Here is an 82,333-nt window from a genome sequence, read left to right on the forward strand (position 1 = left end):
CGGCCTTCATGGCGGAAAACCAGGTCGATAAAGCCCTTCAGCATCCCGCTCACCTGACGAAAATCGAGCGGCGGGCAATCGGCTGACAGCGGATCATGCTGGCGAATCAGCGCATCCAGGGCCTGAGGCACCAGCAGCTGTTCGATAGGCAAATAGAACTCCATTTCGACCTGTTTATTGTTGGCGGTGAGCTGACTCAGGGAAATGCCCGCCCCGGAAAGCGGCGTGCGTAGGACAGTGGTCAGCCACTGGGTTAACACCGGCGCCCACTGGGTATCAAACCCGTTACGTTCGAGCTGGTCAAACATCCACGTCTCGGACACCGGCTGAGTAAAATCGATCTCCTCAAACAGGCTATGCAGGAAAGTCCCCGGTGATGCCCCGCGCGGAAAGTGATGCGGCGTCAACTCTGGTTCATCGGCATCGCCCGCCACACCGGCGGCATCGATATCCAGCCGTGGCAGCAGGTCCTGCGCCACGCTATGTCCACGTTGCTGGAGTCCGGAATAACTGGTCACTCGCCAGTCATCAATAATGCGTCGGCGCATCTCTCTGGCACGCAGTTCCGGCATTTCAGGGGCAATCGCCTGCCAGCGTCCCCCTTCCGGCAATGACGGGATGGTCAGGGCGATATGTTCGTTGCACAGCGCGCGCAGGCAGGCTTCAAGCCCGGCGGCGTCTTTGGCCTCGCCTTTCTGGACCAGACGACCCAAGGCACTGTGATGCAGTTCGGTATCAGTGGGTTTCTCGCTGCGGCGAGGGCTGAGCGGGGCAATGCCCAGGCTGCAATGCCAGATGGCACGCGTGAGCGCCACGTACAGCAGGCGCAAATCCTCGGCCAGACGCTCAGCCTCTGCCAGTTCGAGGCTTTCCTCGCTGTTGTGTAAATCGAGCACCGCCGCAAACGAGTTCCGGTCGTGATAGAACGCCTGATCCTGTTTGCGATAGCGGGCAATAAACGGCAGCCAGACCAGGGAATACTCCAGCCCTTTGGATTTATGCACCGTCACAATTTGCACCAGGTGTTTATCGCTCTCCAGGCGCATCTGCTGGCTGGAGGACCCGCTGTCCGGACCACCAATCTGCTGTGCCAGCCAGCGCATCAGGGCATGCTCGCTTTCGAGCTGCCCGGCGGCTTCCTGTAACAGTTCGCTCAGGTGCAGAATGTCCGTCAGACGACGTTCCCCCCCGTGAGTCACCAGCAGATTCTCAGCGATATTGCGGGCCGCCATCAGCGCACGCAGCATCGCCATCACCCCCCGCTGTTGCCACAGCTGGCGATACTGGCTGAACTCTTCCACCACCGCATCCCAGGCCAGCTCATCCAGATTCAGGCGTTCGATATCCTGGGCATTCAGCCCAAACAGCGAACTGGCGAGCGCGCTGCGCAGGCTGCTTTCACGTTCCGGGGCCAGCACGGCCTGCAACAGCCACAGCAGTTCCTGCGCTTCCGGGGTCTCAAACACGCTATCGCGGTTGGACAGATACACCGACGGAATGCCCAGGGCGTTTAGCGCATCGCGCACCAGCGCCGCTTCCTGACGGTTACGCACTAGCACGGTAATGTCGGACGCTTCAACCGGACGGGCGTGTTCTCCGCGCCACAGCAGCGCCTCACCCCGCTGCCCGGCGCTGAGCCAGTCACGAATTTGTCCGGCGCACAGTTGTGCCATAAACGTTTGATAATCGCCGGACCCCACGTTATTGCCTGGCATCAGCCAGAAGCTCATCGCTGGTTGATTTTCCCCTTTCAGCTCAAACCTCAGGCCCTGATTGTTGGGCGCGGATTTGACCGGCAAAAAGGGTATGTCGCGAAACATAAAGGGATTATCAGAAAGACCAAACAGCTGATTGACGCTTTCCACCACGCCCGGGGCCGATCGCCAGTTGGTATCGAGGGTGTAATGGGCCGCCACATCCCCACGCGCACGCATGTAGGTAAAAATATCTGCACCGCGGAAGGCGTAAATCGCCTGCTTCGGATCGCCGATCAGCAGCAGCGCGGTATCGGCCTGCTGTCGCCAGATACGGCGAAAAATGCGGTACTGCTGCGGATCGGTATCCTGGAATTCATCAATCATCGCTACCGGGAAACGCTGGCGAATCGCCGCCGCCAGGGCATCACCGCTCTCGCCCTGTAGGGCATCGTCGAGACGGCTGAGCATGTCGTCAAAGCCCAGCTCGCCCCGCCGCTGTTTCTCGCGCGCGACGGCCTCACGGATTTCGACCATCGCCCGGGAAATGACCAGATCGTTGAGCGATGGCGGAGCCGCCATCAGAGCTTCAATCGTGTCGAACAGCGGATGCACCGGCGGATTACCGCCCTCTTTGGTGCGCGAATACAGGAAAGATTGAGCAAACTTCTCAAGCGCTTCGGGTAACTGATAACCGGAGTGTTCGTCAGTCGCCCACAAGCCGATCTTCTCGATCCATTTGCCCTGATTGCCACGGTTGAACTTGCGTCTGTCGAGATCGGAGCTTTCCAGAACGCTGACTATCTCATCCACCGTAGCCAGCCAGCGGGTTTTGATTTCGCTAATCTGCGCCACGATCTGCTGGTGACGTTCAATCAGCGTTAGATCGGAGGGTGGGGTTTTCAGTTGGGGGGCTTCCCCCTGCAGATAGCGATCGATAGATTTCAGCAGATCCTGCGGGCCTTTCCAGCTGGCATGGATCGCCTCAGCGACGTCGCGCGGGAGCGGATAACAATGACGCCGCCAGAAATCGGCGCAGGCCTGGAAACGCAGGCGGGATTCATCTTCAATCAGCTGTTGTTCAAACAGCATCCCGGACTCAAAGGCATTGAGGCTGAGCATCCGCTGACAGAAGCCGTGGATGGTGAACACCGCCGCTTCATCCATCTGCCGTTCCGCCAGTAATAATACCTCGGCAGCCTGTTCAGGGTCGGCAATTTCGGCCAACAGGCTGGCATATAACGGGTTGTCGGTGCTGTTTCGCAGGCAGGCGATACGGAGTTCGTGAATATTGCTGCGAATACGGCCCCGTAGTTCTTCGGTGGCCGCTTCGGTGAAGGTCACCACCAGCAGCTCTTCGACATCGACAGGACGGATAAAGGCGGCCTCGCCGCCCAGTCCAAGCAACAGCCGCAGATAGAGTGCGGCGATGGTGTAGGTTTTTCCGGTGCCCGCAGAGGCTTCAATCAGGCGCTCACCGATCAATGGCAAGCGCAGGGGATTTAAGGACTCGGCGGTCTCGGTCATTCGTTCTCTCTCATCAGCGGCATGGATTGCTGCAACGCGCTGACGCTCTTCCAGACCGTCCAGCCTTTCGGGTGAACATATTCCGTTTTCCCGTTCTGGCTGCCGGAGACCTGAGAAAGGATCGTCATGCCCTGCGGCTCCACCACCGTCTGATGGAAGAAGTCAGCAAGCTTTTGCGGCGTCAGCAGTTTTATCTGAGCCACTACTTTATCACGTGAATCAAAACGCATATTACCGCGATCGAAATCTTTGCTGAGCTTTGAGGCTTCTTCACCCAGGGTTTGCGGCGGTTGCAGCATCTGCGCAATCACCGACTGTTGAATTTGTGCAAACTCTTCCGGTTTCATCGCCCGCAGTTTCGCTTCGGCTGTCGGGAAGAAGGCTTTAAAGCGCTCCCACAGGAAGCCCGGCTGCTTATCGCTGCTTTGCAGCAGGAAGCCCACGCCCCACTGACGTCCGATGCTCATCGGGAAGGCAAACACCGCGTAACCCAACTGCTCTTCAGTACGTAACTGGTTGTAGAACCAGGGTTGCACAATTTGCCCCAGCATAGCGCTGGTGGCGGAACTGCTGAACTCATCGGCGTTCGGTGGCGCAAACACTGCCGCCAGCGCGGAATCGCTGCTGCTGCCCGCTTTTTCAAAGATAGCGTTTTGCTTTTTATCCACGACCACGTCTTTGTTACGGCACCATTCGGTTCCATGGGCATTGAGCTGCTTTTGCACTTTACGCGCCAGATCGATGGAGTTCTCCGCCGTCATATTGCCGACGACCATAAATTCAGGGCGCCCCCCCGTTTTCAGGTTGTCTCGCCAGGTCAGGATGTCTTTTAACGTAATCGACGGGAGCAGATCACGACGCTCTTCACGCTGGAAGTAAGGCACCTGCGACACCATCTGCACCGGCATAATCGCCTGATCGAAGGCTTTACCCTTTTCGGCAGAATCGAGCATCTGCGTATACCAGGATTTCGCCTGCGCCAGCTGTTCTTCCGTTGGCTGGTAGCTGAAATATCCCTCAAGCAGCGCATCAAACAGCTGTGGCAGACGCTGGGTGTAGCCGTTGGCGTTCACCATCAGGCCGTTGTTGGCTCCCGTTGAGAAGCTGATCCCGCCCACGGCGGCCTGATTGCTCAACTGATCGAGGGCGATACCTGCCAGATAATCGTTCAGAGCAAACATCACCTGATTACGCGCGCTATCCATCGCGTGAGGATTACGTAGCACCAGCGTCACGTCAGCTTTCGGCTCACTGGCAAAATAACGGCTCGGGGTGTAGACCACGCGCAGTTCGGGTTCATCAACAATCAGCTGTGGCTTATCGGCCACTTTTTCAGGCTTAATCAGCGTGAAATCATCCGGAATGTACGGGTTCAGCGTCGGCAATTGCAGGGCAATTTTGCCTGATTCCTGCTGCCACTGGCTGAAGGTCTGCGCACTGATTTTATCCACCTGATACGGGGCATTGACGAAATAAGCGGTTTTATTGTGCGGCTCGTTCGGGCTGATATACCAGATACGGGCATTCTGTGGGGTCATCATCGCCAGACGATCGCCGATCGCCTTCGCATCATATTGGTCGGCGATATTAACGGCATCAAGCGTATGTTCCACCGGGACGCGGATCATGGTGTCCGCCAGCCATTCGACATAATCCATATCGCGGCTGATCGACGGATAGCGGAAATCGAGATCCAGCACGTTGGCCAGCTCATCGAAATAACGTTTATCCACGCCTTTCTCGCGCAGTAGCGTCAGGTAGCTGAAGATGGCGGCGACAACCTGGTCACGGTTTGCCTGGCCTTTGTCCGTCAACGTGGCTGAAATTGCCAGCACGCCACTGTTGCCGTTGACCACCGGATCGGAATCCGCGCGAATGCCTTCCGCTAGTCCCTGCTTCTGCAGCCAGTCTGACAGCGTTCCCGGACTGCGGTTACCAATCAGATAGGTCACCAGTTCATCTGTTTTACTGCGGAACTGCGCGGTGTTGTTATCGATACGAAACTCAACGCGCAGCACCTTGCGAGGCACCGCGGGCGTGTAATGGATGATTATCCCTTTCTGCGCATCGGTCACCACTGGAACAGTAATTTGCGGGCGAGTAATGTTTTTATTCGGCACCCGGCCCCAGGTCTCGGCGGCCATTTTTGCCAGGTCTGGCAACGGCTTATTACTGTAGATAACCGCTTTCATCAGATTGGCGGAGTAATATTTGTCGCGGAACGCCAGCAGCGAATCCAGCACCGGGCTGCCCGGTTTATCACTCAGCGTGTCGAGGTTGCCCCCGGAGAAACGAGCCCCCGGATGTGCCGGGTTAATGGTTTCGGCACTCACCTGCGCCATACGCATCCCATCCCGGCTTCGGGCCATTGTCAGCTCGGAGTTCACCGCGTTCCGTTCCCGGTCGGCGTATTTTTTATCCAGCAGCGGTTCAGCAATGGCATCGGCGAGGCGGTCAACCGCCCCTTCCAGCGCGTCGTTTTCCACTTCAAGATAGAACGCGGTGCGGTATGGCGCGGTACTGGCGTTATGGCTGCCGCCGTGCATTTTGAGATATTCGGCGAGACTGTCCGCCTGAGGGTATTTTTTAGACCCCATCAGCGTCATGTGTTCGAGGAAGTGTGCCAGGCCCGGATGAGAATCAGGATCTTCCAGAGAGCCGACGGGCACCACCAGCGCAGACAATGATTTCACCGCCTGTGGATCGGAGACTAAAAGCACGACCATGCCGTTATCAAGTTTGATAGCCTGATATTGACGGGGATCTTTCTCGCTTTTGCGGATGGTTTCCTTTACCGGTTGCCATCCATTGTCGGCCTGACTTAAGGGCGCCCAGAGGGCGAACAACACGATAAATACGACATTCAACCAGGTGCTACGGGGCATTCACGGACCTCATCATTAACAAACTTCTGTGCTGCTCTGAATGGCAGCCTCACTTATAAACATCAGTCCGTGACACGTTGCGCATGATAATGGAATCTAAATATCTGCGCAATTTTTATACAACCCATCTTCCTCACGACGACTGATGGAAACGGAAAACGGGCTCCAGGTAACGTTCTGCCTGCGCAATAATGGCCTCAACGCTTGAGGGCTCAAGGGTTCGCCACAGACGCTGGTACCAGACATCAGCGCCTTCTCCGCGAACCACCATGCTCCCTTCCCACGCCTGCATAAACTTACTGCGCGCTTTCTGCTGCGTTTCGTCATCCCATAAAATGACATTATTCTCACTGTCATAACAAGCCTTCAGCCACGCCCCCCCACTTTCTGGTAGAAACAGCAGCGGCTGAGACAGTCCTTCGCGGTAACCCGCAACCAGTTCAGCGAGGTATTTCATTGCATCCTCGGCGGGCAACGGCGGGAATCGCCACTCACCGTCTTTTCGCAGCAAGAGACGGCTTTCGCCGGTTCCGCCACTGGCACAATAGACAAGATGCTCCAGCCAAAGTTGCATCCCCTGAGAGACGTTCTGCATCGACGGACGCCAGCGCAGCAGGCCGTCCGACTGTACCTGTGGAAGCCAGCCCGTAATATTGACTCCGTCACACTGCAAATCAATTTCCAGACTTTTCCCGGGCTGACGGCACGAATTGACTCTGTCTGCCAGGGCCTGCATCTCCTGTCGCTGGTCATCCCAGGCAATTTCACCGAACGCGCCGAACGGCAGTTCGCCCCCGGCACGAAAACGCCGGTACATCAGGCCGGGATCCTGCTCATCCACCAGCGTGTTCACCAGTTGCTGATTGAGGTGATACCGGGTGAGGCCTTCAAGGGTAAAAGGCTCGGTTTCGGGAATGTCGCTCTCTTCTGTACGGAAATTAACCTGCAGACGCATCTGGAAAAATGCCCGCACCGGATGCGACCAGAAACGCTGTAGCTGTTCAAACGCCAGCGTGTCGAAAACCACCGGGGGCAACGGCTGGATAAATTCGCCGTGTGCCTCTCCCTCAAGACTGGCGGCTTTCAACCATTCCCGGGCGTAGCTTTGCCATTCTCCTGGAATGAAATTCGCGGCATCGAACGGCATCCGGCTATGCTGATGGGTGATGTGGGCTTTAACCCGGCGCTCGCTTTGATCACAGTTAAGCGCTTCATCGCCCTGCAAGCAGTGACTCTGGCCGATGTAATCTATCAACTCCTGCACCAGCACCGACGGATAGCGCTCGCTGTTGTCCTGAATTGAACGCCCGATATAGCTGATATACAGCTTTTGCTCCGCCGACATTAACGCTTCCAGGAACAGGTAGCGGTCGTCATCCCGACGGCTGCGATCGCCGCGCACGGGCTTCTGGCTCATCAAATCAAACCCGAGCGGGGCCAGGGCACGCGGGTAAATACCATCGTTCATCCCCAACAGGCAGACCACTTTGAACGGAATAGAACGCATCGGCATCAGGGTACAAATGTTTACCGGCCCGGCGAGAAAACGCTGGCTGATGCGTTCCTGATCGAGCCGCTGAGCCAGCTCGTCGCGCAGCAGCGACAGTGGAACGGTTGCGCCGTAATGCGACTCCAGTCCCTGATCGATAATGCCTTGCCACTGCTGTTCGATAAGCGTCAGGGCGGCTTCGGTATCGGTGTCCGGCAAATAGAAATCGTTCAGCATTTCTCGACACACGGGCAGCCATTCCGTTAACGGTCTCTCCTGCGCCAACCGCTGCCGCCACTGATTCAGCCTCATCAGCAGAGAGGCCAGATGCCCCACCAGCTCGGCTATCAGCCCACTGGATTCGTCATACGGCAGGATCGACTGCCACTCCCCCTCGCTGCTTTCCATCGCGTAGCCCAGCAGCATCCGGGTTAAGCCAAAGCGCCAGGTGTGTTGCCCCGTCGGCGGAAGATCCCATTCGCGGACGTTATCATCGTCCATCCCCCAGCGTACGCCGGACTCATTCACCCACTGACGCAGATAACGCAAACCTTCTTCATCAATGTTAAAACGGGCCGCCAGCACCGGAACATCCAGTAGCGCGAGCACGTCTTCACTGACAAAACGGCTATCAGGCAGGGAGAGCAAGGTGATAAAGGACTGGAGCGCGGGATGAGACTGGCGCGCACGGCGGTCGGAGATAGCCCAGGGGACATAGCGCTCCCCGCTGGCGCTGCCAAACACGGCCTGAATAAACGGGCTGTAGCTGTCGATATCTGAAACCATCACGATGATGTCGCGCGGCGAGAGACTCGGGTCTTCTTCCAGCATCGCCAGCAGCCTGTCATGCAGGACTTCGACTTCACGTTGCGGGCTGTGGCAGACATGGATGCTCAGACTACGATCGTCTGGATCCAGCTCGCGCTTGCTGTCGCTGCGCGCAAATTCCTCGGCGGTACGTCCGGCAATGGCACTATTCTGGAGTTCCAGAATGTCATACTGCAGGTTGTGCAGCAGGTTATCCGGCTCGATATCAACGAAGGCATCAAGTTCCTGATAGCGCTCCAGCCCCGCCAGCAGGTAGATATAATCCCGACCAAGCTTGCCCCAGGAAGCCAGCATTGGGTTACCCACATCCTGTTCGCCTTCGGCATTAAACAGCGACGGCGCCTGTTGGCTGTCACGAAACAGCGGCAAACTGCGCTGTTCACGATGGTGCCGACGTTGACGCGCCAGCAGCTTCGCCAAAAATGCCGGATCTTTGATGTCGCCCCAGTAGTAACGGCACGGGTTGGTGAACAATACGTAGACATCAACATGCTTACCCAGCGCCTGAAGCGCCTGCAAATACACCGGCGGCAGGGCCGAAATTCCACAGATAAATACCCGCGATGGCAGACCGGCTGGCGGCTGCTCGCTGTTTTCGAGCGCCTGAATAAAGCGCTGATACAGGTTGGCACGATGCCAAAGTGGCTGACCGAGTGCCGCAGTGTGTTCCACCAGCGCTTTCCACAGCGGCGCCTGCCACTGCTGGGCTTCATCAATGCCGTCGACGCGTTGGTCCGCCTCCCAGCGCGTCAGCCATTCCGGGCGATAAACCAGATACTGGTCATAGAGGTCAGCCACGCGCGAGGCGAGCTGAAAAAGTTTCCGCTTGTCGCTGTCATCCGCCAGATAGTGATGCAGAGGCGCGAACGCCTCCTGCTCCAGCATCTCGGGCAGCAGCGTCATCAGCTTCCAGCTCATACTCTGTTTGTTAAAGGCACTCTGCTCCGGAATGTCCGGCAATACACGGACAAACATATCCCAGATAAAACTCGCCGGAAGAGGAAAGGCAATGTTGGCGGCAATGCCAAAACGCTTTGAAAGCGTCATCTGCAGCCACTGCGCCATGCCGGTACTTTGCACCAGCACCATTTCAGGTTCGAACGGGTCGTTGAGCCTGTCCTGCTCAACGATAAACTCCATCAATGCTTCCAGCACATCCAGACGGTTGGAGTGGTAGACCCGTAACATATTCGCTCCTGACGCTCGCAGTTAAGCCATTAATTTTGAGGGCAATGAAGACGAGAAAGCTGCCCTTCTCTGCCCGATGGCGTGGTGATCGTGACTGTGATGCTGACACATCTTTGGCGGCTTGTCTGCACACGGTTAAGCTGCCATCCCGCAGCCGCCAGGCCGGTATGAAGCTGAGAATGACGCCATGCTTCCCACCACAGCTGACGATACTGGCTCAACTGTGCCGCGCCGGTCGCCAGATGGCTTTGCAGGCCCGAGAGCGCCATTACCACCATCATCATCAGCACCACGCTCAACAGCACCTCTGGCAGGCTAAACCCCTGCTCTCGGTTCAGGGTAACTGACATTGTACCGCCTCCTTGAGCGGACAGAAATCGCTCCAGCCGTGACGGTCAAACTGCACGGTGCTGTCAGTGAGCATGCCCATCTGCCAGCGCGTTTGCTCACCGCTGTTGGCGATCAACACCCCTGAGCCATCAACAAAAAGACGTAGGCAAATGCGCCCCTTGAATGCCGGATGTGTCTGGCATTGATCCGCAGGCTGAACGGCCCATGAAAGCATTCGTCCCCATTCAAGCAGCGATTCAACGTTAGCGCTGTCCGTTAGCGCCGCCTTTTCCAGCGCCGCCTGTGACACCTGCGCCTGATGCCGGATACTGGCGCCCTGCAGCGTCAGGCTACCGAGAACCAGCATCAGCAGCACCAGTAGTAGCGACGACATCCCTTTTTGTCGCCTCATAAATTGTGCCCCGTCACGCTGTAGACGGTGGTTACCTGCACGCCAGGCCGGGACTTAAGGTGGACGGCGAGGCTCAGTTCAAACTCCGGGGCAAATCCCGCGCGGTTAAAGCGCAGGACCTTAAACGTATCCACGATGATAAAATCAGGATCGGTCATTTTTTCCCACCCTTTACCGGCACAGGTTGTGGCTCCCCGCAGCGTTTCCAGTACACCCGCACTCAAGCGGAAGCCTGTCGAATCTGCATTCGCCGGGGGCGTTTCTTCCCAGACCCCATTGAGATTGCCATCCCAACGAACCAGTACACAATGGTTCTCAAGGGTAATCCCGTCCCCGGGACAATCACCCCGGCAAAAGCCTGCTCGCTGGATATGTCGGGAAACCGTTAACAGGCGCTGCCAGGCTTCCTCTTCCATTACCTGCCGCTGGGTCTGGCGGATAGCCGCCATCTGTAACGCCGGTAAAAAACGTGCGGTGGTTAACAACAGTACGCTGCCAATAGCCATCGCTATCAGCACTTCCACCAACGAAAATCCGTGCTGATTTACTGACATGCTTCGTTACTGCTCCCTTTGCATAAGCGAATCAGTCCCCAGCCAGAGATAATCAGGGTCCAGCTTCCCGCCGCGCTTTTGAGCGTGAGATGCCCAGGCCAGGCGGTATTGCGTAAGCCGTAAAAACCGACTGCAGGCGTCATTTCGCTGAGCGTGACTTCAGGCCACTGCGGATTCAACACATAGACGTTTTGGGGAGTACATCCCGTGGGTTCCGGGCTGACGGCATTCAGACACCAGCCCTGCGCGGTGAGCTCCAGATGCGGCAGGCGATCGCGGCGATGCCAGTTAGCGTCATTGCGCAGCATGACCAGATAATCCCTGACCTGCACGGCGGTTTGCCACAGCCGTTGTTGCTGCTGCCAGCTTTGCCAGCCGTATAGCCCACCGGCGCTGAGAATACACATCAGCGAGAGCGCAACCATCATTTCAATAAGGGTGTAACCCTGTTCTCGTTTCATCGGCGTACTTTGCGCCAGCCCAAATCACAATGCGAACAGGCATCCGCCAATTTACGAGCACGTTTCAGGAAAAATTGAGGTGTTGCAGGGGATTGCAGAAGAACAGGAAGGACGCTTCAGAAAAACAAAACCGGCCACGTGGGCCGGTTGATTTCAGATGATTTAAATCGCTACTGGCGCTTTAATGCCTGGGTGAGGATCGTAACCTTCAATCTCAAAATCGTCGAACTGGTAGTCGAAGATAGAGGCAGGTTTACGTTTGATCACCAGTTTAGGCAAGGCGCGAGGTTCACGACTCAGCTGCAGATGGGTCTGTTCCATGTGGTTGCTGTACAGGTGCGTGTCGCCGCCGGTCCAGACAAAATCGCCGACTTCCAGGTCACACTGTTGAGCCACCATATGCACCAGCAGCGCGTAGCTGGCGATGTTGAACGGCAGGCCGAGGAACACATCGCAGGAACGCTGGTACAGCTGGCAGGACAACTTGCCGTCCGCCACGTAGAACTGGAAGAAGGCGTGGCACGGGGCCAGCGCCATTTTATCCAGTTCGCCCACGTTCCAGGCTGAAACAATGATTCGACGCGAATCGGGATCGTTTTTCAGCTGGTTCATCACCGCGGTGATTTGGTCGATATGGCGGCCATCTGGCGTTGGCCATGCGCGCCACTGCTTCCCGTACACCGGGCCCAGATTACCCTGGTCGTCAGCCCATTCATCCCAAATGGAAACATTGTTTTCATGGAGATAAGCGACGTTGGTGTCACCTTTCAGGAACCACAACAGCTCATGGATGATGGAGCGTAAATGACAGCGCTTAGTGGTCACCAGCGGGAAACCTTCCTGCAGGTTAAAGCGCATCTGGTGGCCGAAAATAGACAGCGTGCCAGTACCGGTACGGTCATTTTTTGGGGTGCCCTCATCGAGCACCTTCTGCATCAGATCAAGATACTGTTTCATGCTTCCTCAGGAGACTTGTTGCTGTGGACGATGACGATACGCCCAGACCATCATAATGATACCCGCCAGAACCATCGGGATGGAGAGAATTTGCCCCATGCTGATGTACTGCACCCATTCGCCGGTGAACTGGGCATCCGGCTGACGGAAGAATTCCACGATGATACGGAACAGACCGTAGCCAATCAGGAACAGACCGGAAACAGAGCCCGTCGGGCGCGGTTTGCGAATGAACAGGTTGAGAATGATGAACAGCACCACGCCTTCCAGCGCCAGCTCATACAGCTGAGACGCGTGACGCGGCAGCACGCCATACTGATCGAACAACGACTGCCATTCCGGGTGAGACGGCAGCAGCGCCATGTCTTCTGCACGCGAGCCCGGGAACAGCATAGTGTAGTGGAACGACGGATCGACCCGGCCCCACAGCTCACCGTTGATGAAGTTGCCCAGACGCCCGGCACCGAGGCCAAACGGGATCAGCGGCGCAATGAAATCAGACACCTGGAAGAAGGTGCGCTTGGTGCGCTTCGCGAAGACAATCATCACCACGATCACGCCAATCAGGCCGCCGTGGAACGACATGCCGCCATCCCATACGCGGAACAGATACAGCGGATCGCTGAGGAAAACCGGCATGTTATAGAACAGCACGTAGCCGATGCGGCCCCCGAGGAAGACCCCGAGGAATCCGGCATACAGCAGGTTTTCGACTTCGTTCTTCGTCCAGCCGCTACCGGGTTTGTTCGCCCTGCGAGACGCCAACCACATTGCGAAGATAAAGCCGACGAGGTACATCAGTCCGTACCAGTGAAGCGAGACCGGTCCAATGGAAAAAATCACCGGATCAAATTCCGGGAAATGCAGATAACCACTATTCATCTGTCACCACAAATGCTTGTTATTCCGCCGAAAGTGGTCAGCGGTAGAGACGTGCAGCCGGTTGACTGCCCCAAGGGTGCGAATGATAGCACAAGGCGGGATAAGGGGATGCGGGGAAAGATGTAAAAGATATGTATACCCGGAGCGCCTGGATGGCCTCCGGGTAGAAGGGCTTATCTGCCGCCGCGAATCAGACCGCCGAGGCCACGGCGTTCCATAAACGACGCGACCTGATGGCGGACTTCGGTAGCCAACTGGGCATCGAGGCTGCGCTGAGCCAGGCTTTGCGCTTCCTCCAGCTCAATATGGCGCAGCAGATATTTCACGCGCGCGACCGAGCGCCCGTTCATCGACAGATGGCGGAAGCCGAGACCAATCAGGATAGTGACGCACATCGGATCACCGGCCATTTCGCCGCACACACGCAGATCGATATCGTGGCGTTGGGCATCCTGGGCAATCATCGCCAGCGCACGCAGCAGAGCCGGATGCAGACTGTCATAGATACTGGCCACGCGGGTGTTGTTCCTGTCGACCGCCAGCAGATACTGGGTCAGGTCGTTGGTGCCGACGGAAATGAAGTCGACCCGGCTGGTCAGGTGCTGCATCAGGAACACCATCGAAGGCACTTCGAGCATCACCCCAATGCGTGGTTTCGGGATTTCATAGCCGATCATCTCTTCGACTTCGCGCCCGGCACGTTCGATCAGGCGTTTTGCTTCATCGACTTCGTCAATGCTGGTCACCATCGGCAGCAGAATGCTCAGGTTTCCGGTGGCGGCATTGGCACGCAGCATGGCGCGAACCTGGATCAGGAAGATCTCCGGCTGATCGAGCGTAATACGGATCCCGCGCCAGCCGAGGCACGGATTCTCTTCGCTGATCGGCATATACGGCAGCTGTTTATCCGCGCCGACGTCCAGCGTACGCAGGGTCACCGGCTTATCGTTGAACATCTGCAACATGCCCTGATACTGCGAGACCTGCTCTTCTTCCGACGGGAAACCGCTTTGCAGCATGAATGGGATTTCTGTGCGGTAGAGGCCAATGCCGTCGATGCGGCTGCCGAGCTTTTCTTCATGCTCCGGACTTAAACCTGCATTGAGCATGACCTTCACGCGTTCGCCGCTTTTAAGCTGCGCCGGACGATCCACGTCGTCTTCCGCAATGCGGCTGAGTTCATTTTCTTCGCTGACCAGCCGCTGGTATTCCTGCAACAGCACCGGTTCAGGATCGACCAGCAGTTCACCGCGATAGCCATCAACCACCAGCATGCGGCCATGCAGCACCGAAGGCTGAATATCTGCGCCCATGACGGTCGGGATACCCAGCGCGCGCACCATAATCGCCGCGTGCGAGTTCGCCGCGCCGTCACGTACCACCACCCCGGAGAGTCTGTCCTGTGGCAGTTCCGCCAGCGTGGTGGCTGATAGCTCATCCGCCACCAGCACAAAGCGCTCTGGCCAAGCGTTGGCGCCCTGCACGGTATCATCGAGGTGGAACAGCAGGCGTTGGCCGAGCGCACGCAGGTCACCTGCACGCTCTTTCAAATAACCATCGCTCAGAGCAGCGAATTGCGCGGCAAACTTTTCGATAATCGTTTTGACCGCCCACTCCGCTACCGAACCTTTGTCCACTTCGGCGAACAGCTCTTTGCGCAGACGCGCATCTGACAGCAGGTGCGAGTAAAGATCGAAGATGGCGGCGGTTTCTTTCTGCGCCCCGGCGGCAAAACGTTTGCTGTACCGGCGAAATTCTCCGGCCGCTTCTTCCAGCGCACCGGTCAAACGTTCACGCTCAAGTGCGGTATCGAGCGTGGAGGCTTCGTACACCTGCTCCATCATCGGCAGGGTCGAGTCCATCCAGCCCTGTGCAATCGCTACTCCGGAAGAAGCCGGAAGTGCGCGAATACGCGTCTGACGGTACTGACCAAACAGCGCCGTGAGCTGTGACTGGGAGAGGATAGCCGCCATTTGCGTGGCGAGGGTGACGAGGAACGACTCTTCGCTTTCGTCGAACTGACGCAGTTCGCGCTGCTGAACGACTAATACGCCAAGCAACTGACGACGCTGGATAATCGGCACACCGAGAAATGCGCGGTATTTTTCTTCTTTTACGGAAGGGATGTATTTGAAGCTAGGATGCTTTTGCGCATCCGCGAGGTTGATGGGCTCCGCCAGGCGCCCCACCAGGCCAACGATGCCTTCGTCAAATGCGAGTGTGATGGTGCGTCCGCGCGGCTTTTTGAGGCCGCGCGTAGCCATCAGGTAATAGCAGCGTCTGTCCTGATCGGCGAGGTAGACCGAACAAACTTCGGTTTCCATCGCCTGACAGATGTCCGTCACCAGAATATCAAGCGCCTCGTTCACACGCGGCGCGCTGGCTACCTTCTCAACTATTTCTCGCAACCGGGTGAGCATAATGTGCGTGGCTTAACCTCTTTTACGTCGATAAGCAGGGGCTGTGTTTTGCGGTTTAGGCGCACTTTCGGTCAGCGCCAGCACAACGCCTGCAAACTCCTTCATCACCCGACGGTAGACATCGCGTTTAAACGACACCACCTGACGCACCGGGTACCAATAACTTACCCAGCGCCAGCCATCGAATTCCGGTGTGCTGCTGGTTTGCATGTTGATATCGGCATCGCTGCTTATCAACTGCAGGAGAAACCACTTTTGTTTCTGGCCGATACAAACCGGCTTTGTGTCCCAACGCACCAAACGTTTCGGCAACTTGTAACGCAACCAGTTCCGGGTCGACGCCAGGATCCGTACATCTTTACGGCTTAACCCGACTTCTTCGAACAATTCCCGATACATCGCCTGTTCAGCGGATTCACCGGGATTGATCCCTCCCTGAGGAAACTGCCAGGAGTGCTGACCGTACCGTCTGGCCCACATGACCTGGCCCTGACGGTTGCAGATTACAATTCCAACATTTGGGCGGTAGCCATCGTCATCAATCACCGGACTACCTCTAAACAATTTTCAATGTGAACGATTGTTTCACACTCGTCGGAAACGGTAAACCACTCTCTTGCGGCGATAACACCGGATAACAATTGAATAACTCACAGTATTCATCGAAGTTATAAACAGAAGACGCCATCACAGGTCGATTTTATTCACTTTTTCTGTGGATAGAGTTGTGAAGAACTACGGAATTACTACGGGAAAACCCTGATTCCTCCGAAAAATGCCAAACAGACACGTTAAAATAAGATGATATTATTCATCATCTTAGAATAGTTCTTTTTCATGAAATGTGCCATAACGTGACGATCGTCACATACGTGATCCTCTCACTGATGAAAGATCGAACAACGTCGTTTTTATCCACAGATTGTGCCACTAACTTAGACACCTTTTGTGTAAAAATTGGATTTTCGTCGCACGTCAAGCCTGTAAATGGAAACAGTAGTGGGGCTTTTTCACAGTTATCCCACTTTTCTGTGGATAACAGGGTGTAAGATCCTGTTCATTGTCAGTGACCAGAATGGGGAAACCTTTTGAGACGCAAAAAAAGTCGGCTTTTAGAAATCAAAAACTATCGTTAAATCATCATATTGGCGTAGTTATCCAGAAAGCGATAAACTCTTTCCACACTGGGGATAAACCCCGCTCACTTTTTCACCAAAGGCGTTATGTTATGTCCCTGCTGTCTCCGTTGCGTCATTCCCCTCAGTCTGAAGCCGAGCTTTTCGCCCAGGCGCAACGGCTGGCGGGTTATACGCTGGGTGAACTGGCGGCGATGGCAAAACTGCCGATTCCGCCCGATTTGAAGCGCGACAAAGGCTGGATTGGCGTCCTGCTTGAGATCTGGCTTGGTGCCAGCGCGGGCAGTAAACCCGAGCAGGATTTCGCGGCGCTGGGCGTCGAGCTGAAGACAATCCCTATTGACCGCAACGGCCGTCCTCTGGAAACCACCTTTGTATGCGTCGCGCCCCTGACGGGCAACAGCGGCGTCACGTGGGAAACCAGCCACGTTCGCCATAAGCTGAAGCGCGTGTTGTGGATCCCAGTGGAAGGTGAGCGCGCGATCCCGCTGGCAGAGCGTCATGTCGGCGCCCCGCTGCTGTGGAGCCCGAGTACAGAAGAAGAGCACCAGCTGCGGATGGACTGGGAGGAGCTGATGGATTTGATTGTGCTCGGTCAGGTGGAAAGTATCACCGCCCGTCACGGTGAAGTCCTGCAACTGCGGCCGAAAGCCGCCAACAGCAAAGCGTTGACCGATGCGGTCGGCGTCCACGGCGAGCCGATTCTGACGCTGCCTCGCGGTTTTTACCTGAAAAAGAACTTTACCGCCGCCCTGTTGGCCCAACATTTCCTGCTGTGAACGTTTCTTTTAGGCTAACGCCGGCAGAAGGCTTATAATCGCGGTTTTCGTTTTTTGGCAGGACTTACAATGTTATTTGCATGGATAACCGATCCCAACGCGTGGATGGCGCTTGGTACGCTGACGATCCTCGAGATTGTACTGGGAATCGATAATATTATTTTTCTCTCTTTGGTGGTGGCGAAGCTGCCGACGGCACAACGCAATCACGCCCGTCGCATTGGGCTGATGGGGGCAATGCTAATGCGCCTGGGTCTGCTGGCGTCGATTGCCTGGGTCGTCAGACTGACCAACCCGCTGTTTACGCTGTTCGATCACTCATTTTCCGCCCGCGACCTGATTCTGCTGTTCGGTGGTCTGTTCCTCATCTGGAAAGCGAGCAAAGAAATTCACGAGACGATTGAAGGCGAAGAAGAAGGCATTAAGACCAACGTCCACTCCTTCTTTGGCGCTATCGTGCAGATTATGCTGTTGGATATTATTTTCAGTCTCGACTCGGTTATCACCGCAGTGGGTCTGTCCGATCACCTGTTTATTATGATGGCCGCCGTGGTCATTGCGGTGGGTGTGATGATGTTTGCCGCCCGCCCTATTGGCGACTTCGTTGACCGTCATCCGTCGGTCAAAATGCTGGCGCTGTCGTTCCTGATCCTGGTCGGATTCACGCTGATGTTAGAAAGTTTTAGCATTCATGTGCCGAAGGGTTATATCTATTTCGCGATGTTTTTCTCCATTGCAGTGGAGACCCTCAACCTGCTACGCAATAAAAAAAATCCGCTTTAAAATCAAGGGCAGCCTGCAAAATGTGGGCTGCCCCACACTCTTTTTAAGATTTTACTGCTTTTTACTTACTGCGAACCGGGTTATTACTAGAATGATATGAGTTGCGGTCATATAAGGGTGATAACGATGACAAAATGGGCAGTATTGATTTCCGCTGTAGGTCTGGCATTTGCCATTTCCGGCTGCAGCAGTGACTACGTGATGGCAACCAAAGATGGTCGTATGATCCTCACGGATGGAAAACCGGAAGTCGATGACGACACCGGTCTTATCAGTTACGAAGATCAGCAGGGTAACAGTATGCAGATCAACCGTGACGATGTTTCTCAAATCATTAAGCGCTAAAAGAAAACAGGTCAGCCAGTCTGGCCTTTTTTGATTTTTTACTTCCGCTTTTTCCCCGCATCTGCCATGTTTATATTCCTTTGTCAGGGCGCATGTCGCGTCCCCTCCTGACGTTCTTGATATGACGTTGTTGATTTAAAGAAAGGAAGACGGCTATGCACTATCACCGTATCCCCCACAGCTCACTGGAGATCAGTACTCTTGGGCTGGGCACTATGACGTTTGGTGAACAAAACAGCGAAGCCGACGCCCATGCACAACTCGATTACGCCGTTGCTCAGGGCATTAACCTGATTGACGTCGCAGAGATGTATCCCGTCCCCCCACGCCCGGAAACCCAGGGCCTGACGGAAACCTATGTCGGCAACTGGCTGGCAAAACACGGCAGCCGTGAGAAGCTGGTACTGGCCTCGAAAGTCAGCGGCCCCTCGCGCAATAATGACGCTGGCATTCGCCCGAATCAGGCGCTCGATCGCAAAAACATTCGCGATGCGCTGCACAACAGCCTGACCCGTCTGCAAACTGACTATCTCGACCTGTATCAGGTTCACTGGCCACAGCGTGCGACCAACTGCTTCGGCAAGCTCGGCTATCAGTGGACGGAATCTCAGCCGGTTATCACGCTGCTGGAAACCCTGGAAGCGCTGACCGAATTTCAGCGAGCGGGTAAAATTCGCTATATCGGCGTGTCGAACGAAACGGCGTTTGGCGTGATGCGCTATCTGCACCTGGCGGATAAGCATGACCTGCCGCGTATCGTCACCATTCAGAACCCGTACAGCCTGCTGAACCGCAGCTATGAGGTAGGTTTGGCGGAAGTCAGTCAGTATGAAGGGGTGGAACTGCTGGCCTATTCCTGCCTGGCATTTGGCACTCTGACCGGGAAGTACCTGAACGGGGCAAAACCCGCCGGGGCGCGAAATACGCTGTTTAGTCGCTTTACACGCTACAGCAGCGAGCAGTCACAGAAAGCCGTGGCGGCGTATGTTGATATCGCGAAGCGTCATAACCTGGATCCGGCGCAAATGGCGCTGGCATTCGTGCGTCGTCAGCCGTTTGTGGCCAGCACCCTGCTGGGCGCCACCACGATGGAGCAGTTAAAAACCAACGTGGAAAGCCTGCATCTGGAGTTAAGTGATGAGGTTCTGGCTGAGATTGAAGCGGTGCATCAGGTCTATACCTATCCGGCACCGTAAGCTCTGATCTTATATGCCCGACGGCGCTTCGCTTGTCGGGCATACAAAAGAGGACCTTATTTACCTCGGCCCCAGGCCCACAGTGCGATAATCGCCAGCGCGAACAGGGTGCCAAAGCCAATCCCCACCCCCACCACCGGAATCCCCACCATCACCGCCAGCGAATAAAGGCCCAGCATCACCAGCATGGCGCTGTTTTCACCGAGGTTCTGCACCGCAATCGCATTACCCGCGCCGACCGTGTGTTTACCCCGCTCCTGCAATAAGGCATTCAGCGGCACCACGAAGAAACCGCCACACATTCCGAGCAGCAGCAGTAAGAGATACGCTGGCAGCAGCGCATGCTGGAGGGCGAAAATGACCACTGCAACCCCGATCAGCACGCCAGCAGGCATACAGCGGGCCACCGTTTCGAGCGTCACCAGCTTCGCCGCCATCCCGGCCCCCACCACGATACCGACTGCCACCATCGCATTGAGGTACGTCGGCGTGGCGTTATCGGTTATGCCCAATGCCACCGGCACCCACAGCACCAGCAAGAAACGCAGCGTTACCCCAGCGCCCCAGAACAGGCTGGTGCCGACCAGGGAGAAGCGGGTTTCACGATTACGCCACAAGGTTTTTGCCGCCGAAAAGAAGCTGCCGGTCATGGCCTTGAAGCGCCACGACTGTCCCGCCCGTGCCGCTGGCAAACGGGTGATGAACAGGTTGGCGACCACCGCCCCGGCGTACACCACCGCACACACGCTCAGCGCGGCCAGCACATGCCAGTCGGCCAACACGCCACCTGCAACCGAGCCGAGGAGGATCGCAGCAATGGTCGAGGACTCCATCAGCCCGTTGGCTTTCACCAGCTTGTCGCCGGTGGTCAGCTCACCCAGAATGCCGTATTTAGCCGGGGAATAGGCGGCGGCTCCGACGCCCACCAGCGTGTAGCCGATAAACGGGTTCACGCCTGCGCAGATCGACGCCGCACCAATCAGCTTCATGGTGTTGGCGACCATCATCACTCGCCCTTTCGGGAAGCTGTCGGCGAACTGCCCGACAAATGGGGCGAAAAGAATGTAAGCACCCACAAACACCATCTGGAGCACCGGCTGGCTCCAGTCCGGGTAGAACTGCGCCTTCATAAGCGCCAGAGTGGCAAACAGCAGCGCATTGTCGCCGAACGCCGACAGGAACTGGGCGCAAAGCACGGCCATCATGCCTTTCGAGCGCAGCGACGTGTTAGTGTGTACTGACTCACTCATGCGATTTTTCCACCTGATCGACCTGCTCTTTGAGGGCCACAAAATCGGGTTTCCCGCTGCCCAGGAGCGGTAACTGTTTGAGGAAACGAATATCGCGCGGCACTGCCAGTTCCGGCACACCGCTGCTCCGCGCCTGCTGTTGTAGCTTGTCACGCGAAAGCTCTGCGTCGGTGGTAAACAGCACCAATGCTTCCCCTTTGCTCGCATCCTGTTTGATAACCGTGGCGTGCAGCTTGTCCGGCGAGACCGCCAGCGCCAGCTGCTCGACCATCTCCAGCGACACCATTTCTCCGGCGATTTTCGCGAAGCGTTTGGCACGGCCCTGAATCTGCACAAATCCCTGCTCGTCAAAGAGGACGATATCCCCGGTGTCATACCAGCCGGTTTCCACTTCACCATGCTGATTTTCTGCCGTCGGTAACTCCAGCACCCCCGGGTTCTCCACCCGCAGATAACCGTTCATCACGTTCGGGCCTTTGAGCTGTAAACGCCCGCCTTCCTCAATGCCCGGCACCGCCAGCAGTCGCGCATCCATGCCAGGCAAAATCCGCCCAACGGTGCCCGGTTTTGCCGCCATCGGCACGTTGATCGACACCACTGGCGCACACTCGGTCACGCCGTAGCCTTCCAGAATGCGCAGGCCAAATTTGTCCTGCCAGATTTGCTTTGTGCTGTCCTGTAGCTTTTCCGCCCCGGCCACCACATAACGGACTTTATGGAAGTCATACGGGTTGGCGAATCGGGCATAATGGCCAAGGAATGTGGAGGTGCCGAACAGCACCGTACAGTTACGATCGTAGACCAGCTCCGGCACAATACGGTAATGCAGTGGGCTCGGATAGAGGAACACTTCGGCCCCGGTCAACAGCGGTGTGAACAAACCTACGGTCAGCCCGAAGGAGTGGAACAACGGCAGCGCCGACATAAAGCGGTCATCGGCGGTAAAGTCGGCGATGGTTTTAATCTGCTCGACGTTTGCCAGAATGCTTTTATGACTGTGTACCACCCCTTTCGGATTACCTTCAGAACCGGAGGTGAACAACACGATGGCCGCGTCTTCCGGCTGTTGTTTCACCTGCGCCAGATGCGGCATCAGCAGATGGCCGAAAATCCACAGTTTGTCGCTAAGGGTGACGTCACCCTTTAAATCTTCCAGGAAGACCCAACGCACCTGGGTCAGTTGCTCCGGCAAATGCCACAGTTTCCCTTTGTCGAGGAACTGTCGGGAGGTAAAAATGGTTTTGATTTCCGCCGCGGTGATGGCGCTGGAGAGGCCTTTAATCCCGGCGGTGTAGTTCATCATCGCCGGAATGCGCCCGCGGGCGATCGCCCCGAAAATCACCGCCGCGCTGATCCCGGCATTCGGCAACATCAGGCCGATTTTCTCGCCCTGAGCGCTGTATTTCTCCAGAATCCGCGCCACAAACAGCGTTTTGGTCAGCAGCTTACGGTAAGTATCAGGCTGGAAATTGATGTCTTCGATACAGGGTTTTCTGTCGCCATAACGATACTGCGCCGAGAGCAACGCCTCGTACAGCGTTTCGCGCGGGCGCACCGCCATCCGGGCTTCCATCATAATTTGATGCAGCATTTCACCGGCAATTTTACGGCGATCGCGGGCGCGCGGTGCATCCGGCATCGGCAACGTGGTCGGCGGTAAAATATGCAGGTCAATGCGCGGGAACAGGCGACGCTTCACCAGCCCCTTTAGGCGACTGGCAAACGTCAGTTCTGCGCCTTCAATGCGAACGGGCACCACCACTGCCTGCGACTTTGCGGCCACAAAGGCCGCACCGTCGTAGATTTTCATTAGCGAACCGGTAACGGAAATACGTCCTTCCGGGAAAATCACCACCGGACGACCCTGATCGATAAGACGCACCAGATGCTTAATGGACATCGGTTTGGTCGGATCAAGGGGCACAAAATCAATCAGCGGCGCCAGGGCACGCATATACCATGTCTGGCTAATGGAGGTATAGACCGCGAACACCGGGCGCACAGGTAAGAACAGCGCCAGCAGAATGCCGTCGATAAAAGAGACGTGGTTCGGGGTGATTAACACCTTAGGCTGGTTTAAAACCGTCGCGTTCCCGGTCACCCTGACCCGGAACATCACCCTGAAAAGATATCGAAAAAAGCCCAGCAACATATCAACTCCCTTTGGCAAAATTTAACTTTTTTGCAGGGTACATGAGATGCAGGAGAAAAGCAGGATGGGGGGGCTGAATTTTAGGCAAAAAAAACCTGCGCATCTGCGCAGGTCGGTGCAAGAGAGAAGTACGAATTCGTACTTAAAAATTCTCACCAATCAATACCTCTGGGATAGCCAGAGTATCAATCAGATTGATGAATCCTCCAGCGATCATTCGCAACAGCTAATCGCAAAGTGTAACTAAAGGTTTGAATTCACCTTTTCCGTTTTCAATTGCCTGTGACGTGTCGTGTAACGCCCTCACTTCATGCGCCCTTTCGCATCACAATTGCAGCAGTCTGCTTGCGCTTAACCTTGAACAGCATTGGCTTTTCCGTAACACTGAGAGGATGTAACCGTTTTCCCTCTTTAAAAGGCAAGATATGGCGACAATTAAGGATGTGGCCCGGATGGCAGGTGTGTCTGTCGCCACCGTTTCCCGGGTTATCAACAACTCTCCCAAAGCCAGTGATGCCTCACGTCAGGCGGTGTTTTCTGCCATGGAGGCGCTGAGCTATCATCCGAATGCCAATGCCCGCGCGCTGGCACAGCAATCAACGGAAACCGTCGGTCTGGTGGTGGGCGATGTCTCTGACCCATTTTTTGGCGCGATGGTCAAAGCCGTTGAGCAGGTGGCCTATCACACCGGTAATTTTTTGCTGATTGGCAATGGATATCATAACGAGAACAAAGAACGTCAGGCCATTGAACAGCTGATCCGCCACCGCTGTGCGGCGCTGGTGGTGCATGCTAAGGTGCTGTCTGACGAAGAGCTGATCGGGCTGATGAAACAGATCCCCGGCATGGTACTGATCAACCGGATCGTCCCCGGCTTTGAAAAACGCTGCGTGGCGCTGGACGATCGCTATGGTGCGTGGCTGGCCACGCGTCACCTGATCCAGCAGGGCCACACCCGGATTGGCTATCTCTGTTCCAACCACGCCATCTCTGACGCCGAAGACCGGCTGCAAGGCTATTACGACGCGTTAAAAGAGAGTGGCCTGCCGTGCAATGAGCGGCTGGTCACCTTCAGCGAACCGGATGAGAGCGGTGGTGAACAGGCCATGACCGAACTGTTGGGGCGCGGCAAAAACTTTACCGCCGTCGCCTGCTACAACGACTCGATGGCGGCAGGGGCGATGGGCGTGTTGAATGACAATGGCATCGATGTGCCAGGGGAAATTTCGCTGATTGGATTTGATGACGTGCTGATATCGCGCTATGTGCGTCCGCGTCTGACCACCGTACGCTACCCGATTGTCACCATGGCAACCCAGGCGGCGGAACTGGCGCTGGCATTAGCCGATAAGCGCCCGCTACCGGAAATAACCCATCTGTTCAGCCCAACGCTGGTGCGCCGCCATTCGGTGAGCGCCCCGGTGGAAACTCAAAGCGTGTAACGATACAAATGCACGGTGGTGGCGGGATACTCAATGCCATCGCCGATGTACTGCCAGCCAAAGCGTTCGTAGAAATCACGACAGGCCGAATAGAGATGCAGTTCGCGGAAGCCTTTGCTGCGAGCGTAGTCAATCACCCAGGCCTGCAACGCCCCCGCAATGCCCTGCCCGCGCACCGATTCATCGACATACAGCGCCGCCAGCCATGGAAACAGATCCTGACGGCTGATCAAATCGCAGCGCCATAAGCCTACCGTCGCCAACGGCTTTTCGCCGTCAGTCATTACAAAGGTGAGCGGCAAGGCGTCCGGCTTCTGGCTGTGCTCGATGATGCTGGCGAAAAACTCGCGCGGCATCGCCACCCCGCCAAACGCCTGCCATAGCCAGTCGGTGACCTGTCGGGCGTGCTGTGGCACCGCGTACAAAGGCTGGATTTTCACATCAACTTCCCCTGAAAAATGGGCACCGATTCAAACAGGTAGCCGTCGAAATCCGGTGCATCTTCATCAGAGAGTTCCAGCAGACTGTTTTTGACGTTTTCGAGGTGCTGCCACATCGCCTGCCAGGCCCCCATCACGTCGCGACGACGCAGCGCCGCCAGAATAGTTTGTCTGTCGCCCAGCCACTTAAGGCGGTAGGCGCGGCTGGCAATGTGTACATTGAACTGCTGCCACAGCGGGCTGCTGTCCATTTGTAGCCAAATTTTCTCGACCGTGGTTAACAACATCTGATTTTGCGTCGCCCCCGCCAGCACCAGGTGGAACATTTTGCTGTTGTCCTGGGTGGTGTCGTTGGCCGCGATGGCACGCTGTTCCTGCTCAATAATACGTTTCAGGTTGTCGATATCCGCCCGGGTCGCCATCTTCGCTGCAAAGGCCGCGATGTTGCTTTCGAGCAGCTGGCGCGCCTGCAAAATTTCAAATGGCCCGACGTCGCTGTTAAGCATCTGCTCTTCTTCGCTGTCGTTTTCCTGCGGGATACGCATCACGTACACGCCCGAGCCCTGCCGAATATCGACGGTACCCTGCAGCTCGAGCATCAATAAGGCTTCGCGCACGATGGTCCGGCTGACGCCATATTTTTCCGCAATGTTTCGCTCTGGCGGCAATCGGGAACCCACCGGATAAAGGCCCTGCATAATCTGGGCACGCAAATCTTCACCAATTTCCTGGTAAGGTTTTTTTTCCGGCGGAACAACGGCCTTTTCCACAATATCACCTGTGTCTGCTTGCGGGTGGATGCACAGACCGCCACTCCTCGCGGTCTGACCGGCGGCTATAGTAGCAAAACCGCTATTTCAGTGCCTCATCCACGTTCAGCGTCAACGATCGGTTGTCCCGCAGTTGACGGAACCAGCTGGCGGATTTTTTTGCCCGCCGCGCCCGGTTGTTTTCCAGATCGATTTCGATAAGCCCATAGCGGTTTTTAAACGCGTTCATCGGTGAGACGTTGTCGGTGAATGCCCACAGCATGTAGCCGTGGCAGTTGGCACCCTCCTGTTTCGCCCGCAGGGTTTGCCACAGATGTTCGCTGATAAACGCTATCCGGTAGTCGTCCTCAATCACACCATCGCGATTGCGGAACCGGCCTTCGTTTTCGATGCCCATCCCGCTTTCCGCCACGAACCACGGGAGATTGCGATAATCATTTTTAATGCGCATCGCCATGTCGTAAATGATTTGCGGGTAGATTTCCCACCCGCGCGAGGTATTCATCCGCCGTCCCGGCAGCTCAAACGGCTCGTAATAATAGGCCGGATGGAACGGGGTTTCCGGATGCCAGGCGCGTGATGGCGCTTTCACCCGGTGCGGGTAATAAAGATTGATGCCCAACTCATCGACAGTATTGGCCCGGATGTCAGCCAGTTCTTCAGCCGTGTACTCCCAGTCGACCTGATGTTTTTCAAGCAGCGTAAACAGCTCCGGGGGATACTCACCGTGAACCATGGGATCGAGAAACACGCGGTTGTAGAACAGGTCATAACGTTCCGCCGCCTGAACGTCATGCGCAGCGCGTGAACGCGGGTAGGTCACTTCCGGGTTAAGAATACACCCCACGCTCCCGCGATAGCCCTTCTCACGGAACAGTTTCACTACTCGCGCCGTCGCCAGCACTTTATGGTGATTCCACTGCATCCAGGTGCCGGTGTTCTGCTCATATGGCCAACGCAGCGCATCGAGATACACCCGCGTCTGCACCACAATCGGCTCGTTGAAGGTGAACCAGCGCGTCACCTGGGGGTGATAGCGCGCGAACACTTTCTCCGCATAGCGCACGAACAATTCGACCACTTTTTTAGAAGCCCAGCCGCCATAGGTTTCCAGCAGATAGCCCGGCAGTTCGTAGTGTTCGAGGCAAATCATCGGCGTGATGCCGTTAGCATTGAGCTCGGCAAACAGCGCGTCGTAGTACGCGGCATACTCCTCGTCGACGGTCACGTTTTCGTAGTCGGTGAGAAAGCGCGACCAGTTAATCGAGGTACGATAGTGGGTCAGACCGGCCTGTTTCATCAGCGCAACGTCTTCGCGGAAGCGGTTGATGAAATCGGTGGCTATCGCCGGGCCGTAGCCGTTATGCCAGACGTGGCGGTCGTTTTTGTACCAGAGATCGGGCCAGGAATCCTGCCCCTCTTTCTTGCCGCTCCAGCCTTCCGTTTGCCAGGCGGAAGCGGCGGCTCCGAGAATAAAATCCTGTGGAATAGCGATCGTTTTCTGACTCATGGCGTCCTCATACATTCTCAGTGGCCTGCTGGGCCTGAAGTTGTGCCTGCTCGGCCCGGCGGGAGGCAATTTTCACAAACGGCAGATAAATAATGATTGAGGTAACGATACAAATCAGCTGAGTGACCACCGCCCCCATCGAACCGGCGGTCGACAGCCAGGCGTTGATCAACGGCGGCGTGGTCCATGGCACCATCACCACCGCTTTGCCGGCAAACCCGGCGGCGGTCGCGAAATATCCGATTGATCCGGTCACCAGCGGGGTGATGATGAACGGGATCGCCAGAATCGGGTTGAGCATAATCGGCATGCCGAAAATCACCGGCTCGTTAATGTTGAACAGCCCAGGGCCAATCGACAGCTTGGCGATTTCCTTCATCTCTTTACGTTTGGTGGCAATCATTACCGCAATCAGCAGGCCAATCGTCAGCCCGGAACCGCCGATGCTCATGTACACATCCCAGAACGGCATGGTGATGATGTTCGGCACCTCTTTGCCCTGCTCGAACGCGCTCATGTTAACCGTAATCGCTCCCAGCAGGAGCGGTTCACGGATCGGCTTGATCATCTGATTGCCGTGAATACCAATCACCCAGAACAGCTGGGCAACAAACATTAGCAGCAGAATACCCGGCAGGCTTTGCACCACCCGCTCCAACGGCTGTTGCACCACCTGATACACCGCATCGTACAGATACATGCCGGTCAGTTGATGGAACACGAAACCGAACGTGGCGATCGCCGTAGTGGTGATGATCGCCGGGATCAGCGCCGAGAACGACGCCGACACGTTGGGCGGCACGGTATCCGGCATTTTGATTTTCAGTCCGGGACGCCCTTCCAGCCAGCAGTAAATCTCCACCGACAGAATGGCGATAAACATCCCAAGGAACAGGCTACGGGTATCGGAGAACTGACGCAGCAGAACATCTTTCACCTGATGCATTTGCCCATCGACCATCATTTCCACGGTGGTCGGCGTCACGCAGATGAAGCAAATCACCGCCAGCAGGCCCGGGAACAGCGTCTTGATGCCGTTGATCCGCCCGAGCTCAATACCGATTAAAAACACCGCGCCGATGTTCAGAAAGTTCAGGGTGGCGTAGTTAATCGCGCCGGTTATTGGCTTGAGTGCCGCCAGAAAAGAGAGGGACTGGAAACTGGCAAGACCATTTTTCGGATCCAGTACCATGTTGGAAATCAGTACCGAGAAGGCGCCGACGATGATCACCGGCATAAGGGTAATAAAAGAGGATTTGATCGCCATGATATAGCGGTAGCTATTGAATTTAGTGGCGAAACTTCCCAGAGAATCGATCAGCTTTTCCTGAAATGCCATAAGGGTGATACCTCAAAGGTGGGCTTTTATCAAAATGGGTTTACAGCCTTAATCCATTTGGCATACCAAAAATAGCGATGTGTTGGTTAAACTTCTGTGACTGAGGTCTCACGACGTTATTTGGCATTCCAAATAAACGCAATGTTAAGACATTGGCATACCACGTAGTTTTTACAGGGATATTTCAACGAAGCGCTGTCAAAAGCGTGATCGCGATAGTTATTTGTTACGAACGCAGGAGATATGCCCCTGAATGTCTGTGATAAACTGCATTCATTATCGGGTCTCAGGAATCAACAATGGCAACAATGCTGGATGTCTCACTACGCGCTGGCGTGTCGAAAGCGACCGTTTCCCGCGTACTGAACGGCACAGGTCAGGTTAAAGAAAGCACCCGTAAGCAGGTGTACAAAGCCATGGAAGAGTTGGGATATCGCCCGAACTTTTTGGCGCGTTCCCTGGCGAACCGGACCAGCAACAGCATCGGCCTGGTGGTCTCTACGTTTGACGGTTTCTATTTTGGCCGTTTGCTCCAGCAGGCGTCTCGCCAGACGGAAACCCACGGCAAGCAATTGATCGTCACCGACGGGCACGATACGCCGGAGCGCGAGGAGCAGGCCGTACAAATGCTCGCCGACCGACAGTGCGATGCCATTGTGCTCTATACCCGCTTTATGAGCGAAAAAGCGATCATGAAGCTGATTAACTCCATCGCTATGCCGGTGGTGGTTATCAACCGCGACGTCAGCCAGGCACGTGATCGCTGCGTGTTCTTCGAGCAGCAGGATGCCGCATTTCAGGCGGTGGATTACCTGATAACTCAGGGCCATCGCGAAATCGCCTGTATTACCGTGCCTATTCATACGCCGACCGGCAAAGCGCGCTTGCAAGGCTATCGCAGCGCGCTGGAAAAGCACGGCATCGCCTGGGATCAAAGTCGGGTGAAGTACGGGGATTCTGGCATGGCGCGCGGCTATGAGCTGTGCCAGCAGTTGCTGGATGAGAAGGTGAAATTCAGCGCCATGTTTGCCTGTAACGACGATATGGCATTGGGTGCCTCAAAGGCGCTGCATCAGGCAGGATTACGCATTCCGCACGATATTTCGCTGTTCGGCTTCGACGACGCCCCCAGCGCAAAGTGGCTTGAACCGGGACTTTCCACGGTCTATCTGCCTATCGATAACATGATTACCACCGCCATCGATCAGGCAATTAAACTCGCCAACGATGTGCCGATAGAAACGTTGCCGCCGTTCACCGGGAAACTGGTGCTGCGCGACTCGGTAACCACCGGCCCGTATTATCAGAACAGTTCCAGCGCCAGCAATTCCTCAATGGTCTGACGACGACGGATCAGGCGCGCGCTGCCGTTGTCGAACAGCACTTCCGGTAACAGCGGACGGCTGTTGTAGTTAGACGACATCGACGCGCCGTAGGCTCCGGTATCGTGCAGTACCAGATAATCCCCCGGTACCACCTGCGGCAGTTCACGCGTTTCCACTTTGCCGCCTTCCTGCTGCGTAAACACGTCCCCGGATTCACACAGCGGGCCCGCCACCACGGTTTCCACCTGCGGAGCCTGGCTCAAATCACGCCCGTCGCCCGCGAGGGCAGAAATATGGTGATAGCTGCCGTACATCGACGGACGCATCAGATCGTTAAAACCGGCGTCGATCAGCACAAAGTGGCGACTGCCCATGTTTTTCACGCTGCGTACCTGCGCCACCAGTACGCCGGATTCCGCGACCAGGAAACGCCCTGGCTCGATCTCCAGTTTCACCGGATGCCCCAGGTGCCGGGCAATTTGCTCGCGAGCGGCATTCCACAGACCGAAATAGTGTTGGGTATCAATAGTCTCTTCGCCATAGCGGTAAGGAATAGATAGCCCACCTCCGGCAGAGATGGCCTCAAGATCCTGGCCGAACTCAACAACCTGACGCACCATCGCACCGCACACCTGTTCCAGATGGCCGTAGTCCACGCCTGAGCCGATGTGCATGTGAATCCCCACCAACTTGAGCTGATAACGTTGGATGACCTCCAGCGCGTCAGGCAAGTCGCTGTACCAAATCCCGTGTTTGCTGTTCTCGCCTCCGGTGTTGGTTTTTTGGCTATGACCGTGACCAAAACCGGGGTTCACACGCAGCCAGACGCGATGCCCAGGAGACACCGCCCCAAGCTGGGCCAGCATATCGACGGAACCGGCATTCACCGGGATCTTCAGTTCGGCCACGCGGGTGAGCGTCGCCTCATCAATCATGTCCGCCGTGAAGACAATATCGTCCGGGTGGGCCACCGGATCGTAACCGGCAGCCAGCGCACGTTCGATTTCGCCGAGCGACACCGAATCCACCTTCACGCCCTGCTCACGCATCAGGCGCAAAATATGAATGTTCGAGCAGGCTTTCTGTGCGAATCGCACCACGTCGAACTGGCTGAGCTGGGCAATCTGCTGGCGAATAATCGCCGCGTCGTAAACCCACACCGGGCAGCCAAACTCGGCAGGCAGGCGCAGCAGGTTCTCAGCGGTGAGGTCGGTGTCGGAACTGGTCAGTGGGCGTGGCATGGTGAACTCCGGTGTTATCGCTTTTCATCGATTACGCCACAGCCAGCGCGCAATAAAAAATATCGTTTTATCCAGACTTAATGCAAAATTGATATGGATAACGTACCGAAAGGAATTGCCATGCCCGCCGTCAATTTGCGCCACATCGAAATTTTTCATGCGGTGATGACCACCGGAAACCTGACGGAAGCCGCGACGATGCTGCATACCTCGCAGCCTACCGTCAGCCGCGAACTCGCCAGGCTTGAGAAAGTGTTAGGCCTGAAGCTGTTTGAGCGTAATCGTGGGCGTTTGCATCCGACCGTTCAGGGTTTGCGTCTATTCGAAGAGGTGCAACGTTCGTGGTACGGCCTGGACCGCATTCTGAGCACCGCCGAAAGCCTGCGTGAATTTCGCCAGGGTGAGCTTTCGGTGGTGTGTCTGCCGGTATTCTCGCAGTCTTTTTTACCGGCGCTGTTACAGCCTTTTCTGGCGCGTTTTCCGGACGTCAGCCTGCACATTGTGCCGCAGGAGTCCCCCCTGCTGGAGGAATGGCTTTCCGCACAGCGCCATGATCTGGGGCTAACCGAGACGCTGCATACGCCGCCGGGCACGGAACGCACGCCGTTGCTGAGCATGAATGAAGTCTGTGTCCTGCCCGCAGCGCATCCGCTGGCGGAAAAAACGGTGCTTACGCCGCAGGATTTTGAAGGCCAGAGCTACATCAGCCTGTCGCGAACCGACAGCTATCGGCAACTGCTGGATGGCCTGTTTGCCGAACATGGGGTACATCGGCGGATGGCGGTAGAAACCCACAGCGCCGCATCCATTTGCGCGATGGTGCGGGCAGGCGTGGGGATTTCAGTGGTTAACCCGTTTACCGCCCTGGATTACGCCCACAGCGGTGAAGAGAGTGGAATTGCTATTCGCCGATTCAGCATCGAAGTGCCGTTTACCGTCAGCCTGATCCGCCCCTTGCATCGACCCGGCTCAGCCCTCGTCGATGCTTTTGTTTCCCATCTGCAAAACAGCGTGCAAACGCTGGTCACACCGCTGGAAGAGAAACTCAACCGCGTCAGGAAAGCATAAAGTCGACGGCATCGGCCGCATGAAGTGCGGCAGTATCGAACACCGGGATCGGGCTGCGTTCTGCGGGCACCAGCAGGCCGATTTCGGTACAGCCGAAAATGACACCTTCTGCGCCCTCGCCCATCAGGCGATCGATCACCTGTAAATAGTCAGCGCGGGATGCCTCAGTGAAGGTGCCGAGACACAGCTCTTCGAAGATAATTTGGTTGATTCGTGCACGTTCATCCGCGTCAGGAATAAGCGTGTTGAGCGAGAACTCCTGTTCGAGGCGGCCACGGTAGAAATCCTGTTCCATCGTGTAGCGCGTGCCTAACAGCGCCACGTTGCGCACGCCCTGTTTTTCGATGGCGCGCCCGGTCGCATCCGCAATGTGCAGGAACGGAACCCCGCAGCGCAGCTCGATGTGTGACGCCACTTTGTGCATGGTATTGGTACAGAGCACGATGCCCTCTGCGCCAATGCTTTCCAGATCGGCCGCCGCCTGTGCCAGCATCTCCCCCGCTTTGTCCCATTCTCCCATCGACTGACAGGTTTCGATTTCCTGAAAATCGACGCTATGCATCAGGATCTTCGCCGAATGCAGGCCGCCCAGACGCTGTTTGATACCTTCATTAATCAGACGATAGTAAGGAATTGTTGATTCCCAGCTCATGCCGCCGAGCAGGCCAATAGTTTTCATGAATTGTCCTTTCAGAATGTTTTCCACAGTGAACCAGAGATGTGATCAACTTTCCACTTATCAGCACGCCTGTTTTCAACTTAATCCGCTTAATATACTCTGATTGAAACAATGTTTCACTTTGAGGGCTCTGCGATGTTTGTACGACACAAAGACACCATACTTGAGGATTTGGGCAACGGCGTAACCCGGCGGATTTTGGCCCATGGCGGTAAGATGATGGCGGTGGAAGTTCACTTTGAAACGGGCGCGATTGGCCCGCTGCATAATCATCCGCATGAACAGTTAACCACCGTGCTGTCAGGTGAGTTTGAATTTACCATCGGCGATGAAACGCAAATTGTGCGGGCGGGCGATACACTCTATAAACAGCCGCACGTGATGCATGGCTGTGTCTGCTTAAAGGCTGGGACACTGCTTGATACCTTCACCCCGGTGCGAGAAGATTTTCTGAAATAAAAAAGGACACCAACGCCCTTTTTTATCTCTGGCCGGATGGGTTATCAGCCATCGCTGGCGTTAAACAGGCTGCTCATCCAGCAGCATCTGGCTACGACGTGACGCGCGCGCGTGCTGTAGCAAAACGCCAGCACAGCCCACCATTCCCCCAAGCAGAGCCGCCAGCAGGATAATCACCGCTTTACCCGGTCCCTCTTTTTTCACCGGCAAAGAGGGCGAGAGCTGATAATTCACTACCGGGAACTGGATGCTCTTAATATCCAACTGTTCGATTTGTTTTAATCGATATTCACGGTTAAGGATATCCGCATTAAGCTCGGCAACATCTTTCATCGATTTTTCAATTTCCAGCTTTTTACTGATCCCTTCGGTGCCTAAGGTCACGGAATAATCTGGGTCGTCTTTTATCGTTTGCCCATTGCTGTATACCGGCTTATTAATCCCGGCCGCTTTCGCCACCTCTAACGAATAATTCAGGCGCTTGATTTTGGTCTCTTTGGCGTTTTCCATTTGGGCACGATCCAGCGCCAGTCGCTGTTTTTCGATCTGAATATTCATCGCTACGCTATCGTGGATATTCGACAACGTCTGCTTCACGACTTTATCCGCTACGAACTGCGTGTAACCCGCCAGAATAGTTTGAGCTTCCTCCGGTTGGGGACCGGTGAAAGAGAGCGTCCACGAACTGTAAGGTGTTGCCGGTTCTTTCTTGTTACCAGCATCATCCACGGCTTTCATCTTCTCAGAAACCGCAACGATGGCACGGTGCAGTTCGCCTGGATCAACCTCGGTCCCGTTAAACTGACTCATCAGCGCCGGACTCGAGGTGATGAACTGTTCCAGCAACACCGATGAGTTAAACTTCTTAATAAACAGATTAAACAGAGCGCTGCTGTCAACATTCGCCTCAACGCCCAACACCCTGGTCGTGGCCAGGAGCGTATTAAGTGGGGTGAGTTGTACCCGCTCAGGTGGTGTGATCACTGCATTACTGGTCCACTTTTGCGGCAGGAAGAAGCTCACCAGCAGCCCAATCATCGCAAAACCAAAAACGACGCTGAGGATGCGTTTCTTCGCATTCCAGAGAATTTCAACCATCGCCAGCAGATCGATTTCCTGGCCGAATGAAGCCATCGGCGTGGCGTTTGGGAAGGAGACGACTGTGTCCTTTTGCGGTTTGATATCCATAGTTGACATAATTTTTCGCGTTCACGGTGCCGGGTTAAGATTTGGTTAATATATCCCCATAAGAATTTTCTGAAAACCTTTACGTGATAAAAAATGAAAATTTGATGGATGATGAGAGAATCACACCGCATCACCGAACCTATTTATAACCGTTGAGATTTAATGCCTACCTGAACAGGTAGTTGAAATATGGCTTTTCACTGCTTTAAGAATAATTAGGAATCGCACCCTATTTATTGCTACAAAACGTACAAATTCTGTTACTCAAAATATAAATACACACTTTAAAAACCATTAAATACAAAAAACCCCGCCATTAGGCGGGGTTGTCATTCGTAACCTGCGATGAGCTTAACGTGCGAGCCAACCGCCGTCGACTGCTACGGTGTAACCGTTGATATAGTCTGAGGCGCCGGAGGCCAGGAACACCACTGGCCCCATCAGGTCAGACGGCAGACCCCAACGTCCCGCCGGGATACGGTCAAGGATTTCCGCACTGCGCTGCTCATCGGCACGCAGCTGCTGGGTGTTGTTGGTGGCCATATAGCCCGGGGCAATCGCATTCACGTTGATGCCATGTTTTGCCCACTCGTTCGCCAGCAGGCGAGTTACGCCCATTACGCCGCTTTTCGATGCGGTGTAAGAAGGTACACGGATCCCGCCCTGGAAAGAGAGCATCGAGGCAATATTAATGATTTTGCCGCCGTTGCCCTGGCTGATGAAGTGCTTCGCCGCCGCCTGAGACATAAAGAACACCGCTTTGATGTTCAGGTTCATCACGTCGTCCCAGTCCTTCTCGCTGAACTCAATCGCATCCTGGCGACGAATCAGTCCGGCGTTATTCACCAGAATATCAATATGTCCAAATTCGGCGACTGCGCGTTCCAGCAGCTGAGGAATACCGTCAATATTACGCAGGTCGGCAGTCAGGCTGAGAAAACGGCGGCCACGGGAAGTGACCTGCTCGATAGTCTCGGTCGGTTCAACGATGTTAATGCCGACGATATCACAGCCCGCTTCCGCCAGGCCGATGGCCATCCCCTGACCTAAACCGGTGTCACACCCGGTGACTACAGCGACTTTGCCTGCCAGTGAAAATGTATCGAGAATCATAAAAAAATCCTTACTCATTTTGCGCCTGCATTCGACAGGCAAGATGATGGTTTGCCCGCGATTTAACGCAGATCTTTAACGGCGACGTGGTCCATATCATCGAAGACCTGGTTTTCACCAACCATGCCCCAGATAAAGGTGTAGGCCTGTGTGCCCACGCCTGAATGAATCGACCAGCTCGGTGAAATCACCGCTTGCTCGTTGTGCATCACGATATGGCGTGTCTCCTGCGGCTGTCCCATCATGTGGAATACGCAGGCGTCATCGGCCATATTGAAATAGAAGTACACTTCCATCCGACGCTCATGGGTATGACACGGCATGGTGTTCCACAGGTTACCCGGAGCCAGTTCGGTCAGACCCATGCTGAGCTGGCAGGTTTCCAGCACGTCCGGCACAAAGTATTTATTGATTGTGCGGCGGTTACTGGTGAGGTTATCGCCGAGGGTGACCGGCGCAACATCGGCTGGCGTCACTTTTTTGGTCGGATAAGTGGAGTGTGCCGGGGCGCAGTTGTAGTAAAACTTGGCGGGTTTCGCCGGGTCGATGCTTGCAAACACCACCTCTTTCGCCCCCTTGCCGACATACAGCGCATCGCGATGGCCGATTTCATAGCATTTGCCGTCGACCGTAATGGTGCCCGGGCCACCGATATTGATAACGCCCAACTCGCGGCGTTCGAGGAAATAGCTCACGCCCAGTTGCTTCCCGACTTCACCGCCGACGGACACCGTTTTGGCAACCGGCATAATCCCGCCCACAATAATGCGGTCGATATGGCTGTACACCATGGTGTACTCGTCTGCGACAAATACCTGCTCAACTAAAAATTCATTGCGCAGTCCCTGCGTGTCGAGGGTTTTGGCGTGCGCACTGTGGATGCTTTGTCTGATGTCCACATTTACCTCCAGCTAAAGTTGTCCATTTTGAAAAGCAGTTTCGCTTTTCCGTTAAGGTCATCTTAGTCTTCCGCTGATGGGTTTTCAATTACAAATAAAACAGTGTTTCACTTTTTCTGCATTAAAATACCAGAAATGCAAAAGCGATCACGTTCCTGCTGGATAGCCCGCCAGGAACAGAGATTAAAAAACCATGACAAACAATAAGTTGCACAACCTTTAAAAAAGGACGCGTATGAACTCAAAGCGGGTTTAAAATCAAAGATCAGAGGTCAAAAAGGAAGGGATATCAACCCGACAGCAGGGTGCAGCCGGGCAAAGTAAATTTATTCGCGCTCAACCGCCAGGGCAACCCCCTGCCCGCCGCCGATGCACAGCGTTGCCAGCCCTTTACGGGCATCGCGCTTGATCATTTCATGCACCAGCGACACCAAAATACGACAGCCGGACGCGCCAATCGGATGGCCCAGGGCAATCGCCCCGCCGTTAACGTTGACGCGCGATTCGTCCCACTCCAGCACTTTACCGACCGAAATGGCCTGAGCGGCAAATGCCTCGTTGGCCTCAATCAAATCGACGTCGTTCAACTGCCAACCCACGCGTTCCAGACAACGGCGTGTGGCATAAACTGGCGCAATCCCCATCAGCGCAGGATCGACCCCGACGCTGGCGAAGGCGCGGATCCGGGCCAGAATCGGCAGATTCAGCTCCATCGCTTTGGATTCACTCATCATCATCACCGCCGCCGCACCGTCGTTGATCGACGACGCGTTCCCCGCAGTCACCGACCCGAGGGTATCAAATGCGGGCATCAGACGAGCCAGCCCTTCGGCGCTGGCATCAGTGCGCGGCTGCTCATCGGTGTCCACCACCTGAGTGAGGCCGTTTTGCTGCACATTCACTACCGGCACAATTTCATCGCGAAAGCGCCCGGAATCAATTGCCCGACGCGCTTTTTGCTGCGAACTGAGCGCCCAGGCATCCTGCAATTCACGCGAAATACCGTATTCCCGGGCCAGATTTTCGGCGGTCACGCCCATGTGATAATCATTGAACGCATCCCACAGCCCGTCGTGAACCAGGCTGTCGAGCAGCTGACTGTTACCCAGTTGTGCCCCGGTACGGCTGTCGGTTAACACATGCGGCGCGCGGCTCATGTTTTCCTGTCCGCCAGCAATCACCACATCAGCCTCACCGCACTGAATCGCCTGAGTGGCGAGATGCAGCGCCTTGAGACCTGAGCCGCAGACATCGTTGATGGTTATCGCGGAAACGGTATTTGGCAGCCCACCTTTTATGGCCGACTGCCGCGCAGGGTTTTGCCCGGCGCCCGCGGTCAGTACCTGTCCGAGGATAACCTCATCGACCACCATGGGATCTATTCCGGTACGATCCACCAGTGCCTGCACCACTACGCTCCCCAGTTCAACCGCCGTAAAACGCGACAATGCCCCCTGGAAGCAGCCAATCGGCGTACGTACGGCACCTACGATAACGACGTCTTTCATCCCGACCTCAGCGCAAATAATCAGCGCTATAGTAGAGCATTGTTATCAACTATTATCGTAATTGTTTAAAAAAAGTGAGTTTTATCACAAAGGATATCGCCTTCACGTAACATTCATCTGGCGTATGAATGCTAACCACAATTCTCCCTCCCCCGCGCTGGTTGAAATAAGGTAAACTCGCCGCTGTTTTTTCGTTATCTGGTTTAAAAGTTCAACTAATGTCGAAATTATGGTCAAAAGACGAAACCCTCTGGAGTTTCGCCTTATATGGTACTGCGGTAGGGGCTGGCACCCTGTTCCTGCCGATTCAGCTGGGCTCCGCAGGAGCTATGGTGCTGCTGGTAACTGCCCTGGTCGCCTGGCCGTTAACCTATTGGCCGCACCGTGCCCTGTGCCGTTTTATTCTCTCTGCAAACCTGCCCGCTAACGTTGGGATCACCGGCGCGGTCAATCATTACTACGGTAAGAAAATCGGTAATCTCATCACTGCGCTCTATTTCATCGCCTTCTTTGTGGTGGTGCTGATCTACGCCGTGGCGATTACCAATTCTCTCACGGAACAGCTGGCAAAACAGATGACGGTGACGCTCGGCGTGCGGATGCTGGTAAGCCTGGCGGTAGTGCTGGTACTCAACCTTATCTTCCTGATGGGCCGCCACGCGACGCTGAAGGTGATGGGTTTTCTGGTGTTTCCACTGATTGCCTACTTCCTGTTCCTGTCGCTCTACCTGACCGGCTCCTGGGAACCGGCCAGATTCAGCGGTCAGCTAAGCTTTTCGCCACAGACGCTGCACCAGATTTGGCTCTCCATTCCCGTGATGGTTTTCGCTTTTAGCCATACGCCGATTATCTCGACCTTCGCCATCGACAGACGCGAAAAGTTTGGCGATGCGGCCATGGATAAATGCAAAAAGATTATGCGGATTGCCTACCTCATTATCTGCCTGAGCGTGCTGTTCTTTGTCTTCAGCTGCCTGTTGGCTATCCCGGAAGGCTACATCACCCACGCCAAAAATGAGGGTGTCACCATTCTTTCGGCGCTGGCGATGATGCCTGCGGCACCGCACTGGCTGGCGGTTTCTGGCATTATTGTGGCGATCGTAGCGATGTCAAAATCGTTCCTCGGCACCTATTTCGGCGTGATTGAAGGTGCCAGCGAAATGGTGCGCACCACCCTGAATCAGGTCGGCGTACGTAAAAGCCGCGCCTTTAACCGCGCGACCTCCATTTTGCTGGTCTCCGCCGTGACCTTCGCGGTGTGCTGCATTAATCCCAACGCGATTTCGATGATTTATGCCATCAGCGGGCCGTTGATTGCGATGATCCTGTTCATCATGCCAACGCTTTCAACCTACGCCATTCCAGCGCTGAAACCGTATCGGTCGGTAGGCAGCCTGCTGACGCTGATTGTCGGCCTGCTCTGCGTCTCGGTGATGTTCTTCGGTTAATGATAGGTTTACACTGACTCGTTGAGCCATTATGAGGATACAGATATGTCCAGCGTTAAACAGTCCGGCAGCTTTACTCTTGGCAATCGCGAAGTCTGGCGTCTCGGTTACGGGGCGATGCAGCTCGCCGGCCCTGGCGTTTTTGGGCCGCCGAAAGATCCGCAGACGGCGGTAAAAGTGCTGCAAGCCGCGCTTGACGCTGGCGTGAATCACATCGATACCTCCGACTTCTACGGGCCGCACGTTACCAACCAAATCATCAAACAAGCGCTGCACCCCTATCCGCAAGAACTGACCATTGTGACTAAGGTCAGCGCGCGTCGTGACGACAAGGGAAACTGGTTACCCGCGCTCTCTGCGCCGGAGCTGACGCAGGCGGTCGAAGACAATCTGCGCAATCTTGGGCTGGACGTGCTGGAGGTGGTGAATCTGCGCAGCATGATAAGCGCCCACGGTCCGGCGGAAGGTTCGCTGGAAGAACCGCTGGAAACGCTTATTAAGCTGAAAGACCGGGGGCTTATCCGTCACATCGGATTGAGCAACGTCACCGCCAAACAGGTAGAAGATGGTCAGAAGATGACCGACATCGCCTGCGTGCAGAACTTCTACAACGTGGCAAATCGTCATGATGACGCGTTGATCGACAGCCTGGCGAAACAGAATATTCCCTACGTGCCGTTCTTCCCGCTCGGCGGCTTCACGCCGTTGCAGTCTCAGGAACTCGATGAGATTGCAGCCAACCTGAACGCTACGCCTATGCAGGTGGCGCTCGCCTGGCTGCTGCAGCGTGCGCCGAACATTCTGCTGATCCCAGGCACCTCATCGCTGGGTCATCTGAATGAAAACCTGGCTGCCGCGCATTTGACGCTGCCGAAAGATGCGCTGGATGTGCTGAACAACCTGCCGCAGGCGCTGGGTTAGCGCTTACTTCACTTTTTTCAGCAGTTTTACCGTCTCTTCGATATCAATCTCATCTTCCGAGAAGATGTAGGTTGTGCCCTGGAAGCTGGTGACCACCAGCTTTTTCACCGTGCGCATTTCGCCGGTTTTGGCTTCCGCCTTCGGGCGGATACTGTTCATCAACACCCCGACCGATAACACCGCGTTCTCTTTATCAATCTTCGTGTCAGCAGGCACTTCTTCGCTGTACACCAGGTACGATTTGATAGAGGTGATCTTGATGCGCTCGCCCGCGATATAGATGTACTTACTTTCCGGAGCCACTTTGACCGCAAACGCCGATAGGCCTTTGTTGTTGGTGGTCGGCTCAAACGTGACCGCCGCATCTTTTTTGATCAGCTCAGGATTGGCAACCTTAATCACATGAAAGTAGCGGTTATCGCCGTTTTCATCTTTGATAAATCCAAAGCCTTTATCTTCAAACCAGGTTGTGATTGTTCCGTGCATCGCCATCGCCTTTACCGCCTAATTAATCGTTCAACAACTCAAATTTCGCAGCGCGCAGTTTAAAGCACAATGCCCGCGCAGACTATGCCTTTGGCTTAAGTCTGGTCGATAAATTTACAGTGCGCCAGACGGGGCGCCATACCCTTTTGTCGATCTATTATCTGCGAACAGAAACCAGAGATAGTGAGGTGAAGGGCATAACAGAGAGATCGGTTTTCTCAAAAGGACTCTCGCATCAGCCAAGGACTGTCGACCAGTACTTTCTCCCGGTGGCTGTCGCCATTGATAATGTGCAGCGTGCTTAATCGACCAATCTCATAATGTGGTAGCTGGACCGTGGATAGTGGGGGTAAGAACAAATTTCCGATTCCCACAAGGTTATCGTAACCCAGAACGGCAATGTCCTGTGGGATTCGGATCCCCTGGGTCAACAGCGTCTGATAGACCATAAATGCAATGCGGTCATTGCCACAGATAACCGAATCAAATTGCGGCTGCCCCTTAACAATATACGCCCGTAAAATGTCCGGAATATCACGGTAGTGCTCATCGCCATATTGCATATAGCAGTGTTCAAGCGTCTCGGGGTTGATATTGGCTTCACGGCAGGCGCGATCAAGCCCCTGACGACGGCGAAGCGTCGCCAGATGGTTGACAGGTAAATGCAGGCAGAGAGGGCGACGATACCCCGCGGCTAACAGCGCCTGCACTGCGGTATACTGCCCTTGTTCATCATTAGGAATATAGCTGGCAACCGGTTCTCCCTTGTTCTCGCAGTTGGCTAATACACAAGGGTGCTTCAGTAACTTAGGAGGAATGCTCACTTCACGTAGCCCCATGGTGGTGAAAATGATCCCCCCGGGCCGGTGTGCGAGAAGCAGATTGACAATATCGTCAGGGTTGTCATCGGTAAACATGTTAACCACAAAGCTATTCCAGCCGTACGCCCGTGCGGTTTCCTCAATAGACAGCGTAATTTCGACGGAAAAAGGGGTAGTGACCGTATCCAGGGCAAGTACGCCAATGGTTTTATTGGTGGAACCGACACGGCGAACCTGGCGGGCGGAGAGGTCCGGCACATAGTTCAGCTGTAAGATAGCGTCCTGCACCTTGGACAAGGTTTCAGGTTTTACGCGTTTCGGGTCATTCAGCACCCGCGACACCGTCATCAGCGATACATTGGCCAGTCTGGCCACATCTTTTAAAGACGCCATAATCTTCCATTAATGAAACTAGCTATCCAATTTTGGCTTTGTACTCACCCCATCCACTACCGGCTTATGAGCACCTGCGAATCCCTATTCTAGGCATCGAACCCCAAGGAGTTGCAAGCCGCGATAAAAAATTTGATCTTGATCTCAATGTGCAAATGTTAACGTTAACTTTTGTGATTAACATCGATTATCAATTCAAAATCGAGTGTAGGCCAAAAATGTTAACGTTACCATCAACGCATATCATTCCTCTGAGATTACGTAGATGAAAAAAAGGCCATCCCGCAGCTATCTGTTGCTCAGCGCTTTGTTGTTCTTTTTCTTTGTGACCTGGTCCTCATCAAGTTCACTCCTCTCCATTTGGCTACATCAGGAAGTGGGGCTCAAAGCGTCGGAAACCGGCATTATTTTTTCCGTTTTATCCGTATCCGCGCTCTTCGCTCAGGTTTGCTATGGCTTTATCCAGGACCGACTTGGCCTGCGTAAACATCTGTTATGGGTTATCACAGGGTTACTGATCCTCTCCGGCCCCGCGTATGTGCTTTTTAGCTATTTGCTAAGCATTAACATTTTGCTGGGTAGCGTGTTTGGCGGTTTGTTTATTGGACTGACATTTAACGGCGGAATCGGCGTTCTCGAATCCTATACCGAGCGCGTGGCGCGTCAGAGCACCTTTGAGTTTGGCCGGGCACGCATGTGGGGGTCTCTGGGCTGGGCTGTCGCCACGTTTTTTGCCGGGTTACTGTTTAATATCAATCCTGACCTTAACTTCCTGGTGGCCTCTTGTTCAGGGCTAATTTTCTTCTGCCTGCTGCTGCGCTTAAAAGTCGCGACGCCGGCAAGCATGGAGAAACTGGAAATAGGCGCCAAAAAAGTCTCGCTGGAAGATGCCCTGCGTCTGCTCACTCTGCCGCGCTTCTGGGCGCTGATATTTTTCGTGATCGGAACCTGCATTTATGGCGTATACGACCAGCAATTCCCGGTCTATTTCTCTTCACAGTTCCCGACATTAAGAGAAGGGAATGAGATGTTCGGCTATTTAAATTCCTTCCAGGTCTTTCTGGAGGCAGCAGGCATGTTTTGCGCGCCTTGGTTGGTTAACCGCATTGGCGCTAAAAATGGTCTGATATTCGCCGGAATGGTGATGGCACTGCGCATGATTGCCTCCGGGCTGGTGGAAGGACCCGTGCTCATTTCAATTACCAAACTGCTTCACGCAATCGAACTGCCGATATTGTTAGTCGCCATTTTTAAATACAACAGTCTCAATTTCGATAAACGCCTGTCCTCCACGATTTATCTGGTGGGATTCGCCTGCACCAGCTCAATAATTGGCACCGTATTATCCCCACTGGCAGGCTTTAGCTATGAAAAATTTGGCTTCGCTCAGTCCTATTTGTTCATGGGTATTATGGTGTTCTGCACCACGTTTATTTCCATTTTCCTTTTGCGCTCAAATAAACCCTCATCTGAGCCATCCTATCTGCAGCAAAGCGCTGTGTAATACTGAGAGTAAAGACGATGACATCCTTATTAGAACAGGCTGAACAGACACTTGAAAAAGCACAAACCGGTGTCAATCCGCGCTGGTACCCGCGGTATCACCTTGCTGCTCGCGCAGGCTGGATGAATGATCCTAACGGTCTGGTATGGTTTGACGGTTGGTATCACGCGTTTTATCAACACCATCCCTATTCCACTCAATGGGGTCCAATGCACTGGGGACACGCACGCAGCAAAGACCTGGTGCACTGGGAACATCTTCCCGTCGCGCTGGCCCCGGAAGGCCCGGCTGATAAAGACGGCTGCTTCTCCGGTTCCGCCGTGGTGGACGGCGATACGCTGGCGTTAATTTATACCGGACATAAGTTTCACGGTTCGCCCGACACTGACGACAATCTTTACCAGGTGCAGTGTCTGGCAACCAGTCGTGACGGTATCCATTTCGAACGGCATGGCATGGTAATTGATACCCCGCCGGGACTGCATCATTTTCGCGATCCGAAGGTATGGCGGGAAGGCGAATTCTGGTACATGGTCGTCGGTTCTCGCGTGGAGAATACTGGCCAGGTGCGCCTGTACCGCTCCACCGATCTCCGGGAATGGCACGACGAGGGTATTTTCGCAGAGGCTGAAGACGGCATGGGCTTTATGTGGGAATGCCCGGATTTCTTTAACCTCGGAGGAAAACGCGTGCTGATGTTCTCCCCGCAAGGGATATCGGCGCAAGGGTATCACCATCGTAATCTCTTTCAGAGTGGCTATTTACTTGGGGAGTGGCAGCCAGGACAACCGTTTACGCATAGCGGAGAATTTATTGAGCTGGACCACGGACACGACTTCTATGCTCCGCAAAGTTTCCTGACCCCGGACAACCGCCGCATTGTCATTGGTTGGCTGGATATGTGGGAATCGCCGATGCCGGAACAGCAAGATGGATGGGCGGGTATGCTCTCTCTCCCGCGCGAGTTATGCCTTGCTGACAATCATCAAGTGAGGATGAAACCCGCGGATGAAGTCACTGCGCTGCGCGGTCGCTATTATCCAACACCTATTCGCTGCCTGAAAAATCAGAAAGCCCTTATCGCGGAAGATGCCGAAGCGGTCGAAGTGCAGCTGGCATGGGATCTGAGTGCGTCTACGGCTGAACAGTTTGGTATGGCGTTGGGTGATGGGCTGAGAATTTACGTCGATATTCAGGCTCAGCGTCTGGTGGTCGAGCGTCGCTATCCGGAATATTCGCTGGAAGGCATTCGTAGCATTCCGCTACCAGCAGGCAGCGGCCTGTCACTGCGAATTTTTATTGACCGCTCATCGGTTGAGGTTTTTGTTAACGAGGGTGACGCTTGCTTAAGCAGCCGAATTTATCCGCAGCCGGGCCAACGCGATATATCACTGTTTGCGAATAGTGGTATTGCCTCATTACACGATGCCGGATACTGGTCTTTGGATAAATAATTCTCAGTTTCGACCTTTTTCTTACATTGTGAGCTTTTAATGGGTGCCAGTCTCTGGCTGGCATTTTATTGTCTGGGATAATGAGATAGCAAAATGGAAGAAATATTAACACCTCAACATCGCACTACAGCGATAAATAAAAGCATATTCATTTCAAGAAAGCAGACGCTGGCAATGATGCTGACATTAGCGGCATTTCCTGTCATTGCTGAAGAAACCATAGAACAGCCAGAAAGTTATACAGGAAACTATCAAAGCTATTTTCAAGATGAAACTGACACTAAAGTAACGAATGCATCACCTGCACAAAAAGAAAAAGAGCCATTGCCCCTTAGCGCGGCATCATCACCTGTTGCTGTGGATAAAACAGCTAAAGTGAACACCAAAAACGAAATGGATAATCCGGAAGATGTCAGTCTATTGCGTTTAAGACAGGAAGACCCACCGGTTCACTGGAATAGCATTGGTCGTAATATGGAAGTCGGCGGCCTGCATGGAAACATCGGGACTCAAATAGAAATTGATGATGTTCGCTGGAGCGACAATAAGAAAAATAGCGGCAAATTCAAACTCGCCACCATTCAGGCCTTTTTAAGACATGACGAATTACCAAACTGGTATTTTGGTTTTTGGAATGCCAGGGAAGACAGTTATCAAGGCCAATTCAGTAACCAGGACTACAAAGGCACAAACACCATCAATGAGTTTTTTGTAGGTCATATTTTTGAAACCTGGCGAGGTAATATCGGTACAGAAGTCATGGCCGGTTCCGAAACGGCAACGAAACGCTGGAAAAGCAGATTCAAAGTTTGGCAGGACCTGCGACTGACCAACAAATGGAGTCTCGCCGGATATGCTTATGGTGAATATCAGCCGCAGGGAAATGAGCCGGGAAATGGCGATCTTAATCAGTATATTTTTGAAATAGAACCTGCCATTCAATACCGCATAAATCCGGATCTCGGTTTGTATCTTCGGCCCTATTATTACTATAACCGCCAGGAACGTGAAAGCTGGGGCGATATCGTTGAACAAGAATGGAAGGTCACTGCTGGACTTTGGCGGAACTGGTACCCTCTGTTAACCTCCCTGTATTTGGGCTTCGGGCAGGACAAAATAGATAACGCCAGCAATGCCAAAGAAGTTTTTTATGACGGTAGATATAAATTTATTGGCGGCACTATCAGTTACCCGGTTTTTGGCGAAGTTCGCTTATACGGTGAATTCAAAGCACAATTTACCAAAGAAGCCGGACTCTGGACAACTGCCGGACACTCATGGAATCCCTTTACCGTGGTCGGTGTGAATTATAACTTCTGATATTCAGGTGTAGCATGAAAAAAATAATCTTAGCGGCATCTGTCGCTCTACTGGCGCTTTCGCTTGGAAATATGCCGGCCTGGTCGCAGCCGTCAAAAGAAACATTACACAATAAAACCATCAGTCATGTTAATGATTTTTTCCCACGGGTGGACGGTTCATTTATTGGCGACCCGATGCCTGTTTATAATGATGGCATATTTGATATTTTTTATCTGAACGATGTTCGTGGTGGCAGCGATCTGGGCGTACACGCCATTCACCTGCTGTCGAGTGCTAATTTATATGATTATCAGAACCATTCGGAAGTAATTCCCTATGTCAACGACGTTGACGATCCTGAATTACTCTTGGGAACCGGTTCGATTATTAAAGTCGGCGATACCTGGCATGCCTGGTATACCGCACACAATGAAAATGTGTTTCCGGTTGAATCCATTATGCACGCGACCAGCAAAGACCGTCTTCACTGGATAAAACACCCACAGGATACGATCCTACCGGGCGGTAACTATCGAGGGAATGACTTCAGGGACCCTCATGTGGTTTGGGTTGAAGAAAAGAAAGAATATTGGATGTTGATTACCACGCGCAGCAACGGTCGCGGTGTTATTGCCCGGTACAGTTCAACCGATTTAAAGACCTGGGAAGACAGAGGTGTATTTTTTGATAACGACACCATTACCAGCAATGCCAACCTCGAATGCCCTACGCTTGTGTTCTTCAACGGACGTTGGTATCTCAGCTTTAGCGACCAATGGCCGCTACGCCTGACCCAATATCGGGTCGCGGATAATCCGGATGGGCCGTGGCGGAAAATGGATAATTATGTGGTCGATGGCTCGGGTTTTTACGCGGGTAAACTGGCGCTCAAAAACGATCGCCTGTTTGTTTTCGGCTGGATCCCCACCAAAGCGGGAAACCGCGATAGCGGCAACATTGACTGGGCAGGAAATCTGGTTGCTCATGAGCTAACGGCAGATGACAAGGGTCAGCTCAATAGCATTCTCCCGCAGGAGCTTGAAACGGTCATCAACGACAACCCGGGTCCGGTGACGACCTTAGAGAACGATAAAAGGCTAAAAACGGCAACGCCGTTCGGTCCCTTACAGTCTGCGGTGTATCCACCCCTGCCCAAACGAGGTGAGTTAAGCGCCACCATTGATATTCCCTCTGCCGGAATGGTCATGAGCTTTGGCCTGGCGGATGACAGAATCAGTGATGCAATGCTCAACGTTGTGTTCAATAAGAGCAAAGGTAAAGTCTATTTTTTCAATGCGCCGCTGGCGACAATTCACCTGGCTAACGCTGAATCCTGGGTGAATGTTCCGCTCGGTGAAAAAATTGAGTTACGTGTCCTGATTCAAAACTCAATTGCTGTTTTTTATATCAACAATAAAGCGGCATTCAGTACCCGAATGTACTCCATGCAGGATAAAGCATGGAGTATTAGCCTACCTCAAAACGATAATTTTCACGCGTCGCTGAAAATAAAAGAAATGATTTAACGGGATATTATTATGAAAAGTTATCATGCCCTGTCTGTTATTTTTTCTCTTCTGTTTCCGGCGCTGGCGAATGCGAGTATGAGTATCATGAAGGATTTGTCGGGAAACGTTATTGCCGTCGATCCGTGGTCATATCTGGATGAAGATGTCATGTGGACCTCAACGCGTTCCTCCAATCCTGCCGGTGGCCGCGTACATGGCCAGCTTAAAATGAAATATGCCATTGAGGATAATAACTGGCGGAACAGCCATTTCCACAGTGGCAATGATTCATTGACGTTTGTGCAAGGGGTGATGCGTCACGACGCGTTACCCGGTTGGTATCTGGCTTTCTCTGAGGGCAGAACCACCAACTATAACGGGCCATGGGAGGACCAGACTTACCTCAGCCAGAATCAGTGGACTCAGTTGATTATCGGCCATGAATATTTCTACAAGCGTCTGCGTTACGGTTGGGATGTTATGGGGGGAAGTGCGTCAATCGAGGATCGCTGGCAGGGACGCGTCAAATTCTTTACCGATTTGCGTGTTACCGACAATTTCTCATTCTTTAACTACCTGTATCAGCAGATTGACCATCGCCGCAGCGGTGGTTCGCAGAATGATCGTGACGTACGCTCATTTCAGATTGAACCTGGCGTCCAATATATTATTAACAACACCACCGGGGTCTGGTTTCGCCAGCAATTCGCCTCTTCTATTTTAGACCGCGCGCAATGGGGGGATATCGACGAAAAAAGCTGGACCACTTCATTTGGCGTCTGGCGCAACTGGGGGAAATTATCCACAACGCTCAGCGGCGGGTATGGACATTATAAGAAAAACAATGCTCAGCCTGAAGATGGTGAAGTTTTCCAGAATACTCGTAACCGATTCATGAAGGTGTCAGCAAACTACCCCTTAACCTCCCGTTTTACAGTGTCCGGGGAAGTTACCGGCGCCCTGATAAACCAGAGCGGTAGTTGGGTCACTAACGGTGATGCCATCACCACCGAATATAAGCTGATGCTGGATTATAACTTTTAACAAATACGTTAATTATCATTGAGGAAATGTCATGAATATCTGGACTCTTGGCGACGCGGTGGTCGATCTTCTACCGCTTTCAGATATGCAGTATCAAGCCTGCGCAGGAGGTGCCCCATTTAATGTTGCGGTCGGTACGGCACGTTTACGCTGCCAAAGTGGTTTTATTGGCCGAGTGGGTGAAGACGATTTTGGTCGTTTCCTAAAAAAAACGTTGTCTGACTCAGGCGTATCAACCGCCAGTCTGCAGTTAGATAGCGAGCACAGAACCAGTACGGTGCTGGTTTCACTCAACAGCGGTGGGGAGCGCGGATTTACATTTTTAACCAGCCCCTCAGCAGATCAATTTTTAACACCCGATGTCCTTCCAGACTTTAGCGACGATATTCTGCACTTTTGTTCTTTGGCGCTGGTCGGCGAAATTTGTCGTAATACGCTGATCACCGCTATCGGCAACGTTAAACAGCGCGGAGGATTACTGAGTTTCGATGTGAATTTACGCGAGCAAATGTGGCCTGATAAGCAAGCAATGGTCGAGACAGTACGCCATTTTTCATCGCAGGCCGACATTCTTAAACTCTCAGAAGAAGAATGGTACTGGCTTACAGACACCTACGATTTTACCTGTGCGCTTGACGCCCTTAAAGCACTCCCTGCTCAACTGAAAATCGTGACCTACGGGGCGCAAGGTGCCATGGTGATATGGCGACACAGCGTCATCCATTTCAACGGTTATACCATCGACAGTATTGATACGACCGGGGCTGGCGATGCTTTCGTCGCTGGCTTGCTGGCCTGGATTGCACATAATGGGATGCCAGAGCGTTTTGAACAGATACATCAGGCTATTGCTCAGGCCAGTGCCTGCGGTGCGCTCGCAACAACCCGCAAAGGTGCACTGACCGCACTGCCGGACAGCCACGCGCTTGATGCCTTTATTACTGAATTTTCGCTACCGGACTACGAGGTGAAAAACCGTTAATCATGATAACTGCAAGCTAAATGCTCATGTTGGTCGCACTAAAACGTAGTGGTTTGATGGATAGCATTAAGGAAAGGTAAGTTTGGAGCGGGTGAAGGGAATCGAACCCTCGTATGCAGCTTGGGAAGCTACCGTTCTACCATTGAACTACACCCGCATAAGGCGTCCCCGTGAAAGGGGTGAAGGCATTATAGACTTAACGCCTTCACTGACAAGCCTTTCTGCGTCTAAGTGGCGATAATATAACCGATTAGCACTTTGGCTTGCTGCCCTGTGGCGGTAAATAGCGCAGCGGATCGATGGCGGTGGCGCGATAGCGAATCTGGAAATGTAGCTTCACCGAATCGGCATCGCTGCTGCCCATGGTGGCAATCTGCTGGCCGATTTTCACCGATTGACCGTTATTGACCATCATTTTATCGTTGTGCGCATAGGCGGTGATGTAATCTTCACTGTGCTTAATCATGATCAGGTTACCGTAGCCGCGCAGCTGGTTGCCGACGTAGACCACCTTCCCTGCGCCCGAGGCATAAACCGGCTGACCGCGAGAGCCCGCGATATCAATCCCTTTATTGCCGCCATCGGCCGTGGAATAGGGCATCACCACTTTCCCACTTGTTGGCCAACGCCAGCAGCGTTGTCCCACCGGTGGCCATGACGACTGCGGTACCGCAGACGACGGCGTTACCTTCGCCGTGCGGCTACCGCCGGAAGATTTTTTCGTGCCCGAACTTCCTTTAACCTTCAGCCGCTGCCCGATTTCAATGGTGTACGGCGGCGAAATACCGTTCATGCGGGCCAGGTCTCGCACACTGGTTCCGGTCATGCGCGATATTTTAAATAAGGTATCGCCGCGTTTAACGGTGTAGACCCCGTCTGAGCCGGATTTATTGCCGGAACAACCAGCCAGAACCAGCCCAATAAACAGGCACAGAAATAGGCGTATAGGGTGTTTCATCAGGCGTCCTGCTCTCAAAGCGAGTCCTCGGTGTCAGTCAAACGGATGGCATATGATACCAGCCATAACCCGTATGCCAATGGTTAGCATGCTTTTTGATGAACGGTGTTTTGACAAAAGCTGCGGATATACCCTGGCATCAGGTTTCTCTGCCACACCGGGCATTCTGCCCGTTAGAGATTGTCGTATAATAGACCCAGCCCGTAGGTTGGGTCTTTCAGTCCGGAGAGGGTATGAGCAAGCAAGAACATGTGATTTTAGTCGATGAGCAGGGTGAGATTTGCGGCACACAGGAAAAGCATTCGGCCCATCATGCCTGTACCCCACTGCATCTGGCGTTTTCCTGCTGGCTGTTCAATGATCAGGGCCAATTGTTACTGACCCGTCGGGCGCTGGCGAAAAAAGCCTGGCCCGGAGTGTGGACCAACTCAGTTTGCGGTCACCCTCAGGAAGGTGAAACTTTTGAACAAGCGTTACGTCGCCGCTGTCGTTTTGAAGTGGGCGCTGAGTTGGCGGACATAACGCCGGTACTCCCGGCGTTTCGTTACCGTGAAACCGACCCGTCCGGTATCGTCGAGAATGAACTCTGCCCGGTCTACGCCGCGCGCCTGACTAACACGCTTGAACTCAATCACAACGAGGTACTTGAAGGCCGCTGGGTCTCGCCTCAGGCTATATTCGCTTCGCTGGATGCCACGCCCTGGGCTTTCAGTCCCTGGATGGTGTTACAGGCTAGCTCGCCGCAAATGCGAAAGCAGCTGACCCGTTTCGCGACACAACAGACATAAAAAAACCCCGAAGCCAAGACTTCGGGGTTTTCACTTTCTCAGAAACTTACTTGGTCGGACGCATTGCCGGGAACAGGATAACGTCACGGATAGTGTGGCTGTTGGTAAACAGCATAACCATACGGTCGATACCAATACCCAGACCTGCTGTCGGCGGCAGGCCGTGCTCCAGAGCGGTCACGTAGTCTTCGTCATAGAACATCGCTTCGTCATCGCCAGCAGCTTTCGCATTCACCTGATCCAGGAAGCGCTGCGCCTGATCTTCTGCATCGTTCAGCTCGCTAAAGCCGTTGCCGATTTCACGGCCGCCGATGAAGAATTCAAAGCGATCGGTAATTTCCGGGTTCTCGTCGTTACGACGCGCCAACGGAGACACTTCTGCCGGATATTCGGTGATGAAGGTTGGCTGAATCAGATGCGCTTCTGCAACTTCTTCGAAGATCTCAGTGACAACGCGGCCCAGACCCCAGCTCTTCTCAACTTTGATACCTACGTCAGCCGCAATGGCCTTCGCTGCTTCGAAGTTATCCAGATCGGCCATGTTGGTTTCCGGACGGTATTTCTTGATAGCTTCGCGCATGGTCAGCTTCACGAACGGTTTGCCGAAATCGAAGGTCTGCTCGCCATAGGGCACTTCAGTGTTGCCGAGGATGTTCTGTGCCAGCGTACGGAACAGGGATTCGGTCAGCTCGATCAGGTCTTTGTAATCCGCGTAAGCCATATAGAGTTCCATCATGGTGAACTCTGGGTTATGACGTACGGAGATACCTTCGTTACGGAAGTTACGGTTGATTTCGAACACACGTTCGAAGCCACCGACGACCAGACGCTTCAGATACAGTTCCGGCGCGATGCGCAGGTACATGTCGAGGTCCAGGGCATTGTGATGGGTAATGAACGGACGCGCAGATGCGCCACCCGGGATCACCTGCATCATCGGGGTTTCCACTTCCATAAAGCCACGGCCAACCATGAACTGGCGGATCCCGGCCAGGATCTGGGAACGGATCTGGAAGGTTTTGCGGGATTCATCGTTAGAGATGAGATCCAGGTAACGCTGACGGTAGCGCGCTTCCTGATCCTGCAGACCGTGGAATTTATCCGGCAGCGGACGCAGGGCTTTGGTCAGCAGACGCAGTTCAGTACAGTGGATGGACAGCTCACCGGTTTTGGTTTTGAACAGCTTACCTTTTGCGCCGAGAATATCGCCCAGGTCCCATTTCTTGAACTGGTCGTTATAAACGCCTTCAGGCAGATCGTCACGGGCCACGTACAGCTGAATGCGACCACCCACGTCCTGCAGAGTCACGAACGACGCTTTACCCATAATACGACGGGTCATCATGCGGCCAGCAACGGTCACTTCAACGTTCAGCGCTTCCAGCTCTTCATTTTCTTTTGCGCCGAATTCGGCGTGCAGCTGGTCGGAGATGTTTCCGCGACGGAAATCGTTCGGGAATGCAATGCCCTGCTCACGCAGCGCCGCCAGCTTCTCACGACGGGATTTCAGTTCGTTATTAAGATCGACGACTTCGTCAGCGCCCTGTGCTTGTTGTTCAGACATATTGGTTCCTCATAGCCCTGCTTTCAAACTTGCTTCGATAAATTGGTCGAGACTACCGTCCAGTACCGCCTGCGTATTGCGGGTTTCAACGCCGGTTCGCAAGTCTTTGATACGGGAATCGTCCAGTACGTAGGAACGAATCTGGCTGCCCCAACCGATATCCGATTTGTTTTCTTCCGCCGCCTGCTTCTCAGCATTTTTCTTCTGCATTTCCAGCTCGTACAGCTTCGCTTTCATCTGCTTCATCGCCTGATCTTTGTTCTTATGCTGCGAACGGTCGTTCTGGCACTGAGTCACGGTGTTAGTTGGAAGGTGGGTAATACGCACCGCAGATTCTGTACGGTTAACGTGCTGACCACCGGCACCGGAGGCGCGGTACACGTCGATACGCAAATCTGCCGGGTTGATTTCGATATCAATATCGTCGTCCACTTCCGGGTAGACAAACGCGGAACTGAAAGAGGTATGACGGCGACCGCCGGAGTCGAACGGGCTCTTACGCACCAGGCGGTGAACGCCTGTTTCGGTACGCAGCCAGCCAAAGGCGTATTCACCCTGAATACGGATAGTCACGGATTTGATGCCCGCCACTTCGCCTTCAGACTCTTCGATAATTTCGGTTTTGAAACCGCGAGCTTCAGCCCAGCGCAGATACATACGCATCAGCATGCTGGCCCAGTCCTGGGCTTCTGTGCCGCCGGAACCCGCCTGAATATCAAGGTAGCAATCGGCGCTGTCATATTCGCCGGAGAACATACGGCGGAATTCCAGCTGAGCCAGTTTTTCGTCGAGCACGTCAAGCTCGGCAACGGCTTCATTGAAGGTTTCTTCGTCATCGGCTTCAACAGCCAATTCCAGCAGGCCGGAGACGTCTTCCAAACCTTGCGCCATCTGATCGAGCGTGTCGACGATGGCTTCGAGTGAGGAACGCTCTTTACCCAGCGCCTGTGCGCGCTCGGGTTCGTTCCACACATCCGGCTGTTCCAGCTCGGCGTTTACTTCTTCCAGACGCTCTTTCTTGGCATCATAGTCAAAGATACCCCCTAAGAACGTCGGAGCGCTCCGTGAGGTCCTGAATGCGATTTTTTACCGGATTAATTTCAAACATGGTCGTTTATCTTTTCTGGGCTTGTAAAAATGCGGTGATAAGAGCGGGATTTTAACGGATCCACGCCCTTTTTTATAGGAAATACTGACGCTAAATTGGCCAGATATTGTCTATGATCAGTTGCAGGCTACGGTTTCCGCGAAACTCGTTAATATCGAGCTTGTAGGCCAGTTCCACTTCTCGCACGCCGTTGTCCGGCCAGCAGGCGGTATCCACGTTGAACGCAATACCGTCGAGCAGCGGCCCACCGCCCAGCGGTTCGACCATCACCTTCAGGTGACGCTCACCGACCAGCCGCTGTTGCAGCAGACGGAACCGCCCATCAAATAGCGGTTCCGGGAACATCTGGCCCCACGGACCGGCATCCCGCAGCATCTGCGCGATTTCCATGGTCATTTCTGCCGCCGCTAATGGGCCGTCGGATACCACTTCGCCCTGTAACAGGGCCGGATCCAGCCATTCTGTTACCAGCTCACCAAAACGCTGTTGGAACGCATCAAATTGCGCTTCTTCCAGAGACAACCCCGCCGCCATCGCGTGACCGCCGAACTTGATCATCATGCCCGGATACAGCGTATCGAGACGTTCCAGGGCATCACGCATGTGCAGGCCCTGAATCGACCGCCCGGAACCTTTCAGCGTACCGTCGCCCGCAGGGGCAAAGGCAATCACCGGTCGATGAAAACGCTCTTTGATGCGTGAGGCCAGAATGCCCACCACGCCCTGATGCCATTCAGGGTGGTACATCGCCAGGCCGCCGGGCAGCGCTTCACTGCTGCGCTCGAGTTTCTCGCACAGGGTCAAGGCTTCAGCCTGCATCCCCTGCTCAATCTCTTTGCGGGTCTGGTTCAGCGCATCCAGCTCATTGGCCAGCTGACGCGCTTCGCCGATGTTGTCGCTCAGCAGCAGCGCCACCCCGACGGACATATCGTCCAGACGACCGGCGGCGTTCAGACGGGGTCCGAGCGCAAAACCTAAATCGCTGGCCGCCAGTTTTTGCGCGTTCCGATTAGACACTTCCAGCAGCGCCTTAATACCTGGCCGACACTTCCCGGCGCGGATACGGCTCAGTCCTTGCCATGTCAGAATGCGGTTATTGGCATCGAGCGGAACCACATCCGCGACGGTGCCCAGCGCCACTAAATCGAGCAACTCGGCCAGATTAGGCACCGCAATGCCCTGGGCCTCGAACCAGCCCCGATCGCGCAAATGGGTACGCAGCGCCAGCATCAGGTAAAAAGCGACGCCAACGCCCGCCAGTGATTTCGACGGGAAGGCGCAATCGCGCAGGTTCGGGTTGATGATGGCCTCTGCCGCAGGCAGCGTATCGCCAGGCAGGTGGTGATCGGTCACCAGCACCGGGATGCCCAGCGCATGGGCCCTGTCGACCCCTGCATGGGAGGAAATCCCGTTGTCGACGGTCAGGATAAGCTGCGCGCCACGGGCATGCGCCTGATCGACGACTTCCGGACTCAGACCGTAGCCATCTTCAAACCGGTTCGGCACCAGATAGGTGACATTACTGCAACCGAGCTGGCGCAGGCCCAGCACGCTCAGCGCGGTGCTGGTGGCACCATCGGCATCAAAATCGCCCACCACCACAATCCGCAGCCCTTCGCGAAAGGCGTTATAAAGCACCTCGACCGCCTTCTCCACGCCGGAAAGCTGTTGCCACGGCAACATACCTTTCACGCTACGCTCAAGGTCGGTGGCGCTCAGAACGCCACGGCTGGCATACAGGCGCTGGAGCAAGGGCGGAAGATCCGCAGGCAGTTGCGCCGAGCTGTCCACTTCCCGGCGACGAAGCTGTATTGGTTGTTTCACGCCGATTATTTACCGCTGGTCTGTTTTTTGTGTTCGTCGAGGAAGGCTTTCATTTCCTGCGGCCCCTGATAACCTGGCACGACGTAGCCATCGTTCAGCACGATAGCCGGAGTGCCGTTCACGCCGAACTGCACGCCGAGCGCGTAGTGTTTCGCGATATCAATGTCACAGCTGGCAGGCTGTACGCCTTTGCCGTTCATCGCGTCATCGAAGGCTTTGTTGCGGTCTTTCGCACACCAGATAGATTTCATGTCCTGCTCGGCCGGGCTTTGCACGCCCTGACGCGGGAAGGCCAGATAGCGTACGGTAATCCCCAGCGCGTTGTAGTCTTTCATCTCTTCATGCAGCTTGTGGCAATAGCCGCAGGTGATGTCGGTAAACACGGTAATCACGTGCTTTTCCTGCGCGGCTTTGTAGACAATCATCTCTTTATCCAGCGCGTTCAGTTTCCCCATCAGCAGCTGGTTGGTCACGTTCACCGGATGCGCGCCGCTGACGTCATACATCGGGCCCTGGATAATGTGCTTGCCATCTTCGGTCACGTACAACACGCCGCTGTTGGTCAGCACGGTTTTCATGCCCGATACCGGGGAAGTCTGGATATCCGTGCTCTGCACGCCCAATTTTGCCAGCGACTTCTGAACGGCCGCATCGTCAGCGTGAGCAGTGCCGCAAAGTGCAGCTGCCAGCAGGGAGAACATCGCTAAACTTTTTTTCATAACCTTTCCTGTGTATTCCGTTATCAGCTCACGCTCGAGGGTGATGCTGTTGATGAAGTTGCCGCAGCCGCTCGGTGGCGACGTGCGTGTAAATTTGAGTGGTCGACAGGTCGCTATGCCCAAGCAGCATCTGCACCACGCGCAAGTCTGCGCCGTGGTTGAGCAGATGGGTGGCAAACGCATGGCGCAGCACGTGCGGGGACAGTTTTTCACTGTCGATTCCCGCCAGCACCGCATAGTGTTTAATACGGTGCCAGAAGGTCTGGCGCGTCATCTGCTGCGCGCGCTGGCTGGGAAACAGCACATCAATGGATATCCCGTTTAACAACCAGGGACGACCGTGTTCGAGGTAGTTCTCCAGCCAGTACACCGCCTCTTCGCCAAGCGGGACTAGCCGTTCTTTATTGCCCTTGCCAATGACCCGCACCACGCCCTGTCGCAGACTGATATCACTCATCGTCAGCCCAACTAACTCCGTCACACGAAGTCCGGTGGCGTACAGCACTTCCAGCATCGCTTTATCGCGCAATTCCAATGGAATATCGACCACCGGCGCCTGGAGCAGGCGACTGACCTGCGCCTCGCTCAGATCTTTCGGCAAACGCTGCGGCAGCTTCGGCGAGGCCAACAGGGCGCTGGGATCGTCAGGGCGCAGTTTTTCCCGGTACAGATGCTGAAAAAAGCGACGCATCGCACTCAGCAAACGCGCCGAACTGGTAGCCTTGTAGCCGCCTTCGACACGCTCCGCCAGCAGCTGTTGCAGGTCCGAACCCTGCACGGTTTCGCTCGACAGGCCGTGCTTATGCAGCCATTCGACCACCATGGTTAAATCGCGTCGATAGGCGCTGAGCGTGTTCTCAGCGAGATTTTTCTCCAGCCAAAGCGCATCGAGAAAATGTTCGATTTGTGCGAGATCCTTTTCCACATCAGCCTCCTGGAAGCGGCATTCAGCCTCATTATGCCTTAAGGTGGCACCTTTCTGATACACTAGCGCGAAGACATAGCAAGCACTGAGAGTTTTCGCGATGAAAATTGGACTGTTTTACGGTTCCAGTACCTGTTACACCGAAATGGCGGCGGAGAAGATCCGCGACATAATCGGCGCAGAGCTGGTGACGTTGCATAATCTGAAAGATGATTCCCCGGCGCTGATGGAGCAGTATGACGTGCTGATCCTCGGCATTCCCACCTGGGATTTTGGTGAGATTCAGGAAGACTGGGAAGCGGTCTGGGAACAGCTGGATAACCTGAAACTGGACGGTAAAATCGTGGCACTTTACGGCATGGGCGACCAGTTAGGCTACGGCGAGTGGTTCCTCGACGCCCTGGGTATGCTGCATGACAAGCTCGCCACCAAAGCCGTGAAGTTCATCGGCTACTGGCCGACGGAAGGCTATGAGTTCACCAGCCCGAAACCGGTCATTGCCGATGGCCAACTGTTTGTCGGCCTGGCGCTGGATGAGACCAATCAATACGACCTCAGCGACGAGCGTCTGCAAAGCTGGTGCGAACAGATCCTCGGCGAAATGGCCGAACAGTTCTCCTGACGTTATCGTTACTGTTGCGCTGGCTGTTGTAAAATCGTCCGGCGCAAATCCCGCCACTCCCCCGAATCCATGCTGTCTGCCGCCAGCCACAGGTGCGTTTTCTTACGACTACCAACCCGACGCAGGCGCAGCATCATGCCGCTATTCAGCACCCAGGGCGTGCCGAGCAGATCCCACTCCTGGTTTTGCCAGCGCAGACGGGAATCCATCAGCAGTTTTATCTCCCCCTGACAGCTGTTAATTCTCCGCTGGCTGCGCACGCAGTCAAACACCACCAGCGACAGCAACAGGAGCCATAACGGGGTGTAGTTTAGCGGCCAGGGCATCAGCAAGATAAAACCCGCCACCAGACCGTGGAGTAATAAAGAGACCCACTGCGCGCGCCATGAGACGCGTAAATCAGATTGCCACAGGACCACGTTCCCGATTCCGTGTTTGAATAAGTTGCACCATCCGTTGCAGTTCCGCATCCGCAGGCTTGCCGTGATTCATCAGCCAGTTAAACAGATCCGGGTCATCACTTTCCAGAAGGCGAATAAACAGCGCTTTATCGCTGTCGCTCAGCGTGTCGTACTCATACTCAAAAAACGGCATGATGGAAATATCGAGCTCGCGCATTCCCCGACGGCATGCCCAATGGATTCTGGCTTTATTGTTGATGTCCATGTTGTCCTTCCTGAATATCGATACAGAGTAGTTTAACGCGTTTTATTCACTTACTTTACAGGAATATTGTTTAATGCGGCGCGGTTTCAGAGAAATACCTCACGAACTGAAGGGTGTTACATTATTTTCCGCGCCGCGCCGTAAAACAGAATAATGGCACAAATGGGCTTCGGAAAGCGCTTGCAATGCGCAATAGCTCTTTTACCATTAGTCATTAACGTTGCGTTAAGCTATTCAGGATATGACTATGGCTTTTACTCCTTTTCCTCCGCGTCAGCCCTCTTCTTCTGCACGTCTGCCGTTAACGCTGATGACCCTCGATGACTGGGCGCTGGCGACCATTACCGGCAAAGACGGCGAAAGTTATCTGCAAGGCCAGGTGACGGCGGATGTCGCGCAAATGACTGAGCACCAGCATTTACTGGTGGCGCACTGTGATGCCAAAGGCAAAATGTGGAGCAATCTGCGTCTGTTCCGCGAGCCGGAAGGTTTTGCCTGGATTGAGCGTCGTAGCCTGCGCGATTTACAGCTGACCGAACTCAAAAAATACGCGGTGTTCTCGAAGGTCACCATTGCCGCTGACGACACTCGTGTGCTGCTGGGCGTGGCCGGCTTCCAGGCCCGTGCCGCACTGGCGAACGTTTTTTCCACCCTGCCTGACGGCGAGAATCAGGTTGTTCGCGACGGCGACAGCGCCCTGCTGTGGCTGGAACACCCTGCCGAGCGTTTCTTACTGGTCGTCAGTGAAGAAACCGCCCAACGCGTCACCGACGCATTGCGTGGCGAAGCAGCACTGAATAACAGCCAGCAGTGGCTGGCCCTCAATATTGAGGCGGGTTTACCGGTAATCGACACCGTTAACAGCGCGCAGTTTATTCCACAGGCGACCAATATTCAGGCACTGGGCGGCATCAGCTTTAAGAAAGGCTGCTATACCGGCCAGGAAATGGTGGCGCGCGCGAAATTCCGCGGAGCCAACAAACGCGCGCTATGGTCGTTGGCAGGCAGTGCCAGCCGCGTACCGGAAGCGGGTGAAGACCTGGAAATGCAAATGGGTGAGAACTGGCGTCGCACCGGTACGGTTCTGGCTGCTGTGCAGTTGGATGACGGCAGCGTGCGTGTTCAGGTGGTCATGAACAACGATATGGAGCCCGACAGCGTCTTCCGCGTGCGTGAGGATTCCGGCTCGCTGCGCATTGAACCTCTGCCATACTCACTCGAAGACGTCTGACTGACCTGTCGCCGGATTAATTCCCCCGGCGACAGCAATTTTATACAAAGCCAATGCGGAGGGGTGACATGAAGCTGAACATCAAAGAACAAACCCACTTCCATCGCATCGACGCTCTGGGCGGCATCGACATGCTGCAGGCGCGCTATTACAAACAGCGTTTTGCCCGCCATGTGCATGACACCTTCTGCATTGGTGTTATCGATCAGGGTGCCCAACGCTTTTACCGTTCTGGTGCTGAACACGTTGCGCCGCGCGGCGATATCATCATCGTCAACGCAGATGACGTGCATACCGGCAGTTCTGAACTGGAGCATGGCTGGGCCTATCGCGCCATCTATCCTCACCCGGATATGCTGAACAATATTCTCCGTCAGGTGCCGGACGGTAAAGATTTTATACCGTGGTTTCCTGATGCCGTGATCCACGATCCCGGACTTTCAGAACAGCTATTGCTGACTTTCAGCATGCTCGACAAAGAAGGCAATAACCTACTGAAAGAGACGCTGTTGCTCTCCTCTCTGACGCTGCTGAGCGTTCGCTATAGCCGCACGCGAAAGGCTCCGCTTGAGCTGCCTGCCGCCACTCAACGTATTTTGCGGGCGAAAGATTTCATCGACAGTTGCCCGGAGGAAGACCATACCCTGACCCGCTTAGCCGAACTGGCCGGGCTCAGCCATTGGCATTTTCTCAGGCAATTCAAAGCGGTCACAGGCATGACGCCGCATGCGTATCTGGTTCAGGCCCGGCTGCGTAAAGCCCGCACCCTGCTGCGCCAGGGCTTAACCATCCTCGATACCTCCATTATCTGCGGCTTCACTGACCAAAGTCATTTCCATCGCCATTTCAAAAACTCTATCGGCCTGACGCCGGGGGAATTCCTCAAGGCCTGATTCTGTATAGCCAAAATAATTCGAGTTGCATTGAGGTAGCAAGGCAGATCATCCCGATGAGCTTACATGAGTCAGTGATTTGGGTGCGCGAACGCGACCAACAAAGATGCGGCTTGAAGTATGACGGCTATAAGCAATAACGTTCAATACTCTATCCTGTGGGTCATATAGCGTTAACGGCATGTCCTGACACCAGTTAACGTCCCCATGAGAAAAGCCATTGTTGAATCCAGCTCGTATGAAGAGCTGCAAACCTCGTCGCGTTCATCGTTCATGCGTGGTGCAATTGAAATGCTACCACTCTGCGTGTCGGTTATTCCGTGGGGGATCCTCGCCGGTTCGATGGCCATTCAGGCCGGGCTGACGTTCTGGCAGAGCATCGGCATGTCCGCCATCATTTTCGCCGGTGCCGCACAGCTGGTGACGCTGGGGATGACCATGACCGGGGCCAGCGTATTAACAATTATTGTGTCGGTGTTTTTTATAACCTCACAGCACTTTATTTATGGCCTGACGCTGCGGGAATTTGTCTCCTGCCTGAAAACCAAATTACGTCTGCCCATTGGTTTTTTACTCACCGATGAATTATTCGCCCTCAGCGAAACGAAGGATAAACGCACGGAATTAACCCCGGGTTATATGATTGGCGCCGGGCTGACGTTTTATCTTTCATGGAATATTTTCAGTTTCATGGGGATTATTATGGCCTCGTCGGTGCCGAATCTTGATGAATACCATCTGGATTATTCCATCGTCGCCACCTTTATTACCATCGTCGTGCCGATGGTGAAGAAATTGAGCACCCTGGCGGGGGTAGTGATTTCACTGGTTCTGTCGATGGTGCTGAGCTACTACCAATTCGAAGGCGCGATTGTGCTGGCGGGTCTGGGCGGCATGTTCTGTTCGGTGGTTATCTCTGGCATCCTCAAGGAGAAGTAAATGAGTTGGTATTTAATTCTGACCCTGGCCGCCATTGTCTTTTTTAATCGCTACGTTTTTCTTGAGCCTAACGTTCCGCTGAAAATACCGGGCCTGATTAATAAAGCACTGAAATATTCGGCACCTTGTTTGCTGACTGCTATTTGCGGCCCGATTATTTTAATGGACCACGGCGTCATTCGGGAATTCCCGCTGAATCCCTATTTTCTGGGGGCAGTCATCAGCGTGGTGATTGCGCTGGTTATCCGGAATATTGTCAGCGCGGTTTTATTGAGCCTCGCGGTGTTTTATCTCATTAACCATTTTCTTCAGTAAGTCTCAACAGGAGCGATTATGCGTCGTCCAGTAAAAGGATATCACCAGTCAACGGAAATAAGGCGGTCATATGAAATCCTGCCTTTTCAGGGAGTATGGACGTGGCTTACCGGAAAAGAGCTGCCAGAGCGCAAACCGTTATGGCAAAGCAATTCCACCGAAAGAGTATTGTGGTCGCTGAGCTGGGTGGTAGTGGGTGTGGCGCTAACCGCGCTGTCAGTTTTCTCCCTCCAAAATACTGCGCTGCAACTCCTGTGTTGGTTGATTGGCGCACTCTTTGCGACGTCGGGAGCACGTTACATCGTCGCCACCATTATTCACCATGGCGTGCACGGGCATCTGTATAAATCGCAAACGGTGAATAAAGTCCTGTGCGAAATTCTGTCGACGCTGTTCATTGTTCAGCCGTATGAATCCTATCGCCAGTTTCACGTTTATGAGCATCACGGCCGCGAATTTTCGACCTTTGATGATAAGGATCTCGCCGCCATTTATCAGCTTGGCTTTACGCCGGGCAAAAAGAAATCGGCGCTGTACACCCGGCTGATCCTGACCCTGCTGAGCCCAAAATTCCATTTGGTCTTCTTCTATGGTCGGCTTAAATCCAATCTGATTGGGGTGCCGCTTTACCGGCTGATGATGACCCTGGCGTGGCTGGCGACCCTCGGCTGCGTGAGTTATTTGCTTGGCGTGGCGGGAACGGTGTTAATCCTGGTGCTGCCTTTCGTGGTGCTGTACCAGATGGCTTCGCTGATGCACCTGATAACCGAACACGTCTGGCTGGTGCGTAAAGAGGGTGAATCGGTCCGCGACAGCCACATCAATAACTGCCTGGCACGCTTCTGTGGGTCGGCATGCCCGCCGGATTTCAGCGTTAAGCAATGGGGCCGCTGGGGCAAATGGGCCGCCATGCATCTGTTTGTCCACTTGCCAAGCCGGATGCTGATTGTGCAGGGGTCACTGGTGTGTCACGACTGGCATCACCGCTTCGGCAGCGTGCGCCAGTGGTACGACTACGCGCAACTGCGCGAACGCCATGCGCAGAAGCTCTCTGCGGAGGAGAAGTATGACTACATCGATATCTGGGGTGTGCATAACGCGCTGGATTATGTGCTCAGTTCACTGAGCGAGGAACAAGAAGTGGAGATTGAGCATTTGGCTTATCGCCTGAATTAACCGTTAACCCTCTGTCTTAATAGTTATTTTTAAAGAATTAATGCCTTCTGCCCGTCGGCGGTTGGCATTATCCCCTGGTGTTGTTAATGGTCATTGACCGCCTGATCGTTGGTCCGTATACGGCTGACGATCAGGTTTTTTTTCGCCTGTAATCCCTTACAGCTGCCCGACGTAGAGATAAATCGCCAGGAAATGGCAGACGCTGCCGCCGAGCACGAAGCCATGCCAGATAGCGTGGTTATAAGGAATACGCTTACAGACGTAGAAAATCACCCCGAGGGAATAAATCACCCCGCCCGCCGCCAGCAATGTCACTCCGCCGACAGAAAGCTTCATCGCCAGTTGATACACCACAATCAGCGACAGCCAGCCCATCAGCAGATAGGTCACCAGCGACAACACCTTAAAGCGATGCGCAATCGTCAGTTTGAACAGGATCCCCAGCAGCGCCAGGCTCCAGATAACGATCATTAATCCGCGCGCCAGCGTTGAATCCAGCCCCACCAGCAAAAAAGGCGTGTAGGTCCCGGCTATCAGCAAATAGATGGCGCAGTGGTCGAATTTCTTCAGCCACAGCTTGGCCCGCTGGTGCGGCACCGCGTGATAGAGGGTAGAAGCGAGAAACAGCAGGATCATGCTGCCGCCGTAAAGGCTGTAGCTGGTGATTGCCGTGGCGCTGGCATTGGAATCGACTGCCTGCACCAGCAGCAGTACCAGACCGACAATGCCAAACACCAGCCCGATACCGTGGCTGATGCTGTTGGCAATTTCCTCTGCCAATGAATAACCGTGCTTAATTAATGGTTTGCTAACCATATGTGAACTCCGGAAGGAAAAAGACGTTAATGCTTCCCTAGCCTAACTGAGAATGATTCCAGTGAACACCTGTTCGCTAAAATAAAAACAGGCCAATCTATAATCACATTACTATCATTAACTTAACGCTAAATCCCACCGTACAGATGTTTCCTAAAATTAAACACGCTCAAATTCAATGACGTAAAACTGCTGCTGTCCCGGATAGATTTCAGCGATCACCGCTTTCAGTTCAGGCAGGGTCATGTTTTCCTGATCGGCATGCTGCTGCGTCAGGGTCTCCAGGGTCACTTGCGAGGTGGCGGTCACGCGAAGGGTACAGAAATAGCCGTCGTCCTCGAAGCGCCCAACGCGCAATACGTCTCCGGTTTTGAAGTGTGATTCACTGGCATCACGAAGAGTGATGGTTTTACGTCCGGCCAGAATGTCTTCCTGAAAGCGTTGAAAAAAAGTGATGTCGTTCGGGGCCATGTTATGATTCCTGTATTGAATTTGTCTGATGAGTGCCTGCCAACGTGAGTTTGTTCTCCCACGCCGCCATCGCAAGTCTCAACAATCTTGAGATGATGGTCTATCAGTATGTCATTAAAAACCGTGACAAAGTCATGTATATGACCATTCGCGAATTGGCCGACGCGGCGGGCGTGTCGACCACCACGGTACTGCGATTTTGCCGGAAGCTGAACTGCGAAGGCTATTCAGAGTTTCGCGTGCGCTTTAAGCTGTATCTGGAACAGAATGAGCCGCAGCAAAGTAATTTTGCCGCCAGTGAAATTATCAGTTTTTTCAAAAGCGTCAATAACGACGAGTTCGATAAACTGCTTGATGACGCCGTGGATATTATTTTAGCCTCGGAACGCATTATTTTTGTCGGCGCAGGCACCTCTGGGGCATTAGCTAAATATGGTGCGCGATTCTTTTCCAACGTCGGTAAATTCAGTAATCACATTGACGACCCTTATTTTCCGGTCACCAATGATATGGCCAGAAACGCGTTAGCGATTGTCCTTTCTGTCTCAGGTGAGACGGAGGAGATCCTGCGTTTCGCCGGGCAGTTCAGCCTTCACCGTTGTAAGGTGCTGTCGATTACCAGCCACGAACACTCGCGTCTGGCGAAACTGGCTGACTTTAACCTCTCCTGGCATATTTCGCCAATTCGTATCGGTGGCGTCTACGATATTACGACCCAGATCCCGGTGATTTATATTCTCGAAACCCTCGGGCGTAAACTGGCGAAAAAACTGGCGTAAAAAAACAGGCTGTTTTTCCGATGTAACAAATTACCCTTAGGTGATTTTGTTATATCGTGACATTTATTTCCCCTTTGTTAGACTCGATCCCAATCAGCAATATCATGGGAACGAGCACGATGAAAAAATTAACCTTACCAAAAGACTTTTTATGGGGTGGCGCGGTCGCCGCACATCAGGTTGAAGGCGGCTGGAACAAAGGCGGCAAAGGCCCGAGCATTTGCGATGTGCTGACCGGGGGCGCACACGGCGTTCCACGTGAGATAACCCAGCAGGTTGAACCCGGCAAATACTATCCGAATCACGAAGCCGTCGACTTCTACAGCCACTACAAAGAAGACATTAAGCTGTTTGCGGAAATGGGCTTCAAATGTTTCCGGACCTCAATTGCCTGGACGCGGATCTTCCCGAAAGGCGACGAAACCCAGCCGAATGAAGAAGGCCTGAAATTCTACGACGAGATGTTCGATGAACTGCTCAAGTACAACATCGAACCGGTTATCACCCTCTCCCACTTCGAAATGCCGCTGCATCTGGTACAGGAATACGGCGGCTGGACTAACCGTAAAGTCGTTGATTTCTTTGTGCGATTTGCCGAAGTGGTCTTTGAGCGTTACAAGCACAAAGTCAAATACTGGATGACCTTCAACGAAATCAATAACCAGCGCAACTGGCGTGCGCCGCTGTTCGGTTATTGCTGCTCTGGCGTGGTGTACACCGAACACGACAACCCGGAAGAAGTGATGTATCAGGTGCTGCACCACCAGTTCGTCGCCAGCGCGCTGGCGGTGAAAGCGGCGCGTCGCATTAATGCGCAAATGCAGGTCGGCTGTATGCTGGCAATGGTGCCGTTGTATCCGTTCTCCTGCAAACCGGAAGATATGATGTTTGCCCAGGAGTCGATGCGCGAACGTTATGTCTTCACCGATGTGCAGCTGCGCGGCTACTACCCGACCTATGTGCTTAACGAGTGGGAACGTCGCGGGTTCAGCATTGCGATGGAAGACGGCGACGCAGAAATCCTGCGGGAAGGCACCTGTGATTATCTGGGCTTCAGTTACTATATGACCAACGCCGTGAAAGCCGAAGGCGGCAGCGGGGATGCAATCTCCGGCTTCGAAGGTAGCGTGCCGAACCCGCATGTAAAAGCCTCCGACTGGGGCTGGCAGATTGACCCGGTTGGCCTGCGGTATGCGATGTGCGAACTGTACGAGCGCTATCAGAAGCCGCTGTTCATCGTCGAAAACGGCTTTGGCGCGTATGACAAAGTGGAAGACGACGGCAGCATTAACGACGACTATCGCATTGACTACCTGCGCGCGCACGTCGAAGAAATGATGAAAGCGGTCACCCACGACGGAGTGGAGTTGATGGGCTATACCCCGTGGGGCTGTATCGACTGTGTGTCCTTCACCACCGGCCAGTACAGCAAGCGCTACGGCTTTATCTACGTGAACAAGCATGACGACGGCACCGGGGATATGTCGCGTTCACGCAAGAAGAGCTTCACCTGGTATAAAGAAGTGATCGCCAGCAACGGCGAAAATCTCTGAGAAACACCCCTCACCCTAGCCCTCTCCCCAAAGGGGAGAGGGGATTAATTGGCATTCTCCCTCTCCCCTTTGGGGAAACTATCTCCCGCCCGCGATATCCATAAAACTCCCGGTCACGTACGACGCCTTTTCACTCAGTAGCCAGGCAATCGCCTGCGCGACTTCTTCCGGTTGCCCGCCGCGCTGCATCGGCAGCATTGCTTTCACGCAATCGACCCTGCCCGGCTCGCCCCCGGAGGCATGCATCTCGGTATAAATCAGGCCCGGACGCACACCGTTGACGCGAATGCCCTGTGCCGCCACTTCCAGCGCCAACCCGGTGGTGAGCGTGTCCACCGCCCCTTTTGATGCGGCGTAGTCAACATATTCAAACGGCGCGCCCAGCCGCGCTGCCGCGGAAGAGACGTTCACAATGGCCCCGCCTTTTCCGCCATGACGATGCGCCATCCGTTTGACCGCCTCGCGACAGCAGAGGAAATACCCGGTGACGTTGGTCGACAGAACGTGATTAATCCGTTCGGCGGTTAAGTTCTCAATGGTGCTTTGCTGGAACAAAATCCCGGCGTTGTTTACCAGGGCGGTCAGCGGCTCGCCTTCCCTGTCGAGCGCCTCAAACATCGCCATCACCTGCGCTTCATCGCTGATGTCCGCTCTCACGGCAAAGGCCTTGCCGCCGCTCTCGGTAATCGCATTGACCACCTGCGTGGCGGCTTTGATGTTGTGGTGATAATTTACCCCCACGGTGTAACGCTCTTGCGCCAGCAGAATCGCCGTCGCCCTGCCAATTCCCCGGCTCGCGCCGGTAACCAGTGCTATTGCCATTGTCTTCTCCCAAAAGAAAGGGCGCCGAAGCGCCCTTAAAAGATAGAGTACTCAGCGAATTACTGATATTCGCTCATCGGCACACAGGCGCAGAACAGGTTGCGGTCACCGTACACGTCATCCAGACGCTTCACCGTCGGCCAGTACTTGTTCGCCATACCTGCCGGGAAGACCGCCACTTCGCGGCTATAGCCGTGGCTCCACTCCGCCACCAGCTCGTTCTGGGTGTGCGGGGCGTTCACCAGCGGGTTATCTTCCCGTGGCCATTCGCCCTGCTGAACGCGGCTGATTTCATTGCGGATAGCCAGCATGGCGTCGATAAAGCGGTCGAGTTCGACTTTGCTTTCAGATTCGGTTGGTTCAACCATCAGCGTGCCCGCTACCGGGAACGACATGGTTGGCGCGTGGAATCCGTAGTCGATCAGACGCTTAGCGATATCCAGTTCGCTGATACCGGTCTCTTCTTTCAGCGGACGAATATCGAGGATACATTCGTGCGCCACGCGGCCATCGCGCCCGGTGTACAGCACCGGATACGCACCCTGCAAACGGGTGGCGATGTAGTTGGCGTTCAGAATAGCCACCTGGCTGGCACGCTTCAGACCCTGCGCACCCATCATGCGAATGTACATCCAGCTGATTGGCAGAATAGAGGCGCTGCCAAACGGGGCCGCCGATACTGCGCCCTGACGAGTCAACATCCCTTCGATTTGCACCACGCTGTGACCCGGTACAAACGGGGCCAGATGCGCTTTCACACCAATGGGACCCATGCCCGGGCCGCCACCGCCGTGTGGAATACAGAAGGTTTTGTGCAGGTTGAGGTGCGACACGTCCGCGCCGATAAAGCCCGGCGAAGTGATGCCGACCTGAGCGTTCATGTTCGCGCCATCGAGATACACCTGGCCGCCAAACTGATGCACGATCTCGCACACTTCACGGATGGTTTCTTCGTACACGCCGTGGGTGGACGGGTAGGTCACCATGATGCAGGAGAGATTCGCCCCCGTCTGTTCAGCTTTCTCACGCAGATCGGCGAGATCGATGTTGCCCTGTTTGTCACAAGCCACCACGACCACCTGCATGCCCGCCATCTGAGCAGAAGCCGGGTTGGTGCCGTGCGCAGAGCTTGGGATAAGACAGATATCACGATGCCCTTCATTGCGGCTTTCATGATAGTGACGAATGGCCAGCAGACCCGCGTATTCACCCTGTGCGCCAGAGTTTGGCTGCATACAGAGTGCATCGTAGCCAGTCAGTTTCACCAGCCAGTCAGACAGCTGGTTGATCATCTGGTGGTAGCCTTCGGCCTGATCCGCCGGGCAGAACGGGTGCAGCTCGCTGAATTCCGGCCAGGTAATCGGGATCATCTCGGCCGCCGCGTTAAGCTTCATGGTGCAAGATCCCAGCGGGATCATCGCCTGATTCAGCGCCAGGTCTTTACGCTCCAGCGAGTGCATGTAGCGCATCATCTCGGTTTCGCTGTGATAGCGGTTGAATACCGGATGAGTCAGAATATCGTCTTCGCGCAGCATCGCCTGGGGAATCGAACGGCTGTCGTGCGCCACGTCTTTGTCCAGGCTGTCGATATCCAGCCCATGATGATCACCGGCGATAACGGTTAACAGCGCCAGCACATCTTCACGGGTAGTGGTTTCATCCAGGGTGATACCCACCGCATGATGAATATCGCTACGCAGGTTGATTTCCGCAGCTTCGGCACGTGCCAGCACCGCGGCTTTGTCTTCCACTTCCACACACAGGGTGTCGAAGAAATGGTCATGACGCAGCTTCAGACCTTTCTGTTTCAGGCCGCTCGCCAGAATATCCGTCAGGCGATGAATACGCCCGGCGATACGTTTCAGGCCCGCCGGACCATGGAATACGGCGTACAAACTGGCAATATTCGCCAGCAGTACCTGAGAGGTACAGATGTTGGAGTTCGCTTTCTCGCGGCGGATATGCTGCTCGCGGGTCTGCATCGCCATGCGCAGGGCGGTGTTACCGGCGGCATCTTTTGATACGCCAATAATACGGCCAGGCATGGAGCGTTTGAATTCGTCTTTTGCCGCGAAGAAGGCCGCGTGCGGGCCGCCGTAGCCCATCGGAACACCGAAGCGTTGAGCTGAGCCAAACACGATGTCTGCGCCCTGTTTACCCGGGGCGGTCAGCAGCACCAGCGCCATAAAATCGGCGGCAACGCTAACAATCACTTTGCGCGCTTTCAGTTCTGCAATCAGCGGGCTGTAGTCATGCACTTCCCCGGTGGTGCCGACCTGCTGCAACAGCACGCCGAACACATCCTGATGGTCGAGCGCTTTTTCTGCGTCATCGACAATCACATCAAAACCAAACGTTTCCGCACGGGTACGCACCACGTCCAGGGTCTGCGGATGCACATCCGCCGCCACGAAGAAGCGGTTAGCATTTTTCAGTTTGCTGACGCGTTTGGCCATCGCCATCGCTTCCGCCGCCGCCGTCGCTTCGTCGAGCAGGGATGCAGAGGCAATATCCAGTCCGGTCAGGTCCAGCGTGACGGTCTGGTAATTCAGCAGCGCTTCCAGGCGCCCTTGAGACACTTCTGGCTGATACGGCGTGTAAGCGGTGTACCAGCCTGGATTTTCCAGCATGTTGCGCAGGATAACCGGCGGCAGCTGCACCGCGGTGTAGCCCATGCCGATGTAAGACTTAAAGCGCTTGTTGCGGCTGGCGATGGCTTTCAGCTCCGCCAGCGCGGCGAATTCTGTGGTGGCCTCACCGACCTGCGGTGGCGTCGCGAGCTGAATATCCTGCGGCACAATCTGGCCGGTCAGCGCGTCTAACGACTCTGCGCCAACGGTATTCAGCATTTCCTGCTGCTGTGCCGCATCCGGGCCAATATGGCGTTCAATGAAAGCGCCGCGATGTTCAAGCTGGCTTAAGGTCTGTGTCATGAGCGAGGGTTCCTGAAACGTGCAGTGAATCGATAATGTCTTAACTAACATGCCCGGTGGCGCAGTCGCTTACCGGGCCTACACTTCCAACCGTAGGCCGGATAAACGCAGTGCCATCCGGCACAGTTTTAATCGTCTAGCAGGGCTTCGTACGCAGTGGCATCGAGCAGGGCGGCGACTTCAGCTTCGTCGCTGGCTTTGAATTTGAAGATCCAGCCTTCGCTGTATGGCTCGCTGTTGACCAGCTCCGGGGAGTCACTCAGCGCGTCGTTCACGGCAACGATTTCTCCGCTGATTGGCGCGTAAATATCGGACGCCGCTTTTACTGACTCGGCAACCGCACAGTCGTCACCGGCAGCAACGGTTTTGCCCACTTCAGGCAGATCGACAAACACCATGTCGCCCAGCAGTTCCTGTGCGTGCTCGGTGATGCCTACGGTGTAAGAACCGTCGGCTTCTTTACGCAACCATTCGTGTTCTTTGCTGTATTTCAGTTCTGCAGGTACATTGCTCATTCACATTTCTCCAGAAAAAATAATCGATTACACGACGGCTTTGCCGGCGCGTACAAAAACAGGTTTGGTCACCTTAACCGGCATTTCACGGTTGCGGATTTGTACCACCGCCGTATCGCCAATACCCGCAGGGACGCGAGCCAGCGCAATGCTGTAGCCCAGCGTCGGTGAGAAGGTGCCGCTGGTGATAACGCCTTCGTGTTGATTGCCCTGCGCGTCGCTAAAACGCACCGGCAGTTCGCCGCGCAGTACACCTTTCTCGGTCATCACCAGGCCAACCAGCTGCTCGGTGCCGTGCTCACGCTGGGCTTCCAGCGCTTCGCGGCCGATGAAGTCACGGTCAGTCGGTTCCCAGGCGATGGTCCAGCCCATGTTGGCTGCCAGTGGGGAAACGCCTTCGTCCATCTCCTGACCGTACAGGTTCATGCCTGCTTCCAGACGCAGCGTATCGCGGGCGCCCAGGCCACAAGGCTTGACACCGGATTCCACCAGCGCATGCCAGAAGTCTGCTGCTTTCTCATTCGGCAGCGCGATTTCATAACCTGCTTCGCCGGTATAGCCGGTGGTGGCGACAAACAAATCCCCGGCCTGAACGCCGAAGAACGGTTTCATGCCTTCGACGGCGTTGCGCTGTTCGTCGTTGAACAGGCTGGCGGCTTTGGCCTGCGCGTCAGGCCCCTGCACCGCAATCAGCGCCAGATCGTCACGCACGGTGATGTCGATGCCGTACGGCTCAGCGTGTTCGCTAATCCAGGCCAGATCTTTTTCACGGGTGGCAGAGTTAACGACGAGACGGAAATAGTCTTCGGAGAGGAAATAAACAATCAGGTCATCAATGACCCCAGCGGAGGCGTTGAGCATCCCGGTGTAGAGCGCTTTGCCGGGTTTCGTCAGTTTGGCTACATCGTTGGCCAGCAGATAACGCAGGAATTCGCGGGTCCGACTGCCGCGCAGATCGACGATAGTCATGTGTGACACATCGAACATCCCCGCGCCGGTACGGACCGCGTGGTGTTCATCAATTTGCGAGCCGTAATGCAGCGGCATCATCCAGCCATGAAAGTCCACCATGCGTGCGCCACACAGCGTGTGTTGTTCATACAAAGGCGTCTGTTGAGCCATCTTGTCCTCGTTGAGTAAGCGGGGCTACCGGCTGCTTTGTGGACAAAATTCAGCCACAAAGCCCAGCGTCGACACCGCTCCGGGCACCGACGCAAACGTTCTCTTTGGTCTGACGTTACCACCGAAAACCGCGGTAAACCATAAGGCAAAGCGAACCATCAGATTAGCTTATGACCAAAATGAGCCAAAAACTCTACAGAACGATCGACTGCCTTTCTGCGACTAATGCCACATAAAATTAACATTCTGGTGAAATATTTAGTTCAAGATGACATTTCGTGCGGATAATTGGGCGGATTTTTCGTAGGGGAATTTTTGTGACATTAATAAAACTAATGCGAAAAAGGGGGTGAAATTAGATTATTTCAAATGAGGGGAGAAAACCCGACGCGCCCGCCGGGTTGAGAAGTGTGATCGCGTTAACGTAACCAGGCGGGGAGATCGTTCAGCCCCATCGCCTGACGAATCAATTGCGGTTTAACGCCCGGCAGCGTATCGGCCAGTTTGAGGCCAATGTCGCGCAGCAATTTCTTGGCGGGATTGACGCCCGCAAACAGTTCGCGGAAACCCTGCATTCCTGCCAGCATCAGCGCGGCGCTGTGTTTACGGCTGCGCTCATAGCGACGCAGATAGAAGTGCTGCCCGAAATCTTTGCCCTGCGTATGCAGGCGACGGATCTCATCGATAAGCTCGGCGGCATCCATAAAGCCCAGGTTTACACCCTGCCCGGCCAGCGGATGAATGGTGTGTGCCGCATCGCCGACCAGCGCCAGACGATGCGCGGCAAACTGACGAGCATAGCGTCCGGTCAACGGGAATACCTGGCGTTCGCTTTCCACTTCGCACAGGCCCAGACGATTATCAAAGGCTACATTCAGCGCCTGATTGAACGCCACGCCGTCGGCCTGCTGCATCTTCGCCGCGTCATCCGGCGGCAGTGACCAGACGATGGAGCACAAATGCGGGTCACTCAGCGGCAGGAAGGCCAGGATGCCTTCGCCATGAAAGACCTGGCGCGCAATCGCCTGATGTGGCTCGGTGGTGCGAATGGTCGCCACCAGCGCATGATGACGATAATCCCAGGAGGTCAACGGAATATCGGCCTTGTTGCGCAACCAGGAGTTCGCCCCATCGGCCCCGATAACCAGTCGCGCCGTCAGCATGTTGCCATCTTTCAGCGTCAGGAAGGCTTCATTTTCGCCCCAGGCAACCTGCGCCAGTTCGGCGGGTGCCATCAGGGTGATGTCTTTGCTGCGCTGCGCTTTTCGCCATAACGCGTGGTGAATTACCCCGTTTTCGATGATATGCCCGAGATGGCTGTAGCCGAGGCTTTCATCATCAAAGGCGATGCGACCGAAACTGTCTTTATCCCATACTTCCATTCCGTGATAGCGGCTCGCACGTTCGGCAGTGATGTCATTCCAGACATCAAGGCGCGACAGCAGTTTTTCGCTGGCGGCGTTGATCGCCGAGACGCGAAGCTGCGGCGCGGCATCGGCCTCAACCGGTTGCGGCTGATGCGACTCAATCACCGCCACGCGCAGGCCGCTGCCCTGTAAGCCACAGGCTACGGCCAGGCCAACCATTCCACCACCGACAATAGCGATATCTACACTTTGCACGTTGTTCATCCTTATCTCGCTACCTGACCCAGGGTACGCAACGCCAGCGCGTCACGCGCCGGGGTGAATAATTCCATCGCCATCAGCCCAACGTTTCGCCCGGCCACCAGCGGCGCCCAGCGATTGGCGAACAGATGCACCAGACCGTCGGTCACGCCGATGGTCGCATTTTTATCGTTTTCTCTGCGCTGCTGATACTGACTTAACAACGCGTACTCGCCCGGATCGCTCGCCTGAGCCAGCATTTCCGCCAGCGACATTACGTCGCGTAGACCGAGATTAAAACCTTGCCCGGCAATCGGGTGCAGGGTTTGCGCCGCGTTGCCGACCAGCGCCAGGCGGTGCGATATCGCCCGGGAGGCGGTGGTGAGCGACAACGGATACGCGTTGCGGCTACCCGCGTGGGTAATGCGCCCCAGCCGCCAGCCGAAGGCTTTTTGCAGTTCGTCGCAGAAGCGAGCGTCGGACCAGGCCAACACCTCGTCGTGATGGTCCAGCGGATGGCACCATACCAGCGAGCAACGTCCGTCGGACATTGGTAACATCGCCAGCGGACCGTGGGCGGTAAAACGCTCGAACGCACGGCCGTTATGCGCCACGGCAGTGGTCACATTAGCGATCACCGCCAGTTGTTGATAAGGCTGCTGCTGCCAGGCAATCCCAGACTGTTCGCCGAGCGCCGAACGCGAACCGTCCGCCGCCACCAGCAGTTTACCGGTCAGGGTCTGGCCGTTATCCAGTACCACCTCGACGCTGTCAGGGCTGCGGGAAAAACGCTCGACGCGCGCCGGGCAATGCAGCGTCACGCCAGGTGCTTTGCGCAGCAGCGCAAACAGACGCTGGCCGACGTCGTGCAACTCAACCACCTGCCCTAAGGCAGGCAGGCGATAATCTTCCGCTTCCAGAGTGACAAACCCGGCGTGACCGCGATCGCTGACGTGGACGGTACGAATCGCCGTGGCACAATCGCGAATAGCCTGCCAGATGCCGACCCGCGCTAGCTGCTGACAGGTGCCAGCCGCCAGGGCGATAGCCCGGGCATCAAACCCGGGATGCTGCCGGGAATCCGGCGCAACGGCTTCGACCAGATGCACCGGAAGCTTACCCGCGCTGAGGTGCGAAATCGCCAGCGCCAGCGTGGCGCCGGTCATCCCACCGCCGACAATAATCACGCTCATTGTTTATGGGCCGCCATCAGCGCCTCAATATCATCCGCACGTTTAACCACGCTGGCGGTGAGGTTTTCATTGCCGTTTTCGGTGATAACAATGTCATCTTCGATACGAATGCCAATGCCGCGATACTGCTCCGGCACGTCAGCATCCGGCGCGATATACAGGCCAGGCTCGACGGTGAGCACCATCCCAGGCTCCAGCACGCGAGAGCGATCGGCGCCATATTCACCGACGTCATGCACATCCAGACCCAGCCAGTGGCTGAGGCCATGCATGAAGAACTTACGGTGGGCGTTGTCGGCAATCAGCTGATCGACTTCCCCGTCGAGGATGCCGAGTCTCACCAGGCCCGTGACCATGATGCGCACCACTTCACCAGTCACCTCCTGCATAGTGGTGCCCGGACGATACAGCGTCAGCGCCGTTTCCAGCGAGTCGAGCACGATGTCGTAAATTTCACGCTGCGCAGGCGTGAATTTGCCATTCACCGGGAAGGTTCGGGTGATGTCTCCGGCGTAGCTGCGGTATTCACAGCCCGCGTCGATCAGCACCAGATCGCCATCGCGCAGTTCAGATTCGTTTTCGGTGTAATGCAGAATGCAGCCGTTTTCACCGCCGCCAACAATGGTGTTGTAAGACGGGTAGCGCGCGCCGTGGCGGTTGAACTCGTGGTGAATTTCCCCTTCGAGCTGATACTCAAACATTCCCGGACGGCATTTTTCCATCGCGCGGGTATGCGCCAACGCGGAAATTTCTCCTGCCCGACGCATGACCTCAATTTCTTCTGCCGATTTGAACAGGCGCATCTCATGCACCAAAGGCCGCCAGTCAACCAGCGTGGCTGGGGCTTTCAGATTCTGACGAGAGCCTTTGCGCAGTTTATCCAGCGCGTTGAACACGATAGTGTCGGCATAAGCGTATTCGCCCTGGGCGTGATACACCGCGTCCAGACCGTTTAGTAACTGGTAAAGCTGTTCGTCGATTTCGCTGAACGCCAGCGCACGATCGACGCCCAGCTTCGCCGGGGCCGCTTCTTGCCCCAGGCGGCGACCAAACCAGATTTCAGCGGTAAGGTCGCGGACGCGGTTAAACAGAACGCTATGGTTGTGGGTGTCATCGCTTTTAATCAGCACCAGTACCGCTTCCGGCTCATGAAAGCCGGTGAAGTAGGTGAAGTCACTACTCTGGCGATACGGATACTCCGTGTCGGCACTGCGTATGGCTTCCGGTGCGGCAAAAATTAACGCCGCGCTGCCTGATGGCATCTGCGCCAGCAGCTTCTGCCGACGCTGAAGGTACTCCTGCTGAGTCATGACACCCTCCTGAGCATTCTTATTGTTAATGTAAGGTTGGTTTACGAACTTCTGGCGCGGTCGGCTGCTGATGAGTGAACGTATCGTGGCACAGCAGGGCTGCAACGCGCACATACTCCACTATCTCTTCGAGCGACATTTCCAGCTCTTCCTGATCTTCGTCTTCGTCGTAGCCCAGCTGCGCAATGTTACGCAGATCGTCGATGGCTTCGCCGGTTTCGCCTTTCACTTTATCAAGCTTAGGCTGCGTCACGCCCAGGCCCAGCAGGAAGTGATTGACCCAGCCTGCCAGCGCATCGGCGCGGGTGAAAACGCTGACATCATCGCCATCCGGCATGTACAGCTGGAACATGAAACCTTCGTCTTCCAGCGTGTCGCTGGTGACGGCGTGGACTTTCCGCAGCACTTCAGCCAGCTCGTGACCGAAAGCCATGCCTTCGTTGGTCAGGTCGTGCACCAGCGGCAGCCAGCTGCTGTCTTTGTTACCACCACACAGCATGCCGCTAATCAAACCATGCATTTCGGCAGGCGTTAAGCCGACGCCCTGTTGGTTAAGTAACTGGTTCACATCGTTGTAACCAGGCATTTCGTTCTGTATAGACATGCGCATTCGTCGTCGTTGGGGGGAAGTTTCATGTTATGCTACCACTTTGGACCCTGGTGAACCAGAAAAGGGCTTGTATGTTCACAGTGGGGTAGCTATAGTGTCGCCCCTTCGCGGGCCCCGGTGCGGGCTGTGGAGGTAGCGCAGTCAATCAGCAGGAAGGTGGCATGTCTGCAGAACCCGTCGATATCCAAATTTTTGGCCGTTCACTGCGAGTGAATTGCCCGCCTGAACAAAGGGATGCCCTGAATCAGGCCGCGGACGATCTGAATCAGCGGTTGCAAGATCTGAAAGAACGCACTAGAGTCACAAATACTGAGCAGCTGGTCTTTATCGCCGCCCTGAATATCAGCTACGAGCTGACCCAGGAACGCGCGAAAACACGTGACTACGCAGCCAGCATGGAGACACGCATTCGGATGCTCCAGCAGACCATTGAACAAGCACTCCTTGATCAAGGTCGCACAACCGAAAAGACGGCTCCAAAGTTTGAATAACACTTCACGGTTAACTATGGTAGAGTGACCTTGAAGACAAAATTTCTCTGAGATGTTCGCAAGCGGGCCAGTCCCCTGAGCCGATATTTCATACCACAAGAATGTGGCGCTCCACGGTTGGTGAGCATGCTCGGTTCGTCCGAGAAGCCTTAAGACTGTGACGACATATTCACCTTGAACCAAGGGTTCAAGGGTTACAGCCTGCGGCGGCATCTCGGAGATTCCCTACCCTCTTCCTCTACCACACTCATGAAATCTGTTTCTGCCCCTCTAACCAGACAAGAAATTCGCCAACTGATTCGGCAGCGTCGTCGCACGCTTACGCCAGACCAACAACGTCTTTTTGCTGAGCACGCTGCGGCGCGAATGCTGGCGTATCTCCCTGTGGTGATGGCCAATACCGTCGCGCTGTTTCTGTCGTTTGACGGCGAACTGGATACCCAACCGCTGATCGAACAACTGTGGCGCAGTGGTAAAAAAGTGGTTCTGCCGGTTCTGCATCCGTTCAGCCCGGGCAATCTGCTGTTCCTCAATTACCATCCGCACTCTGACCTGGTGGTCAATCGTCTGAAAATTCAGGAACCCAAGTTGGATGTGCGTGACGTGGTGCCACTCCATCAGCTGGATGTGCTGGTTACGCCGCTGGTCGCCTTTGACCCGCAGGGGCAACGGTTAGGCATGGGTGGAGGCTTTTACGACAGGACGCTACAAAACTGGCAGCAGCACGGCGTGCATCCCGTGGGCTATGCGCATGATTGTCAGCAGGTGGAACAACTGCCCGTAGAGAAGTGGGACGTTCCGCTCCCGGCGGTGGTGACACCCTCGAAAGTGTGGCAGTGGGGGTAGACAGCAAGACTTTCTCGAAAGAGAAAGTCTTTAGTATTTGCACCCTCTCCACGTGGGAGAGGGTCGGGGTGAGGGCATCAAACGATGATCTCTTACCTTACAATCATCAGTACAACAACCGCGCGCGGATGGTGCCCGGGATCGCCTTCATGCTTTGCAGCGCTTTTTCCGCCACATCTTCTTCCGCTTCAATATCAATCACCACGTAGCCCATTTGCGGCGTCGTTTGCAGATACTGTGCGGCGATGTTCACGCCCTGCTCGGCAAAAATCTGGTTGATAGCCGTTAGCACGCCAGGGCGGTTTTCGTGGATATGCAGCAGGCGACGCCCCCCGTGCAGCGGAAGCGATACTTCCGGGAAGTTGACCGCCGAGAGCGTTGACCCGTTGTCGGAGTATTTCGCCAGCTTGCCCGCCACTTCCAGTCCGATGTTTTCCTGCGCTTCCTGAGTGGATCCCCCAATGTGCGGAGTCAGGATAACGTTGTCGAACTCGCACAGCGGCGAAGTGAACGGATCGCTGTTGGTTGCAGGCTCTGTCGGGAACACGTCGATTGCCGCCCCGGCCAGATGCTTCCGCGCCAGCGCATCGCACAGCGCGGGAATGTCGACCACGGTGCCGCGAGCGGCGTTGATTAACAATGAACCCGGCTTCATCAGCGCCAGTTCTTCAGCGCCCATCATGTTTTTGGTGGAAGCATTTTCCGGCACGTGCAGGCTGACCACGTCGCTCATGTTCAGCAGGTCAGACAGATGCTGAACCTGGGTCGCGTTGCCAAGCGGCAGCTTGTTTTCGATGTCGTAAAAGAAGACGTGCATCCCCAGCGATTCCGCAAGGATCCCAAGCTGGGTCCCAATGTGGCCGTAACCGATGATCCCAAGCTTCTTACCACGCGCTTCAAAACTCCCCGCCGCCAGTTTGTTCCACACGCCACGGTGCGCTTTAGCATTGGCCTCTGGCACGCCGCGCAGCAGCAGCAGCAGCTCGCCAATCACCAACTCAGCCACGGAACGGGTGTTGGAGAACGGGGCGTTAAAGACCGGTACGCCGCGTTTCGCGGCCGCATTAAGGTCAACCTGGTTGGTGCCGATGCAGAAGCAGCCAATCGCGACCAGCTTTTCCGCCGCCTGGATAATATCTTCCGTCAGGTGAGTTCGGGAGCGCAGGCCGATAAAATGGGCATCACGGATCGACTCTTTCAGCTGATCGGCGTCGAGCGCGCCTTTGTGAAATTCAATGTTGGTGTAGCCTGCTGCACGAAGATTATCGATTGCTTTTTGATGTACGCCTTCCACCAGCAGAAACTTAATTTTGTCTTTTTCCAGTGATACCTTAGCCATTTCCCCGCCCTGTCTGTCTTGTATCGATGTTGTGGTGAACGAACGTCCACCCAAGCAACATATCAAAAAAAACTATTGCGGCAATATGAACGTTTGCGTCGACGTGCTGAAGAAATGTCATTCAGCCGAAAATGGCAGCATAAAATGCTGGATGGGAATATCAGAGCAGCGTGTTAAGCAGATGCAGTCGACAAATGTGACACAAGTCACCAAATTTCGCCTGGTAAAAATTTTTACGGGAGCCAGGGCGGCTCCCGTCAGATCATTTCCCGATGGTTTTAACGCCATCAGCGGTGCCGATCAGCGCCACATCCGCGCCACGATTGGCGAACAGGCCCACGGTCACCACGCCTGGGATCGCGTTGATGGCATTTTCCAACGCTATGGCGTCAAGAATTTCCAGACCGTGCACATCCAGAATCACGTTGCCGTTATCGGTTATCACATTCTGGCGATACTCCGGGCGACCGCCGAGCTTCACCAGTTGACGCGCCACCGCGCTACGCGCCATCGGGATCACTTCGACCGGCAGGGGGAATTTTCCGAGAATAGCCACCTGCTTGGACGCATCGGCGATGCAGATAAACTTGTCGGCCACCGAGGCGATGATTTTCTCGCGGGTCAGCGCCGCGCCGCCGCCTTTGATCATCTGCATGTGGTCGTTAATCTCATCCGCACCGTCAACATAGACGCCCAGGCTGTCGACTTCGTTGAGATCAAACACGTGAATGCCTAACGCTTTCAGTTTTTCGGTCGACGCGTCCGAGCTGGAAACGGCGCCTTCAATCTGGCCTTTCATGGTGCCCAGTGCGTCAATAAAATGCGCGGCGGTAGAGCCGGTGCCAACACCAACGATGGTCCCTGGCTGTACGTATTGAAGTGCTGCCCAGCCAACTGCTTTTTTCAGTTCATCCTGCGTCATGATTTTTGCCTGTGATGTGATGGGATGCCGCGCATTATAGACTATTCACCGTGGAAATGTCCTTGTGGACACCGGGCGTACTGCCCCAATTTCGACCTGTATCAAAGGTAAATTTATGTCATAGTGCGGGTAATAAACGATGAGGAGTCAGCCACAGCAATGAAACGTCCGGACTACAGAACACTACAAGCATTGGATGCGGTCATTCGGGAACGCGGGTTTGAACGCGCCGCTCAAAAGCTGTGTATTACCCAGTCCGCCGTCTCTCAGCGTATTAAGCAACTGGAAAATATGTTCGGCCAGCCTTTACTGGTGCGAACCGTGCCTCCTCGTCCGACCGAGCAAGGGCAAAAGTTACTGGCGCTGCTGCGTCAGGTTGAACTGTTAGAAGAAGAGTGGCTGGGCGATGAGCAGACCGGTTCTACCCCGCTGCTGCTGTCGCTGGCGGTCAACGCCGACAGTCTGGCGACCTGGCTGTTACCGGCGCTGTCTACGGTGCTGTCCGATTCCCCTATTCGCTTAAATTTGCAGGTCGAAGACGAAACCCGAACCCAGGAACGTCTGCGTCGTGGCGAAGTGGTTGGGGCGGTGAGTATCCAGCCGCAGGCTCTGCCCAGCTGTCTGGTGGATCAACTCGGCGCGCTTGATTATCTTTTCGTTGCGTCAAAGTCGTTTGCGCAACGTTACTTCCCCAATGGCGTCACCCGCTCAGCCCTGCTGAAAGCGCCGGTGGTGGCCTTCGACCATCTGGATGATATGCACCAGGCGTTCCTGCAGCAGAACTTTGATTTGCCGCCGGGCAGCGTGCCGTGCCATATCGTTAACTCATCGGAAGCCTTCGTGCAGCTGGCCCGCCAGGGCACCACCTGCTGTATGATCCCGCATCTGCAAATTGAGCGCGAACTGGATAGCGGCGAGCTTATCAACCTGACGCCTGGCCTGTTCCAGCGACGGATGTTGTACTGGCACCGCTTTGCGCCGGAAAGCCGGATGATGCGTCGGGTCACCGATGCATTGCTGGAATACGGACATAAAGTGTTGCGACAGGACTGATCGAAAAAGGCCGGGGAAACCCTAATGCCGATCGTTTAAGGATCGGTTGACCGATCCGGTGGCTGGTGTAAAAAGGGTTCATGCTTATCATGGACCCTTTTTAAATGGAAC

The 82,333-nt window shown here is 54.7% G+C and carries 73 protein-coding genes, 1 tRNA gene, 1 other RNA gene and 1 pseudogene (1 of these 76 running past the window's edge); 29 read left to right on the forward strand and 47 right to left on the reverse strand.

Going from position 1 to position 82,333, the window contains the following annotated elements; all coding sequences use genetic code 11:
- From recB to ACG0Z5_RS05170, 12 genes and pseudogenes are all read right to left on the reverse strand, one after another.
- Positions 1-3,221: the 5' portion of an exodeoxyribonuclease V subunit beta gene (gene recB / locus ACG0Z5_RS05115; RefSeq protein ID WP_394445852.1), read on the reverse strand. The gene continues 322 nt to the left of window position 1, outside the view; only the first 3,221 of its 3,543 coding nucleotides appear in the window; its start codon is at positions 3,219-3,221; its stop codon lies off the left edge, out of view.
- Positions 3,218-6,106 carry a pitrilysin gene (gene ptrA / locus ACG0Z5_RS05120; RefSeq protein WP_394445853.1) on the reverse strand — a complete coding sequence of 963 codons (2,889 nt, stop codon included), beginning with the start codon at positions 6,104-6,106 and terminating at the stop codon, positions 3,218-3,220. The genes recB and ptrA overlap by 4 nt, the downstream gene beginning before the upstream one ends.
- A 133-nt stretch (positions 6,107-6,239) precedes the next feature.
- Positions 6,240-9,611: an exodeoxyribonuclease V subunit gamma gene (gene recC, locus ACG0Z5_RS05125; protein ID WP_394445854.1), complete on the reverse strand. Its 3,372-nt coding sequence runs from the start codon at positions 9,609-9,611 to the stop codon at positions 6,240-6,242.
- 29 nt (positions 9,612-9,640) lie between these two features.
- Positions 9,641-9,961, reverse strand: coding sequence for a prepilin-type N-terminal cleavage/methylation domain-containing protein (locus ACG0Z5_RS05130; RefSeq protein WP_394445855.1), 321 nt, complete (start codon positions 9,959-9,961; stop codon positions 9,641-9,643).
- Positions 9,946-10,353, reverse strand: a complete 408-nt coding sequence (locus ACG0Z5_RS05135) for a DUF2509 family protein (RefSeq protein ID WP_394445857.1) — start codon at positions 10,351-10,353, stop codon at positions 9,946-9,948. Before ACG0Z5_RS05135 ends, ACG0Z5_RS05130 begins: the two co-directional genes overlap by 16 nt.
- On the reverse strand, positions 10,350-10,907 hold the full coding sequence (locus ACG0Z5_RS05140) for a prepilin peptidase-dependent protein (protein ID WP_394445858.1): 558 nt from the start codon (positions 10,905-10,907) through the stop codon (positions 10,350-10,352). Before ACG0Z5_RS05140 ends, ACG0Z5_RS05135 begins: the two co-directional genes overlap by 4 nt.
- A complete protein-coding gene (locus ACG0Z5_RS05145) occupies positions 10,898-11,368 on the reverse strand; it encodes a prepilin peptidase-dependent protein (RefSeq protein ID WP_394445859.1) in 471 nt (156 codons plus the stop codon). The genes ACG0Z5_RS05140 and ACG0Z5_RS05145 overlap by 10 nt, the downstream gene beginning before the upstream one ends.
- Positions 11,369-11,530: 162 nt before the next feature.
- Positions 11,531-12,325 carry a thymidylate synthase gene (thyA, locus tag ACG0Z5_RS05150; RefSeq protein ID WP_394445860.1) on the reverse strand — a complete coding sequence of 265 codons (795 nt, stop codon included), beginning with the start codon at positions 12,323-12,325 and terminating at the stop codon, positions 11,531-11,533.
- A gap of 6 nt (positions 12,326-12,331) precedes the next feature.
- The gene (gene lgt / locus ACG0Z5_RS05155) at positions 12,332-13,207 is read right to left on the reverse strand and encodes a prolipoprotein diacylglyceryl transferase (protein WP_394445861.1); all 876 of its coding nucleotides are present in this window, start codon (positions 13,205-13,207) and stop codon (positions 12,332-12,334) included.
- A 173-nt stretch (positions 13,208-13,380) separates the two neighbouring features.
- Entirely contained in the window at positions 13,381-15,627 is a 2,247-nt protein-coding gene (gene ptsP, locus ACG0Z5_RS05160; protein ID WP_394445862.1) for a phosphoenolpyruvate--protein phosphotransferase, read from the reverse strand.
- 12 nt (positions 15,628-15,639) lie between these two features.
- A complete protein-coding gene (gene rppH / locus ACG0Z5_RS05165; RefSeq protein WP_394445863.1) occupies positions 15,640-16,173 on the reverse strand; it encodes an RNA pyrophosphohydrolase in 534 nt (177 codons plus the stop codon).
- A gap of 364 nt (positions 16,174-16,537) precedes the next feature.
- Positions 16,538-16,669 (reverse strand): annotated as a pseudogene (locus ACG0Z5_RS05170) (hypothetical protein); the annotation flags it as partial.
- A gap of 186 nt (positions 16,670-16,855) precedes the next feature.
- On the opposite strand from ACG0Z5_RS05170, the gene mutH reads away from it, so the two are divergent.
- From mutH to ACG0Z5_RS05190, 4 genes are all read left to right on the forward strand, one after another.
- Positions 16,856-17,542: a DNA mismatch repair endonuclease MutH gene (mutH, locus tag ACG0Z5_RS05175; protein ID WP_394445864.1), complete on the forward strand. Its 687-nt coding sequence runs from the start codon at positions 16,856-16,858 to the stop codon at positions 17,540-17,542.
- A gap of 69 nt (positions 17,543-17,611) precedes the next feature.
- Positions 17,612-18,325 (forward strand): TerC family protein, encoded by a 714-nt coding sequence (locus ACG0Z5_RS05180; protein WP_394445865.1) that lies wholly within the window; start codon positions 17,612-17,614, stop codon positions 18,323-18,325.
- A gap of 126 nt (positions 18,326-18,451) precedes the next feature.
- Positions 18,452-18,670, forward strand: a complete 219-nt coding sequence (locus ACG0Z5_RS05185) for a YgdI/YgdR family lipoprotein (protein ID WP_319628476.1) — start codon at positions 18,452-18,454, stop codon at positions 18,668-18,670.
- A gap of 155 nt (positions 18,671-18,825) precedes the next feature.
- Entirely contained in the window at positions 18,826-19,866 is a 1,041-nt protein-coding gene (locus ACG0Z5_RS05190) for an NADP(H)-dependent aldo-keto reductase (RefSeq protein WP_394445866.1), read from the forward strand.
- Between the two features lie 56 nt (positions 19,867-19,922).
- On the opposite strand, the gene lplT is transcribed toward ACG0Z5_RS05190, so the two are convergent.
- Both lplT and aas read right to left on the reverse strand, forming a co-directional pair.
- Positions 19,923-21,116 (reverse strand): lysophospholipid transporter LplT, encoded by a 1,194-nt coding sequence (gene lplT / locus ACG0Z5_RS05195; protein WP_394445867.1) that lies wholly within the window; start codon positions 21,114-21,116, stop codon positions 19,923-19,925.
- A complete protein-coding gene (gene aas, locus ACG0Z5_RS05200; protein ID WP_394445869.1) occupies positions 21,109-23,268 on the reverse strand; it encodes a bifunctional acyl-ACP--phospholipid O-acyltransferase/long-chain-fatty-acid--ACP ligase in 2,160 nt (719 codons plus the stop codon). The genes lplT and aas overlap by 8 nt, the downstream gene beginning before the upstream one ends.
- A gap of 425 nt (positions 23,269-23,693) precedes the next feature.
- Between aas and galR the strand changes: the two genes are divergently transcribed.
- A complete protein-coding gene (gene galR / locus ACG0Z5_RS05205) occupies positions 23,694-24,710 on the forward strand; it encodes an HTH-type transcriptional regulator GalR (RefSeq protein WP_394445870.1) in 1,017 nt (338 codons plus the stop codon).
- Here the strand turns inward: galR and ACG0Z5_RS05210 are convergent.
- The 4 genes from ACG0Z5_RS05210 to ACG0Z5_RS05225 all read right to left on the reverse strand — a co-directional run bounded on the left by ACG0Z5_RS05210 (position 24,698) and on the right by ACG0Z5_RS05225 (position 28,769).
- Positions 24,698-25,150: a GNAT family N-acetyltransferase gene (locus ACG0Z5_RS05210; protein WP_394445872.1), complete on the reverse strand. Its 453-nt coding sequence runs from the start codon at positions 25,148-25,150 to the stop codon at positions 24,698-24,700. The genes galR and ACG0Z5_RS05210 overlap by 13 nt on opposite strands.
- The gene (locus tag ACG0Z5_RS05215; RefSeq protein ID WP_319628482.1) at positions 25,147-25,920 is read right to left on the reverse strand and encodes a GntR family transcriptional regulator; all 774 of its coding nucleotides are present in this window, start codon (positions 25,918-25,920) and stop codon (positions 25,147-25,149) included. The genes ACG0Z5_RS05210 and ACG0Z5_RS05215 overlap by 4 nt, the downstream gene beginning before the upstream one ends.
- A gap of 82 nt (positions 25,921-26,002) precedes the next feature.
- Positions 26,003-27,430 carry a glycoside hydrolase family 1 protein gene (locus ACG0Z5_RS05220; RefSeq protein ID WP_394445874.1) on the reverse strand — a complete coding sequence of 476 codons (1,428 nt, stop codon included), beginning with the start codon at positions 27,428-27,430 and terminating at the stop codon, positions 26,003-26,005.
- Between the two features lie 7 nt (positions 27,431-27,437).
- The gene (locus ACG0Z5_RS05225) at positions 27,438-28,769 is read right to left on the reverse strand and encodes a PTS sugar transporter subunit IIC (protein WP_394445875.1); all 1,332 of its coding nucleotides are present in this window, start codon (positions 28,767-28,769) and stop codon (positions 27,438-27,440) included.
- 308 nt (positions 28,770-29,077) lie between these two features.
- On the opposite strand from ACG0Z5_RS05225, the gene ACG0Z5_RS05230 reads away from it, so the two are divergent.
- A complete protein-coding gene (locus ACG0Z5_RS05230; protein ID WP_394445959.1) occupies positions 29,078-30,112 on the forward strand; it encodes a LacI family DNA-binding transcriptional regulator in 1,035 nt (344 codons plus the stop codon).
- Here ACG0Z5_RS05230 and lysA read toward each other — a convergent pair.
- Positions 30,073-31,335, reverse strand: a complete 1,263-nt coding sequence (gene lysA, locus ACG0Z5_RS05235; protein WP_394445877.1) for a diaminopimelate decarboxylase — start codon at positions 31,333-31,335, stop codon at positions 30,073-30,075. The genes ACG0Z5_RS05230 and lysA overlap by 40 nt on opposite strands.
- A gap of 120 nt (positions 31,336-31,455) precedes the next feature.
- Here lysA and ACG0Z5_RS05240 point away from each other — a divergent pair, with 120 nt between their 5' ends.
- Positions 31,456-32,403: a LysR family transcriptional regulator gene (locus tag ACG0Z5_RS05240; protein ID WP_394445878.1), complete on the forward strand. Its 948-nt coding sequence runs from the start codon at positions 31,456-31,458 to the stop codon at positions 32,401-32,403.
- Here the strand turns inward: ACG0Z5_RS05240 and ACG0Z5_RS05245 are convergent.
- Positions 32,390-33,082, reverse strand: coding sequence for an aspartate/glutamate racemase (locus tag ACG0Z5_RS05245; protein WP_394445880.1), 693 nt, complete (start codon positions 33,080-33,082; stop codon positions 32,390-32,392). The two genes, ACG0Z5_RS05240 and ACG0Z5_RS05245, sit on opposite strands and share 14 nt — an antisense overlap.
- Positions 33,083-33,217: 135 nt before the next feature.
- Between ACG0Z5_RS05245 and ACG0Z5_RS05250 the strand changes: the two genes are divergently transcribed.
- The gene (locus tag ACG0Z5_RS05250; RefSeq protein ID WP_394445882.1) at positions 33,218-33,541 is read left to right on the forward strand and encodes a cupin domain-containing protein; all 324 of its coding nucleotides are present in this window, start codon (positions 33,218-33,220) and stop codon (positions 33,539-33,541) included.
- 60 nt (positions 33,542-33,601) lie between these two features.
- Here ACG0Z5_RS05250 and wzz(fepE) read toward each other — a convergent pair whose 3' ends face one another.
- The 4 genes from wzz(fepE) to ACG0Z5_RS05270 form a co-directional block, all read right to left on the reverse strand.
- Complete coding sequence (gene wzz(fepE), locus ACG0Z5_RS05255) at positions 33,602-34,738, reverse strand: LPS O-antigen length regulator Wzz(fepE) (RefSeq protein WP_394445883.1); 1,137 nt, start codon at positions 34,736-34,738, stop codon at positions 33,602-33,604.
- 342 nt (positions 34,739-35,080) lie between these two features.
- Positions 35,081-35,842 carry a 2-dehydro-3-deoxy-D-gluconate 5-dehydrogenase KduD gene (gene kduD / locus ACG0Z5_RS05260; RefSeq protein ID WP_319628491.1) on the reverse strand — a complete coding sequence of 254 codons (762 nt, stop codon included), beginning with the start codon at positions 35,840-35,842 and terminating at the stop codon, positions 35,081-35,083.
- Between the two features lie 62 nt (positions 35,843-35,904).
- A complete protein-coding gene (gene kduI, locus ACG0Z5_RS05265; RefSeq protein WP_394445885.1) occupies positions 35,905-36,741 on the reverse strand; it encodes a 5-dehydro-4-deoxy-D-glucuronate isomerase in 837 nt (278 codons plus the stop codon).
- 326 nt (positions 36,742-37,067) lie between these two features.
- Positions 37,068-38,249, reverse strand: coding sequence for an acetyl-CoA C-acetyltransferase (locus ACG0Z5_RS05270; protein ID WP_319628493.1), 1,182 nt, complete (start codon positions 38,247-38,249; stop codon positions 37,068-37,070).
- Positions 38,250-38,467: 218 nt separating this feature from the next.
- Here ACG0Z5_RS05270 and ACG0Z5_RS05275 point away from each other — a divergent pair, with 218 nt between their 5' ends.
- Both ACG0Z5_RS05275 and ACG0Z5_RS05280 read left to right on the forward strand, forming a co-directional pair.
- Entirely contained in the window at positions 38,468-39,697 is a 1,230-nt protein-coding gene (locus ACG0Z5_RS05275; protein WP_394445888.1) for an amino acid permease, read from the forward strand.
- 45 nt (positions 39,698-39,742) lie between these two features.
- On the forward strand, positions 39,743-40,618 hold the full coding sequence (locus ACG0Z5_RS05280) for an aldo/keto reductase family oxidoreductase (RefSeq protein ID WP_394445890.1): 876 nt from the start codon (positions 39,743-39,745) through the stop codon (positions 40,616-40,618).
- Between the two features lie 3 nt (positions 40,619-40,621).
- Here the strand turns inward: ACG0Z5_RS05280 and ACG0Z5_RS05285 are convergent, their stop codons facing one another.
- Positions 40,622-41,110, reverse strand: a complete 489-nt coding sequence (locus ACG0Z5_RS05285; protein ID WP_394445891.1) for a cold-shock protein — start codon at positions 41,108-41,110, stop codon at positions 40,622-40,624.
- A gap of 212 nt (positions 41,111-41,322) precedes the next feature.
- A complete protein-coding gene (locus ACG0Z5_RS05290) occupies positions 41,323-42,318 on the reverse strand; it encodes a LacI family DNA-binding transcriptional regulator (RefSeq protein WP_394445893.1) in 996 nt (331 codons plus the stop codon).
- A gap of 265 nt (positions 42,319-42,583) precedes the next feature.
- Here ACG0Z5_RS05290 and ACG0Z5_RS05295 point away from each other — a divergent pair, with 265 nt between their 5' ends.
- The 6 genes from ACG0Z5_RS05295 (at position 42,584) to ACG0Z5_RS05320 (ending at position 50,112) form a co-directional block, all read left to right on the forward strand.
- The gene (locus ACG0Z5_RS05295; RefSeq protein WP_394445895.1) at positions 42,584-43,822 is read left to right on the forward strand and encodes an MFS transporter; all 1,239 of its coding nucleotides are present in this window, start codon (positions 42,584-42,586) and stop codon (positions 43,820-43,822) included.
- 17 nt (positions 43,823-43,839) lie between these two features.
- The gene (locus tag ACG0Z5_RS05300) at positions 43,840-45,276 is read left to right on the forward strand and encodes a glycoside hydrolase family 32 protein (RefSeq protein WP_394445896.1); all 1,437 of its coding nucleotides are present in this window, start codon (positions 43,840-43,842) and stop codon (positions 45,274-45,276) included.
- Positions 45,277-45,450: 174 nt separating this feature from the next.
- Positions 45,451-46,596, forward strand: a complete 1,146-nt coding sequence (locus ACG0Z5_RS05305; protein ID WP_394445961.1) for an OmpG porin family protein — start codon at positions 45,451-45,453, stop codon at positions 46,594-46,596.
- Between the two features lie 14 nt (positions 46,597-46,610).
- Positions 46,611-48,104 (forward strand): family 43 glycosylhydrolase, encoded by a 1,494-nt coding sequence (locus ACG0Z5_RS05310; protein WP_394445897.1) that lies wholly within the window; start codon positions 46,611-46,613, stop codon positions 48,102-48,104.
- A 12-nt stretch (positions 48,105-48,116) separates the two neighbouring features.
- Positions 48,117-49,130 carry an OmpG porin family protein gene (locus tag ACG0Z5_RS05315; protein ID WP_394445898.1) on the forward strand — a complete coding sequence of 338 codons (1,014 nt, stop codon included), beginning with the start codon at positions 48,117-48,119 and terminating at the stop codon, positions 49,128-49,130.
- Between the two features lie 31 nt (positions 49,131-49,161).
- Positions 49,162-50,112: an aminoimidazole riboside kinase gene (locus ACG0Z5_RS05320; RefSeq protein WP_394445899.1), complete on the forward strand. Its 951-nt coding sequence runs from the start codon at positions 49,162-49,164 to the stop codon at positions 50,110-50,112.
- Positions 50,113-50,195: 83 nt separating this feature from the next.
- Here the strand turns inward: ACG0Z5_RS05320 and ACG0Z5_RS05325 are convergent.
- Both ACG0Z5_RS05325 and actS read right to left on the reverse strand, forming a co-directional pair.
- Positions 50,196-50,269, reverse strand: a tRNA-Gly gene (locus tag ACG0Z5_RS05325).
- A gap of 93 nt (positions 50,270-50,362) precedes the next feature.
- A complete protein-coding gene (gene actS / locus ACG0Z5_RS05330; RefSeq protein ID WP_394445900.1) occupies positions 50,363-51,070 on the reverse strand; it encodes an amidase activator ActS in 708 nt (235 codons plus the stop codon).
- 233 nt (positions 51,071-51,303) lie between these two features.
- Here actS and idi point away from each other — a divergent pair, with 233 nt between their 5' ends.
- The gene (idi, locus tag ACG0Z5_RS05335) at positions 51,304-51,858 is read left to right on the forward strand and encodes an isopentenyl-diphosphate Delta-isomerase (protein ID WP_394445901.1); all 555 of its coding nucleotides are present in this window, start codon (positions 51,304-51,306) and stop codon (positions 51,856-51,858) included.
- A gap of 46 nt (positions 51,859-51,904) precedes the next feature.
- Here the strand turns inward: idi and lysS are convergent, their stop codons facing one another.
- The 5 genes from lysS to xerD all read right to left on the reverse strand — a co-directional run bounded on the left by lysS (position 51,905) and on the right by xerD (position 57,998).
- Entirely contained in the window at positions 51,905-53,422 is a 1,518-nt protein-coding gene (gene lysS / locus ACG0Z5_RS05340) for a lysine--tRNA ligase (protein WP_394445902.1), read from the reverse strand.
- A 9-nt stretch (positions 53,423-53,431) separates the two neighbouring features.
- Positions 53,432-54,530, reverse strand: a protein-coding gene (prfB, locus tag ACG0Z5_RS05345) for a peptide chain release factor 2 (RefSeq protein WP_319628516.1) whose coding sequence is annotated in 2 segments (ribosomal slippage) — positions 53,432-54,454 and positions 54,456-54,530 — 1,098 coding nt in all. Because the reading frame shifts where the segments join, the coding sequence is not laid out codon by codon here.
- Positions 54,531-54,620: 90 nt separating this feature from the next.
- The gene (gene recJ, locus ACG0Z5_RS05350; protein WP_394445903.1) at positions 54,621-56,354 is read right to left on the reverse strand and encodes a single-stranded-DNA-specific exonuclease RecJ; all 1,734 of its coding nucleotides are present in this window, start codon (positions 56,352-56,354) and stop codon (positions 54,621-54,623) included.
- A gap of 5 nt (positions 56,355-56,359) precedes the next feature.
- Complete coding sequence (dsbC, locus tag ACG0Z5_RS05355; protein WP_394445904.1) at positions 56,360-57,073, reverse strand: bifunctional protein-disulfide isomerase/oxidoreductase DsbC; 714 nt, start codon at positions 57,071-57,073, stop codon at positions 56,360-56,362.
- A 28-nt stretch (positions 57,074-57,101) separates the two neighbouring features.
- On the reverse strand, positions 57,102-57,998 hold the full coding sequence (gene xerD, locus ACG0Z5_RS05360) for a site-specific tyrosine recombinase XerD (RefSeq protein ID WP_394445905.1): 897 nt from the start codon (positions 57,996-57,998) through the stop codon (positions 57,102-57,104).
- A gap of 100 nt (positions 57,999-58,098) precedes the next feature.
- On the opposite strand from xerD, the gene fldB reads away from it, so the two are divergent.
- Positions 58,099-58,620 carry a flavodoxin FldB gene (gene fldB, locus ACG0Z5_RS05365; protein ID WP_394445906.1) on the forward strand — a complete coding sequence of 174 codons (522 nt, stop codon included), beginning with the start codon at positions 58,099-58,101 and terminating at the stop codon, positions 58,618-58,620.
- 8 nt (positions 58,621-58,628) lie between these two features.
- Here fldB and ACG0Z5_RS05370 read toward each other — a convergent pair whose 3' ends face one another.
- Together ACG0Z5_RS05370 and sdhE are read right to left on the reverse strand one after the other, a co-directional pair.
- A complete protein-coding gene (locus tag ACG0Z5_RS05370; protein ID WP_394445907.1) occupies positions 58,629-59,039 on the reverse strand; it encodes a protein YgfX in 411 nt (136 codons plus the stop codon).
- Positions 59,020-59,286 (reverse strand): FAD assembly factor SdhE, encoded by a 267-nt coding sequence (sdhE, locus tag ACG0Z5_RS05375; RefSeq protein WP_394445909.1) that lies wholly within the window; start codon positions 59,284-59,286, stop codon positions 59,020-59,022. Before sdhE ends, ACG0Z5_RS05370 begins: the two co-directional genes overlap by 20 nt.
- 247 nt (positions 59,287-59,533) lie before the next feature.
- Here sdhE and ygfZ point away from each other — a divergent pair, with 247 nt between their 5' ends.
- The 5 genes from ygfZ (at position 59,534) to ACG0Z5_RS05400 (ending at position 63,840) form a co-directional block, all read left to right on the forward strand.
- Positions 59,534-60,517, forward strand: a complete 984-nt coding sequence (ygfZ, locus tag ACG0Z5_RS05380) for a tRNA-modifying protein YgfZ (RefSeq protein WP_394445910.1) — start codon at positions 59,534-59,536, stop codon at positions 60,515-60,517.
- Positions 60,518-60,585: 68 nt separating this feature from the next.
- Positions 60,586-61,410, forward strand: a complete 825-nt coding sequence (locus ACG0Z5_RS05385) for an AraC family ligand binding domain-containing protein (protein ID WP_394445912.1) — start codon at positions 60,586-60,588, stop codon at positions 61,408-61,410.
- A 273-nt stretch (positions 61,411-61,683) separates the two neighbouring features.
- Positions 61,684-62,349, forward strand: coding sequence for an AzlC family ABC transporter permease (locus tag ACG0Z5_RS05390; protein WP_394445963.1), 666 nt, complete (start codon positions 61,684-61,686; stop codon positions 62,347-62,349).
- On the forward strand, positions 62,350-62,664 hold the full coding sequence (locus ACG0Z5_RS05395) for an AzlD domain-containing protein (protein ID WP_394445914.1): 315 nt from the start codon (positions 62,350-62,352) through the stop codon (positions 62,662-62,664). It abuts the gene before it with no gap.
- An 18-nt stretch (positions 62,665-62,682) separates the two neighbouring features.
- On the forward strand, positions 62,683-63,840 hold the full coding sequence (locus ACG0Z5_RS05400) for a fatty acid desaturase (RefSeq protein ID WP_394445916.1): 1,158 nt from the start codon (positions 62,683-62,685) through the stop codon (positions 63,838-63,840).
- A gap of 156 nt (positions 63,841-63,996) precedes the next feature.
- Here ACG0Z5_RS05400 and trhA read toward each other — a convergent pair whose 3' ends face one another.
- Entirely contained in the window at positions 63,997-64,656 is a 660-nt protein-coding gene (gene trhA / locus ACG0Z5_RS05405) for a PAQR family membrane homeostasis protein TrhA (protein ID WP_394445918.1), read from the reverse strand.
- A 159-nt stretch (positions 64,657-64,815) separates the two neighbouring features.
- The gene (gene yqfB / locus ACG0Z5_RS05410) at positions 64,816-65,127 is read right to left on the reverse strand and encodes a N(4)-acetylcytidine aminohydrolase (RefSeq protein WP_394445920.1); all 312 of its coding nucleotides are present in this window, start codon (positions 65,125-65,127) and stop codon (positions 64,816-64,818) included.
- A gap of 50 nt (positions 65,128-65,177) precedes the next feature.
- Between yqfB and ACG0Z5_RS05415 the strand changes: the two genes are divergently transcribed.
- Both ACG0Z5_RS05415 and ACG0Z5_RS05420 read left to right on the forward strand, forming a co-directional pair.
- Positions 65,178-65,906, forward strand: a complete 729-nt coding sequence (locus tag ACG0Z5_RS05415; protein ID WP_394445965.1) for a MurR/RpiR family transcriptional regulator — start codon at positions 65,178-65,180, stop codon at positions 65,904-65,906.
- A gap of 119 nt (positions 65,907-66,025) precedes the next feature.
- Entirely contained in the window at positions 66,026-67,459 is a 1,434-nt protein-coding gene (locus ACG0Z5_RS05420; RefSeq protein ID WP_394445923.1) for a 6-phospho-beta-glucosidase, read from the forward strand.
- A 78-nt stretch (positions 67,460-67,537) separates the two neighbouring features.
- Here the strand turns inward: ACG0Z5_RS05420 and ACG0Z5_RS05425 are convergent, their stop codons facing one another.
- From ACG0Z5_RS05425 to ACG0Z5_RS05460, 8 genes are all read right to left on the reverse strand, one after another.
- Entirely contained in the window at positions 67,538-68,281 is a 744-nt protein-coding gene (locus tag ACG0Z5_RS05425) for an SDR family oxidoreductase (protein ID WP_394445925.1), read from the reverse strand.
- A gap of 59 nt (positions 68,282-68,340) precedes the next feature.
- On the reverse strand, positions 68,341-71,214 hold the full coding sequence (gene gcvP / locus ACG0Z5_RS05430) for an aminomethyl-transferring glycine dehydrogenase (protein ID WP_394445927.1): 2,874 nt from the start codon (positions 71,212-71,214) through the stop codon (positions 68,341-68,343).
- A gap of 128 nt (positions 71,215-71,342) precedes the next feature.
- Positions 71,343-71,729, reverse strand: coding sequence for a glycine cleavage system protein GcvH (gene gcvH, locus ACG0Z5_RS05435; RefSeq protein ID WP_394445929.1), 387 nt, complete (start codon positions 71,727-71,729; stop codon positions 71,343-71,345).
- A 27-nt stretch (positions 71,730-71,756) separates the two neighbouring features.
- The gene (gcvT, locus tag ACG0Z5_RS05440) at positions 71,757-72,851 is read right to left on the reverse strand and encodes a glycine cleavage system aminomethyltransferase GcvT (protein ID WP_394445931.1); all 1,095 of its coding nucleotides are present in this window, start codon (positions 72,849-72,851) and stop codon (positions 71,757-71,759) included.
- Between the two features lie 419 nt (positions 72,852-73,270).
- A complete protein-coding gene (ubiI, locus tag ACG0Z5_RS05445) occupies positions 73,271-74,473 on the reverse strand; it encodes an FAD-dependent 2-octaprenylphenol hydroxylase (protein WP_394445933.1) in 1,203 nt (400 codons plus the stop codon).
- A gap of 11 nt (positions 74,474-74,484) precedes the next feature.
- A complete protein-coding gene (ubiH, locus tag ACG0Z5_RS05450) occupies positions 74,485-75,651 on the reverse strand; it encodes a 2-octaprenyl-6-methoxyphenyl hydroxylase (RefSeq protein ID WP_394445935.1) in 1,167 nt (388 codons plus the stop codon).
- The gene (pepP, locus tag ACG0Z5_RS05455; RefSeq protein ID WP_394445937.1) at positions 75,648-76,961 is read right to left on the reverse strand and encodes a Xaa-Pro aminopeptidase; all 1,314 of its coding nucleotides are present in this window, start codon (positions 76,959-76,961) and stop codon (positions 75,648-75,650) included. The genes ubiH and pepP overlap by 4 nt, the downstream gene beginning before the upstream one ends.
- A gap of 25 nt (positions 76,962-76,986) precedes the next feature.
- Positions 76,987-77,565 carry a YecA family protein gene (locus tag ACG0Z5_RS05460; protein WP_319628537.1) on the reverse strand — a complete coding sequence of 193 codons (579 nt, stop codon included), beginning with the start codon at positions 77,563-77,565 and terminating at the stop codon, positions 76,987-76,989.
- A 167-nt stretch (positions 77,566-77,732) separates the two neighbouring features.
- On the opposite strand from ACG0Z5_RS05460, the gene zapA reads away from it, so the two are divergent.
- The 3 genes from zapA (at position 77,733) to ACG0Z5_RS05475 (ending at position 78,908) form a co-directional block, all read left to right on the forward strand.
- Positions 77,733-78,062, forward strand: a complete 330-nt coding sequence (gene zapA, locus ACG0Z5_RS05465; protein WP_319628538.1) for a cell division protein ZapA — start codon at positions 77,733-77,735, stop codon at positions 78,060-78,062.
- A gap of 41 nt (positions 78,063-78,103) precedes the next feature.
- Positions 78,104-78,287: non-coding RNA, 6S RNA (ssrS, locus tag ACG0Z5_RS05470), on the forward strand.
- Between the two features lie 24 nt (positions 78,288-78,311).
- On the forward strand, positions 78,312-78,908 hold the full coding sequence (locus ACG0Z5_RS05475) for a 5-formyltetrahydrofolate cyclo-ligase (protein ID WP_394445940.1): 597 nt from the start codon (positions 78,312-78,314) through the stop codon (positions 78,906-78,908).
- Positions 78,909-79,014: 106 nt separating this feature from the next.
- Here the strand turns inward: ACG0Z5_RS05475 and serA are convergent, their stop codons facing one another.
- Both serA and rpiA read right to left on the reverse strand, forming a co-directional pair.
- Complete coding sequence (gene serA / locus ACG0Z5_RS05480; protein WP_319785664.1) at positions 79,015-80,247, reverse strand: phosphoglycerate dehydrogenase; 1,233 nt, start codon at positions 80,245-80,247, stop codon at positions 79,015-79,017.
- 262 nt (positions 80,248-80,509) lie between these two features.
- Complete coding sequence (gene rpiA, locus ACG0Z5_RS05485) at positions 80,510-81,169, reverse strand: ribose-5-phosphate isomerase RpiA (protein ID WP_319628541.1); 660 nt, start codon at positions 81,167-81,169, stop codon at positions 80,510-80,512.
- Positions 81,170-81,328: 159 nt separating this feature from the next.
- Here rpiA and argP point away from each other — a divergent pair, with 159 nt between their 5' ends.
- Positions 81,329-82,222, forward strand: coding sequence for a DNA-binding transcriptional regulator ArgP (gene argP / locus ACG0Z5_RS05490; protein WP_319628542.1), 894 nt, complete (start codon positions 81,329-81,331; stop codon positions 82,220-82,222).
- Positions 82,223-82,333: the final 111 nt, after the last annotated feature.

The sequence above is a fragment of the Scandinavium sp. M-37 genome, assembly GCF_043558715.1.
GTDB lineage: Bacteria > Pseudomonadota > Gammaproteobacteria > Enterobacterales > Enterobacteriaceae > Scandinavium > Scandinavium vulneris_A.

What these genes read in the sequence shown, in the direction of transcription:
- thyA (WP_394445860.1), bottom strand. Translation starts at nt 12,325, where the DNA reads ATGAAACAGTATCTTGATCTGATGCAGAAGGTGCTCGATGAGGGCACC.
- ACG0Z5_RS05135 (WP_394445857.1), bottom strand. Translation starts at nt 10,353, where the DNA reads ATGAGGCGACAAAAAGGGATGTCGTCGCTACTACTGGTGCTGCTGATG.
- ACG0Z5_RS05285 (WP_394445891.1), bottom strand. Translation starts at nt 41,110, where the DNA reads ATGGCGATGCACGGAACAATCACAACCTGGTTTGAAGATAAAGGCTTT.
- ACG0Z5_RS05315 (WP_394445898.1), top strand. Translation starts at nt 48,117, where the DNA reads ATGAAAAGTTATCATGCCCTGTCTGTTATTTTTTCTCTTCTGTTTCCG.
- pepP (WP_394445937.1), bottom strand. Translation starts at nt 76,961, where the DNA reads ATGACTCAGCAGGAGTACCTTCAGCGTCGGCAGAAGCTGCTGGCGCAG.
- ACG0Z5_RS05220 (WP_394445874.1), bottom strand. Translation starts at nt 27,430, where the DNA reads ATGAGTCAGAAAACGATCGCTATTCCACAGGATTTTATTCTCGGAGCC.
- lplT (WP_394445867.1), bottom strand. Translation starts at nt 21,116, where the DNA reads ATGAGTGAGTCAGTACACACTAACACGTCGCTGCGCTCGAAAGGCATG.
- gcvT (WP_394445931.1), bottom strand. Translation starts at nt 72,851, where the DNA reads ATGGCTCAACAGACGCCTTTGTATGAACAACACACGCTGTGTGGCGCA.
- trhA (WP_394445918.1), bottom strand. Translation starts at nt 64,656, where the DNA reads ATGGTTAGCAAACCATTAATTAAGCACGGTTATTCATTGGCAGAGGAA.
- ACG0Z5_RS05320 (WP_394445899.1), top strand. Translation starts at nt 49,162, where the DNA reads ATGAATATCTGGACTCTTGGCGACGCGGTGGTCGATCTTCTACCGCTT.
- ACG0Z5_RS05225 (WP_394445875.1), bottom strand. Translation starts at nt 28,769, where the DNA reads ATGGCATTTCAGGAAAAGCTGATCGATTCTCTGGGAAGTTTCGCCACT.
- ACG0Z5_RS05395 (WP_394445914.1), top strand. Translation starts at nt 62,350, where the DNA reads ATGAGTTGGTATTTAATTCTGACCCTGGCCGCCATTGTCTTTTTTAAT.
- ACG0Z5_RS05425 (WP_394445925.1), bottom strand. Translation starts at nt 68,281, where the DNA reads ATGGCAATAGCACTGGTTACCGGCGCGAGCCGGGGAATTGGCAGGGCG.
- ptrA (WP_394445853.1), bottom strand. Translation starts at nt 6,106, where the DNA reads ATGCCCCGTAGCACCTGGTTGAATGTCGTATTTATCGTGTTGTTCGCC.
- galR (WP_394445870.1), top strand. Translation starts at nt 23,694, where the DNA reads ATGGCGACAATTAAGGATGTGGCCCGGATGGCAGGTGTGTCTGTCGCC.
- recC (WP_394445854.1), bottom strand. Translation starts at nt 9,611, where the DNA reads ATGTTACGGGTCTACCACTCCAACCGTCTGGATGTGCTGGAAGCATTG.
- ACG0Z5_RS05295 (WP_394445895.1), top strand. Translation starts at nt 42,584, where the DNA reads ATGAAAAAAAGGCCATCCCGCAGCTATCTGTTGCTCAGCGCTTTGTTG.
- ACG0Z5_RS05305 (WP_394445961.1), top strand. Translation starts at nt 45,451, where the DNA reads ATGATGCTGACATTAGCGGCATTTCCTGTCATTGCTGAAGAAACCATA.
- gcvP (WP_394445927.1), bottom strand. Translation starts at nt 71,214, where the DNA reads ATGACACAGACCTTAAGCCAGCTTGAACATCGCGGCGCTTTCATTGAA.
- dsbC (WP_394445904.1), bottom strand. Translation starts at nt 57,073, where the DNA reads ATGAAAAAAAGTTTAGCGATGTTCTCCCTGCTGGCAGCTGCACTTTGC.
- ACG0Z5_RS05240 (WP_394445878.1), top strand. Translation starts at nt 31,456, where the DNA reads ATGCCCGCCGTCAATTTGCGCCACATCGAAATTTTTCATGCGGTGATG.
- lysS (WP_394445902.1), bottom strand. Translation starts at nt 53,422, where the DNA reads ATGTCTGAACAACAAGCACAGGGCGCTGACGAAGTCGTCGATCTTAAT.
- lysA (WP_394445877.1), bottom strand. Translation starts at nt 31,335, where the DNA reads ATGCCACGCCCACTGACCAGTTCCGACACCGACCTCACCGCTGAGAAC.
- ACG0Z5_RS05475 (WP_394445940.1), top strand. Translation starts at nt 78,312, where the DNA reads ATGAAATCTGTTTCTGCCCCTCTAACCAGACAAGAAATTCGCCAACTG.
- actS (WP_394445900.1), bottom strand. Translation starts at nt 51,070, where the DNA reads ATGAAACACCCTATACGCCTATTTCTGTGCCTGTTTATTGGGCTGGTT.
- ACG0Z5_RS05385 (WP_394445912.1), top strand. Translation starts at nt 60,586, where the DNA reads ATGAAGCTGAACATCAAAGAACAAACCCACTTCCATCGCATCGACGCT.
- ACG0Z5_RS05250 (WP_394445882.1), top strand. Translation starts at nt 33,218, where the DNA reads ATGTTTGTACGACACAAAGACACCATACTTGAGGATTTGGGCAACGGC.
- yqfB (WP_394445920.1), bottom strand. Translation starts at nt 65,127, where the DNA reads ATGGCCCCGAACGACATCACTTTTTTTCAACGCTTTCAGGAAGACATT.
- lgt (WP_394445861.1), bottom strand. Translation starts at nt 13,207, where the DNA reads ATGAATAGTGGTTATCTGCATTTCCCGGAATTTGATCCGGTGATTTTT.
- aas (WP_394445869.1), bottom strand. Translation starts at nt 23,268, where the DNA reads ATGTTGCTGGGCTTTTTTCGATATCTTTTCAGGGTGATGTTCCGGGTC.
- ACG0Z5_RS05145 (WP_394445859.1), bottom strand. Translation starts at nt 11,368, where the DNA reads ATGAAACGAGAACAGGGTTACACCCTTATTGAAATGATGGTTGCGCTC.
- ACG0Z5_RS05140 (WP_394445858.1), bottom strand. Translation starts at nt 10,907, where the DNA reads ATGTCAGTAAATCAGCACGGATTTTCGTTGGTGGAAGTGCTGATAGCG.
- sdhE (WP_394445909.1), bottom strand. Translation starts at nt 59,286, where the DNA reads ATGGACATCAACAATAAAGCCAGAATCCATTGGGCATGCCGTCGGGGA.
- rpiA (WP_319628541.1), bottom strand. Translation starts at nt 81,169, where the DNA reads ATGACGCAGGATGAACTGAAAAAAGCAGTTGGCTGGGCAGCACTTCAA.
- ACG0Z5_RS05190 (WP_394445866.1), top strand. Translation starts at nt 18,826, where the DNA reads ATGCACTATCACCGTATCCCCCACAGCTCACTGGAGATCAGTACTCTT.
- ACG0Z5_RS05460 (WP_319628537.1), bottom strand. Translation starts at nt 77,565, where the DNA reads ATGTCTATACAGAACGAAATGCCTGGTTACAACGATGTGAACCAGTTA.
- ACG0Z5_RS05390 (WP_394445963.1), top strand. Translation starts at nt 61,684, where the DNA reads ATGCGTGGTGCAATTGAAATGCTACCACTCTGCGTGTCGGTTATTCCG.
- mutH (WP_394445864.1), top strand. Translation starts at nt 16,856, where the DNA reads ATGTCCCTGCTGTCTCCGTTGCGTCATTCCCCTCAGTCTGAAGCCGAG.
- ACG0Z5_RS05300 (WP_394445896.1), top strand. Translation starts at nt 43,840, where the DNA reads ATGACATCCTTATTAGAACAGGCTGAACAGACACTTGAAAAAGCACAA.
- gcvH (WP_394445929.1), bottom strand. Translation starts at nt 71,729, where the DNA reads ATGAGCAATGTACCTGCAGAACTGAAATACAGCAAAGAACACGAATGG.
- argP (WP_319628542.1), top strand. Translation starts at nt 81,329, where the DNA reads ATGAAACGTCCGGACTACAGAACACTACAAGCATTGGATGCGGTCATT.
- ACG0Z5_RS05275 (WP_394445888.1), top strand. Translation starts at nt 38,468, where the DNA reads ATGTCGAAATTATGGTCAAAAGACGAAACCCTCTGGAGTTTCGCCTTA.
- ACG0Z5_RS05270 (WP_319628493.1), bottom strand. Translation starts at nt 38,249, where the DNA reads ATGAAAGACGTCGTTATCGTAGGTGCCGTACGTACGCCGATTGGCTGC.
- idi (WP_394445901.1), top strand. Translation starts at nt 51,304, where the DNA reads ATGAGCAAGCAAGAACATGTGATTTTAGTCGATGAGCAGGGTGAGATT.
- serA (WP_319785664.1), bottom strand. Translation starts at nt 80,247, where the DNA reads ATGGCTAAGGTATCACTGGAAAAAGACAAAATTAAGTTTCTGCTGGTG.
- zapA (WP_319628538.1), top strand. Translation starts at nt 77,733, where the DNA reads ATGTCTGCAGAACCCGTCGATATCCAAATTTTTGGCCGTTCACTGCGA.
- ACG0Z5_RS05280 (WP_394445890.1), top strand. Translation starts at nt 39,743, where the DNA reads ATGTCCAGCGTTAAACAGTCCGGCAGCTTTACTCTTGGCAATCGCGAA.
- ACG0Z5_RS05420 (WP_394445923.1), top strand. Translation starts at nt 66,026, where the DNA reads ATGAAAAAATTAACCTTACCAAAAGACTTTTTATGGGGTGGCGCGGTC.
- ACG0Z5_RS05230 (WP_394445959.1), top strand. Translation starts at nt 29,078, where the DNA reads ATGCTGGATGTCTCACTACGCGCTGGCGTGTCGAAAGCGACCGTTTCC.
- ubiH (WP_394445935.1), bottom strand. Translation starts at nt 75,651, where the DNA reads ATGAGCGTGATTATTGTCGGCGGTGGGATGACCGGCGCCACGCTGGCG.
- ACG0Z5_RS05185 (WP_319628476.1), top strand. Translation starts at nt 18,452, where the DNA reads ATGACAAAATGGGCAGTATTGATTTCCGCTGTAGGTCTGGCATTTGCC.
- kduD (WP_319628491.1), bottom strand. Translation starts at nt 35,842, where the DNA reads ATGATTCTCGATACATTTTCACTGGCAGGCAAAGTCGCTGTAGTCACC.
- ACG0Z5_RS05245 (WP_394445880.1), bottom strand. Translation starts at nt 33,082, where the DNA reads ATGAAAACTATTGGCCTGCTCGGCGGCATGAGCTGGGAATCAACAATT.
- ACG0Z5_RS05180 (WP_394445865.1), top strand. Translation starts at nt 17,612, where the DNA reads ATGTTATTTGCATGGATAACCGATCCCAACGCGTGGATGGCGCTTGGT.
- ygfZ (WP_394445910.1), top strand. Translation starts at nt 59,534, where the DNA reads ATGGCTTTTACTCCTTTTCCTCCGCGTCAGCCCTCTTCTTCTGCACGT.
- ACG0Z5_RS05310 (WP_394445897.1), top strand. Translation starts at nt 46,611, where the DNA reads ATGAAAAAAATAATCTTAGCGGCATCTGTCGCTCTACTGGCGCTTTCG.
- ptsP (WP_394445862.1), bottom strand. Translation starts at nt 15,627, where the DNA reads ATGCTCACCCGGTTGCGAGAAATAGTTGAGAAGGTAGCCAGCGCGCCG.
- fldB (WP_394445906.1), top strand. Translation starts at nt 58,099, where the DNA reads ATGAAAATTGGACTGTTTTACGGTTCCAGTACCTGTTACACCGAAATG.
- ACG0Z5_RS05290 (WP_394445893.1), bottom strand. Translation starts at nt 42,318, where the DNA reads ATGGCGTCTTTAAAAGATGTGGCCAGACTGGCCAATGTATCGCTGATG.
- ACG0Z5_RS05130 (WP_394445855.1), bottom strand. Translation starts at nt 9,961, where the DNA reads ATGTCAGTTACCCTGAACCGAGAGCAGGGGTTTAGCCTGCCAGAGGTG.
- ACG0Z5_RS05400 (WP_394445916.1), top strand. Translation starts at nt 62,683, where the DNA reads ATGCGTCGTCCAGTAAAAGGATATCACCAGTCAACGGAAATAAGGCGG.